The organism is Rhizobium sp. 768_B6_N1_8 (assembly GCF_051811225.1).
Classification (GTDB): Bacteria; Pseudomonadota; Alphaproteobacteria; order Rhizobiales; family Rhizobiaceae; genus Rhizobium.
This window is the reverse complement of sequence record NZ_JBPWPV010000004.1, coordinates 1-111933: the sequence shown is the minus strand read 5'-3', so window position 1 is coordinate 111933 and position 111933 is coordinate 1. Positions and strand designations below refer to the sequence as shown.

Annotated in this window: 110 protein-coding genes and 3 pseudogenes (1 of these 113 only partly in view); 46 read left to right on the top strand and 67 right to left on the bottom strand. The window is 57.3% G+C overall.

Annotation, left to right across the window (positions count from 1 at the left end; translation table 11 throughout):
• A pseudogene (locus AB8B33_RS37685) lies at positions 1–15 on the top strand (adenylate/guanylate cyclase domain-containing protein); its annotated part reaches 210 nt to the left of the window's first position; the annotation flags it as partial.
• 223 nt (positions 16–238) lie between these two features.
• Positions 239–1270 (top strand): NADP-dependent oxidoreductase, encoded by a 1032-nt coding sequence (locus AB8B33_RS37680; RefSeq protein ID WP_439019361.1) that lies wholly within the window; start codon positions 239–241, stop codon positions 1268–1270.
• A gap of 30 nt (positions 1271–1300) precedes the next feature.
• On the opposite strand, the gene AB8B33_RS37675 is transcribed toward AB8B33_RS37680, so the two are convergent.
• Both AB8B33_RS37675 and AB8B33_RS37670 read right to left on the bottom strand, forming a co-directional pair.
• The gene (locus AB8B33_RS37675; RefSeq protein ID WP_130763056.1) at positions 1301–1807 is read right to left on the bottom strand and encodes a hypothetical protein; all 507 of its coding nucleotides are present in this window, start codon (positions 1805–1807) and stop codon (positions 1301–1303) included.
• A gap of 80 nt (positions 1808–1887) precedes the next feature.
• Positions 1888–2874, bottom strand: a complete 987-nt coding sequence (locus AB8B33_RS37670; RefSeq protein ID WP_130763087.1) for an MDR family oxidoreductase — start codon at positions 2872–2874, stop codon at positions 1888–1890.
• A gap of 119 nt (positions 2875–2993) precedes the next feature.
• On the opposite strand from AB8B33_RS37670, the gene AB8B33_RS37665 reads away from it, so the two are divergent.
• Positions 2994–3359 carry a winged helix-turn-helix transcriptional regulator gene (locus AB8B33_RS37665; RefSeq protein ID WP_125849383.1) on the top strand — a complete coding sequence of 122 codons (366 nt, stop codon included), beginning with the start codon at positions 2994–2996 and terminating at the stop codon, positions 3357–3359.
• A 24-nt stretch (positions 3360–3383) separates the two neighbouring features.
• Here AB8B33_RS37665 and AB8B33_RS37660 read toward each other — a convergent pair whose 3' ends face one another.
• The 3 genes from AB8B33_RS37660 to AB8B33_RS37650 all read right to left on the bottom strand — a co-directional run bounded on the left by AB8B33_RS37660 (position 3384) and on the right by AB8B33_RS37650 (position 6040).
• A complete protein-coding gene (locus AB8B33_RS37660) occupies positions 3384–3755 on the bottom strand; it encodes a response regulator transcription factor (protein ID WP_130763055.1) in 372 nt (123 codons plus the stop codon).
• Positions 3756–3834: 79 nt separating this feature from the next.
• Positions 3835–4464 (bottom strand): response regulator transcription factor, encoded by a 630-nt coding sequence (locus AB8B33_RS37655; RefSeq protein ID WP_130763054.1) that lies wholly within the window; start codon positions 4462–4464, stop codon positions 3835–3837.
• Entirely contained in the window at positions 4445–6040 is a 1596-nt protein-coding gene (locus AB8B33_RS37650; protein WP_130763053.1) for a sensor histidine kinase, read from the bottom strand. Before AB8B33_RS37650 ends, AB8B33_RS37655 begins: the two co-directional genes overlap by 20 nt.
• Before the next feature lie 268 nt (positions 6041–6308).
• Between AB8B33_RS37650 and AB8B33_RS37645 the strand changes: the two genes are divergently transcribed.
• Positions 6309–6566: a hypothetical protein gene (locus AB8B33_RS37645; protein ID WP_164565914.1), complete on the top strand. Its 258-nt coding sequence runs from the start codon at positions 6309–6311 to the stop codon at positions 6564–6566.
• Positions 6567–6733: 167 nt separating this feature from the next.
• On the opposite strand, the gene AB8B33_RS37640 is transcribed toward AB8B33_RS37645, so the two are convergent.
• The 10 genes from AB8B33_RS37640 to AB8B33_RS37595 form a co-directional block, all read right to left on the bottom strand.
• Entirely contained in the window at positions 6734–7177 is a 444-nt protein-coding gene (locus AB8B33_RS37640; protein ID WP_130763051.1) for a hypothetical protein, read from the bottom strand.
• A gap of 190 nt (positions 7178–7367) precedes the next feature.
• Positions 7368–9023 (bottom strand): FAD-dependent oxidoreductase, encoded by a 1656-nt coding sequence (locus AB8B33_RS37635; protein WP_130763050.1) that lies wholly within the window; start codon positions 9021–9023, stop codon positions 7368–7370.
• A gap of 23 nt (positions 9024–9046) precedes the next feature.
• Complete coding sequence (locus tag AB8B33_RS37630) at positions 9047–9349, bottom strand: UBP-type zinc finger domain-containing protein (protein WP_130763049.1); 303 nt, start codon at positions 9347–9349, stop codon at positions 9047–9049.
• A 376-nt stretch (positions 9350–9725) separates the two neighbouring features.
• Positions 9726–10205 carry a sigma factor-like helix-turn-helix DNA-binding protein gene (locus AB8B33_RS37625; RefSeq protein WP_130763048.1) on the bottom strand — a complete coding sequence of 160 codons (480 nt, stop codon included), beginning with the start codon at positions 10203–10205 and terminating at the stop codon, positions 9726–9728.
• A gap of 370 nt (positions 10206–10575) precedes the next feature.
• Complete coding sequence (locus AB8B33_RS37620) at positions 10576–11010, bottom strand: GlcG/HbpS family heme-binding protein (protein ID WP_130763047.1); 435 nt, start codon at positions 11008–11010, stop codon at positions 10576–10578.
• Positions 11011–11197: 187 nt separating this feature from the next.
• Positions 11198–11917: a hypothetical protein gene (locus tag AB8B33_RS37615; RefSeq protein ID WP_130763046.1), complete on the bottom strand. Its 720-nt coding sequence runs from the start codon at positions 11915–11917 to the stop codon at positions 11198–11200.
• Between the two features lie 26 nt (positions 11918–11943).
• The gene (locus AB8B33_RS37610) at positions 11944–12774 is read right to left on the bottom strand and encodes an alpha/beta fold hydrolase (RefSeq protein ID WP_130763045.1); all 831 of its coding nucleotides are present in this window, start codon (positions 12772–12774) and stop codon (positions 11944–11946) included.
• A 379-nt stretch (positions 12775–13153) separates the two neighbouring features.
• Positions 13154–14653 (bottom strand): aldehyde dehydrogenase (NADP(+)), encoded by a 1500-nt coding sequence (locus AB8B33_RS37605; RefSeq protein ID WP_130763044.1) that lies wholly within the window; start codon positions 14651–14653, stop codon positions 13154–13156.
• A gap of 52 nt (positions 14654–14705) precedes the next feature.
• Complete coding sequence (locus AB8B33_RS37600) at positions 14706–15293, bottom strand: TetR/AcrR family transcriptional regulator (RefSeq protein ID WP_130763043.1); 588 nt, start codon at positions 15291–15293, stop codon at positions 14706–14708.
• Between the two features lie 114 nt (positions 15294–15407).
• Positions 15408–16802: an ATP-binding protein gene (locus AB8B33_RS37595; RefSeq protein ID WP_164565913.1), complete on the bottom strand. Its 1395-nt coding sequence runs from the start codon at positions 16800–16802 to the stop codon at positions 15408–15410.
• Positions 16803–17156: 354 nt separating this feature from the next.
• On the opposite strand from AB8B33_RS37595, the gene AB8B33_RS37590 reads away from it, so the two are divergent.
• From AB8B33_RS37590 to AB8B33_RS37580, 3 genes are all read left to right on the top strand, one after another.
• Positions 17157–17459: a hypothetical protein gene (locus AB8B33_RS37590; RefSeq protein WP_130763041.1), complete on the top strand. Its 303-nt coding sequence runs from the start codon at positions 17157–17159 to the stop codon at positions 17457–17459.
• A 98-nt stretch (positions 17460–17557) separates the two neighbouring features.
• A complete protein-coding gene (locus AB8B33_RS37585) occupies positions 17558–17917 on the top strand; it encodes a response regulator (RefSeq protein WP_017996735.1) in 360 nt (119 codons plus the stop codon).
• Between the two features lie 4 nt (positions 17918–17921).
• On the top strand, positions 17922–18557 hold the full coding sequence (locus tag AB8B33_RS37580; RefSeq protein ID WP_130763040.1) for a nucleotidyltransferase family protein: 636 nt from the start codon (positions 17922–17924) through the stop codon (positions 18555–18557).
• A 6-nt stretch (positions 18558–18563) separates the two neighbouring features.
• On the opposite strand, the gene AB8B33_RS37575 is transcribed toward AB8B33_RS37580, so the two are convergent.
• Positions 18564–19226, bottom strand: a complete 663-nt coding sequence (locus AB8B33_RS37575; RefSeq protein ID WP_130763039.1) for a response regulator transcription factor — start codon at positions 19224–19226, stop codon at positions 18564–18566.
• Positions 19227–19438: 212 nt separating this feature from the next.
• On the opposite strand from AB8B33_RS37575, the gene AB8B33_RS37570 reads away from it, so the two are divergent.
• Both AB8B33_RS37570 and AB8B33_RS37565 read left to right on the top strand, forming a co-directional pair.
• Complete coding sequence (locus AB8B33_RS37570; protein ID WP_245493753.1) at positions 19439–21985, top strand: MFS transporter; 2547 nt, start codon at positions 19439–19441, stop codon at positions 21983–21985.
• 215 nt (positions 21986–22200) lie between these two features.
• Positions 22201–22959, top strand: a complete 759-nt coding sequence (locus tag AB8B33_RS37565; protein ID WP_130709419.1) for an SDR family oxidoreductase — start codon at positions 22201–22203, stop codon at positions 22957–22959.
• Positions 22960–22999: 40 nt separating this feature from the next.
• On the opposite strand, the gene AB8B33_RS37560 is transcribed toward AB8B33_RS37565, so the two are convergent.
• Both AB8B33_RS37560 and AB8B33_RS37555 read right to left on the bottom strand, forming a co-directional pair.
• Positions 23000–25756: an ATP-binding protein gene (locus AB8B33_RS37560; RefSeq protein ID WP_130763038.1), complete on the bottom strand. Its 2757-nt coding sequence runs from the start codon at positions 25754–25756 to the stop codon at positions 23000–23002.
• 182 nt (positions 25757–25938) lie between these two features.
• On the bottom strand, positions 25939–26727 hold the full coding sequence (locus AB8B33_RS37555) for an SDR family NAD(P)-dependent oxidoreductase (RefSeq protein WP_130733077.1): 789 nt from the start codon (positions 26725–26727) through the stop codon (positions 25939–25941).
• Between the two features lie 365 nt (positions 26728–27092).
• Between AB8B33_RS37555 and AB8B33_RS37550 the strand changes: the two genes are divergently transcribed.
• The 10 genes from AB8B33_RS37550 to AB8B33_RS37505 all read left to right on the top strand — a co-directional run bounded on the left by AB8B33_RS37550 (position 27093) and on the right by AB8B33_RS37505 (position 35882).
• A complete protein-coding gene (locus AB8B33_RS37550; RefSeq protein ID WP_017996728.1) occupies positions 27093–27539 on the top strand; it encodes a helix-turn-helix domain-containing protein in 447 nt (148 codons plus the stop codon).
• Between the two features lie 164 nt (positions 27540–27703).
• Positions 27704–28531, top strand: coding sequence for an alpha/beta fold hydrolase (locus AB8B33_RS37545; protein ID WP_026157650.1), 828 nt, complete (start codon positions 27704–27706; stop codon positions 28529–28531).
• 27 nt (positions 28532–28558) lie between these two features.
• Positions 28559–29776 (top strand): MFS transporter, encoded by a 1218-nt coding sequence (locus tag AB8B33_RS37540; RefSeq protein WP_439019360.1) that lies wholly within the window; start codon positions 28559–28561, stop codon positions 29774–29776.
• Positions 29777–29846: 70 nt separating this feature from the next.
• Positions 29847–30221 carry a c-type cytochrome gene (locus tag AB8B33_RS37535; RefSeq protein WP_130763037.1) on the top strand — a complete coding sequence of 125 codons (375 nt, stop codon included), beginning with the start codon at positions 29847–29849 and terminating at the stop codon, positions 30219–30221.
• A 22-nt stretch (positions 30222–30243) separates the two neighbouring features.
• Positions 30244–30693 carry a (2Fe-2S)-binding protein gene (locus AB8B33_RS37530; protein WP_130763036.1) on the top strand — a complete coding sequence of 150 codons (450 nt, stop codon included), beginning with the start codon at positions 30244–30246 and terminating at the stop codon, positions 30691–30693.
• 11 nt (positions 30694–30704) lie between these two features.
• Positions 30705–32858: a xanthine dehydrogenase family protein molybdopterin-binding subunit gene (locus tag AB8B33_RS37525; protein WP_130763035.1), complete on the top strand. Its 2154-nt coding sequence runs from the start codon at positions 30705–30707 to the stop codon at positions 32856–32858.
• Positions 32859–32930: 72 nt separating this feature from the next.
• Positions 32931–33239, top strand: a complete 309-nt coding sequence (locus tag AB8B33_RS37520; protein WP_130732283.1) for an XdhC family protein — start codon at positions 32931–32933, stop codon at positions 33237–33239.
• Positions 33239–33934 carry an XdhC family protein gene (locus AB8B33_RS37515; RefSeq protein ID WP_130763034.1) on the top strand — a complete coding sequence of 232 codons (696 nt, stop codon included), beginning with the start codon at positions 33239–33241 and terminating at the stop codon, positions 33932–33934. Before AB8B33_RS37520 ends, AB8B33_RS37515 begins: the two co-directional genes overlap by 1 nt.
• Complete coding sequence (locus tag AB8B33_RS37510; RefSeq protein WP_130763033.1) at positions 33934–34986, top strand: molybdopterin-binding protein; 1053 nt, start codon at positions 33934–33936, stop codon at positions 34984–34986. Before AB8B33_RS37515 ends, AB8B33_RS37510 begins: the two co-directional genes overlap by 1 nt.
• Positions 34987–35009: 23 nt before the next feature.
• A complete protein-coding gene (locus AB8B33_RS37505) occupies positions 35010–35882 on the top strand; it encodes a hypothetical protein (RefSeq protein WP_130763032.1) in 873 nt (290 codons plus the stop codon).
• A 41-nt stretch (positions 35883–35923) separates the two neighbouring features.
• On the opposite strand, the gene AB8B33_RS37500 is transcribed toward AB8B33_RS37505, so the two are convergent.
• Positions 35924–36499, bottom strand: a complete 576-nt coding sequence (locus AB8B33_RS37500; protein WP_130710645.1) for an NADPH-dependent FMN reductase — start codon at positions 36497–36499, stop codon at positions 35924–35926.
• 66 nt (positions 36500–36565) lie between these two features.
• Positions 36566–37126: a hemerythrin domain-containing protein gene (locus AB8B33_RS37495; RefSeq protein WP_204337981.1), complete on the bottom strand. Its 561-nt coding sequence runs from the start codon at positions 37124–37126 to the stop codon at positions 36566–36568.
• Positions 37127–37298: 172 nt separating this feature from the next.
• Between AB8B33_RS37495 and AB8B33_RS37490 the strand changes: the two genes are divergently transcribed.
• Positions 37299–37682 carry a winged helix-turn-helix transcriptional regulator gene (locus tag AB8B33_RS37490; RefSeq protein ID WP_017996712.1) on the top strand — a complete coding sequence of 128 codons (384 nt, stop codon included), beginning with the start codon at positions 37299–37301 and terminating at the stop codon, positions 37680–37682.
• A gap of 98 nt (positions 37683–37780) precedes the next feature.
• Positions 37781–38881, top strand: a complete 1101-nt coding sequence (locus AB8B33_RS37485) for a hypothetical protein (RefSeq protein WP_130763031.1) — start codon at positions 37781–37783, stop codon at positions 38879–38881.
• 1061 nt (positions 38882–39942) lie between these two features.
• On the opposite strand, the gene AB8B33_RS37480 is transcribed toward AB8B33_RS37485, so the two are convergent.
• The 6 genes from AB8B33_RS37480 to AB8B33_RS37455 all read right to left on the bottom strand — a co-directional run bounded on the left by AB8B33_RS37480 (position 39943) and on the right by AB8B33_RS37455 (position 43432).
• Positions 39943–40365 (bottom strand): DUF302 domain-containing protein, encoded by a 423-nt coding sequence (locus AB8B33_RS37480; RefSeq protein ID WP_130732267.1) that lies wholly within the window; start codon positions 40363–40365, stop codon positions 39943–39945.
• The gene (locus AB8B33_RS37475; RefSeq protein ID WP_130763030.1) at positions 40362–41129 is read right to left on the bottom strand and encodes an aquaporin; all 768 of its coding nucleotides are present in this window, start codon (positions 41127–41129) and stop codon (positions 40362–40364) included. The genes AB8B33_RS37480 and AB8B33_RS37475 overlap by 4 nt, the downstream gene beginning before the upstream one ends.
• Before the next feature lies 1 nt (position 41130).
• A complete protein-coding gene (locus AB8B33_RS37470) occupies positions 41131–41475 on the bottom strand; it encodes an SH3-like domain-containing protein (RefSeq protein WP_130763029.1) in 345 nt (114 codons plus the stop codon).
• Positions 41472–42125, bottom strand: coding sequence for a nitrile hydratase subunit alpha (locus tag AB8B33_RS37465; RefSeq protein WP_130763028.1), 654 nt, complete (start codon positions 42123–42125; stop codon positions 41472–41474). Before AB8B33_RS37465 ends, AB8B33_RS37470 begins: the two co-directional genes overlap by 4 nt.
• 1 nt (position 42126) lies before the next feature.
• Positions 42127–42462, bottom strand: a complete 336-nt coding sequence (locus AB8B33_RS37460; protein ID WP_130709462.1) for an SH3-like domain-containing protein — start codon at positions 42460–42462, stop codon at positions 42127–42129.
• A gap of 133 nt (positions 42463–42595) precedes the next feature.
• Positions 42596–43432 (bottom strand): alpha/beta fold hydrolase, encoded by an 837-nt coding sequence (locus AB8B33_RS37455; protein WP_130763027.1) that lies wholly within the window; start codon positions 43430–43432, stop codon positions 42596–42598.
• A 223-nt stretch (positions 43433–43655) separates the two neighbouring features.
• Between AB8B33_RS37455 and AB8B33_RS37450 the strand changes: the two genes are divergently transcribed.
• Positions 43656–45056: a dihydrolipoyl dehydrogenase family protein gene (locus tag AB8B33_RS37450; RefSeq protein ID WP_130763026.1), complete on the top strand. Its 1401-nt coding sequence runs from the start codon at positions 43656–43658 to the stop codon at positions 45054–45056.
• 25 nt (positions 45057–45081) lie between these two features.
• Complete coding sequence (locus tag AB8B33_RS37445; protein ID WP_130763025.1) at positions 45082–45939, top strand: alpha/beta fold hydrolase; 858 nt, start codon at positions 45082–45084, stop codon at positions 45937–45939.
• A 140-nt stretch (positions 45940–46079) separates the two neighbouring features.
• On the opposite strand, the gene AB8B33_RS37440 is transcribed toward AB8B33_RS37445, so the two are convergent.
• From AB8B33_RS37440 to AB8B33_RS37430, 3 genes are all read right to left on the bottom strand, one after another.
• Positions 46080–46799: a helix-turn-helix transcriptional regulator gene (locus AB8B33_RS37440; RefSeq protein ID WP_130763024.1), complete on the bottom strand. Its 720-nt coding sequence runs from the start codon at positions 46797–46799 to the stop codon at positions 46080–46082.
• Positions 46800–46803: 4 nt separating this feature from the next.
• The gene (locus tag AB8B33_RS37435; protein ID WP_130709472.1) at positions 46804–47043 is read right to left on the bottom strand and encodes a DUF2188 domain-containing protein; all 240 of its coding nucleotides are present in this window, start codon (positions 47041–47043) and stop codon (positions 46804–46806) included.
• Positions 47044–47332: 289 nt separating this feature from the next.
• A complete protein-coding gene (locus AB8B33_RS37430) occupies positions 47333–50059 on the bottom strand; it encodes an ATP-binding protein (protein WP_130763023.1) in 2727 nt (908 codons plus the stop codon).
• 838 nt (positions 50060–50897) lie between these two features.
• Here AB8B33_RS37430 and AB8B33_RS37425 point away from each other — a divergent pair.
• From AB8B33_RS37425 to AB8B33_RS37415, 3 genes are read left to right on the top strand one after another with little or no spacing between them, the layout of a single operon-like run.
• The gene (locus AB8B33_RS37425) at positions 50898–51500 is read left to right on the top strand and encodes an NAD(P)H-dependent oxidoreductase (protein WP_130763022.1); all 603 of its coding nucleotides are present in this window, start codon (positions 50898–50900) and stop codon (positions 51498–51500) included.
• Positions 51501–51503: 3 nt separating this feature from the next.
• The gene (locus AB8B33_RS37420; RefSeq protein WP_164565912.1) at positions 51504–53396 is read left to right on the top strand and encodes a monovalent cation:proton antiporter-2 (CPA2) family protein; all 1893 of its coding nucleotides are present in this window, start codon (positions 51504–51506) and stop codon (positions 53394–53396) included.
• A gap of 21 nt (positions 53397–53417) precedes the next feature.
• Positions 53418–54704 carry a c-type cytochrome gene (locus AB8B33_RS37415; RefSeq protein WP_130763020.1) on the top strand — a complete coding sequence of 429 codons (1287 nt, stop codon included), beginning with the start codon at positions 53418–53420 and terminating at the stop codon, positions 54702–54704.
• A 120-nt stretch (positions 54705–54824) separates the two neighbouring features.
• Here the strand turns inward: AB8B33_RS37415 and AB8B33_RS37410 are convergent, their stop codons facing one another.
• From AB8B33_RS37410 to AB8B33_RS37400, 3 genes are all read right to left on the bottom strand, one after another.
• Positions 54825–55274 (bottom strand): hypothetical protein, encoded by a 450-nt coding sequence (locus AB8B33_RS37410; RefSeq protein ID WP_130763019.1) that lies wholly within the window; start codon positions 55272–55274, stop codon positions 54825–54827.
• A 273-nt stretch (positions 55275–55547) separates the two neighbouring features.
• Positions 55548–57152: an MFS transporter gene (locus AB8B33_RS37405; RefSeq protein ID WP_130763018.1), complete on the bottom strand. Its 1605-nt coding sequence runs from the start codon at positions 57150–57152 to the stop codon at positions 55548–55550.
• Positions 57149–58273, bottom strand: coding sequence for an HlyD family secretion protein (locus AB8B33_RS37400; RefSeq protein WP_130763017.1), 1125 nt, complete (start codon positions 58271–58273; stop codon positions 57149–57151). The genes AB8B33_RS37405 and AB8B33_RS37400 overlap by 4 nt, the downstream gene beginning before the upstream one ends.
• Positions 58274–58608: 335 nt before the next feature.
• Here AB8B33_RS37400 and AB8B33_RS37395 point away from each other — a divergent pair, with 335 nt between their 5' ends.
• A complete protein-coding gene (locus AB8B33_RS37395; RefSeq protein ID WP_130763016.1) occupies positions 58609–59475 on the top strand; it encodes an aldo/keto reductase in 867 nt (288 codons plus the stop codon).
• Positions 59476–59589: 114 nt separating this feature from the next.
• Here the strand turns inward: AB8B33_RS37395 and AB8B33_RS37390 are convergent, their stop codons facing one another.
• The 4 genes from AB8B33_RS37390 to AB8B33_RS37375 form a co-directional block, all read right to left on the bottom strand.
• Complete coding sequence (locus tag AB8B33_RS37390; protein ID WP_246711325.1) at positions 59590–60828, bottom strand: MFS transporter; 1239 nt, start codon at positions 60826–60828, stop codon at positions 59590–59592.
• Between the two features lie 79 nt (positions 60829–60907).
• Positions 60908–61666 (bottom strand): SDR family oxidoreductase, encoded by a 759-nt coding sequence (locus AB8B33_RS37385; protein WP_017996685.1) that lies wholly within the window; start codon positions 61664–61666, stop codon positions 60908–60910.
• A 129-nt stretch (positions 61667–61795) separates the two neighbouring features.
• Entirely contained in the window at positions 61796–62614 is an 819-nt protein-coding gene (locus tag AB8B33_RS37380) for an alpha/beta fold hydrolase (RefSeq protein WP_026157646.1), read from the bottom strand.
• A gap of 93 nt (positions 62615–62707) precedes the next feature.
• Positions 62708–63670 carry a GlxA family transcriptional regulator gene (locus AB8B33_RS37375; protein WP_026157645.1) on the bottom strand — a complete coding sequence of 321 codons (963 nt, stop codon included), beginning with the start codon at positions 63668–63670 and terminating at the stop codon, positions 62708–62710.
• Positions 63671–63910: 240 nt separating this feature from the next.
• Here AB8B33_RS37375 and AB8B33_RS37370 point away from each other — a divergent pair, with 240 nt between their 5' ends.
• The 10 genes from AB8B33_RS37370 to AB8B33_RS37325 all read left to right on the top strand — a co-directional run bounded on the left by AB8B33_RS37370 (position 63911) and on the right by AB8B33_RS37325 (position 76761).
• Positions 63911–65053: an efflux RND transporter periplasmic adaptor subunit gene (locus tag AB8B33_RS37370; protein ID WP_130709544.1), complete on the top strand. Its 1143-nt coding sequence runs from the start codon at positions 63911–63913 to the stop codon at positions 65051–65053.
• Positions 65054–65058: 5 nt separating this feature from the next.
• A complete protein-coding gene (locus AB8B33_RS37365; protein ID WP_439019359.1) occupies positions 65059–68247 on the top strand; it encodes an efflux RND transporter permease subunit in 3189 nt (1062 codons plus the stop codon).
• A gap of 259 nt (positions 68248–68506) precedes the next feature.
• A complete protein-coding gene (locus AB8B33_RS37360) occupies positions 68507–68692 on the top strand; it encodes a hypothetical protein (RefSeq protein WP_017996680.1) in 186 nt (61 codons plus the stop codon).
• Between the two features lie 27 nt (positions 68693–68719).
• Complete coding sequence (locus tag AB8B33_RS37355) at positions 68720–69238, top strand: Dps family protein (protein WP_017996679.1); 519 nt, start codon at positions 68720–68722, stop codon at positions 69236–69238.
• A 65-nt stretch (positions 69239–69303) separates the two neighbouring features.
• Positions 69304–70077 carry an alpha/beta fold hydrolase gene (locus tag AB8B33_RS37350; protein ID WP_130763084.1) on the top strand — a complete coding sequence of 258 codons (774 nt, stop codon included), beginning with the start codon at positions 69304–69306 and terminating at the stop codon, positions 70075–70077.
• A gap of 255 nt (positions 70078–70332) precedes the next feature.
• Entirely contained in the window at positions 70333–70929 is a 597-nt protein-coding gene (locus tag AB8B33_RS37345) for a hypothetical protein (RefSeq protein ID WP_130763014.1), read from the top strand.
• Between the two features lie 55 nt (positions 70930–70984).
• A complete protein-coding gene (locus AB8B33_RS37340) occupies positions 70985–72868 on the top strand; it encodes an AAA family ATPase (protein ID WP_439019358.1) in 1884 nt (627 codons plus the stop codon).
• Between the two features lie 398 nt (positions 72869–73266).
• Complete coding sequence (locus AB8B33_RS37335; RefSeq protein ID WP_439019357.1) at positions 73267–74877, top strand: RcgA family putative transporter; 1611 nt, start codon at positions 73267–73269, stop codon at positions 74875–74877.
• Entirely contained in the window at positions 74867–75874 is a 1008-nt protein-coding gene (locus AB8B33_RS37330) for an alpha/beta fold hydrolase (protein ID WP_439019400.1), read from the top strand. The genes AB8B33_RS37335 and AB8B33_RS37330 overlap by 11 nt, the downstream gene beginning before the upstream one ends.
• A gap of 302 nt (positions 75875–76176) precedes the next feature.
• Positions 76177–76761: a hypothetical protein gene (locus tag AB8B33_RS37325; protein WP_439019356.1), complete on the top strand. Its 585-nt coding sequence runs from the start codon at positions 76177–76179 to the stop codon at positions 76759–76761.
• 68 nt (positions 76762–76829) lie between these two features.
• Here AB8B33_RS37325 and AB8B33_RS37320 read toward each other — a convergent pair whose 3' ends face one another.
• From AB8B33_RS37320 to AB8B33_RS37300, 5 genes are all read right to left on the bottom strand, one after another.
• Positions 76830–78845, bottom strand: coding sequence for a relaxase/mobilization nuclease domain-containing protein (locus AB8B33_RS37320; protein ID WP_439019355.1), 2016 nt, complete (start codon positions 78843–78845; stop codon positions 76830–76832).
• Positions 78811–79203, bottom strand: coding sequence for a hypothetical protein (locus tag AB8B33_RS37315; protein ID WP_439019354.1), 393 nt, complete (start codon positions 79201–79203; stop codon positions 78811–78813). Before AB8B33_RS37315 ends, AB8B33_RS37320 begins: the two co-directional genes overlap by 35 nt.
• Positions 79204–79207: 4 nt before the next feature.
• Positions 79208–79594: a hypothetical protein gene (locus tag AB8B33_RS37310; RefSeq protein ID WP_439019353.1), complete on the bottom strand. Its 387-nt coding sequence runs from the start codon at positions 79592–79594 to the stop codon at positions 79208–79210.
• Between the two features lie 3 nt (positions 79595–79597).
• On the bottom strand, positions 79598–80347 hold the full coding sequence (locus tag AB8B33_RS37305; protein ID WP_439019352.1) for a ParA family protein: 750 nt from the start codon (positions 80345–80347) through the stop codon (positions 79598–79600).
• Positions 80348–80458: 111 nt separating this feature from the next.
• A complete protein-coding gene (locus AB8B33_RS37300) occupies positions 80459–80857 on the bottom strand; it encodes a hypothetical protein (protein ID WP_439019351.1) in 399 nt (132 codons plus the stop codon).
• 129 nt (positions 80858–80986) lie between these two features.
• Between AB8B33_RS37300 and AB8B33_RS37295 the strand changes: the two genes are divergently transcribed.
• The 5 genes from AB8B33_RS37295 to AB8B33_RS37275 all read left to right on the top strand — a co-directional run bounded on the left by AB8B33_RS37295 (position 80987) and on the right by AB8B33_RS37275 (position 83929).
• On the top strand, positions 80987–81673 hold the full coding sequence (locus AB8B33_RS37295; protein WP_439019350.1) for a thermonuclease family protein: 687 nt from the start codon (positions 80987–80989) through the stop codon (positions 81671–81673).
• A 17-nt stretch (positions 81674–81690) separates the two neighbouring features.
• Complete coding sequence (locus AB8B33_RS37290; protein WP_439019349.1) at positions 81691–82317, top strand: thermonuclease family protein; 627 nt, start codon at positions 81691–81693, stop codon at positions 82315–82317.
• Entirely contained in the window at positions 82314–82910 is a 597-nt protein-coding gene (locus tag AB8B33_RS37285) for a thermonuclease family protein (RefSeq protein ID WP_439019348.1), read from the top strand. The genes AB8B33_RS37290 and AB8B33_RS37285 overlap by 4 nt, the downstream gene beginning before the upstream one ends.
• Positions 82911–82935: 25 nt before the next feature.
• Positions 82936–83250 carry a hypothetical protein gene (locus tag AB8B33_RS37280; RefSeq protein ID WP_130663735.1) on the top strand — a complete coding sequence of 105 codons (315 nt, stop codon included), beginning with the start codon at positions 82936–82938 and terminating at the stop codon, positions 83248–83250.
• 133 nt (positions 83251–83383) lie between these two features.
• Complete coding sequence (locus tag AB8B33_RS37275; RefSeq protein WP_130663734.1) at positions 83384–83929, top strand: hypothetical protein; 546 nt, start codon at positions 83384–83386, stop codon at positions 83927–83929.
• Between the two features lie 33 nt (positions 83930–83962).
• Here the strand turns inward: AB8B33_RS37275 and AB8B33_RS37270 are convergent, their stop codons facing one another.
• Positions 83963–84304 carry a helix-turn-helix domain-containing protein gene (locus AB8B33_RS37270; protein ID WP_130663733.1) on the bottom strand — a complete coding sequence of 114 codons (342 nt, stop codon included), beginning with the start codon at positions 84302–84304 and terminating at the stop codon, positions 83963–83965.
• A gap of 396 nt (positions 84305–84700) precedes the next feature.
• Between AB8B33_RS37270 and AB8B33_RS37265 the strand changes: the two genes are divergently transcribed.
• Together AB8B33_RS37265 and AB8B33_RS37260 are read left to right on the top strand one after the other, a co-directional pair.
• Entirely contained in the window at positions 84701–84988 is a 288-nt protein-coding gene (locus AB8B33_RS37265; RefSeq protein WP_439019347.1) for a hypothetical protein, read from the top strand.
• A gap of 9 nt (positions 84989–84997) precedes the next feature.
• Positions 84998–86383 carry a hypothetical protein gene (locus tag AB8B33_RS37260; RefSeq protein ID WP_439019346.1) on the top strand — a complete coding sequence of 462 codons (1386 nt, stop codon included), beginning with the start codon at positions 84998–85000 and terminating at the stop codon, positions 86381–86383.
• Positions 86384–86428: 45 nt separating this feature from the next.
• Here the strand turns inward: AB8B33_RS37260 and AB8B33_RS37255 are convergent, their stop codons facing one another.
• The 16 genes from AB8B33_RS37255 to AB8B33_RS37180 form a co-directional block, all read right to left on the bottom strand.
• On the bottom strand, positions 86429–86761 hold the full coding sequence (locus AB8B33_RS37255; protein ID WP_439019345.1) for a hypothetical protein: 333 nt from the start codon (positions 86759–86761) through the stop codon (positions 86429–86431).
• 41 nt (positions 86762–86802) lie between these two features.
• Entirely contained in the window at positions 86803–89511 is a 2709-nt protein-coding gene (locus AB8B33_RS37250) for a type IV secretory system conjugative DNA transfer family protein (RefSeq protein ID WP_439019344.1), read from the bottom strand.
• Positions 89480–90529 (bottom strand): P-type DNA transfer ATPase VirB11, encoded by a 1050-nt coding sequence (gene virB11 / locus AB8B33_RS37245; RefSeq protein ID WP_049730566.1) that lies wholly within the window; start codon positions 90527–90529, stop codon positions 89480–89482. The genes AB8B33_RS37250 and virB11 overlap by 32 nt, the downstream gene beginning before the upstream one ends.
• A complete protein-coding gene (gene virB10, locus AB8B33_RS37240) occupies positions 90526–91860 on the bottom strand; it encodes a type IV secretion system protein VirB10 (protein ID WP_130663728.1) in 1335 nt (444 codons plus the stop codon). The genes virB11 and virB10 overlap by 4 nt, the downstream gene beginning before the upstream one ends.
• Positions 91861–91870: 10 nt before the next feature.
• A complete protein-coding gene (locus tag AB8B33_RS37235) occupies positions 91871–92704 on the bottom strand; it encodes a TrbG/VirB9 family P-type conjugative transfer protein (RefSeq protein WP_130663727.1) in 834 nt (277 codons plus the stop codon).
• Complete coding sequence (locus AB8B33_RS37230; RefSeq protein WP_439019343.1) at positions 92701–93435, bottom strand: virB8 family protein; 735 nt, start codon at positions 93433–93435, stop codon at positions 92701–92703. Before AB8B33_RS37230 ends, AB8B33_RS37235 begins: the two co-directional genes overlap by 4 nt.
• 59 nt (positions 93436–93494) lie before the next feature.
• The gene (locus AB8B33_RS37225) at positions 93495–94568 is read right to left on the bottom strand and encodes a type IV secretion system protein (RefSeq protein ID WP_439019342.1); all 1074 of its coding nucleotides are present in this window, start codon (positions 94566–94568) and stop codon (positions 93495–93497) included.
• A gap of 21 nt (positions 94569–94589) precedes the next feature.
• Positions 94590–94799 (bottom strand): hypothetical protein, encoded by a 210-nt coding sequence (locus AB8B33_RS37220; RefSeq protein ID WP_130663724.1) that lies wholly within the window; start codon positions 94797–94799, stop codon positions 94590–94592.
• A complete protein-coding gene (locus tag AB8B33_RS37215) occupies positions 94796–95587 on the bottom strand; it encodes a conjugal transfer protein (RefSeq protein ID WP_130663723.1) in 792 nt (263 codons plus the stop codon). The genes AB8B33_RS37220 and AB8B33_RS37215 overlap by 4 nt, the downstream gene beginning before the upstream one ends.
• 22 nt (positions 95588–95609) lie before the next feature.
• The gene (locus tag AB8B33_RS37210) at positions 95610–96782 is read right to left on the bottom strand and encodes a lytic transglycosylase domain-containing protein (RefSeq protein WP_130663722.1); all 1173 of its coding nucleotides are present in this window, start codon (positions 96780–96782) and stop codon (positions 95610–95612) included.
• The gene (locus AB8B33_RS37205; RefSeq protein ID WP_439019341.1) at positions 96760–99279 is read right to left on the bottom strand and encodes a VirB4 family type IV secretion/conjugal transfer ATPase; all 2520 of its coding nucleotides are present in this window, start codon (positions 99277–99279) and stop codon (positions 96760–96762) included. The genes AB8B33_RS37210 and AB8B33_RS37205 overlap by 23 nt, the downstream gene beginning before the upstream one ends.
• A 3-nt stretch (positions 99280–99282) precedes the next feature.
• Positions 99283–99609, bottom strand: a complete 327-nt coding sequence (locus AB8B33_RS37200; RefSeq protein WP_164566033.1) for a VirB3 family type IV secretion system protein — start codon at positions 99607–99609, stop codon at positions 99283–99285.
• A 2-nt stretch (positions 99610–99611) separates the two neighbouring features.
• Positions 99612–99983, bottom strand: a complete 372-nt coding sequence (locus tag AB8B33_RS37195; RefSeq protein WP_164566034.1) for a TrbC/VirB2 family protein — start codon at positions 99981–99983, stop codon at positions 99612–99614.
• Positions 99980–101128: a lytic transglycosylase domain-containing protein gene (locus tag AB8B33_RS37190; protein ID WP_246711349.1), complete on the bottom strand. Its 1149-nt coding sequence runs from the start codon at positions 101126–101128 to the stop codon at positions 99980–99982. The genes AB8B33_RS37195 and AB8B33_RS37190 overlap by 4 nt, the downstream gene beginning before the upstream one ends.
• Positions 101129–101710: 582 nt before the next feature.
• Positions 101711–102520 carry a hypothetical protein gene (locus AB8B33_RS37185; RefSeq protein WP_439019340.1) on the bottom strand — a complete coding sequence of 270 codons (810 nt, stop codon included), beginning with the start codon at positions 102518–102520 and terminating at the stop codon, positions 101711–101713.
• Between the two features lie 1312 nt (positions 102521–103832).
• Entirely contained in the window at positions 103833–104171 is a 339-nt protein-coding gene (locus AB8B33_RS37180; RefSeq protein ID WP_164565954.1) for a hypothetical protein, read from the bottom strand.
• 408 nt (positions 104172–104579) lie between these two features.
• Here AB8B33_RS37180 and AB8B33_RS37175 point away from each other — a divergent pair, with 408 nt between their 5' ends.
• Positions 104580–104849, top strand: coding sequence for a WGR domain-containing protein (locus AB8B33_RS37175; protein ID WP_439019338.1), 270 nt, complete (start codon positions 104580–104582; stop codon positions 104847–104849).
• Positions 104850–104943: 94 nt separating this feature from the next.
• Here the strand turns inward: AB8B33_RS37175 and AB8B33_RS37170 are convergent, their stop codons facing one another.
• On the bottom strand, positions 104944–105108 hold the full coding sequence (locus tag AB8B33_RS37170) for a hypothetical protein (RefSeq protein ID WP_204337986.1): 165 nt from the start codon (positions 105106–105108) through the stop codon (positions 104944–104946).
• A gap of 396 nt (positions 105109–105504) precedes the next feature.
• Here AB8B33_RS37170 and AB8B33_RS37165 point away from each other — a divergent pair, with 396 nt between their 5' ends.
• Positions 105505–105783 (top strand): HU family DNA-binding protein, encoded by a 279-nt coding sequence (locus tag AB8B33_RS37165; RefSeq protein WP_130663715.1) that lies wholly within the window; start codon positions 105505–105507, stop codon positions 105781–105783.
• A 45-nt stretch (positions 105784–105828) separates the two neighbouring features.
• On the opposite strand, the gene AB8B33_RS37160 is transcribed toward AB8B33_RS37165, so the two are convergent.
• From AB8B33_RS37160 to AB8B33_RS37125, 8 genes and pseudogenes are all read right to left on the bottom strand, one after another.
• Entirely contained in the window at positions 105829–106140 is a 312-nt protein-coding gene (locus AB8B33_RS37160) for a DUF736 domain-containing protein (protein WP_105385273.1), read from the bottom strand.
• A 370-nt stretch (positions 106141–106510) separates the two neighbouring features.
• Positions 106511–106906 (bottom strand): hypothetical protein, encoded by a 396-nt coding sequence (locus AB8B33_RS37155; RefSeq protein ID WP_164565952.1) that lies wholly within the window; start codon positions 106904–106906, stop codon positions 106511–106513.
• Complete coding sequence (locus tag AB8B33_RS37150; protein WP_045024377.1) at positions 106899–107144, bottom strand: type II toxin-antitoxin system Phd/YefM family antitoxin; 246 nt, start codon at positions 107142–107144, stop codon at positions 106899–106901. The genes AB8B33_RS37155 and AB8B33_RS37150 overlap by 8 nt, the downstream gene beginning before the upstream one ends.
• Positions 107145–107273: 129 nt before the next feature.
• Positions 107274–107801, bottom strand: a complete 528-nt coding sequence (locus AB8B33_RS37145) for a hypothetical protein (protein WP_439019337.1) — start codon at positions 107799–107801, stop codon at positions 107274–107276.
• 248 nt (positions 107802–108049) lie between these two features.
• Positions 108050–108977, bottom strand: a pseudogene (locus tag AB8B33_RS37140) (ArdC family protein).
• Positions 108978–109273: 296 nt separating this feature from the next.
• Positions 109274–110035: a hypothetical protein gene (locus tag AB8B33_RS37135; RefSeq protein ID WP_318035248.1), complete on the bottom strand. Its 762-nt coding sequence runs from the start codon at positions 110033–110035 to the stop codon at positions 109274–109276.
• 444 nt (positions 110036–110479) lie between these two features.
• Entirely contained in the window at positions 110480–111331 is an 852-nt protein-coding gene (locus AB8B33_RS37130) for a DUF7007 domain-containing protein (RefSeq protein ID WP_164565951.1), read from the bottom strand.
• A gap of 79 nt (positions 111332–111410) precedes the next feature.
• Positions 111411–111933: pseudogene (locus AB8B33_RS37125) on the bottom strand (plasmid partitioning protein); the annotation flags it as partial.

The following is a 111933-nucleotide window of genomic DNA, read 5'->3' as shown; positions in this document are numbered from 1 at the left end:
TTCACGTTCAGCTGATGGACTTCGGAACTCCGAGAGCCGCGTGCCGGTTGGAAGTCAAACTCTCCGCCGGGTCTCGCTGCAGTGGTGTTTTCCGACACCAATGAATTTGTCGCTGATCTTTGACCTAAGCACCGCTGCACCGGCGCAAATCTGGCTGGTGGCCGTAACTCAATTCTGAGGTCTTGTCTTCCGGTCACAAAATACAATCTATCGGTCGGTAATCGAGTTCACCAGGGAAATGCCCATGACCACCGCGCAACAGATCGTCCTCGCCAGCCGACCTTCAGGGTCCCCAACTTCCGAGAACTTCCGACTTGAAGACCGCCAGCTGCCCGAAGCGCAAGAAGGCGAAGTGACACTTCGCGTGCTCTACCTCTCTTTGGATCCTTACATGCGCGGCCGCATGAGCGACGCGAAATCGTATGCCGCGCCAGTGGCGATTGACGGCGTCATGGAGGGGGAGACGGTGTGCGAAGTGACTCGCTCCAGACACCAGGACTTCAAACCTGGTGAAATCGTCCGTGCTCGGACTGGATGGTGCACGGACGCCGTTCTAAAGGGGGAGTCCATACAGCATGTCGATACCCACGGAGCACCAGTGACCACGGCCATCGGTGTGCTCGGAATGCCGGGGTTCACGGCTTATAGCGGCATGAAAGTGATTGGGCAGCCCAAAAAAGGCGAGACGGTTGTTGTCGCCGCGGCCTCAGGGCCGGTAGGATCCTTGGTGGGGCAAATCGCGAAGTTAGCAGGTGCGAGGGCCGTCGGCATCGCGGGCGGCCAGGAGAAGTGTGCCTATGTGAGAGACGAGCTCGGCTTCGATGCAGTTGTCGATCATCGATCTAAGGGTTTTGCGTCCGATCTCGCAAACGCATGCCCAGACGGTATTGACGTCTATTTCGAAAACGTTGGAGGTCCGGTGTGGGACGCCGTTCTGCCGCTGATGAACCTTTATGGACGTGTCCCCGTTTGCGGGTTGATCGCTAACTACAACGGTGCGAGCTCATCAGATCATGACAAGCTGCCTGCCACGATGTCCGCCGTGCTGAGACGAAGCCTGCTGATGCGAGGATTCATCAACACCGAGTTCGTCAAGGAGCACTACACCGCCTTCCGGCAGGAAATCGGACCGCTTGTTGCGTCAGGGAAGATCAAGTACCGCGAAGATATCGTTGACGGCTTGGAGAACGCGCCCGATGCATTCATCGGGATGCTTTCGGGCAAAAACTTTGGGAAGCTTCTCGTTCGAGTCTCTTCTGGCTCGCGATAACCTATCTACATCCTAACATTGCGGTGCCTCTCAGCCGAAGCCTTCGCCTGTTCCGACAAAGGTAACATCAATCGTGTTTGCGAATGGTGGGTTAATGATGCGCTGTTTCTTCGAGCTTTCGTCTTCGATCTCGGCATCGGCTGCCGCTGTTAACGGGAAAATTGAAAGCTTCGTGGTAATCGTATCGTTCAACACCCTAGATACGCCGACACTGCCGTCCAATGTTGCAAGGTTCACTGGGACCTGCAGTCCACCACTTCCGGACGTTGTTTGATCGACTTTAGCAGTGACCGTTATCGCTACTTTCGATACGATGAAATCCACCGCGCCAGCGCAAACTTTCCCGCTTCCCACTGCTGATTTGTCATTTTGGTGTCGGTATATATAGGTCCCAATGTCATGTTTTATCTGCCGCACAAGGCTCTCGAATGCGACAGTCCGGCTTACATCTGCGGTGTTTGCACCTAGCCCGCAGCTCGACAACAATCCGGCGGGCACCGCTAACAGCACCCCCCTGCGGTTGATGAGAAGGTCCATGAAAACGTCCCCCGACGAAGTTCAGTGAATTTCAACCCGAGGGCGAGTATGGTCACAACCTGGTGCACCTGTCGAGTTTCTCAGCGGTTCACGTCGACTAGCGTACGGCCGCGAACCTTGCCTTGAAGCATGTTTTCGGCAACGCCCCTGACTTCATTAAGCCCGACCTCGCTCACCATGGAGCCGAGTTTCCTAAGATCCAGATCGGTCGCCAAGCGTTTCCACGCTACCTCACGTAGAGACTGTGGCGCATTGACGGAATCGATCCCACAAAGAGTGATACCCCGCAATATAAAGGGCAATATCGAAGCTGGAAGCTCCATTCCGCCTACAAAGCCGCAGGTTGTCACGGCACCGCGGTACTTGGTCTGGCTCAAGATATTTACAAGGGTCTTGCCACCGACCGCATCGACAGCGCCCGCCCAACGATCGACCCCTAGCGGCGGACCGTCCTCCGAGAGCAGGGCGCGGTCCATAACTTCAGAAGCACCCAGCGACTTCAGGTAATCGGCCTCAGCGGACTTGCCACTCGAAGCAATCACCCGATAGCCCAACTCGGCCAGGATGGCGATCGAAATAGAACCGACGCCGCCGGACGCGCCGGTCACGAGGATGTCCCCACGCTCGGGAATGATGCCGCTATGTTCGAGTGCAAGTACGCTCAACATGGCCGTAAAGCCTGCGGTTCCGATTGCCATCGCATCGCGGGTGCTGATCGACCCTGGCAGTTTTACCAGCCAATCGCCATTGACGCTTGCTTGCCGCGCATAGCCTCCGTGATGATCCTGGCTGAGCCCCCATCCAGTAGCGACAACTTTGTCCCCGACTTTAAAACGGTCGTCGCGCGAGCTTGCGACAGTGCCTGCAAAATCGATCCCGGGGATTAGTGGAAAGGACTTGATGATCCGAGGGGTCAGGATAGCAATCGCGTCCTTGTAGTTCACATTCGACCACTCAACCGCGACCTTCACTTCCCCATCGTGAAGTATCCGATCCTCCAAGACTTCGACCGAGGTGGTGACGGCGCCGTCGGGAGCACGATTAGCGAGGATAGCCCGGAATGTCATGGCACGTTCCTTTCGATTAAGAATTGCTATGACTTTTAGGGGCTTGCGGCGATCATTGAAAGAACCCACAATTATAGCTCATACGACCATTTTTGTAAGTATAGCCCACGGAGGATCTTGTGAGACCTAAACGCCTAAATCCGAAGAGCGACTGTGCGGTCGAATTGACGCTGTCTGTCATCGGCGGTGTATGGAAGCCTCTAATCCTCTTCAATCTTCTGATGGGAAAGAAGCGGTTTATGGAACTCACGAGGCTCATCCCGAGCGCGACTCAACGCATGCTCACACTTCAACTGCGTGAGCTTGAAGAGGATGGATTGGTGACACGCCACGTTTTCCCGGTTGTTCCCCCGCGCGTAGAGTACGAGGTGACCGATTTGGCGCGAACTCTAGCGCCCGTAATGTTGAGCCTGCGGGACTGGGGTGAGCGTTACCGGCTTGAGCAGCAAAAGCTGCCCCCGCTCGAACCTCACTGTCAGGCCTGAACACAGGTTTCCAGACCAGCATTCTTATAACTGCAGCGCGGATTCCACATGGGCTAGGAGAGCCTTCACGTCGATGGGCTTGCCGAGGAATGCAAATGCTCCGCCGTCCATCGCCTGGGCTTTAGTACGTCCGTCAAGATACGATGTGACGAAAATGATCGGCGGCCGCTTTTGATCCGTGCTCAGGATCTTTTGCAAATCCAGGCCGCTCAAGCCGCCGGGCATGTCGACATCTAGGAGCATACAATCAAAATTCTCGCGATCGGGCGCCGCAAGATAGTGTTCGGCTGACGAAAATAAACGGCTCTCGTATCCACAGGACACCATGAGGTCGTCGAGTGCCTCGCGGATGGCAAGATCGTCGTCAACGACCGCGATGGTCTTGGAAATGGGCAATTTCGGAAGCCTGAATGTGAAAGTTGGACACGGATTGAGTTATGCGCTCTCGCCGAGCGCTTCGATACCACACCTGGGTCTAGGTTCCGGTGATTTGGTGCATCTTTTTGAGGAGATCTGCGAGCGTTCGGACCTGCATCTTCCTCATAACGCTACCGCGATGCAGTTTCACCGTCACCTCACTGATGCCCAGCTGGTATGCGATTTGTTTGTTCATCAATCCCTTGTTCACTGCTGTTAAAACCTCGCGTTCTCGCGGTGTCAGACTTTCCAACAGCCGCCGGACATCCTGGGTGGCGGCGACGGCTTCTCGAGCCGCCGCATCCCTCGCCAATGCGACGTTCACCGCGTCAAGGACGTCCTGGTCGCGGAATGGCTTGGTGAGAAAGTCTACTGCTCCGTCCTTCATTGCCTGGATGCCCATCGGAATATCGCCGTACCCGGTGAGGAAAATCACGGGTAGCTTGCTACCAATGCGATTGAGTTCGCGATAAAAATCCAGACCGCTGACCCCAGGAAGTCGGACATCAAGCAGGATGCAGCCAGGCGCTGCGACGTCTGCCTCCTCAAGGAATTCCTTAGAAGATCCAAAACTTCTTGCAGGGATGCCTACGGATAGAAACAGGTCGCTCAAAGATTCACGTATCGAGTGGTCGTCATCCAACAAATAGACCGTCGGTGCGACCTGTTCATGCGTATTGCGTTTCATGCTTTTTAGCTCCGACCAGTGGAAGAGAAAGTTCGAACACCGCGCCGCCCGAAGCGTTGTTTCGAGCGGTCAATCTTCCGCCTATCGCCTCTACGAAGGTCTTGCAGACAGACAAGCCAATTCCCATCCCTGTCTCTTTGGTGGTGAAGAAGGGCGCGAAGAGCTTATCAACGGCGTCTTCCGCGATGCCGGGACCATTGTCGGCAACCGAGATCACGACCTGATCGCCATCCCCGGGGCGGACCTCGATATACACCTGCGGATTTGCCTGCCGGGAGTTGGCAAGAGCCTGGATTGCATTCGTTACGAGGTTTATCAGAACCTGCTGGAGCTCGATCCGCATGGCGATGACCTGCGGAACGGACTTGGAAGTGATGATCTTGTGCTTCACCCGATGCCCGTCAAACTCTGCGTCCATAATCGCGCATGTCTCCTCGACTAGATGCACGAGGTCCACGCTCGTTGGTTCGCTCTGTGTCTGTTCGATCCTGCTCCGTGTTTGCTTGATGATCTCGCTTGCTCGCTCGCCATCTCGGACAATCCGGTCCGTTGCCCGCCTTGCGGCGGCAAGATCGGGTGGATCGCGGTCCAGCCATCTGACCAGTGTTTGTGCACTCACAATTATCGCGCCAAGCGGCTGGTTAAGCTCGTGTGCCAACGATGTCGAGAGAGCGCCGATCGCGGCTGTTCTCGACGATGCGGCAAGTTCTGCTCGCGCATCCTGCAACGCCTTTTGAGCAAGCTCACGCTGCGTGATGTCCACCATACCGGTGACCACCCGGTTGAACGCGGTGGCATCCTCCGGGAAGCTGACCGTTAGAAGAACAAGCTTCCTTTCCCCATCGTCGCCGACCACGGTCACGCTGTCGGAAAATGAACGGCGGCCCAGGAATATTGCTTCCATCAGGTCAAGGAAGGTCTCATCGCCGGGCGGCAGGATCCGTCGTAGCGAACCCGGCGTCTGATCAATTGCATTTCGACCCAATAGTTCGACCGCCGCCTCGTTCGCCGCCACAGTCCGAACCGCTGCGACGCATCTATCGACGATTTCTGGCTGTTGTCGCGCATACTCTCGAATGTCGTCGACCCCTTGAGCCTTCAGCGAGAACAAAATCTCTCGCACAGCGGAATAGTCGCGTTCCCAGAGTGCGACTTTCGTGCGCTCAAAAATGGCTCGATACCTACTCTCGCTCTCGCGAAGTGCGGCGTTAGTGGCGATTAGCTCGGACCGTGACGCTTCATTTCGCATCAGCAGAGACGTCGTGATGACAAGTGCGGCCAGAGCGACGCTCAGCCGAAGCAACGATTGCAGGTCGATAAGCGCGTCGCTGTGAGCGTAGACGTACGACGCGGCGGCAAGCCCAACTGCCGCCACGCATGCGGTCACATGGCCGCGGGGAGTTAGGATATCCCCAAGCAGAAGGAGGGCGATTACATAGAGGACCGCGATTGCGCCCTCGATGTTGGTGAATGTGTCAATGTAAAAGATGGTCCCAGCAAGAGCCAGCGCCACAGCAGCAAGAACCGTGCTGTGGCCGTTGTCCGTTCGACCATTAAAAAAATGTGCTGATGTCATCCCGATCGCAAAGCCCCCAGTGCGCAAAAACCGTACCACCCTCAACAGCGATGTCACCTGTACTCTGGTCTAAGGTAACGTTTCGACGTCGCGATCGGTGGATCGGTAATGGGCCGTCTCTCGGGGTATTGTAAGATCCGGCAGTCATCAATCACGGCGTGGTGTCCTCTCAAGTCTTTGGATGCGCAGAACGTCATGAAGGAAGCTGATAGATTATTTAAGCCCGCCCTTGTAGTTTTGATCTCGGGTGTGCTTGGGAGAAACGACGTTGCCCAATGATAGAAACTCACACGAAGTCATGATGCGCGAACGGCTCTTACGGGCAATCGATAGACGGGACCCGTGGAACGCTGCCGATTTAATGGACTGGTTGCGCTTTCATTTTCCCGAGTATCTAATGCAGGGGGACGAACGCCGTGCGGCAGCCGATTTTGCTGAAGAGCTTGCCAGTGACTTGGCTAACGATCCTGCTTTCCCACTTGTTGTACGCAACCTGCGCGATATCTCCGCTGAATTAAGTCGATGACGACCGGATCTGTAATGTCAGCGTACCCTTGCCGACGCCAAGAACTTCGTGCGGTAGATTGACCCTTTTTAAGCCGCGAGAGTTCGGAAACAAGCGGGTCCGGTTGAGTTTTCACTGCACTGCTACGACAAGGGGGAGGGTCTATCTCCGGGCTTGTGTCTACACGGCTACAGCTGAAAGCTGGCGCCCCAGCTTTTGACTGGCCAATGGTTTTCGGCGCCATGGCCGACGTTGAAATGGAAGTTGTTCAGGAGTTTCTGGCTAAAGAGCCACACCATTTCGGTAAATTGCTGCCTTGTAACCTCAAGCCCAAGGTTGAAGGACGGCATGTTTTCTGAATTGAACATAAACCCAGCTTCGACGCGCTGCGGCGTCAGCGGAGTGCGTACCCAGAACGAAACGACCGCAGGCCACCGCATTTTTGTGCTAGGCGAGATCACGACCGCGCCTACTATGAGGTATGTAAATTCGACTGACATCTCCGGAGGTCCAGGTTGAACGTGCTGGCCGATCGATCCGGATGGACGTTGGGCGAATTCTCCAGCCCAATCTCCCACTTCGACCTCCGGCCAAGCAAATTTCGGCAGCTCCTTTTTTGTGCTTTTTGGCATCGGGAACCTCTCCGGCAATCAACGTCAGCAGACAAAGGACAAAGTGCGGCGACTCTTCGCCAAGAAGGCCCAAGGTCCTGCATCCGGATCGATGGGTTATGGCGTCGGTTCATGTCGACGGCCCCAGCCTTTTCTCAGCCGCGATCGGAGTGCCCTCCTGAGATAAAATAGTCGTCGAGCCACCTGTGAGTTAGGCGAATGCCTTCAATGCAGCGTGGATTTGGGATACGACGGCTGCGCCTTCACCGACAGCGGCAGCGACGCGCTTCGTTGAACCGGACCTGACGTCGCCAATCGCGAAAAGATTTCGAAGGCTAGTTTCGAGAGATGTGCGTTGACCGTCGTCAGCGCCGGTAGTCTCGGGGCCTGTGAGAATAAAGCCAGAGCGATCCCGCTTCACATGCTCGACGAGCCACGCGGCGTTGGGATCTGCCCCGATAAAAAGGAATATATGGCGCAGCTCGAGATTTCGTTTTTCACCCGTCGCGTTGTTCCTGACGACGGCTCCTGAAAGCTCAGAGCGGGTGTCGCCGGAGACAGCATCGATCTCGCAACCCATATGGATTTCGACATTTGGTAGCTGGCCTATTCGGTCCACCAAATACTGAGACATTGTTTCTTCCAGGGGGCGGCGGGCAACCAGATGCAGCTTCTTTACCTGCGGCGCCAGGTAGGCGACCGCCTGTCCCGCGGAATTGCCGCCGCCAACGAGCGCGATCTCTTCACCTTGGCAGAGGCGGGCTTCAACAGATGTGGCCCAGTAGGAAATCCCCGATCCCTCGAATTTATCAATGTCGGCGACGGCTGGTCGGCGGTACCGAGCACCTGACGCGATTACGACAGTTTTGGCCCGAACGGACCGACCGTCATCCAGTTCCAAGGAGTGATAACCATCTGACGCGGGCACGAATTTTCGAACTTCGATTGGCAGCGCGATCTCTGCACCAAACTTGAGGGCTTGGTTGAACGCTCTGCCAGCGAGAGCTTGTCCCGATATTCCCGTTGGAAAGCCAAGGTAGTTCTCGATCCGAGCCGACGCCCCGGCTTGGCCGCCGACAGCTCGTTCATCCAAGACTATCACTTTCAAGCCTTCGGATGCGGCGTAGACCGATGTAGCCAATCCAGCGGGGCCTGCCCCGACGACTGCGACGTCGTACAGAACGTCCGTGTTGATGTCCGGTGTGATCCCAAGGCAAAGAGCGGCTTCCTGATTGCTTGGATTGTTAAGCACGCTGCCGCTAGGGCAAACCATGACAGGCAAGGCGTCGGCCGAGACGCCAAGCTTTTTGACGAGTTCACGGCCACTCTCGTCGGCGGAGGCGTCGAGAACCAAGTGGGGATAGCCGCTGCGCGTGAGAAATCCCTGCAGACGAGTGATTGCGGCACTTCCAGGGGTGCCAATTAGGATCGAACCAGCACCTCCGGTGTCGATCAAAGCAACTCGACGAAGGATAAAGGCTCGCATCACCAATTCGCCAATGTCGGCTGAACCAATAACCAACGCCCGGAGGTGTGATCCGTCGTAGGGTAGCGCAATGCATCCCTCCGCACCGGCGACGCCTCTCACCAATGAAGGTCGGCCTGCAAGTTGACTGACCTCGCCTGTGAACTGGCCGGGCGAATGGGTCACCACATTCAGTTCATGCGCAAGGCCGTCGTGTCGAAAGACGTCCAAGCTTCCTTCAAGCACGAGCCAGACTGGCGCGTCTTTTTCACCGAAATGCACCACTATCTCGCCTGCAGAGAAGTGATGAGGTTCCCCGCTGGCGAACCTCCGGGCCGATATCATCTGTGTCGGGCTCAAGACCGGAAACATCTGTTCCGCGCGATTATTCGAATTTGCCATGAGAATGCTCCGCCGGTCCGGCTTCAATAGAATTTGGGAATAGGTCCCGGATGGGGTGTCCGATCGGGAAGTTCGACGATGGTCTCGTCGACGAAGCACCAGCCCCAACCTTCGGGAGGATCGTAGCCCTCGATTATCGGGTGGCCGGTCTCCTGAAAATGCTTGGTGGCATGGTGACCGATGGAGTCATCGCAACATCCGACATGGCCGCATTCCCGGCAGAGCCTGAGGTGTACCCAGCCTTGTCCAATCTCCAGGCATTCCTCGCAGCCCAATGTGCGAGGTTTCACTCTGCGTACGATAGATCCATGGCTGCACGTACTCATGGGGCCCCCCATCCGGTTGGCTGTCGTGATTGACTGGGGGATTGTATCGAAGTGCCTGCTTCTAGCAACGGGCGGGAGATCCATCCGGCTAAACACCCGATAAAAATGCCCGCCACCGCCCCAAGGACAAGCGCCGTCTGTCGCGGCTGATGATATCCTGCATTATGGAGTGCGACGTTTAGGCTCGCGGGAACATCTTCAGCCCCGACGGGATCAAGCGTTCGACGAAGAGCTTCGGCCTGCCGTTCATAGGCGCCTACACGCTGGGCGGCGCCCAGATCGTTATGGAGATATTTATCGACTTCGAGTTTTTTCTCCGGAGCGAGACTGTGATCGATGAAGGATTGAAGGTCTGCTTCTGTGATTACCGGAACTGTCACTTCACCCTCCGCAGGTAATGCCCTTTGATGAGCGTTTGGCGGAACGGCGCTTCGACAATGAGCCTGAGCTGCTCCCGCGCTTGCGGCAGCAAACGTAGAAGCTCGCCCTCCGAAATATCCAGGACCTGCGCAGCCTCGCGATGAGAGAGCCGTTCGACCGACGTTAAAAGGATCGAGCTTCGTTGGAGCGGCGCCAGTTTTGGCAAAGCGGTCGCTGGTCCGATGACTTTTTGCCCATGGTTCTCAGAATGGTCAGCAGACGGCGTTGCCGACAGCTGCCCGTCCACCAGGCCACACATCAAACTAAGAGCGCTGAGTCGTACATTCGAGTGTCCCATCCACAGCCACCGAGCTCGCAATTTCTTTAGAGTGGTGAGCACGAGGAGATCCGCTGCATCCACGTCTTGACAGTGGCCTCGCGCAAAACGCCTCAACGACGGAAGGTGTGGGAGAACTGCTTCGCTAAAGTTTTTCATAGGATCTCCTCTAATCGCCGGACGGGGTTAAATATTGGATGATTTCGCCGCCGCGTCGTTGATGCTTCAACTCGCGAAGCGCCTGAGTGGGGAGTCGGTAGGAAGTGTAGTCAAAGGATCGGATCGTCAAAGAATTGGCCGCGCAATTGGGTACATTCGTCTCATCAGCCGCCCGGGACCGCCCTCCCGCTAGCCGCTGGTCGTAAGGGCAAGGCCCTCGCGGCGAATGCTCTCCAACCCGCATTCGCGTCGCGGCCCCTCGTTTTGGATCCCCTCATCAAAACGAGGGGCCGCAAAATCTTCGAATTCTCTTGCAGTTAGAAGCCGCGTCGATCTTCGGGAACCGGACATACCGGCTCGCTTGTGTCGTCTAGTCATTGGATTTCTTCTGCTGGTTTGGGGTTGGAAGAGCTTTCAGCGCGGCTTCAGCAACCGCGATATCCTCATCGATCGAGCCACCGCTGACGCCAACGGCTCCTGCCACGTTGCCATCGAGAAGGATCGGGATACCCCCACCAAGAATGACGAAAGTCCCGCCATTGACCGAGCTGACGGCGAATAGCGATTGTCCTGGCTGGATCATTGGAACGAAGGCAGCGGACGGGGCGTGAAACGCCCTGGCAGTCCGGGCTTTGCCGATCGCCAGGTCGAATGCTCCTGGCCACGCCATGTCCATCCGCGCCATGGCGACAAGGTCTCCACCACCATCGAGAATGACGATTGTGGACTTAACGGCGATCTGGTTGGCCGCATGTTCGGCTTTTTCGATCATGGCTCTGGCGAGGGAGAGGTCGAGGACACTCATGCTGTTATCCAGTGCATTGAGGGATCGGGGCGACACCGCACCCAGCAACGGCTGGGTGCAGTTAGTGCGATTGTGAGATCGGGTACGGAGATGACTCGTGCGGCTTGTGACGAGCGGCCGATTGCAGGTCGAACACCGCGTGCGACCGTTGAGGGCGGGCGAGGGCGGTGCCTCGCCCGCCGGGCGATCAACTTAGTTTGATGTCAGAGAGATCGATGGAAACGACCAAAGGCTCGGCCATGGATTGTCCATCGGGCTGGCGTGGAAAGATACGGCGCACGGTCGGGAACTTGATCCCCTGAACTTCGGTATAGTCGCTGATGTAATGCGCACCGGGTGTGTTACCAGCGATCTCGACGTCGTAGTCGTGTCGCGTCAGCAGACCGGATTCATCGACGTAGAGCGTCTGGACGGTGCTGTGGGTCGCGATTTCTTTCGGGAACGTCACCTTCAGGCGCTTCCAGGTCTCGCCTTTCTCCGTCCAGTCACCGAGCTCTTGGGTTTCGACACCCGGCGCCGCAAGCAGAAACGGTATGTTGAGATAGGTCCACATGGCGATGCCAGCGAAGTAGGCAAGCTGCTCCTCTGTCCACGGTGTTTCCAAGGTGTGGCCAGCGAACGACGCGCGAGGGCTCTCGAGTTCGCTAACGATATTCCCGCCGTTGTCCTTGATGGTGACCTTGCCTGGTTCGAAGCGTGTGACCTTGGCTTCAGGACCCAGAGGGGAGTGCGATGCCCATTCATGGCCGAGACCGACGGTGACGTTTGTTTCATCAAGCTTTCCAGCCTGGCCCTTCAGTGTCCAAAGGGCGCCGCCTTGGACGAGGTGAGCGGACAGCTGAGAGAACTTTTTCCACTGATCGAGACCACCGTGGGCGTCGACGATCTTCTGTGCGAGTGCGTTCATAGTATTTCTCCTTGTGTGTGGCGCGATCAGGCGTCCAGGAATGTCTTGACGTGGGCGACGAAGGTCTCTGGGTACTGGAACAGCGCACCGTGGCCAGAGTCCGGATATATGATCAGCGTGGCCGTGCTCATGTTCTTGAACATCTCGTACGCGTTGATCGACGGGAACATGGTGTCGTCGCTTCCGTGGACGATCAGAGTAGGCTGCTTGATGGCTTTCAGAGAGGCATGGCCCGGGTCTTGCTCAGCGCACCAGCCGATAATTGAAGCGGCCTGAGGATTGCTGACGTCGTCGCCGCTGTCGGGGTCACGATCGTTCTTGCGGACGGTAGCACGGGCAACGAAGGCTCTCGCTGCTGCTTGGCTTGCGTCTGACGGCGGGAAGAAGAGGGGGAGGCGCACATCAGGAGCATTTTTGGAAAACGCGTCCTGGACGACCTCCATGAGGTGCTCTTCTCCTCCCTTTGGTGCGGTGCCAGCCAAGATGATTTTGCGGACCTTGACGGCGGAACGGGCGGCCATGACCTGCGCCAAGAAACCGCCGAGCGAGAAGCCAAGGAGATCGACTTCATCGAGGCCAAGTGCGTTGATGAAGTTCTCAGCGTCAGTCGCCATCTGATCGACGTTGTCGGGCGTCTTGCCGCCAGATGTCCCGACGCCAGCATTGTTGAAGATCACCACCGGGCGATCCGCTGCAAGTGAATTGGCAACGATGGGATCCCAAGCGTCCATTGTTCCGGTGAAATGCTGCATAAAGACCAGCGGGACGCCGGTCTTCGGCCCAAGACGGCGATAGGCGAACCGTATACCCCCAGCCTCGACGTACTCGGTAGGTGCTGTCTCCAATGTGACGGACATGCTGTATTCCTTCCTCGGTGATGCGGCTGAGCCGTGTGTGTTTCCGAGGAGATACTGCCTGCCAGGTGCCAACCACGCGAGTTAAGGCATATTAAGTGATGTTAAGGTCGAAATAGCCCGGAGCAGCCGTTGATTGCGGAACAAAGGGGAGGGTTAGCACCCAGCTTGGCGCGTTCGGATCTATTCGAAAGAGGTGCCGAATTTTCTCGGAGAGGCTGTCCGGATGACAGTGATTGAGGTTTGAGCCAACCAAGTGACCGTGCGCCAGCGCTTCATTTCGAGCGTGGATGCTCCAAGCTCGTCAGAGATCGCGACTCCAACAAGGATGCCCATCAAGCTACGGTTAAGCTCGTCATGGGCATCCTTCGAGGCGAGGATGTTACTTTCCTGCACCTGAGTTCTGAAGAGCCAACGGCAGCATGACGTCCGGGAAGTCCTGATAAGAGACCGGGCGCAGGAAACGATAGATCGCCAGTGTTCCGACCGACGTGGAGCGGCCATCGGATGTTGCCGGGAAGGGGCCTCCATGGACCATTGCGGACGAGACTTCGACGCCGGTGCCAAAGCCGTTGATCAGCAATCTCCCTGCCAACTGTTGGAGGCGCGGGACGATCATTTGGGCCGCGGGATAGTCGGCCTCGTCAACTTGCAGCGCAATCGTCAGCTGACCTTCCAGATTATCGACAACCTCTAAGACCTGGCGTTCATCCGAGCATTTGACGATCAAGCCCGCCGCACCGAAGACTTCTTCCTGCAATTCGGGGTGAGCGAGGAACGATGAAGCGTCGGTCTCAAACAGCGCCGTAGCCGCCTGAAATTCCTTGCCATCCTGTCCGCGAGCAAGCTCCGCCACCGAAGAGTGAGACGCCAGTCGCTGTACGGCTTCACAGTAAGCTTTGAAGATTCCGCCGGTCAGCATTGTTTGCGCCGGTGTCTCCGCAAGTGCCGCACGCGCCGCATCTTTGAAGGCGTCAAGGCCGGGACCGTCAATCGCGATCAACAAACCGGGGTTCGTGCAAAACTGGCCAGCACCCAAGACGAGCGATCCTGCGAACGCCTTCCCAATGTCCGCCCCCCTTTGCTGCAAGGCATTGGGAAATAGGATGACTGGATTGATGCTGCTCATTTCGGCGTAGACCGGAATCGGCTGCTTGCGCTCTGAGGCGATCTTCACCAGTGCCATACCACCGCGTCTGGACCCCGTGAAGCCGACCGCCTTGATCCGATGATCGGCGACAAGCGCCTGTCCGACTTCAAAGCCGGTATCGAAGAGCATCGCGAAGGTCCCCGGATGCAGACCACTGTCGGATACAGCCTTTTGTACGGCATACCCAACCAGCTCGGAGGTTCCGGGGTGCGCAGAGTGGGCTTTGACAATAACCGGGCAGCCAGCCGCCAGCGCGGATGCCGTGTCGCCGCCTGCAACAGAGAACGCCAATGGAAAATTTGACGCACCGAAAACAGCGACTGGCCCCAAGGCGACGTTTCGAAGTCTCAGGTCAGGCTTGGGAACGGGCTTCCGGCTCGAATCGCCAGCATCAAATCGTAGTTCTTGGAAGCGGCCAGCCCTTACTTCCTTGGCGAACAGTCGAAGTTGACCGACGGTCCTGGCCCGCTCGCCTTCGAGACGACCTCTTGGGAGGCCGGTCTCAGCCATGGCCCGCACGATCAAGTCGTCACCGATTGCCTCAATTTCTAAAGCAACACGGTCAAGGAAAGCGGCTCGCGTTTCGAGGCCAGTTTCGCTGAAGCTTGGAAATGCTTCCCATGCCAGGGCCGAAGCTTCGTTGACCTCATCGAGCGTGGCACCTGCGAATTCGACGGGCAAGCTGTTGCCGGTCGCAGCCTCGACTGCAAAGAACGACTTTCCTTTGCCCATCCGGGCGGTTCCACCGATGAGCAAGCTACCGTTTAGCATTTTGGGGGCCTTTCTACAGTTGATGCGGACCTACATTGCTGAGCAATGCAAAGGCCATTTTGAAGAAGTCATCCAGCGGACCACGGTCGCCGGTCAGCTTGGTGCGGAGTTCACAACCTTCCCAGCTGCTGACCAAAAATCGAGCGAGTTCACTCGCCTTGATATCGGAACGAACTTGTCCAATTTCTTGTGCTGCTTTCACGGCTGCTGCCAAGCTCTCTGTCCATCTGTCGAGATCCGACCGCAGAGCTGCTTGTAAATCAGGAACCGCCGTCGAGCTCTCCGCGGTTAGATTGGCAATCAGGCAACCGCGGTCAAAACCGTTTTGCTGATGACGCGCCAGGCAAAATTCGAAGTGGCGTCGTATCCGATCTATGGGTGCGAGATTGGCGTCGAGGAGAATTTCCCTTTGAGAGGAAGCCGCGTATTGGTCCAACACCGCGATCGCCAACTCCTCCTTCGATTTGAAATGGTTATAGAAGCTCCCTTTTGGAACTCCTGCGGTGTCAGAAATTTCCTGGACGCCACAACCATCATATCCAAGCGCGTGAAAGCGCTCCAGACCAGCCGCCAAGATCCGTTCCCTCACAGACGGTGCCATTGTCGTCTCCCTTTTCAAGAGGGGATACGAACGCAGCCGTCAGCCTTCAAGCCCCGCGAGCTAATAGTAGCTGAAAATTGAGGGGTGGAGGTTCATGAATCTGAGCCGATTGAATCAGTTAGGCCTTGGTCCCGAACCCATTTCAGACGTTGGATGCGGGCTACGGCCAGGCATTCCCGGCATTCCGAAGTTGTCACGACCTTGCTTCGCGACTAATTCGGCTGCGAATTGTGCCGACGCCTCAGATAGAAACCAAGCATGGGATCCAGAAGAAAACTTTAGCAGGGACTTCGAAATCAACCCTTCCATCGCCTCGTCATCGATGCGGCGATGCCGTGATCCAGTCGTCTCAGTGCCAGCAAGCGTGCAAAACGCGTCCCGTTCTTCTGAAGTCAAAGACCTATAGCTCCAGTCCAAATTCGCACGTAATGACTTGTGTCTCTCGGGCGCAGTCCGGCGGCCAAATCGAAGAACTGCCAGGGGCTCATGTAGTGCTGCGTCGAGACCAGAAATGCCAAGGTCCCTTACGCGGTGCGCTGCGAGTTCGAGTGCAAGTGGTAGGCCATCCAATCGACGGACAATATTGGCAGCAAGCCTCATTGTTTCGAGGTCCGAGGTGTTGATTTCGGCGCCCGCAGCAAGGGCTTCTTCCAGGAAGTAAGCGAGGGCCGGAGAAGGGTCGGAGCATTCTTCGTCGCCATTTCCTGGGACGTCGAGCCCGGCTAGGTACCTCACGCGTTCGCCGAGGCTGCGTAGTGGTTCGCGACTGGTCGCGAGAACCATGGCAGAGGCCGTGCGGGCGACAAACGTTTCGGCGAACGTCGCGACGTCGTCCACTATGTGTTCACAGCCATCCAGAATAAGCATGATGTCGTCATCGCCTACCGCCTCAGCGATTCTCGCGACCGTCAATGTAGTGCACGAGCGCTGCAGTAGCGCCTTTCCTACAGCCGAGAGTAAGTCTGCTTGGTCGCGAGCCTCAGTTAGGTCGACATGGAACACCTTCTTTTCCAGTCGTAGGAGGTTCCCAATCGCGATCGCAACCGCGGTCTTTCCAGACCCTCCGGGGCCAACGATGCTCGCCAAACGGTGAGGCTCATGTGCCCACCGGGCCAAAACGGCATCGCGACCGACCAAAGGTCGGCTTGGCCACGGCAGGTTGCCCTCCTGAGCCTGCTGCACCGGTGTATCCAAGGGAGGCTTGCGCGTCACAGAGGCGGCAAAAACGTAACCCTTCCCCGCAACGTTTTGGATGATCCCGGTGGCGCCCTTGTCGTCGAATGCCTTTCTGAGGGCGACCAGGTGAACGCGCAGCGCTCCCTCGTCGACATGAGTGCTGCCCCATACCGACTTGATGATCTCGTCTTTCGATATGATCTCGCCCGGGCGGCTTGCGAGCGAAGCGAAGATATCGAACGCCCGTGGCCCCAGGCGCACGCGCTCTCCCCGATGGGTGAGCTGTCGAGCTTGGAGGTCGAATGCGAATTCGCCGAAAGACGAGCTGTTCATTGTGTTCCCCCAGGTCATTGTCGATATGCGACCGTTTCAAAATGGCGATCACGGTACCGGTGATGACGTGAGAGGCTACCCGATGACAGGGATGGTTCAATCGCAACCAAGGTGCAGTCACCCTATACGCCGGTATAGGTCGGCGTCGCTTTGAAGCCCACGCAACAGGAGATGTCGGCCGCGGGTACGAGGCGTTGTTCTGAACAAGGGCGGTGACATGGGGACGCAGATCTCACGATCAGCTGCAATCATCCCATACGATGGTTTGGGGTGTCAAAACCACTGTTCAATCGAAACCTGGACTGGAACAGGGCATCTTTGGCTCATTCACAAATCAGGCCAAGGAATTTTATTATGAATCTCTATCTCGGCACCATCGCACGCTCTTCCCGCATCATGAAAGCTGCAGGGTACGGAAGCGGTTTGGCTTTTGATACTGCCTCCGAGACCGCGTACGAGCGCAGCCCGATGCATTTTCCAGACCTCACCGACGAGATCGTCTATCAGGGCATTCTATCTCCGTTCCAGAGAAGCATGATCATGCGGGCCGGAAGCCGTTCTCGCAAGGATGTCGGCTGCGAAGTGATTGGCGCAACTGTCAGACATCAGCGTCCGCGCGAGTGGGTCGTATCCGTTGGCGGGAATACGCTTCATTAGCAATGCATGAAATACAAACCATCGTATGATTCCGGAGGGCTCGGAAAAGTCCTACTGTCGTCGCGAGGCTGCACCGGCAGCCATGAAAGGAAAACCCAGTGTCTGCCCTTAAGAAATCCGTCGCGATCGTCGATGATGACGAAGTGCTCCTTGAGGCAACAAGCGGCTTCCTGGAGGCGATGGGTTACGAGCCGTTGCCGTTCCCTTCAGGTGAGTCATTCCTGACCTTCGACCAAAAAGAGGGTCTCACCTTGCTCCTGTCAGACATCAACATGCCCGGCATGAGCGGTTTCGAACTTTTGGACATTGTTAGAAAGAAACACCCCGACATGCGAATAGTGATGATGACGGCCCTGAAGGACGAGAGCATCATTCGGAAGGCTCTTGCCGGTGGAGCGCAAGCTCTACTACAAAAGCCTATCCTCGCAGATGACCTCATGAAGTGTATCGAAGGCTGAAGGTGTGAGCATTGCGCTGACTGCTCCGAAACTGCCTTCGGTCGCGGTTGTCCTGCTCGCCGCTGGAACGGCCAGCAGGATGGGCGAGGGCGGAAAGCACAAGCTCCTGGCGGAGTTTGACAATGTTCCCCTCGTTCGCCGCTCGGCCATTGCGGCGCTCGGGAGCGGGGCCAGCTTGGTTGCTGTGGTGGTGGGTCATCGGCACGGCGAAATCTCTGCCGCCTTATCAGGTATCCCAGTTGAGACTGTCTACAATCCACATTACCGTAGCGGTATGGCGACCTCATTGATCGCCGGATTTTCGGCCTCCGAGGTTATGTCGGCTGATGGGGTTCTCATCATGTTAGCGGACATGCCGGGCCTGACAGCCAACCACCTTGCGATGCTGATCCAGGCTTTTGAAAATACCGGCGGCAAGGCCATCGTCCGCGCCACTTTTCATGGCAAACGCGGAAATCCAATTATTCTCCCGCAGTCGCTGCGTGTCTCTGTGATGGAGTTGAAAGGCGATATCGGCGCCCGTCAGATCATTGAGAGTTCTGGCGTCCCGATCATCGACGTTGAGATCGGCGCCGCGGCCAGCCTCGACGTGGACACTGTAGAAGATATTATCATAGCAGGCGGAAAACCCACTCGATAGCTCACGCTAACCGACGCTGGCAGGTAGCAGGCTGTCTACCTTACGAATCAGATCGGCGATTGATGTGGCTTTCATCTTCCGCATGACGTTTCCACGGTGAATCTTGACCGTGATCTCACTGAGTCCCAGCTCGTGAGCGATCTGCTTGTTCAGAAGGCCCGTGGCAACGGCCGCCATCACCTGCTTTTCGCGGGGGGTGAGCGTTGCGGCCAAGGCGGTAACTTCAGAGTTCGCCGAAACCTCTGAGCGTCGGGCCCGATCCTTTTCAATGGCAATCGCCACGGCGTCCAGCATTTCTTGGTCGCGAAAGGGCTTGGTCAGGAAGTCGACTGCACCAGCTTTCATTGCCCTGACGCTCATTGGGACGTCCCCATACCCTGTCATGAATATGATCGGCAACTGATTACCCAATGCATTGAGCTTGGTTTGCAGATCGAGCCCACTTAGGCCCGGCAACCTGACGTCGAGGACGAGGCAGCCTGGACGATCAGGAAGTGCTTCTCCCAGTAGTTCCGCAGTTGATCCAAAGCCAAGGGTCTCAATTCCCACCGACTGCAGGATCTCTCGGAGACCTTCTCGCATACCATCGTCATCATCAACGACAATAACCAACGCGGCCGAACTATCGGCTGGGCTAACCGCCGCGGATTTTAATGGGCGCGTTGTCATCGGTTGAACCCTTCAAGAAGCATTTCGTGTCCAACTCGACACATAGCTTCTGCGGATCGAACCCGTCAATATGAATTGGCCGCTGACCGTAGCAAGCCAACCCTATCCAATGGTATTGGATTTGAGGGTCGGACATTGACTACAAAAAATCCGGAGCCTACGGGAACCAACGACGCATTTTGCCGACAACTCCAGGAACGGCTTAGAATTTTATGATCGATAGCGCGATTTTGACGCCCGCGAGGAGTTTCCATCCAAGCATTGACCGGCCAATGACGGTCCGGGTCCTGTTATCCAGCCTCATCGGGACTTCTGTCGAATTTTACGACTTCTACATATACGCCACAGCTGCCAGCTTGATTTTCGGTCCGCTTTTTTTCCCAGCTTCGGTCAGCTCTTTGGAGCTAATAGGCGCCTATGCGAGCTTCGGCATCGCCTTTATTGCCCGCCCTCTCGGCGGAGCCGTTTTCGGACATTTCGGCGATCGGGTCGGCCGTAAGGCCACCTTGATGGCATCGCTACTCATGATGGGGATCTCCACAGCGGCAATCGGCCTGTTGCCGACTTATGCAGTGGTTGGTTGGCTCGCTCCACTTCTTCTGTGCATGCTTCGGTTCGGACAGGGCCTGGCACTCGGCGGCGAGTGGACAGGCGCTGTTTTGCTGGCGCTGGAGAACGCGCCTCCTGGTTGGAAAGCTCGATTCGCTATGTTTGCGCCGCTCGGTGCACCGATCGGCTTCGTTCTAGCCAATGGATTGTTTCTGTGCCTAACCCTCGCTCTATCACCGGAGCAGTTTGTCGACTGGGGGTGGCGAGTACCCTTCCTTGCAAGTGCTCCTTTGGTCCTTATGGGGCTTTGGGTCCGGTTCAATCTCGTAGAGACGCCGGAATTCCAGGAGGCAATGGCCGAGGCGCAGCCAGCAAACGTGCCATTGGTCGAGGTCCTTCGCGACCACATGGGCGCCGTCGTTGCTGGCGTTTTCGGCGTCGTCGCATGCTTTTCGCTGTATTACACCGTAACAGCCTTCGCGCTTGGCTACGGAACATCCACGCTCGGCTACTCTCGACCAACCTTCCTGATAGTCGAGCTGGGCGCAATCGGCTTCATGGCCGTCGCCATCGTCCTCGCTTGTTGGCTGTCAGATCGCATGGAGCCTGAGCGCGTTCTCATCTACGGCTGCTTCGGGACGATTGTCTCGGGTATTGCCTTGTCACCAATGCTGGGCAGCGGATCGCTTTTCGTCATTTTCCTGTTCCTTGCGTTCTCGCTGTTTTCGATGGGCTTCGTGAACGGGCCGTTGGGAGCTTGGCTTCCAGGCCTCTTTCCGGCACGGGTCCGGTACACTGGAACGTCGATCGCTTTTAACATTGGTGGCATCATCGGCGGTGCTTTCTCGCCAGTGGCGGCCCAGGCGCTCGCTGATTACAGCGGTCTCGTGGCCGTTGGGTTCTATCTCGCCATCACCGGCGGAATGAGTTGGGTCGCGTTCGATGCCAGCGCAAGGCGCCGTACCCTTGGTGCGCTCGCGCAGAGTGAAAAGCGCTACCGTTCGATCTTTGAACAGTCGCACGTCTCGCTAGGTGAGGTTGAACTCGCCGAACTATATCAACGCATTGAAAAACTGCGGAATGATAGGGTCGATATCTCCGCACTTCTTGTGTCGGATCCTGGCTTTGGTAATGAATGCTCACAGCTGATACGCTTTGTTGACGTTAACGAGGCAACGGTCCCGCTACTAGGCTGCGCGTCCCGTCACGACGTTCTGGGATCAATTGACCGTTTCCTGCCGCCTAGCAATGATCTCGCTGTTTCAATCGTTACGGCGATGTCGAACCAGGTTCATAATCTCGAGATCGAAACCAAGCTTTTGCGCCACGACGGACGTGAAGTTATCGTGGTTTTCTACATCGCTTTCCCAGATGATGCCGCGGCATATGACCGTGTCGCCTGCGCGATGATCGACGTGACCCAACGCGAACAGGCGAAGGAAGCATTGCTCGTTGCCCAAGGCGAACTCGCACGCGCCAGCCGTGTTGCAACTGTCGGCGCAATTTCGGCATCGATTGCTCATGAGGTCAATCAGCCGATCGGTGCGGTTGTCATGTTTGCCCAAGCGTGCGTTCGGTGGCTTCAAACGAGCCCGCCCGATCTTGCGGCGGCGACCAAGGCCGCGGAAAGAGCTGTTGAACACAGCGTCAGGGCTAGCCAGATTATCCAGAGAACCCGCGAGAGGCTGAAGGGTGGTGGCAAGCGGCCTGAGATCCTTGATCTGGGCGAACTCGTCTTGGATGTCGTGGGCTTGCTCGAGAGGGAAACGACCAGCAGCGCGACGACGGTTCGGATTGATTTCGCGAGGAGCGGCGCTGTGGTCGCCGATAAGGTCGAGCTACAGCAGGTCATCGCAAATCTGATCACGAACGGCCTTCATGCAATGAAGGATGTGCCTGACGCATCGCGCGAGATCACCCTGCAAATCCATGGCGATGACTCAGAGTTTTTAAAGGTATCGGTAAGGGATCACGGCACAGGCATAGATGAAGCAAATATCATGAAGTTGTTCACTCCGTTCTTCACAACGAAGGGTGATGGAATGGGGATGGGCCTCGCGATCTGCAAGACGATCGTTGAGGCTCATGGTGGGTCGTTGTCTGCTAGGAACCACGGCGAAGGTGGCGCGATATTCGAAATCGTCCTTCCAATCGCAACCTCAGGCGACCCCGCCGCGGCTTCCGAAATTGTGCACGTTCCTGCTCAGTAGGGCGTTAAGGACCCTAATATCTCTTAGCAAGCCTTAACTCGCAATTTCGCGCCCGTTGCTCGATCTTGATGTTGTCGAGCCAACACGGATTGCAGCGACGGCGCACGGGCCAGCAGACCTAAGCGCCTTTTCTCCGCCAGATTGGTCGATCCCAACGCTGCGCCGGTCCTGAATAGGGCCGGGCAGCATCGCTCAATTTTTCAGGGAGAATAGCAATGAACCTTAAGGGAAACACGATTTTCATCACTGGTGGCGGTTCCGGCATCGGTCGCGGCCTCGCTGAAGCGTTCCACAAGCTCGGGAACCAGGTGATCATTTCAGGACGCCGAAAGTCGTATCTCGATGACGTCATCACCGCCAATCCTGGGATGGCGGCTTACGAGCTGGACATAACCGATGTCGAAAGCATCAACTCGGTGACACAGCGCATTGTTGCGGACTACCCAGACCTCAACGTCCTGGTCAACAATGCTGGCATCATGCCGTTTGATGACGCCGCGCATCCCATCGAGGAGACAGTTCTCCAAAGCATCGTAAACACCAACCTTCTCGGTCCCATCCGGATGACGTCTGCACTCGTCGAGCATCTCAAGACGAAGGCAGACGCCGTGATCATCAACAACACGTCGGTGCTCGCCTACGTGCCGATCGCCTACAATGCCGTTTACTCCTCCACGAAGGCAGCATTGCACTCCTATTCGCTGTCGCTGCGTTTCGCACTTCGCGAGACCTCTGTCTCGGTGCAGGAGATCGCTCCGCCGTGGGTTGACACCGATTTGATCAAGAAGAGCGGTGATCCTCGGGCGATGCCGCTGGAAGCTTTCATCAACGAGACGATGGCGAAGCTTGCGAGTGAGTCGCCCGAAATTGTCGTCGACATGGTCAAACCGCTGCGCGACAACCCTGGTTCCGGCGAACACGTTTTCTTCACGCAGTTCAACCAAAGCCTGATCGACAATCCGATTCCGCGCTAAGTCTGATCGTCGTGTTTCTGGCGGGCGGTCGACCCGTCCGTCAGAGATCACCGAGGTCGAGAATCTCCCGTGCCTTCGCAATATCGGCGGTCAAATAGGCTCCATCGACTTTATCGAGAGCGCTCTTGACCATTTTACGCGCTTTGATCTCCTGATTAGGCCCCGCCAGTTCATAGGCTGTGTTGGCCGCCCTCAGTTCCCAGAAGGGGGCTTCCATCCGACATGCTTCATCCAGGGAAGCTTCCACCAGCGACTGGGCTAGAATTGGGTCGGACTCTTTTAATACCTTGGCCTTTATCCGCAGTAGTTCTGGACGGCACCAGCCGCCTTCTCCTTTTATGCCTCGATCCAAGGCCTCTAACGGCGCCCGAACGCCCGCCAAGACGAGCAGGTATTCCAACCTCATTCCGACTGCCGAACGGAAAATTTCTTCGGTCTCTGGCTGTTGAATGCCATCAGAGATAAAGGACCGATAGGCAGCCACCCATAGCGACCATCTGTGGAGGTCATGCTTTTTGGTGAGTGTCTCGGCTATATCTAGATACTCACCCGCTCGCTTTTGATCGCCAGACAAGAACGCGATCGGCGATGCCGTCAAAAACAAAAGTAAACACGTTGATATCGAATAATCGAGAGCACGGGCCTCTTCCAAGGCGGAGTCGAGTTCCCCGAATGCTTCAGAGGTTTCACCCTGCAAGAATTTCACGAAAATGAGCACCGCTCGTGAAATGATGCGCTGATCGAAACCGACACCATCGTTTAGGGTCCGTCGCAGAGACCCCTCAGCATCCCGAAGAGATCCGTTCACATGTTCAGAGGCTAGCTTGAGGTTGCCATGGAAGAAGTATCCGTGCTCAAGCATCCGGCTGAAAGATCCCAACGACATCTGGGGAAAACGAATTCCGAGTTTGAGCGCCATATCAATAGCTTCAGCGTATCGCGCGTTTGAAACCCAAATGGAGGCTCGGCCCGCCGTAGCTCTTATGAATGTGGGCATGTCGCCCAGCGATTCCGCAATCTCGGCACTGCGATCGAATTCCTCCAAGGCTTCAGGGTCGGCAGGGTAGCCTCGGACGTGGAATAACGCTCCACCCCTCGATATCCGAAGCTCCATTTCGACGCGCGTCCCTACGTGTTGTGAACCTGGAAGTCTGGCTAAGGCTTGCTCGACCACCTTCGTCTGTTCGTTCATGAGGCCGAGTTGCGCCCACAGAACCGTTGACTTCGCCGAGAGACGGATCGCGAAATCGGCGTCGCGTTCATTGTCGAAGCTCCACTGTATCGCAGCTCGGACGTCATTAATCAGAGATGAGTAGCGTCGCATCCACTGCGGAGTGGCCAGAACCTTCCAATCGGCTTCCGCGCTTTGCAGCTCCTTTTCACAATAGACAGCGTGCGCGGATCTGATCGCATCCGACTGGCCGCTCTTCTCCAGCTTCTCAAGACCATAGCGCCTGGTCGTTTCGAGAAGTCGATAGCTTCCGTCTCCGGCGCTCACGGATAGAAATGACTTCAGGAACAGACCGTCAAAAGCCTCGTAGAAGTCGTCCTCGGAGAGACGGCCTCCGCTAACAGAGAGAGCTGCATCCGACGAAAATGAACCGGCAAACACGGCAACGTATTCGAAAAGCGTTTTCTCTGTGGGCGTCAGGCTATCGAAGCTCCAGTCCAGCGTGGCTCGCAGGGTCTGTTGGCGGGGTGGGGCGGTACGGCGCCCCCGTCGCAACACGGTCAGCGGGTCATCCAGGGAGTTGGCAAGATTGACAAGGCCAAGGTGGGCGACGCGGGAGGCTGCAAATTCGATCGCCAACGGAATTCCATCAAGCCGCCTCACGATTGACGCAGCGGTCTCAAAATCCTCAGGCCGATCGAAACTTTCGACGTCAGATGAAAGCATCATCCTGTCGATAAGGAGTTCCATGGCTGAAAAGGAGGACCAATCAGCGTTGGTGACGTCCTCCGGCGGAATGACCAGCGAGGGCAGTTGCCGGATCCTTTCGCCTGAAACGCGCAGAGGTTCACGGCTGGTAGCCAAGATCGAAACGTTAGGCGTAGCAGTCAGAATGTCTTCGGTCGAAGACGCGGCCTCCAGAATCAGGTGCTCGCAATTGTCGAAAACAAGCAGAACATTGCTATCTTCCAATGCCCGCAAGACGCCGGGCTCGGCATCGTCCGAAAACACTGTGACTCCAAGCAGCGAAGCAAGTGTCGGCATGATGAGCCGCCCGTCGGTGAGTGCAGCAAGATCTACAAACAGGACAGGCCGTGACTCGCTCAGGATCTCGCCAACAGCAAGAGCCACGGACGTTTTTCCAATTCCTCCGGCACCAGCGATCGTGACGAGGCGGTTCGAGGCCACAAGTCGTGCGGTCTCCTCAACAAAAGTCTCCCGGCCTATCAATCGTCCTGCAAGACGGGGCAAACTGCTTGAGATGTTCGCCTTTGGAACCGCAACCGGCTGCACGTCACTGCTGCTCTCACCATCTTCAACAGATTGGACCGGCATGACAAAGGCGTAGCCACGTCCAGGGATATTTTCGATATATCGCCCGGCCTCTCTATCCCCCAACAACTTTCGAAGCGTCACCATATGGACGCGCAGAGCGCCTTCGTCGACGGTCGTAGTCGTCCAAACGGCTTTAATCAGTTCATCTTTACTGATGATCTGCCCAGCTCGTGCAACTAAAACGGCCAAAATGTCGAAAGCACGGCCGCCAAGGTGAAGGATTTTCCCCGACTCGGAGAGGCTGCGATGAGCGATATCGAGTTCGAAACGACCAAATCTCAGTACAGTCATTAGTCGCGAGACCTGATCGGCCGAGAGACTACAAAAATGCGGTCGTTTTCACCTGCTGCTGAAGCTGAAAGGTCCAACACTTGTACGGATGCCACTCTCATGCTCAGCCCATTCTTGATATCTGAATGGTCTATAAACCAACTGGTTCATGGGTTCAATGAACCTCTGCGTGAACAAGCGGGCTATGCGTTATACCCGCCGTCGACGTTCAACACGCTGCCTGTGATGAAAGAGGCGCTCGGCCCAGCAAGAAATGTGATTGCACTTGCAACTTCCGACGGCCTTCCAAGCCTCTTGAGGGCAGTTGACGCGCGTTCGGATTCGATGATGTCCGGTGAAACTGCAACTGCGTCGAATGCGATGGCGCCCATCTGGACGACGTTGATTGATATTCCGCGCGGCCCCAGATCATGCGCCGCGCCCTTGCAGAAGGCGGCCAACGCGGCGCGGGTTGCCGCAAAATCGGCGAGGCCAGGGGTTCCGACGCGATCAGCCAGGCTCGACCCAAGTGCAATAACGCGTCCGCCGTCCGTCATCACTCTGATCACGGCTCTTATGAGAGCAATATTGGATTTCACGTTCATGGAATATTGGAACTCAACTTGGTCCTCATCGAGGTCATCGTCGTCAACTTGCCATTGAACACGATACTCAGAGTTAGCAACCAAGACGTCAATCCTGCCGAATTCCGCCATCACCTGTCGAACCAGCTGGGTATGCTGTGTTGAGCTCGAATCCGTCGGCGCTCTAAACACGACGACTTTACAGCCGATGCCACGGAGTTCGTCTAGCAAAGCAGGCTCAACTTCCGTGTCGAGAAGCGTCAATGCCAGATTGGCGCCGCATCGAGCCAACGCGGTGGCTGTGGCCATGCCGACCCCTTCATCCGCTCGGGTCAAAAGCGCTACTTGTCCAGCTAGGGGCCGGAGACTATCAGTCCGTCCATCCAAAGTGACGTCATTCTGTTGCATTTGGTGCTTGGAGCTCCCTATCCGCCTCGCTTCACATATAGGCTCGCCCTAGAACCGTTTATTGTATCATCGGGCGCCCACGAGAACCTTCAAGTAGCAGGCAACCGTGGTGGCGAAATCGGCATTGTTAACGGAACGCGCTCCGGGTCGTTGACGCCCTAACATCTCTTAACATCGCTTAGCTCGTGTTACGGGGCAGCCTGCAGCTACCTTTCAGCCATCGAAGCAGAAAGGACACTGCCATGACACGAACGGTTTCATTCATACCATTCCTCGTAGGCCCGGGCGGTGAACGCGTCTGGGGTCTAGGACCTCAAGACACTGCAATCGATCTACGTCCGGAAAGTCGTGTTCGGCTCGCGGACATGGCCCACGGCTCCCTCCGAAATTCCCACAAGACCGTTGCGGGCCTTTCCGATTGGCAGAAGAACAAGGTAGTCCGCTATATCGATGAAAACATCGATGGCTGCATCCGTGTCCAGGAGTTGGGCGACCAAGTCCGCTTGAGCGCGAGCCGGTTCTCTAAAGGCTTCAAGGTCTCCTTCGGCCGCTCGCCCTACGACTACGTTTTAAGCCGCCGCGTTGATGCCGCGAAATATCTCATTTCTTCGACCGACGAGCCGTTGAGCCAAATCGCCCAGGCGTGTGGTCTGAGTGATCAGGCGCATCTCTCGAAGGTGTTCAAGCGTCTGGTTGGTGTCACCCCGCTTAAGTGGCGGCGCCTGAGCGCTGGCAAGTGCACCACTCAACACACTCCAGCTTCGTGGCGTCGCCTTGGCTCCGCAGACGTGCACGCATCCGCAAACGCCTGATTAGAGGCGCTTATCCCCCGAGGAGAGGAACGAAAATGTCCAATGAATTTCTCATCAGCCGCCGCGATACGCTGCTGGCCGGTGCCGCCGTAACCGCATCATTTGCAGTCGGCATGCCGCAAGAGACTCAAGCTGCAGCCAAAACAAAACAAGGAAACCATCACATGAACTTTGTCACGACCAAAGACGGTACCAAAATCGCTTACAAGGACTGGGGCAAGGGGCAGCCGATCCTTTTCTCGCACGGCTGGCCACTTTCGAGTGACGCCTGGGACGCACAGATGCTGTATTTCGGCATGAATGGCTTCCGGGTCATTGCTCACGACCGTCGTGGCCATGGAAAGTCTGATCAGCCCTGGACCGGTAACAATATGGATCAGTATGCAGACGACCTCGCTGAGGTCATCGAGCATCTCGATCTGAAGGACTTGGTCATGATCGGCCACTCCACCGGTGGCGGCGAAGTCGCGCATTACATTGGCCGTCACGGCACTAAGCGGGTTTCTAAAGTGGTGCTGGTCGGCGCAGTCCCGCCGCTGATGCTCAAGACCGATGCCAATCCTGAAGGCACTCCCATTGAAGCCTTCGACGGCATCCGAAAGGGCACTGCGACCGATCGCTCGCAGTTCTACAAGGATCTGACGATGCCTTTCTATGGCTTCAATCGCGAGGGCGCCAAGGTTAACGAAGGACTCCGTGAAACGTTCTGGCTGATGGGAATGGAAGGCGGAATCAAGGGCGAATACGATTGCATTCGCGAATTTTCGGAAGTCGACTACACCGACGACCTCAAGAAGATCGACAAGCCGACCCTCATCATTCATGGGGATGACGATCAGATCGTGCCGATCGCAGCAGCTGGCCTCAAGAGCGCAAAGATCGTCAAGAATGCGACGCTCAAGGTCTATCCGGGTGCGCCTCACGGTCTAGCTCAGACCCAGGCTGAGAAGTTCAATGCAGACGTGATGGCCTTCATCAAGGCAGCGTCGTAACTGCAGGCTGGCGCAGAGGCGATCCAAATGACTTCTATTTCCAGCGAACGCGCGGCAGGTCAGTCGCTCGCGCCAGCCTACATCATGGCATTAGGTACTTTTGCTATTGGCACGGAGGGGTTCATGATTGTTCCCCTTCTGCCAAAAATGGGCGAGGATCTTTCACTTCCAGTCTCGGCACTGGGTAGCCTGGTCACCGTCTTCACCCTTACCTTGGCGATCACATCGCCGCTCCTAACCATCCTGTTCGGAAGGGTCGACCGCAAACGTCTGCTCGTCCTGACCATGGCGGCTTTCGCGTTGGCTAATTTAGTGGCCTGGGCATCCCAAGGATACTGGGGAATTTTTTCTGCCCGTGTCCTGCTTGCCATGGCGGCGGGACTTTACACCCCGAACGCAAACGCCTTGATGGGCGCCTTAGTTGTGCCAGAGAAACGCGGACGGGCCCTCGCCATCTTGAATGGTGGTTTGACGATAGCAATCGCAATCGGGCTGCCTATTGGCTCGCTCGTTGGAAACGCCCTTGGCTGGCGGGTGACTTTCCTTGGCGTCGCAGCCCTGTCGATCATCGCAGTGGTTGCGCTGGTTGCAAGGCTGCCTCGTACCGATGGCACCGAAATGCATGTTGCGTCGGTCTCCGACCGCCTCGCGATCGTTAAACGCCCCCTAGTCTTCCGGGAACTGGCTGTGATCTTCTTCTGGGCGCTCGGTACCTATTCGGTCTGGACCTACATCGCTCCATATCTGAACCAGGTCGATGGCCTCGGGCCAAATGGAATTAGCGCCGTTGTCTCGGTTTGGGGGATCGGCGCTGCAATCGGCATCGTACTTGGTGGCACCCTGAATGATCGCATGGGAGCAAGACCGGTCGTCGCCGCAAGCCTTACCCTCGCGGTGTTAGTTTTCCTCTCGCTTATATTCTTTGCAAGAGTTCTGACGCCCGATCAGGCCATTGTTCCGACGGTCATTGCGGTTGCTTTTTGGGGTATCGCGATCTGGGCGTTCTATCCAGCACAGATTGCCACATTGATTCAGGTCGGCCAGCCCGCGGTCCCAATCGCAGTCTCACTCAGCACGTCGTTCATGTACCTGGGCTTTGCCGTGGGCAGCGCCATCGGATCCGCCGTGCTTTCGAGAGGCGGTGTTGGTGACCTGGGCATCACCGGCGTGATTGGGGAAGGTATCGCTCTTCTCATCGCTACCTACGCGAGTTCGAGGATTAGGCAGCCTCGAAGTGCAACTTAACAATCGAATTCAACAAGGGTGGCAAGATTGCTGCCCCTTTCGCCATTCCGATTTTCCGAAGGAGGGAACCATGGAAAAAATGAGGGCCGTTATGATTGCCGCGGGGGTGATCGTGCTTGGGGCCTCGTCGGTACAAGCCGATGGAGATCCAGACAAGGGCAAAAAGGTCTTTGCCCGCTGCAGTGCCTGTCACGCAACGACCGAGCAAAACAAGGTCGGCCCGGGTCTTTTGAATGTTGTCGGTCGACCCGCTGGAAGCATTGCTGGGTACAACTATTCCGCTGCGTTGAAAGGGTCTGGTCTCACTTGGGATGAGCCTACTCTCGACGCCTTCCTTAAAGCGCCAGCCGCCTTGGTCAAGGGGACCCGCATGAGCGCGTCAATCCCGAAAGACCAGGATCGAGCAGATGTCATCAGCTATCTGAAAACACTGACAGCGCAATAGAGAACCCAGGAAGGTTAGACCAATGAAGACGATCACCATCAACGGCAAAACACATGAAGTCGATGTTCCTGATGACATGCCACTGCTTTGGGTTTTGAGAGACGTGCTCGGCATGACCGGAACCAAATACGGTTGCGGTATCGCCCAATGCGGAGCATGTACCGTCCTGATAGATGACATGGCAGTTCGATCCTGTCAGACAACCATGGATATGATCGATGCTCAACAGATCACCACGATCGAGGGCGTCGGTGAGACCGAAAACGGGCGCAAAGTCCAGACGGCGTGGCTCGAAAAGGAGGTTGTCCAGTGCGGGTACTGTCAATCCGGCCAGATCATGTCGGCAACCGCGCTTCTTAATACCAATGCGAAGCCGACAGACTCCGACATCGATGAGGCAATGGCAGGCAATATTTGCCGTTGCGGAACTTATGTCCGGATCCGCGATGCGATCCACACGGCAGCGGCATAGAGGGGACGGACATGATCAACAATCTTCATTCCCGTCGCGGCTTCCTCAAAGGTACCGTTCTGGCGACCGGAGGTCTTGTGCTGGCGGTTCAACTGCCACGGATGGGGCGAGCAACCGGCCCAGCGAGTTCCTCTGAAGAGGCCGCCTTCACGCCCAACGCCTTCGTGAAAATTGATGAAAGTGGCATCACCCTGATCATGCCACACACGGAGGTAGGGCAGGGTATCTATACATCCAGCGCGATGTTGATGGCTGAGGAGCTCGAGCTACGGCTTGACCAGTTGAAAGTGGAAGCCGCTCCGCCGGACCTTTCGAAATATATGGATCCCATCCTGTACGACCAGGCGACGGGTGGATCGACATCCACTCGTTCCGACTGGATGCGGCTACGGCAGGCAGCCGCTACGGCGCGTATCATGCTTGTTGGAGCGGCGGCCGCCAGATGGCGGGTCGATCCGGCCCAATGTCGGGTCCACGAGGGGACGATCTATCACGACGCTTCAAATCAATCGTCGACCTACTATGACATCGCGGCCGAGGCGGCAAAGCTGCCCGTTCCAGCCGACGTTCCATTGAAGGACCCGTCTCAGTTCAAAGTCATCGGAACGCGAGCAAAGAGGCTCGACACTCCCGGCAAAGTCAACGGTTCGGTCGTCTACGGTATGGATATCAGGGTCCCCGGCATGAAATATGCGACGCTGGCGATTTCTCCGGTGACCGGTGGCCGTTTCACAAAAATGGACGAAGCTGCGGCTCGCGCCGTGAAAGGTGTCCTCGACATCGTGACCGCCGATAATGCCGCTATTGCGGTGATCGGCGAACACATGTGGGCGGCGAAGCAAGGCCTGGATGCCCTCAATATCGAATGGGACGCGGGTGAAAACGGCGCCGTCACGGTGGACACTATTGTCGCCAAGATGGACCAGGTTTCGCAACAGCCGGGGGTCGTCATCCGTGATGAAAATAAAGCGGTTGACGTAATCGCCAACGCCCCAACAAAGCTTTCGGCGATTTACCGTTCGCCGTTCCTGTCGCATTCACCGATGGAACCCCTGAATTGCACCCTGCATATTCAAAACGATCGGGCAGAGGTCTGGGTAGGCACACAGGTGCCTGTCCGCACACAAAAGGCGGTAGCCGACATCACAGGGCTGCCGGTCGAAAAAGTCACCGTGAACAATCAGCTGATGGGTGGAGCGTTTGGACGCCGGTTGGACGTCGATACGATTGAGCTGGCGGCCAAGCTCCTGAAGGACATCCGCTACCCGGTCAAACTGGTCTGGACGCGCGAACAGGACATGACCCACGACTATTACCGGCCATATTACTACGACCGGGTGGCGGCAGGCCTCGACAAGGACGGCCGCTTGATTGGCCGCACGCATCGGGTGACCGGGTCCTCCATTTTCGCACGGTGGGCGCCAGCAGCGTTCAAGAATGGCATCGATCCTGATGCCGTCGATTGCGCGTCGGAGACCCCCTACGATGAAGAGGCCGTTTTTGCGGATTATGTTCGCGACGAGCCTGCGGGTGTTAATACCAGCTGGTGGAGAGGTGTCGGGGCATCGCACAATCTCTTTGTAGTCGAGAGCTTTGTGGATGAGATGGCGACCGCGACAAAGCAGGACCCGCTTGAGTTTCGCCGGAAGATGCTCACGAAGAATCCGCGAGCACTTGCGGTACTGAACCTTGCCGCGGAGAAAGCAGGCTGGGGTCAAGCATTGCCGCCGGGAAGGGGCAAGGGCATCAGCCTTCAAGTGGCTTTTGGAAGCTATCTCGCCCACATCCTGGAAATTGAGATCACCGATGAAAAGGAGGTGCGCCTCCTTCGCTCGGTCATCGCGGTTGATTGCGGCGTTGTGATCAATCCAGACACCGTTGTCGCCCAGATGGAGGGTGGAGTGATCTTTGGTCTGAGCAGCGCGATGTTCAACCAGGTCACCTTCACTGATGGAGCCGTCGATCAGACAAACTTCGACACCTATCGGGTACTTCGTATCAACGAGGCACCCAAGGTCGAGGTCTATCAGATCAAGAGTGGCGAAGCGCCCGGAGGTGTCGGCGAGGCAGGAACGGCCGCTGCAGCTGGGGCACTTGCCAACGCGATCTTTGCCGCAACTGGAAAGCGGATTCGCTCCTTACCGCTTGCCGAGGCACTAGGCTAATGCCGCGAGACTGTAGGCCGCGCGTTCGAGCGCGGCCCGCAACACCCTCGACGAACTTTCTGGAGATTGGAAATGGATCCGTTGCGATTGGCGGAGGAGTGGTTTCTTTCTGGCCGACAGGTTGCTGTCGCGACAGTTTTGAAGACATGGGGATCTGCACCGAGACCAGTCGGCAGCTGTTTGGTTATCGATCAGGACGGCAACTTTGAGGGGTCGGTCTCGGGCGGCTGTGTTGAGGGCGAGGTCATCGCGCAAGCCATTTCGGTGATTGAGACCGGCAGCCCCACGCTTCTTGATTTCGGTGTGGCGGACGAAACAGCATGGCGGGTCGGCCTTTCATGCGGAGGCAGAATCGAAGTCTTTGTGGAGAGGGTCGACTGATGCAATTCTCCGAACTTACAAAGATAAACAAGCTTAGGGCCAGTCGAACGCCGATTGTTGAGATCGTCGATTTAAGATCGGGCAACCAAACTCTTCATCTGGATCGAATTCCAGAGAACGATCCCCTCCGCGTTGAGATCGAGATCGCCTTGATTGACGGTATCTCTCGCCGGGTCTCGGTGGGAACGGAAAACTACTTTCTCAGAGTTCACGTCCCCAAAAGGCGCATCGTCGTCGTCGGGGCCGTCCACATCACCCAGCACCTCGCTCCTATGGCATCTGCAACAGGCTTGGAAGTTTTAATCATCGACCCTCGTGAAGCGTTTGCTTCCGCCGCGAGATTTCCCGATGCGGCGATATATTCGCTTTGGCCGGAGGAGGCGTTCGCTGCCATTCAACTCGATAGATCGACCGCAGTTATTGCGGTCACACACGATCCGAAAATCGATGACCCGGCGATTGTTGCAGCGCTCTCGCACGGTTGCTTTTATGTCGGAGCCCTCGGAAGCAGAAAGACACACGCTGCTCGTCTTGATCGATTGCAAAGTCACGGGTTCTCTCGTGAGCAACTACTGCCTATCCGGGCGCCAATCGGCTTGGACATCGGTGCTCGCACGCCAGCGGAGATCGCTGTGTCGATCCTCGCCGAAGTCATCGCTTTTCAGGCGGGCAGGGTAGGTAGGGAGCTGATCTGATGTTCGGTATCATGGAAACCAGAACAGCTCTCGGAGCTATCTTGGCACACAAGGTCAGTGCGGAAGGCAGAACTTTTCAAAAAGGACACAAGCTTACCCGGGAAAATCTGAGTTTCCTGGGCTCTTTGGGAATCTCACAGGTCACGGCACACCGTATCGAACCCGACGAGGTTGACGAGGAGAATGCGGCAGATCTCGTTAGCAGGGCGATTGGTGCAGAACACATGAGGATTGCCCCGGCCGTGGGTGGTCGGATGAATTTCTACAGCCAGGCGGATGGACTATTCATCGCCGACAAAAAATTAGTCGACATTTTCAACAGCATTGACCACGCCATCACGTTCGCTTCCTTGCCAGATCGCATCTCCGTAAAGGCGGGAGAAATGATCGCCACCGTGAAAATCATCCCGCTCGCAGTCTCAAGGTCGGCAGTCGAAGCTGCAGCGTCGGTCGCAGGGATAGGGTGCATGATCAAGGTCATGCCGTTCCGTCGCTACACGGCCAGTTTGATCGCCACTCAGTTGCCCAGCCTATCCGAAAAAACGATGAGCAAGACAGCTCGCATTCTTGGTATTCGGCTCATGGAGAGGAACAGCCTCCTTCTGTCCGAAACACGGGTGGCTCATTCCGCGGACGCAGTTGCCGCGGCGTTGAAAGTAGAGATCGAGACGCGCCCGCCCGGTGACCACATGATTGTCATCTTTGGGGCTTCCGCCGTTGTCGACAATAACGACGTAATTCCTGAAGCCATACGTTTGGCAGGTGGTGCGGTCGAACGCGTTGGCATGCCTGTAGACCCAGGTAATCTCCTGGTTCTCGGCCGGGTCGGCGATATTCCTGTGATCGGTGCGCCTGGTTGCGCTCGCAGTTCGTCTGAAAACGGACTGGATTGGGTCCTGGACAGGTTGATCGCGGGCGATCATCTCGATGGCTTGGAAATCAGTCGAATGGGGGTGGGAGGTTTGCTCAAGGAAATCTCGGCCCGCCCGCAACTACGTGAACAGCCAGTTCGAGGCGCTCATTTTCTGGATCGAGATGCGGTAAGCGCATGATTGCGCGAACGCGAGAGAACCATATGAACATCCAGCCAACGGAAATTCAAGCAAACACGTCCAGGACAATCCGCTCAATCGAGGCCGAAGCATGGATCGACATGCTGGATGCCGCACCGCTGCCGGTTCGGAAGCAGTTGGGGATCGAGACTTTCCGGAGCGACAATGCGTGCTTTCTAGCCTGCCGTGAGCTTCCTGCCGTGCCCTTCAATCGCGGATTTGCCGTTAGACCGCAGTGGTCGGCTAGCGAGAAGGAGATGGCAGAAGGGTTGCGATGGCTGGATCGCAACGCATCGAAAATGTGGGTAATTCAAGTTGACGAGGAGGGTTTCGACGCTTCCAGTGCCGCTCTGTCCCGCATGGGGATCACACGGAAGGACAGTGGTTGGATAAAATTCTTCTCCAGACCGGTCGATCACATTGTGCCGAACGAACCCCGGATCGAAATCGCCGACGGCGGCCGGAAGGCGACCGACTTCGCCAACGTGATCAACGCGGCGTATGGCTTCCCAACGGCGACCTTCGAGTGGTTCAAGGCGCTCGCCAGCCGGGACAGATGGACCTGCTATGTCGCGTATGCCGATAATGAGCCTTGCTCAGCAGGAGCGGCTTTCTTCGGATCTGCTGGGGCATGGTTCGGCATCGATGCGACTCTTGCCACCGCGAGAGGGAAGGGCCTCCAGTCAGCAATGATAGCGCGGCGGTTACGCGATGTAGGGGACAAGGGAGCCGTCATCGCAATGGCCGAGACTGGCCGACCTACAACCGTCGATAGTCCGTTGGGCACCAGCTTCAGGAATTATCAGCGGGCGGGCTTCGAGGTTCAGCACTATTCGGCGAATTTTGCTCGGGATCCGAACGCCCCGCGCAGTGCAACGCCCGTTTTTATGATGTGAAGAAGCGCACCCTGACGGTACGCTTCTTCTTCGACCGGTAACTACTGAGCGGGCTGACGCATTGGCTTCAGGGCGACCGCCCACTTGTGCAGTTCCCCCAGGAGCGTGGTCGTTCCAGAGGTCACTGCTTCGTTAGGGGTGAAAATTCCTTCGTCATTGATGAACTGGGTATAGAAAGGCACCGGAACCGGCTGGTTGATTGCCACCACGTTCACGTTTCCCAGCAACTGACGAAGTTCCTGGGAGCCGCGTAGGCCGCCGGAAACGCCGCCATAGCTGACGATTGCTGCTGGCTTGTAGGTCCACTCGTGGAAGAGGCACTGGATTGCATTCACGAGGGCTGCCGAAACGAAGTAGTCATACTCCGGCGCAACAAACAAAAACGCGTCAGCTGAGGCTACGCTTTCGCTCCATCGCTTAGTATGTTCGTGCTCATACTTTCGCATTGCCGGATGGGCTGGTTCATCCAGAAGCGGCAGGGCGAAATCTGCGAGATCCACCAGCTCGACGTCGAACTGGCCGTGTTCCTTGGCGAATTGTTCGACCCATTTTGCCACCGTCGGACCGTTGCGGCCCGGCCGAGTGCTGCCGATTATAATGTTCAACTTAAGTGCCATGTGGTTACCTTTCTGGCGTCAAAGGACCCTTAAGGTCCGGTTCGGATTTTCTGAAGGGTGATCTCGCTAAAGAGGAATCCTGTAGAAACCAAGGGCTTCTTCCAGCTCCGTCTGTTCGTAGCTAAAATGCGAGCGAATTGTCTTGTCGAGGACGTCAAACGTCGTTTTGGCCATGGAGAAGGTGTCGGGGCCGGGTTGCGTCAAAATCAGCGCAACATTGGCCGAGAGCTCGTCCAGGATCTGGCCAATTATCCGATGCTCGTCTGCAAGGCGTTCGACAACTCGCTTTAGTCCCTCGTCGCCATTCGCATGGAGAATCGGAAAGAATTCTTCGTCCTCTGCTCGGTGGTGAAAATCCAGGAACTGGCATTCGCGACCGCAAAGATTGCCGAAAGCTCTGTAGTTCTTCAAAAGCTCGAGCGAACCGATGTGCTCGGCCAATTCTCCAGCAGCAATTTCACCAGCTTCGACCATGTCCATCATTGCCCTGGTCTCGTCCAGAGCAACAACGTGCATTTCGTGAATCATCGCCAGCTTCTTGCCTGTCATTCGATGTGCGAGCGTCGCGCCGGGAATTGGTGGGGCCTTTGGTCGTGTTTTATCGTCGAGAAGATCGAACACTTTCATGAAATTCACTGCCGTTCATTTCGTCGTTGAACCAGATGGTGCAGTTCGCCTGCAACCAACATTCGGATGGTCGGTATCCAAATGATCCCATTGTATCGCTGGGAAACTAGAACCATATTTAGCCCGTCTTGAATACGGCACAAGAAGGCACTTTCAGGCTACGGAGGTATCCTTGACTATACCGCATATACTAACTGAGCATCCTGCTTGCTGGCCTGTCAGGGATCTCTTGTCGACCATAGGAAGCAAGTGGGCGATCCTGCTCATTGGCCTGCTTCAAGAACGCCCCAAGCGATTCTCAGAATTGAAGAGGGAGGTCGGGGACATCACCCAGAAGTCGCTAACCAGCGTGCTGCGAGAGCTGGAGAAGGACGGCATCGTCGATCGCATAGTGACGCCGACGATACCGCCGCGCGTAGACTACCGCCTTACGCCGCTGGGCCATTCGCTGTGGAAAGCCCTGGAGGCTCTCAGCAGCTGGGCAATCGAAAATCACACTGCCGTTGCCGAGGCCCGTCGACGCTACAACGCTCCCTCGACTGTCGAGGTCAAGTAGAGAAGGGCCGATAGCACCTCGCGTGCCGGATTGTCCTATTTCGCTAAATCCGCCGACGCTAAGGCTGATGCGTTGGTTCGAAGCGGAGATGGATGCAAATGGGGGATGAAGTTAGCGGGAGCTTGCTCGCGACCATTTCCATGCGGTTGATGGGGGCGATGGAGTCTATCGCCACCGCGCGAACATACGAGGACACACTTAGTCGCTTGAATTCCGCCGCCAGAGGTCTGTTGTCAGCGGATTCTGCGGCGTTGATCCGCCTGGAAGGGGACGTCTGTCTTTGTGTTGATGAGGACGCCTTCGATCCGCTCTGGATCGGCCGTAGTTTCCCCGTCGATGCGTGTGTGAGCGGCCTTTCCATAGCGTTAAATGAAAAGGTGATCGTCCACGACATCGCTGAAGACGAACGCACTCTCAATACCATCTACGACGGCACTTTCGTCCGCGCGGTCTCGGTCGTCCCGCTTTCATCACCTGGCCTGTCCGCAATCGGGTTTTATTGGGCTAAACCCCATACCCCAACTGATAACGAGCTCGCAATGGTGGAGGTATTGGGTCGAATTGCATCGACAACTCTTTCACTGCTAGCCGAAAATACGCGAGCCGCCCTCGCGCAGCGCGATGCAGAGCTCGCTCGTGATGAACTTCGGCACCGTTTGAAGAACGCCTACGCAAGCGCCATCGGCGTTGCATCCTTGACGCTCCCTAAAGAGATGGCATCGGAATATGCGGGAAGGGTGCGAGCCCTTGTTTCCACATACGATGCGATTGATGGACCCGCTTCAACCCTGCCGCAGCAGCAATTGAGCACCTGTATTGCAAACGCTCTGAGCCCCTATCAGCGAGGGCCTGACGTGCCTATCTCACTTGATGGACCGATCGTCGACTTGCAAGGTGATGCGATTAGCGCAGTTGGCCTTCTGATGAACGAGTTCGCTACAAACTCAATCAAGTATGGGGCGCTTTCAAACGAAACTGGTCGAATCGCAGTCAGCTGGAGAACGAATGACGCGGGAATGATAATGACTTGGGCGGAACGTGATGGGCCGCCGGTCGATGTCTCAGGATCGCCCAGCGAAGGGTCGCGTCTGTTGCGACGGATCGCTGAGCGGTACCTCAGGGGAAGGATAGACTGCCGACCAGCCATCGACGGGATGGAGTGGTTAGTCGAAATGCAAACGGGCTTCACGCCCCACTAACGGATCTCTTTGTACATGGCGTTTCGGCACCCAAGGGTGACACACTGAGCATTGCCGCCGACCGCAGCCGAAGTTCCATTCCCACGTTGTCTCCGCAGCCCTAATCTGTAACCGGCCTATCATGCGCATGCGACGGGAGTTTGCACATGGAGACAACATCGGAGGTTCTCACGGCCAGGTACCTGGATGTGAGGTTCATTGGCATTGGCCGAACGAAGGCAAGGCGCAGATCGTTTCAAAGTGCTTGAGATCGGTGAATGAGGTCGCCGAGGGCTTTGGATTGCGGACGAACCGCTCCTTGCGGACCATGGCGCCGCAGAGCAAGCCGGTTCTACCCGTACCCGAGGATGCGCGGAGTTTGCCGCGTTGATTGTCGATACGTACCTGACGGCTCGGGTTTGGCCAAAAGGCGACATTACGCGTGAGAACCGGTGCGTTGCGCTTTCAGGTTGATGATTCCCTTATTGTGAAATGATAAAATGCCCAAGTGACCACTTGGATCCGATTCGCGAAAGCTGGACGCCATCTCCACTTTAGACAACATTCGTACAGCGACCACATATGCCGAGAGCTATCTCTACGGTGATGGGAAGTTCTTCTTAATTGTTTACAACAACGATGACCACACCGTAGCAGTCGAGCGTTACTCTGAAATATTACAGCTTCAAGCCCGTCTTGCAACCATCGAACGCCACATCGAAGAGGGGCTCACACGCTCGAAAGTTGTGACCGTCGAGGTGTCACGCGTTAACAATCTCGTGCGAACATATCCGAATTATTTCGGCGACGTTGGGGTCTTTTTGAACAACCTGAGAAGGATAGTTCGAGGCCAGGATGCTCTGGAATTCACTCTGATTCAGCAAGAGCGCGTGAAACTTCCGGAACAGCAGCCCCAAGGAGATGTCCGAAATCTGAACCGGCGCTACACACGCTGGTACCCTAGCTGAAAATCGGGAGACGGCCTCAAGCGCAGGCAATCCGGGGGGCGCTGTGACGGCGCCGAGCAAGAAGTGGTTGCAGGCGCCTTGGCACATACAGTAACGGTGATAGCGGTCATTTTCTTACTCTATGGTGCTTTCGTTCGACGCGGGCGGGACGGTGTTGATGGCTTCATCAGCGGCGCCAGCAAGCGCCTGGCTCATTTTGAGGATGACGGCTTTTGCATCCAATCCGTGCCGCTCGGCGACGAATGACGGCTCGTTATACGAAAACCAATGGCCGTCGGGAGTGCTCCAAGCCAATGCCTTCAGTGGCAGATCGATACCTGCCCGCTGGTCGCGCTGGAGCAATTCGGTACCTACTTTGGGATTGCCAAATATCGTCAGCAAAGTGGGGCCTAACTGCAATCCAACGGCTTCCGCGTCGGCAGCGAAGTCTATTCGAGCAAAAACCTTCATCCCGCGTGCGACAATCGCTCGCTCGAATGCCGCCATAGTATCGGCTGGGCTGGTACGGGCCTTCAGAACAGTCAGCCCCGGCGTCATGTGAGCTTCTCCTTAGAAGAGCCAGCGAGTGCGGCGTTTCCTGCAGGCTCAGTGGTGGAGCCGAAGGCGATCCTATTGACGCCGATCGCCACGACCATCCCCATCACCTGGGCCGCGACGAAAGCGACGGCAGTAACGGGTGCCAAGGCAACAGGCCCTGAAGCGAAGGCGGCAGCTAGCGTCACCGCTGGGTTGGCATAAGAGGTGGATGGAGTGGCGAGGATCGCGCCGACCAACCAAGAGCCGACTGCAAAGGGGCCGGTGTCCCATCTGCTGCTTCGGGCGCATCCAAAGACGACTGTCATCAGTCCAGCAGACGCTACTAGCTCGCTGAGGAGCATGCCGAAGGAGGGAAATTCAGGCGAGACCGTCCGAAAGGGGCTCCCAAACATCTGTCCGGCTACCAATGCCCCGACAACGCCACCAATAATTTGAGCGATGACGTAGCCTACAGTGCAGTCGCCCTTACGCTCGCCCCCAAGCCACTGTGCGAATGTTATTAGCGGGTTGTAATGGCCGCCGGAAACCTTCCCCAGGGCAATGATCAGGCCCACCAGGGATCCAGCGATCGCAATCGCGATTATGAGCGATGCTGCCAACGGCTGAGCTTTCGCGAACATTGAGACCGCGAGACCGGATCCGACCATGGCAACGACAAGAAGCCCGGTTCCCACGCTCTCCACAAAGGCCCGTCTAAAAAGAGACAGGGCGGGGTCGCGTTCGAAAAAGCACCGGACGTCTACTGAGATATAGGTGTCGGCCATTTTAGGATGCCGATTGTTGACTTGCGAGCCAACGCCCTTCGACCTCTTCCATTTTGACTGCGAGTTCCCCGGGCGTCAGAATGCCCTTCTGGAAGAGAATGTTAGCAAATGCCGCGATCCATCGTTCATAGTAGGAGAGCTTGCCGACCATTTCAGAGCCGAGTGCCTCAACACCGCGGCGCTTTTCCTCGGTGTTGATTATTTTGTGAAAGTCGAGGACGTCAGCCAGGGCATGGCAACGCTTCTCCCAAGGAAGTAGCTCGTGCTCAACGCGTTCGACTTTTCCGGCAGAATCGCCACCGATATCGTTCGGTAGTTTTTTGACGAGTAGTTCTGAGCCCATCACACGGCCTCCTTTTCGTAGCTTACAGGGATCACGCCGATCATGGCGTCGCGTGTGACGAGGTCGGCGAGCTCTTCTTCGCTCAGAGCTTCTGTTCCAGCAGGGCGCAAAGGCAGGACAAGGTATCGGATGACAGCCGTGGAGTCGCTGACGCGGATCTCAACGTCGTCCGGGATGTGAGTGCCGAACTCCTCCAGCACCGCTCTCGGTTCATGGACGGCGCGAGCTCGGTACGGCTTCAGTTTGTACCAGTCTGGTGGCAGACCAAGGACGGGCCGGGGATAGCAGGAGCACAAGGTGCAGACGATCAGATTGTGGACGTCCACCGTGTTCTCGAGCACGATCAGTTGGGTATCGTCGTAGAATGTGATGCCCAGTTCTTCGCAGGCGGTGCGTCCGTTTTCCAGGAGCCGTTCCTTGTAAGCGGGATCCATCCAAGCCCTGGCGACGACCTTGGCGCCGAGTGCGGGAGTTCGAGAGTCGAGGACTTCGATCTGCCTTCTGATCTCGTCGGCACCGAAAAGCTTGCGCTCAACCAGCAGTTCTCTGACTGCGGTTTCCATTATCTCGTAGTATCCAGGATGCTCGTCGGCCGTGATAGCCTCGTGAGGGTGATCATGATCATGATCATGATCGTGGCCGCGGTCGGTCATCTCAAATCCTTTCCAGCCAATTTTCGAAAATCTCAATTCTCAAGCCGTCGTTGGGCGAGCCCACGTAGTCGGACCAAATCTCCGTCATCGGGATGGCGATGCGGTAGTAGTGCCCTTTGGAACCGGCGTTGCGTCCATAGGCCTCTTCTTCGTTATCGACGGCCATCGTAGGGATGACTGCCTCTACGGTTCCGAGTTTCCCGCGCAGGTAAGTTGGCATGCGGTAGTGCCCAACAGGCGAGCGGGTAGCGATCGTTACGCGATCGCCTGGCGCGAAAGCGGGTACCTCGCCTAGCGCTGGCACAACTCCGCCGATATGCGTTGCCGCAGTCTGCATAAGGATTCTCCTTGAGAGCAATTGGCTTCAAAATGACTGAGCGCGAGCCACATTCTTGTAAGATGCTGTCGCAGCGGAATTCGGATCACAAAGTGGGTGAAGAACGTCGGCAACTCAAACTTGCACGCTCCATTTATACCGACCTGTAACCGTCCATGATCCAGCTTGAGACCAGTCGTGCATAGTCCGCCGAGGCATCTTCCCAAACGAAATGACCTGCCTCGACGATCTCGGCCCGGCTGTGGGGAAGAAGTCCTGCCAGGAAGTCCCCATTCGATGGGGGAACAAGCGGGTCATCTTTGCCGGAAATAACCAAAACTGGCGTCTGAATGTCGGGAAGGAGCTTTTCGAGCCGGGGCAAATCGGTGGAATAGGCCCGAACGAAATCTGCAGCTTCGTTCCAGCGTTGGCCCTCAGAAGACAGTCGGTAGTCTTCGAGGATCTCCGTTGGAATTGTAACTCTCGCTGAACCTGAAACGAATTTCACGACCTGTTCGCCGCCGTCCGAGCCGACATATGCGGCTTTTTTCGATGCCACCACCTGTGCCAACGACTCGCCCAGCAGGGGCATGCTGGCGCCCCCGCTGCCTGCAACGATGCTCTCGAAAAGGTCTGGCCGTTTGGATGCGGCGAACAGCGCGGCCAAGGTACCCACGTCGGGTGCGATAACGTGCGACCGCTCGATTCCGAAGGCAGCCATGAGTTTTATCACGAAATTACCCATCGCGTCCGGCGACATCAAATCTTCCCGGGCTTGAGATTGACCGAATCCCGGGAGATCTACCGCGATAACGGGTCCGAGCTTGCAGAGGTCGGACCAAACGAGATTGAAAGCAAAGATACTCTCCGGCCAGGGAGCCGTCAGAAGCAACGGGACGCCATTTTCCTTCCCCGCCTTCACGTATCGTACCGACACGCCATCGACGGACAGGTGGTCGATCGTCTCTTTGATAAAGATGCCGTCAGCCATGTGAATACTCCTCATTTTCGGCGCCTTGGCCGCGACTGAATTCCCCCCAAACTCGCAGGTGAGCCCGCTCCGTTCTTTGACGATCCGGCTTTTGTTTTGAGGAGGGTATGCTTGTCTCGGCGCTGATGGCTATGAACGCTTGGTCGCGGCTAGAGATCGAATTTTACAAGACCGCGTTCTGAAATTTCCGCTTCATAGGGGCATCAACGTAACGAGGTGCACCATGAATTCGGTCGACAAATTCGACATTTTGATCTTTGGCGGTGGCAAAGCTGGCAAGACGCTGGCCATGGACCAAGCAAAGGCGGGCAAGAAGGTAGCGGTCGTTGAGGCGGGTCTCATCGGTGGCTCGTGCATCAACATAGCTTGCATTCCCAGCAAGACACTTATCCGCAGCGCCGAAGTCGCGCATTCCATGAAGGGGATTTCCGAGTTCGGGATCACAGCCGACAACGTCCGTAGCAGTCTCGATCTTGTTCGCGATCGCACCGCGCGTGTCGTGGCAGAGATGGTTGCAACAAACCAAGCCGGTTTCGACGCAAGCGGCTTCGATCTTGTCTTGGGCTGGGGTAAGTTCATCGCCCCGAAAACAATTGAGGTTGAGACCGCGTCTGGAACAAGAACTGTTTCGGGCGAGCAAGTTTTCATCAATTTAGGAACGACAGCAGACGTACCAGACCTTCCGGGTCTCGCGGACGCAGCTCCTATCACCCACGTCGAAGCTCTGCAGCTTGGCGACCTTCCAACGAAGTTGATCGTAATCGGCGGTGGCTACATTGGAATGGAGCTGGGCCAAGCGTTCCGTCGCCTGGGTTCAGACGTCACCATACTGGAGCGGGGACCCCGGCTTGCTCCGCGGGAAGACATAGACGTCAGCGAAGGCATTCTGAAGATCCTCAGTGGCGAGGGGATAGAGGTGGCGCTCAGCGCCTACGACCTCTCCGTTAGCGGGCGCTCAGGCGAGAGTGTCACTGTCCGTAGCGCGGATGGTCGAGTATTCGAGGGATCGCACATCCTCGTGGCCTCGGGCCGACGTCCCCGAACAGCGGGCATCGGGCTCGAACTGGCAGGTGTCGAGGTCGACGATCGAGGTTTCATCAAGGTTGACGACCATCTTCGGACGACCGCCGACGGCGTCTGGGCGATGGGTGAGGTGGCCGGAACTCCTATGTTCACCCACGCGTCCCTCGACGACTACCGCGTGGTTAAGAGCACGATGACGGGCGGCAACCGAACCACAGAGGGTCGAATGATCCCGTACTGCGTCTTTATCGATCCGGAATTTGCTCGGATCGGAATGAACGAAGCGGAAGCGCTCAAGGAAGGCATTGAGTACCGGGTCGCGAAGCTTCCGATGGATGTCGTGCCGCGAGCGAGAACCCTCTCACAACGCAAGGGGTTCATGAAAGCGCTCGTTGCGGTCGATTCCGACGAGATCCTTGGTTTCAGCATGCTCGGCGTGAACGCAGGCGAAGTAATGAGCGTCGTTCAAATGGCGATGCTTGGTGGTCTGCCCTTCACAACGCTTCGCGACGGGATATTCGCCCATCCAACCATCGCCGAGGGGCTGAATATGCTGTTTGCGAACGTATCGGCATCAGCTGTGGTTCGCAAAGCCGCGTGACATCGATTTAATAGGACAGAGATCAATGACTTTGGAAAACGCTACAAACACCGAGACGGAATACGCAGACTTGGACGGGCGACGCATTGCCTACCGTTTGATCGGGCAGGGAACGCCACTCGTTCTTGCGGTCCGTTTCAGGGGGACACTTGATGCCTGGGATCCCCTGTTTCTCGACGAGTTGGCCAAGGACTTCACTGTTATCACCTTCGATTATACCGGCTTGGGTGCATCCACTGGAGAACCAACCTACGACCGAGCATCGCTGGCGAAGGACGCCAGGGACCTGATCGATTTTCTTGGATACAAGAAGGTTGTGATGGGCGGCTGGTCGCTCGGAGGTGTCGTAGCTCAAGTCTTCAGCCTGACGTATCCGGAACTGGTCTCCCATCTGGTTTTGATCGGAACTGCCCCTCCAGGCCATTCCAAGATCAGCGGAGACCCACTCTTCATGAAGACCGCCATGAAGCCTGTAAACGACCTCGCCGACGAAGCAATCCTGTTTTTCGAGCCTGAATCTCCCCGGAGCAAAGAGGCTGCACGATTGTCTCACGAACGTATAGCTGCTCGAAAAAATGACCGCTCGCCCATGATTCAGGAGGCAACGTTCATGAAGCTTCTGAGTGAAGCAAAGGACCGTACCACCATTTTCCCGGACCCGAATGGGCAGCAGATGGAGGATATGGCCGCTGGACGCCATCCGGTCCTCGTCATCAGCGGCGACCACGACATCGCCTGCCCGGTCGACAATTGGTTCGAGGTATCGACCTTCTGGCAGTCGCTTCACATCGTAACAGTGCCGCAGGCCGGTCATGCACCCCAACATCAGGCGCCTGAATACGCTGCAGAAGTGATCGCGTCCTTCGTCAAGCGAATCCGATAATCAACGCTTGCTGTGAGCTTCTAATCGCCCTTCTTCTCACCGGGGAGACTTAAAATGCCGGAGCTGTCCATTTAGCTCACCCTGGCTTTGCCAGCTATGCCGTTGTCAGAGGTGCCAAGCACCTCGCGATGCATCCGCCTTCAGATTAATCCAAGCCTAGACGCCGTTGCCACCGCTTGTGTGCGCGTTACCGCGCCGAGCTTTTCCATGGCGGCCCTGAGATAGCCATCGATTGTGTGATTGGAGAGCGCGAGTATTTGCCCGATTTCGCGGCTCGTTTTACCCGCGCTTGCCCATCGGAGGCATTCTCTCTCGCGAGGTGTCAAAACGTCAGTTGTCCGCGAACGCGAACTATATGAGTCTACCGCTCCCATAAGCGCCATCATAAGCATCGCCATCTCTTCGTGGCGTTCGATCTTTCGCCGACCAGACAATAGACAGACGTAACGTCGCTGTTCTGAATCTGAGAGTGCAACCGCGAACGTGAACGAGAATCCCTCGTTGATGAAAATCCCGTCTTGAGGTCTGTGACCAGGGTGAGGGGCTCGGGCGAGAAGTAGTGGCATCGTCGGTACTGGAAGGACGGTTCGCTCAAGCCTCCTGATCAAGGGGCTTTCAGTCAAAAGGTTTCGAGCTTTGTAGGCGTTCAGCAGATCGGTGGGCCAGTTGGTCGCCAGAACGTTTTCGGCAAACAGTGGGCGCCCTGGCGCCGGGAAGGTCCCGAACAGAAAGTAACGAAAGTTATAGCCCTTCAACATCGAGCGGAAACGCGATTGCAAGGCGTTAAGCCGGGCAATCTCGCTTACGATACGAGCTGGATCAGAGCTCTTGGTCTTTCGATGTTCCCAACGAGCAGGCATCTTGCTAGCCGTCGACGACCTCAGTCTCTGGTCTGTCGGTGCCAAGGGAATATTCGCGATGCCATTTGCCGTCGGTCGTCTCAAAAGCAATTTCGGTGTCGCGGCCTGCTATCTGCTGTCGCTGCGCGGCAATCCTTGCAGCCGCCAAGGCATCGTCATGTGTATTGAAGGGCTCTGACCAAACGTCATCAAGACGGTACGCAAAGCCACCGTCATGGGGGCCAATGTGATAGGTGATATGCATTCGAAATTCTCTCTAAGTCGCTGGAAGTCATCGCCGATTAATCAAGAAGGTCTCGGTAGCGGGCGGGAACCTGGGTGTGGTGCGCAACCTGCCTTTCCGAGGATTGCATCGAGCGCGATTGAGAACACTGCTGATCTGATGATCAGCAGTGGGAATCCGTCGAATAGCCACCTCTGAATATGCTGTTGATCGTGTCGCATTTGCTAATCCGGATCGAGTGGCGATCCGATAATGCGCCGCGGATGCTTATACGATCTTGTAAGTTTCGGCTGTGACAGATGGCTGGAGACTACGCGAATTTACGTGCTTCAGAGACGTCCAAGGACAAAGCTTCACCCTCAAAAAAGGAAAGTGTCTCCGCTAGCCTCTCGCGCTCTGTCTGACCATGAGGTTCCGCCGCATGTTTTGCGAGACTGGTCGCAGATCTAAGTTCCCAAAACTTTGCGCCTTGTTCGGTTGCAAGATCGTATCCACGACGTATCAGTTCCCGGCCATCTTGAGCATTTTCAAGAAGAAGTCGCTCTCCCTTCAATCGGTACAATTCCGCACGGCACCACCCTGCGTTCTTTGAAAGCGCACGATCCAACGTCTCGTCATCGGCGAGGTGACCGCCTGCCATAAGGCAATTTTCGAACCGAGCACCCTTCGCATTCCTAAGGCTTTGATTGAACTCGTCCGAGTTGCCCGACTGTACGGCTTTAGCGACATGATGGAACGTCGTGGCCCATTCTTGCCACCGAAGGAGGGAGTTTTTCGTTGCTTTTTCGGCCAGATCGCTGAGAAGCCGAACTCCGAGATCATGGTCTCCCATGCCAAACGCAGTTGGACATGCGGAAACTGAAAGGAAGAGGCAGTACGAGATGGCGTGATCTAAAGCGCTAGCTTCCTCAAATGTCGAGGCAAGCAAGGTCCTCGCCTCTGAAAGCTTTCCCTGAACCCACAGAGTCTTGACGACCGTCGATAAGGCACTGATGCGCTGATCATAACTCGCCCCGTTGTTGAGAGTCCCCCGGACACCTCCCTTTGCAAGTTCCAGTGCAATTTTCGCGTGTGTCAACCCGGCATCAAAGTTTCCGATGTAATGGAAGTTGTGAGCAAGGAGGCGGCTCGCTGCATTCGGCAGTTCGTTCCCAAAGAGGTCGTTGAAACGGAGTGCAAGTGATATCGCCTCGACGTAGTCACCATTCATGGTGTGTATTGCCGTCATTCCTCCGACCGCGCGGAGCGTGTTCATGTGGTCACGCAAATTCTCGGCAATGGATTTGGCTTTGGAAAACTCTTCGATTGCTTCCTGGTCACGTTCGGAGCTCTTGATGTGGTAGAGGGTGCCGCCATGAGAGACTCGTAGGTTCATCTCGGTAAGCGCGTCGACCTCGTCTAGCTGATCGAAGTAGGCGAGGGCGCGTTCGAGGTGCGTGAGCTGCTCAGCCATCAGGCCAAGCTGGGTCCAAATGATGTTGGAACTGGCCACAAGATCAATTCCGGCCCGCGTCTCACCGCCCTTGGAAAATGCCCACTCTAGTGCGCTTCGGAGTTCGTGAACCAAGCCTCCGTGTTCGTTGAGCCAACTACCGGTATCGAGAACAGTCCAATCGCGCTCAGCTTCAGCAAGCCGAGCGCGGCAAAGCTTGGCGTGAGCCAATTTGCAGGATTGATCAAAACCGGAATTGGCGAGTTTGGTCGCCGCATATTCCCTTGTGGTGACCAAGAGCCGATAGTTGCCGCCTGCGGCGGAGACGTTGAGCAAAGACTTTAGAAACAACCCGTCAAAGGCATCGTAGAATTCTTCGTCGGAGACATCCTCAGCAGCAACCCACCTTGCGTGGTCCGCAGTGAATGTACCGGCAAAAACAGAAAGCCGGTCTAACAAGTCCTTTTGGGTGGGCTCTAGCGTGTTGTAGCTCCAGTCCAAAGCGGCTCTTAGCGTTTGTTGCCGGGGCGGTGCGGTACGACGACCTCGCCGTAACAGAGCCAGCGGGTCCGCGACCGAGCGATGAAGACTTTCCAGATCCATATCGAACGCCCGCGCAGCCGCGAGTTCGATAGCCAAGGGAATTCCATCGAGCCTGCGGACTATATCGGCCGCCAAAGTCATTGCTTCTGGGCGTGCAAAGTCACTTTCATCGGCCACGAGGCCTGCGAGAGAAATGAAAAGTTCTAATCCAGCATATTCTGATGGGTTTACGGCCGATGAACCCTCAGGGGGAACCTCCAAAGGTGGAAGTTGCCGCACGCGCTCAAGAGACGCCCGCAATGGCTCCCGGCTTGTCGCCAAAATAGTGGTCAATGGCGAAGCCTTCAAAATTTCCTCGGCGGCACGGGCGGCTTCGTCGACGACATGCTCGCAGTTATCAAAAACCAAGAGGGTGGCGCTCTTTTGCAACTCGCCGATAATCGCTGGGAGAACATTCGATCCGTAGACGCTTAGCCCCAGCTGGCTTGCCAGCGATGGCAGCAATGTCTCGCCAGTGGAGTGTGCCGCGAGATCCAGGAACAGCACCCGATACTGCTCGCTTAGCAATTTGGCTACGGCTATTGCGACCGATGTTTTGCCAATGCCGCCAGCACCAGCAATCGTAAGGAGCCTCGTTGTCTTAAAAAACTCAGCGGTCGTCCGTATAAAAACTTCCCTACCAAGGAGCTTGGTAGCCGTTCTCGGCAATGTTGACTTATCGATCGGATTCGCTGGACGGTTTGTCGTCGCGCGAGGGCTTACTCTGACATCCGGTAGAAACTGGTATCCCCGGCTAGGCACGTTTTCGATAAATTTCCGAGCTTCATCCCCGAGCGACTTCCGGAGCGAGACCAGATGGACTCTCAGCGCACCTTCTTCCACGATCGTGGTTGGCCAAACCGTCCGAATAAGCTCTTCTTTACTGACAACCTGTCCCGCCCGCGTGGCAAGTGCCGCGAGAATATCAAAGGCTCGACTACCAAGGCGAAGTGCTTTCCCATCCGCAGACAGCCTCCGATTTTCGATATCTAGCTCGAAACTATCGAAATATAAGACTGACATGCTGCCCCCAAGATTCAGCTTGGCTCACTTTTTTCAGTTTTCGGGTTTTGCACCGCCGCGTCCGCCCTTACAGGTCTTAGCCCGGTCTTTCAAGAACTTCTAATTCATAGTCTTCGATCGAGTTTTCCCTCTTCAGTTTTGTAGAATACTGACTCATTTCTCATCAGCTCACCAGAGGTCGATGTGGTGGAATCATAAACGGCCCTGTTATAAATATGCGCCTCCAAATCGATGTCTGAAATCGACTTGGAGCCGTACCGCGAGCAATAACAGGGCTACGCACGCGAAACGATGACAAAAAAACGCTGGGCGGCTGTGGAGTAGGGTCTCCGAAGCCCCGATCGAGATCCCGCGCTTCGCAGGATGTGTGGAGCGTTAGAAAGCCATCAGATAACAGGATCGCGGGTGACGAGCGCGAAGACCTCTCGGGCAAGGTGGTAGAAATGCTCCACCCTCAACCTCCTACTTGCGATGCCATAATGCTGGCCCAACCTGGCCGGAACCCCTGTATTTATTCAATTTCTGCGCGGCCTCATCGAGCAGCTTCACGAAACTCCTGGGGTCGATACCATCGGCTCGGTTCAGCAGTGCTATTAATGGATCTGACCTCATCTCAGTAATTGTAAGCGTTTCGGGCATCGGAGCCTCCTTTGATGCGTTGGAGGCTAACCGAGTAGGTGGAGAATTCTTGTCAAAATCGAGTGCGGCGTGTGTGTTTGCTCGCTCCTGCCGGATCGTCCAATAAATGGAGAGGCCAACCCCTTAATGACGATGACACCGCACCGTTGAGGTGGTGGCGAATTGGTTCGCGAACTGTGTGGCAAGAGAAGGTACCAGAATGCGTGTCCTAGTTCTGTTTGCGCATCCCGCACAACGGAAATCGAGTATTAATCTCGCAATGGCCGATGTGGCCCGTAGAGTCGACGGTTTGACGTTCGTTGATCTCTATGAGGAATATCCTCGCTTCCAGATCAATATCGATCGAGAGCAGGAACGCTTGCTGGACCACGATGTCATTGTCTTCCAATTCCCGATCTACTGGTACTCGACGCCTTCGCTTCTGAAAGAGTGGCAGGACCTCGTGTTGGAGTACGGATTCGCCTATGGTCCACAGGGGAAGCTGCTGGCTGACAAGTTCGCGCTTATTTGCGTCACCACAGGTGGTCGCGAAACCGACTACTCGAGCACTGGTGGCAATAACTACCCCCTTCGCCAGTTCCTGCTGCCTCTGCAGCAAACCGCGACGCTCTGCGGAATGAAGTTCCTGCCCCCATTTGTTCTTCACGCCGCCAATCACATCGGCACGATGGAGGCGCAGCGACATATTGCATCATACGGCGCTCTCTTAAGGGCGATCACAGCCAACCAGCTTGATCTTGATGAGGCGCTGGCCCGCGACTCGATATTCCCGGCTGATTTGCACATCACGGCGGAGCATTAGGCTATGGAAGGTTTAACGTTCTATGCCCTGGCATATCTCGCCGCAGCCGTCTTCGCCGTCATCCTCTCGCGGCGGCTTGGGCTCGGTTCAGTTGTCGGCTACATCGCCGCTGGCGTGATTGTCGGTCCCATCCTTCACGTCTCTGGGGCGGGATCTGAATATCTCGAACAATTTTCGGAATTCGGCATCGTGATGATGCTCTTTCTGATTGGGATGGAGATCGATCCGCAGATGGTCTGGCGGCTCAGAGGCAAGCTCATCGGCTTGGGCGGCCTGCAAGTCATTGTGACACTCTCGGCGGTGAGCATCATCGGAACGTTGTTGGGTTTCTCTTGGCAGCAAAGCGCATTGTTCGGCTGCGTCGTCGCTTTATCTTCTACGGCAATTGTTCTGCAGACCCTTGAAGAGAAAGGGCTCCTGGAGTCCGACGGTGGAAGGGCGAGCTTCGCAGTCCTGCTTTTTCAGGATTTGGCAGTCATTCCTATGCTGGCCTGCATTCCTATGCTTTCTTCGGTCACCAATGTAGCTAACAGTGCTCATGGAGAAGCATTTTTTTCAGCGCTACCAGGGTGGGCATCTGCACTCTTGACGCTGGGAGCAGTTGTCTTCGTCGTGGCCGCCGGACACTACCTTTCGCGGCCCGTCTTTCGCGCAATAGCACAATTAGGTCTTCGGGAAGTTTTCACAGCTGCTGCTCTGCTCGTAGTCGTTGCAATAGCGGCCCTTATGTCCGCCGTTGGCCTTTCCCCAGCTTTAGGTGCCTTCCTCGCAGGCGTCGTGTTGGCAAATAGCGAGTTCAAGCACGAACTTCAAAACGATATCGAGCCCTTCAAAGGGCTTCTGCTCGGCCTTTTCTTTATGACGATCGGTGCAAAAATCGATCTCACGATACTGCTGCAGCATTGGGCGATCGTCCTCGTTGCGACGTTGGCGATGATATTGGTCAAGGTTGGCGTTCTCCTACCATTGGCATGGCTATTCCGACTTCGGGCGACGGCAGCCTGGCTATTTGCTCTCGGCCTCGCCCAAGCGGGAGAATTCGGCTTTGTCTTGCTCTCATTGGGACGAGAACGAAATATCTTCTCGGAGGAGATGGTCTCGATTTCGATACTTGTTATCACGTTGGGGATGGTCCTGACGCCCGGTCTATTCATCCTATTTAACCGCATCGTGACCTTGCTGGACAGTCGCGGTGCGACCCGGGCCGACGACGAGCCCGAAGAGGGCACTGTCATTGTCGCTGGACTTGGACGCTTCGGCCAAATTGTTAACCGGATGCTGCTGGCGAACGGACACAAGCCGGTCGTGCTCGATTTCCGCGCAGACGTGGTTGATGATCTGCGAAAGTTCGGAATACGGTCATTTTTTGGAGACGCGGGGCGGCCTGACCTCCTTGACTCTGCAGGCCTCGCGAAAGCGGACGTCATCGTTGTTGCAATTGACGATCCAGATCGCGCGGTTGAGATCGTGACCTACGCCCGACGAACCAACCCCAATATCAAGATTGTCGCCAGGGCTTATGATCGGCTGCACTACTATCGCCTTTCCGATGCTGGCGCGGATCACATCGTTCGAGAACTTTTCGGTAGTTCTTTGGAGGCCGCGGTCCTGACATTGCGGTCGCTAGGCATGCACCCCTATGAGGTCGAAAAGAGAAGAAACGTGTTTATCGAGCAAGACCTAGCTGGATTGAAGCGGATGGCGCCCCTTTTTGATGGCGTCACGCCCGTATCTGACAATCCTGACTTCATCGCCGGGTTTAATGACATCGGGAAAGTCATCGAAAATGCGATGCTCGGTAACCGCACGGCGTACAACGACTTGGTTCGACGGGGTTGGACTCCACCCGTACTCGACGATAGTCACGCTCTGAAAGCTGAGCAATCGCGGCGGTAAATTGCCACAGGAGCGGTTGGAATGAAGCGTTTTCAGAAACTGATAATTGCCGCTGTGGCTTTGGTATGCGTGGGTGGGGCGGGCGCCGGTTTCTTTTTCTTCTGGCCACATTCCCTGCCAGATGTTTCGGCGAGTGCACTGCAGCCCACCGGCGCAGCCCTGATTGCACGAGGCGAACATCTGACGATCGCGGCGGATTGTGCTGCCTGTCACACTACGAAAGGCGGGAAACCGTTTGCCGGAGGCTTGCCCTTCAAACTGCCGTTCGGGACTATCTACTCATCGAATATAACGACAGATCCAGAGCATGGGATCGGTGCCTGGAGTGACGCCGAGTTCGTCCGTGCGGTGCGGTCCGGGGTAGGGGCTCACGGCGAAAACTTATATCCCGCGTTTCCGTATGCGTCCTACGCCCTGATGACGACTGACGACATCTTGGCCGTCCGGGCGTATCTGCGCACACTGGCACCTGTGAGCGAGGACGCGCCATCAAACTCGCTTGCGTTTCCCTTTAATCAACGTTGGCTTATGCGCGGTTGGAACCTCCTCTTTCTCCCGTCTCGTCCTTTCGAGAATGACCCATCTAAGGATGAGCAATGGAATAGGGGAGCATATCTTGTGGAGGCGCTCGAGCACTGCGGCGAGTGCCATACACCGAGAGGTCTGATGTTCCAGCGCAAACAGAGCGAAGCGTTGTCGGGCAGCGAAGTGGATGGCTGGAAAGCCTGGAACATCACGTCCGATCCAGATAGCGGGATCGGCCTCTGGACAAACGATGAGATCATTTCCTTCTTATCAAAGGGGCATGCCAACGGGCACGGGCCCGCGGGCGGTGCGATGCGTGAAGCGGTTGACCTGAGCTTGAGCAAGCTCCCAACGTCGGACATCGAGGCTATAGTCGCATATCTACGGACAGTTCCTCCAGTAGAGAGCGACGAGAAGGTTCGTGTGAAGCGCACGAGCTCGATCCAGAACGCTTCGTCCAAAAAATCGGACGAGAGCCTTGGCTCGCGGATCTTTGCTGGTGCGTGCGCAAGCTGTCATGGGCTCGGCGGTAACGGATTGGTGAACAGCCGGGCCAATATTGTTGGCGCCCACGCGTTGGCTGATGTCGACGGTAGCAATTTTATCCGGATTGTCCTTCAAGGATCTTCAGACAATATGGCAGCGCCGGGTCGGACGATGCCCGCGTTTGGGGCGATCTACAATGACGCGGAGATCGCAGCGTTGACGAACTTCGTCATTGGCGAAATTGGTAAGAAGAAAGGCGCAGTTACAGCAGAAGATGTTGCGAAGGCACGGGAGTGAACTATCAGGTCGTTTTGACCAAGTGGATTCCCAAATGAGCGGAAGCATGCTTCAAGGCTGCCGTTAGGAGGCGGGTTGGCTCGCTGCGTTCCTTGCTCTGGCTGCCGTTCGCGTCTGCCATTATTCACCGGGACGATACAAACGCCATGATGTAACCGGGGCCTCCCCAGTTCGAACGTCTTTGTATGTCGCGGAAATCTTATTTAGAATCGTCTGGTCGTCCGTATCGATCTCGTAGAACGTGCCGTCGACCGCCCGGATGATAATCCAGGTCTCGTCTGGCTGTTGGGGTGCCGAGGCGACAAACTCCCCCCAGATAACCTGGCGCGTATTATCAGCCAGAGCTGCTAAATCGGAGCCTGAAAGCCGGGCATTGTCCTGCGCCAAATCTTCCAGTTGTTCGCCGCCTTCACCCGTGGCCTCAAACCATTCGTGCTCAGGTTCCGACGACTTGACTGTCGAGACGATCCAATTCGCTTCCAAAGATCGAGGTGCCAAAAGCCGCAGCAAGTCTTTGAGATCAAGCGCAAGGGCATGTTCCTTGAGATCGTAAATCCTAAGTGTTGCCATGGCGTCCCCCGAGCCAGCCTCTCATTGGCAGCAACACGTTGTCAACACGACCTAGTTCATTCACGTCGGCGGTGTCTCCACATTCGCGGTGAGGAACGATCAGCGTTGACCGAGTGCTGGCACTCAGTTCAATGCTCGCTGCTGGATCTTGCAAGCGGCGCAAGGGGGCAAGCGATTGCCGACCGAATATTGCAGTGCCGTCTCGCGAACCACGCCTCAAAAATTAGCCTGTCAAGGACATGCCGTGCTGCTATTAGCAAATCGCCAGGTCATCTACGTCGCTCGTTGATGTGTGGGCTTCAGGATCGGACGCGGACTCAGTGGACTGGGCGGTGAAGCCTTCATAAACGCTACCAGGACCAGCCCAGCGACGGAAAACCAGAATGCAATGATGAAGCAGTCGCTGTAGGCCAAAACGTAGGCTTGCGATCGGACTGACGCGGACAGTGTACCGACAGCTTTCGCGGTTCCACCGCCGTTGTGACCGAGCGCGTTGTTTAAAGCGGCTAGACTTCGCTTATACAGCGGGTTGTCATTTGTCAGGTGAGCGCCAAGAACATTTGAATGGAACTGCTCCCTTCGGCGAATCCACGTCCCCATCAGTCCAGCCGCAAGCTCAGCGCTTCCAAGACGAGCGACCTGAATGTATGCCGACATCGCGGTCGAGCGTTTTGGATCCGAATTTCCAACCAGGAAGACAAACGATGCGTAGAACGTCATAACCTGGCCGGTCGTGTGCAGCAGCACGATCAGCCCGAAACTGTCGGGGTACCAATCCGAGGTGACCTCTGATCCGATAAGAGCAGCGACGCCGCTTGCGGACAAACCCACGATCAATGCCACTCGCGCATCAACGTACGTCAGAACAAATCCAGAGAGCATGACGATCATTGCCACGGGAATAACCGCGTAAAGGATAAAAACGCCGCTTATCTGCAACGGCCGCAGACCTCCCACGGTCTGCATTATTCCCGGAATGAGGGTACTTCCAGCACTGCTGGCAAACGTAAAGACAGTGACAACGGCCAGGCCGAGAATAACGTTGCGAGAACCGAGAACGCTGGCATGCGCCCACGGCCTCAACACGATGCTTTCGTTTATGAGGAAGGCGACAAATAGAAGCCCTCCAGCGAGAAACAATGCCTCGATCAGACCCGATTCAAGCCAGTCCAACCGGTTTCCTTGGTCCAGCGCGATATAAATGAACGTCATCGACGCGCCGAGCAGGAGCATTCCGCCCCAATCTGCGTTTGCCAAAAGTGACTTGTCGATCGGCTCCCTTGGAGCGCCCAACACTAAAAGCAAAGCGATCAGCGGAGCGACAAGTACATCCTGCCAGTAGAGCCACTGCCATCCCAGGACGTCCCCGTAATATCCGACCAGTGCGAATCCCAAGCTCTGGGACAGCGGAATACGAAGTGTGTAGATCCCAAGGCCGATGATCCAGTATTTAGGAGCAAGGTTGCGGAAGATGATCATCAGCGTGGCCGGTACGAAGACGCCAAGAAGCAACGCTCGAACAATGTGTGCGGCGAACAAAAGGTCGTGGTTGTGGATCGATGGAATTGCACAAGAGAGCGCCGCGTAAACCAGGCTTGAAGGTATCATCACCCTGCGAACGCCATAGACCGTCATCAACCAAGCGACGGCCGATGCGATAAATATCTGGGGCGCGTTGGCTGCGGTGGCGAACCAAGCACCTTCGTCGGTGCCAAGACCGTATGCTCCCTTTAGATCTGGGAGACCCACAGTAAAGACGCGGGTATCGAAACCCACTACAAATGCCGCCAATAGAAGAGCCGCAACGATGAGTATCGGCCGTTTCGTCGTCGTGCCTTGCGATGAAGGCCCCAGAACATTCTGGGCGGAGCCATTCATTGGGTGGTGTCCGGAGTATAGACCGTCACGACCGCAGACATCCCCGGGCGTAAGGATTGAACGAGTGGTTGACCGGTTTCAAATTCGATCCGAACAGGAAGCCGTTGGACAACTTTCGTATAATTGCCAGTCGCATTGTCTGGCGGCAGCAGCGCGAACGTCGAGCCGCTCGCCGGTGACAGCTTTCCGACTTTACCCCGCAGAATCATGCCGGGAAAAGTGTCAATGCGGACATCAACGAGTTGCCCCGTACTCATCCTGCCCAGCTGCGTTTCTTTGAAGTTTGCGGTTACGTACACATTCGGGACTGGAACGACGGCAACGATACTGCCGCCGATGCTCACGTAGTCGCCAAGGTGGACCGACTTTTTACCAACCACGCCATCGAACGGTGCGTAGATGCGCGAGTACCTTTGGTGCAGCTGGGCGGTAGTGAAATTGGCTTCCTGCGCATCTATCTGAGCATCCAACAATGGCTCTTGACCTTGCAGGACTTGGAGTTGAGCCCGTTGCTGTTCGATCGCGGCGGCTGTTGACGCGACAGAGGCTTGCGCTTGGAGAAACGATGCCTGAGCCTGCTGGAGGCGCTGCTCCGTGCTTGCTTGGCCAAGGTTCTTCTGTCGTTCAAATTCGAGGCGTGTCTGTTCCTCCACCGCAAGTGCGGATGCGTTTTGCGCCTCAGCGGCCTTGATCACGGCGCGTTGCAGGTTTTCCTGGTTGCCAAGGTTGACGCGTGACGCTTTTGCCGCCTCTAAATTTGCTGTCGCAAGGGCGAGTGCCGCGTCGTATTCGCTGGGATCGATCTCTACTATCAGGTCCCCTTTTTTGACCGGCTGATAGTCATCAACGGCGATCGACCGAATATTTCCGGAGACCCGTGCGCTCATGGTGCTGAAATCTGCTCCAACGGCAGCGTCATCCGTCGCCTGCGTTGCCGCGGAGGCAGTCCAGCTATTCCAGTTCGCGTTTGCGTACGCGACACCAGCCACAGCCAGGATTACTGCCGTGGCCGGTATGAAAAGCCTCGCTAACAGGCTGGGCTGGCTTGGAGGAAGGTTCGAGACAGGTGATGGTGGCGCCTTGGCTGACGTCGGCGACAAGGTCGTTACGTTGTCGCTCATTCGAAGATCCGCACGCTTTCTGCGGGAGGGTTCCGTAGTTCCCTGCGCGTCAATTCAATTTCGGCTGGCCGGGTCGCCTGAACCGCCAAAGAGGTTGTCGCTTCAAATCGCATTGTCTTCTCCGCTCGACATACGAGGATGTATTCTGATTATAAGTGGACCTTGATGCAGTGCTGTTTGGATCGATTGTAATATCCGGCACCCCAACGACTGGTTGGCTGTCCATGCGAACCCAAACGCTCCAATCTTACAATAAAGCCCCGGCCAGCGCCTGTACGAGGGAGGGAGGCGCCTGTCGGGCAGTCGAAAATCGTCGCAATTGAGAGATCTCAGCTATGTCAGATAAGAATTCAAATGCAGCCGAAGCCGGTACCTTCGCTATAGGCTCGACGGTAGTCAATCGGTTGGGTTTCGGCGGAATGCGGATCACCGGTCGAGGTGTTTGGGGTCAGCCGCACGACCCAGCCGAAGTCGAACGGACACTCAAGAAATTACCAGAGTTGGGCGTCAACTTTATTGACACGGCCGATTCCTATGGGCCTGGCGTGTCAGAAGAACTGATCCGAAAAGCTCTCCACCCTTACAGTGGGCTGTTGATTGCCACGAAAGCCGGGTTGACCCGGCCGGGCCCCGATCAGTGGGCACCGGATGGCCGTCCCGAAAAGCTGGTGGCCCGTGCTCACGAAAGTCGCGAGCGACTTGGTGTCGAGAAAATTGGGCTGTGGCAACTGCATCGGATCGACCCGCGTGTCCCCCGCGATGAACAATTTGTCGCCATCCGAAGCCTGCTCGACACCGGCGTTATTTTGAATGCAGGCCTGAGCGAGGTCTCAGTCGAGGAGATCGAGGCGGCTTCTAAATATTTCAAAGTTGCTACGGTTCAGAACCGATACAATCTCGTCGATCGTTCCAGCGAGGATGTTCTGGATTACTGTGAGGAGAATGGGATCGGCTTTATCCCGTGGTTCCCTCTGGCAGCTGGCCAACTCACCAAGCGTGGCTCCGCGCTTGATGTTATTGCGGAGAACCACGGGGCGACTCCGAGCCAGATCGCACTGGCGTGGGTGCTGAAACGAAGCTCCGTAATCATTCCGATTCCGGGCACGTCGAAGGTAAGCCACTTGGAAGAAAACGTCGCTGCGGCAGGCATCAAACTTAGCGACGAGGAGTTCGCATCCCTCGATGCAGCTGGTCGCCAGTGACGCAGCAATCGGCCCGACAAACTCGGGTGAGTTTGTCGGGCCGACAGGCAAAAGCCTGATGTTTTTGAATAACATCATCAGGGAGAGATGTCCCCAATGCCACCTTGCTCGGTTCTATTTCCTCGCGAAAAGGTAGTTTAGCGTTAGCGAGGCTGCTTCTGCGACAGCAGCTGCAGCCCCAATGGCCCACACAGCATCGAGGCCAATAATCCCCGCACCCAGCGCACTTCCGATCGAGAAGCCCAGATACATTGTCGAAGTGTTCAGGGATAGCGATACCGAAGCCTGAGAAGGAGACGATGCCGCAATCAATCTGGCCATCTGAGCGGGGAAGAAGGACCAGACGCTGAAACCCCAGACGCCGATAGCCACTAAGGCAGGTATTTGAGCCGCTGCTGGACCAAGGACAGTCACTGCTGCCAAAACAGCAAACGAGCAGCCGAGCAGAATGAGCGACGCCGCCACGACCCTTCCTGATCCGAACCGGTCGTTCAGGGCGCCACCAGTGGTCACACCTATCGCTGCCGCAAATCCCCACATTGAGACCGTAGCGCCAATCCCTGAGGTACCAAAACCCAAGACAGTAGTGAGGTATGGTGCGATGTAAGGGTAGGCGGTATAGGCGCCAATTGACCAGAACAGAGTGATGGCAAGCAATTTGAGAATTGGCGCTTGCCGAATGACGCCCACGCGCTCCGACAAACTTGCGACGGACATGCCTTCTCCTGCCGTGCGGACGATCCCCGCGATAATACCGAAGATCGCCACAAGACCCATCATAGCGACGGCGAGAAACGTCGTCCTCCATCCAAAGGCGTGACCGACCAGGGCTCCAAGCGGTAACCCCAAAGCGATCGCGATGGTCATGCCACCACTGACGATAGCAAGCGCTCTTCCTCTTCGAGCAGGCCCGGCGATTGCCCCAGCCAGAGCGTTCGCGTTCGGAACGAATAGTCCTGCTGCGACGGCCATAAGTAAGCGAGCAACCAGAAGGGTGGAAAACGTTGCCGAGAATGCTGCCACGAAGTTGCCCACGGCGAAAATAGTCATGGCAACTAACAATGTGTCGCGGCGATGTAGACGCCCAGTGATCACCGTGGTGATCGGGGAACTTATGGCCAAAGTGATCGTGAAGACAACCACGAGCATCGCGGTCGCTGACAGGCTCATGCCGAGATCAGCGGCAATTGTCGGCAACAGAGGCGCGATCATGAAACCCTCTGTGCCTATTGCGAAGGTTCCAAGCGCTAGAAAATAGGCAGGCATCAAAGATGGCGTTGGCTCAGGGGATCCCAACGTCGAGGAAAGTGTCTCAGTGGGAATCTTCGGTGTCAGATTCAGGCGGTCAGACATGATGGGGGTACCCTTAACTGCGTTCTTCTCGGCCTTCCCGTCTAACCGGCGGGAAGGCCGATGGTTTACTGTCCAATATTCAAACGGGGATTGGGTCTGCTACGAGGGCCGCGTTGAAGTCGTGAACGAGTTGATGTTCGTTCAGGCCCGGGTTATCGCGAAGAGCCGTGATTTCTTCGACGAAGACCTCTGGAGCGTCGGTGGCGAGGCCCGCCATCGTTTTTTCGATAAACACATCCAGCGGCATTGCCCGTGGATCGCCGCTCTTCTTAACGAGGTCTGTGTCGACCCACGGCGGAGCGATCTCTTGAACCTTCACGTTGGTGTCCCGCAACGCAAAACGCTGGGACAGTGAATAGGAATGCAGCGCAGCCTTGGTCGAGGAGTACACCGCGTTTCCAGCAAGCGGCACGAACGCAAGAACGGACGTGTTATGAATGATAGTCGCGTCCGATTGGGTCTTGAGGTGGTCGACAAGTGCCGAGGTCAGGCGAATTGGGCCAAGAAGGTTTGTCTCGATGATATTCTGCGAGACGGAGTCGTCGATTTTGCCTGCCGGATCGTCGAACGGCATAATACCCGCATTATTGATGAGCACGTTGAGTTTCGGATATTCGGAGATCAGCTTTGTCGCCACCCGCTCGATATCCGCAGCGTCGGCGATATTCAGCTCGATTCCGTCGATCCCTGGATTGGCGGCCGAAACCTCATCAAGCAGCGCCTTGCGGCGACCGGCGATGATCACCTTGTTGCCAAGCTTGTGAAACGCTTCAGCAAGGGCGCGGCCAATCCCCGAAGTGCCGCCCGTGATGAAGATTGTGTTGCCAGTCATTTTCATAAGTCGCTCCATCTATTTTCGGTGCCAACTTTCTGGCTGGGCAACCGTGTTTCGATGGGAGAATGATGGCGGAAAATCGCGCTGGCTCAAATGCCATTGAAACGGCGATTTCGGACATTCGATGTCTCGTTACGCTTCGAGGAAGCGCGTTGCGTCCTCAACGAATTCTTCGGCATGTTGAAAGAGCGACGCGTGACCCGAGTCTGGGTAAACGATGAATTTCGCGTCAGGAACCTGCTGAGACAGGACAAACGAACAATAGGCGGGGGCCACAATATCTTGTGCGCCTGCCACGACGAGTATTGGCAATTTAAGTTCTCTTGCTCGATGTAGTATCCCTGGCCAGCGCGTGAAGGCTTGAACTTGCTCCATAAAGGCGAGGGCGCTTACTCCTGGAGATCTGTAGGGCTGGTTTGCGATCCGGCGAATCGAGGTTCGACCGCATGACACCGCGGCTTCCGTCTCGGGATAAAAGAGGTAGAGAAAGTCTTGTTCGTCGTTTTCCTGCTTCGCCAAAACGGTAGCAACACGGGGTTGTTGGCGCGGCCCTTCGGCGATTGCGCCTGGCGTCGCTCCGACAAGGATCATCCGACGCAATAGGTGGGGATAATCCAAGGCAAGCTGCTGGGCGACCGCGCCCCCGAGAGACCAACCCAAAACATCAGCATGACGCGGTGCGACTTGGAGAATTACCTCGGCGGCAACGCTGGCCATGGATTTTATGCTGTTGAGCGAACTGCCCTGAGACAAACCGACGCCCGGATTGTCAAACCGCACGACTTGGTGGTCGCCGGAAAGCAATTTGATGAACGCCGGATCCCAATCGTCCATTGTGGCTCTGAAACGAGGAAGGAGGACAAGCGGCGTGCCCCTTTCTGGGCCATTGGTCCGGATCGCAATTTCACCATGCTTGGTTTGGACTGAGTGGATCTCTGGCCCTGAAGGCATTTATTGGCTCCCGACGTACCTATTGCTGGACCCATTGTAGCCAAAGTCCAGTTTGTCTCATATGACAGGTATCCGTCGTTTTAGGACTTTGACTCATGCGTCCGCTAACTCGACATCTTCGCCATCCATGAGCTTTAATGCCCGCTTCAAGCTTTGTGGTGGTTGTCCCAGTGTGCGAAGAAACGCGCGGCGCATCCTGTCTCGATCGGAAAATCCCGTGTCGCGAGCTACAATCTCCATTGGGTGGCGACCGTCTTCCAACATGGCTTTCGCGGCCTCGAGACGTAACATCTCGACCGCTTTCGCTGGCGATTGGCCAGTCTCCTCCCTAAAAAGGCGACTGAACTGTCTTGGGCTCAAACTGACGGCCTCCGCCAGCTCCTCAACCGTCAATGGATTGCGGAGATGTTCCTTCGCATAAATCAAGGCGCGACGAATTCGGTCGGACCTTGGCTCAAGCTCCAAGAGCGCCGAGAACTGCGACTGGCCTCCAGGCCGCCTGTGATAGACCACGAGCTTCCTCGCAATCGACCGTGAAACGGCCGCGTCAAAGTCGTCCTCGATCAGAGCCAGCGTGAGATCGATCGCCGAACTCATGCCTGCGGATGTCCAGATGTTTCCATCGTGTGTGAAAATTCGATCCTCATCGACGTGCGCCAGGGGAAACCGTCTCTGGAGGTCGCGAGCGTGTGCCCAATGTGTAGTCGCCACCTTCCCATCCAGCAGTCCCGCTTCGGCCAGCAGAAAAGCTCCGGTGCAAAGCCCGGCAACTCGCCGCGATTCTGTGCCCGCCTTGGAGATGTAATCTCGCAACACTGGGGAAGAGGAGCTTGGGGTCAGCTCGCCAACAACCATTAGCGTGTCGGGAAAATCACCAAGGGGTTCAGTCTCCACGCCAATTTTCAGTGACGATCGAACGGTGCCTCCCTTCTCGGACATTACCGTCAGCTTATAGGCCTCCGTACCCTGATCCTGATTGGCGAACTCAAACGCCGAAAGGGCGGCAAGCCCCATGACCTGAAAACCGTCTTCAAGAATAAAGCCCACAGATCGCATCAATCGCTCCGTCTTAAAGTGCCGCATACACCATATTTGAGACATGGACCTGTCTTGGTCAAGAGCGCAGTTCTAGGACCGGACATTAGTCGTTGATTGTACAATAACTGGCACTGCTGTGCTGTCAGTCTGCTTTCACAATGCCAGACCCGCATTCATGTGAGGTCGGCGTCAGCCCTTGTTACGCTGCAACTTGTGAGGTGGAAAATGAAAGCCCGAATTCTTGTATTATCGCTTTGTATGGCCGGATGGACGGTAGCTCTGAGGGACTTCGTCAATGCCCAAGAGGCAGCTCCGCAGGTGGTTGTAGCGAAGCCTCTGGTTCGCGACGTGACAGATAGGGATGAATTTATTGGCCGGTTTCGGGCCGCCGAACAGGTCGATATCCGTTCGCGCGTCGGTGGCTATCTGCAGAGCATTGCTTTCAAAGACGGCCAGTTGGTGAAGGACGGTGATGAACTGTTCAAAGTCGACCAACGCCCCTTTGTGACTGCTTTGAGCCAAGCTAAGGCCAGCCTCGCTGTAGCAAATGCAGGCTTAACCTATGCGCAGGCCCAATTCGATCGCGTTAACGCTCTGGTTAAGTCGGGGAGCCAGACGGTTGCGACCCTCGACGATCGGCGGAGGGAACTGGACTCGGCGCAAGCAAATCTCCAAGGGTCTCAAGCGAGTGTCGACCGCGCTGAGCTCGACATGACCTACAGCCGGATTGTTGCGCCACTGAGCGGCCGCATCGACCGCCATATGATTTCTGTCGGCAACCTGGTCACCGCAGATCAGACAGTCCTCACGTCGATCGTAATGCTTGACCCGATCGACTTCTATTTCGACATCGATGAACGTCGCCTTCTTAGCTACGCCGAAACCGCCCGCAAAAACGGCTCCGTCCTGCAGAGCGGTGGCGGAGGTTTGAAGGTCTCGGTTAGGCTGGGCGACCGGGACGGGACGGCCTATACCGGCACGCTCGATTTTGCTGAAAATCAGGTCGACGCGGCAACCGGAACCCTTCGCGCCCGCGCCAGGTTTGCAAATCCTGATTTCGTGCTTCAGCCAGGGTTGTTCGGCAGGGTCGAGCTTGAAGGTTCAAATTCATACAAGGCGATCTTGATACCGGACGAGGCTATTAGCTCCGATCAAGACGAACGTGTTGTCTTCGTCGTTGGCAAGGACAATGTCGTGTCGACAAAAGCGATCCGGCCAGGTCCGAGAATCGACGGATACCGTGTTGTCAGAAGCGGCCTCGACGGTAGCGAGAGTCTAGTTGTGAAGGGCGTCGTACGCGTCCGCCCAGGCGTTAAGGTCGACCCGAAAGAAACTACCCTTCCGCCTGAAAACAAAGATCCGGTTGAGTCAGCACCGCTGACCGCCGTGAATGCGGAGTAGCTGAGATGCGGTTCGCACACTTCTTTATCGACAGGCCGATCTTTGCCTCAGTCATTTCGCTCCTGCTGATTATCGTGGGTTCAATTGCCTATTTCGAACTGCCAGTCGCGCAGTATCCGGAAATCGCGCCCCCAACAATCGTCGTCCGCACCTCATACCCAGGCGCAGATTCACAGACGATAGCTGACACGGTGTCCACGCCGATCGAGCAGGAAGTCAATGGCGTGGAAGACATGCTGTACATGTCGTCCTATTCGAGTGCCGACGGCGCGATGACCCTCACAATAACGTTTGCGTTGGGTACTGATCTGGATAAGGCGCAGGTCGTCGTCCAAAACCGCGTTGCGATTGCGCTCCCAAGACTTCCGCAAGAAGTCCAGCGACTGGGGGTGACGACAAACAAAAGCTCGCCTGACCTCCTGATGGTGGTCCACCTGCTTTCTCCCAACGGGAGGTACGACCAGCTCTACACCTCCAACTACGCGAGAAACCGTGTTCGAGATGTGCTGGTACGCCTGCAGGGTGTCGGCGACATTCAGATCTTCGGCGAACGCCAATACGCTATGCGCATCTGGCTGGATCCGGAAAAACTGTCCTCTTACGGTATGACATCGAACGATGTTGTGAGTGCTCTGCGTGACCAGAACGTTCAGGTGTCCGGCGGCTCAATTGGAGCTCCTCCGGCAGCGGTCGACAATCCGTTTCAGTATACCGTCAGGACAGATGGCCGCTTCTCAGATGCTCGACAATTTCGATATGTCATCGTCAAGTCGACACCCGACGGGCGCCTCGTGAAGCTCGAAGATGTTGCTCGCATTGAGCTTGGAGCCCGCGACTACGTTACCAACGCCTATGTGAACAACAAGCCAGCCGTCGGTATGGGCATCTTTGCCCGGCCAGGGACGAACGCGCTGGAAACGGCAGCTCAGATCAAATCTATCATGAAGGACCTGTCAGCTCAGTTCCCGCCTGGTCTTGAGTATCGCATCATCTACGACACCACCGACTTCGTGGCTTCTTCGATCGATGAGGTTTACCGCACCATCGGCGAAGCGATTGTCCTCGTCGCGCTCGTGGTTCTCATCTTCCTCCAGTCCTGGCGAACCGCGATAGTGCCGATCGTTGCCATCCCGGTCTCTCTTGTCGGTACATTCGCCTTCCTCGCGGCGTTTGGCATGTCTCTGAACATGCTGACACTGTTCGGATTGGTGCTCGCGATCGGCATTGTGGTCGACGACGCGATTGTCGTAGTGGAAAACGTCGAACGAAACCTCGCCGCGGGTATGAGTCCGCGGCGGGCAGCTCATCGGACGATGGACGAGGTCGGGACGGCCGTCGTCGCTATCTCGCTCGTGCTTATCGCCGTATTTGTACCGACAGCCTTCATTCCAGGAATTTCCGGACAGTTCTATAAGCAGTTCGCAGTGACCATCTCGATCGCAACGGCGATCTCGGCAGTCAACTCGCTGACGTTGTCTCCCGCTCTGGCAGCACTGGTGCTGAAGAGGCATGAACACGAATCTGCAAAGCGAAGCATCGCGGGAAGAATCGGTCATAAGTCGGCCGAGCTCTTCAACCGCGGCTTTGACAGAGTGAGTAGTGCCTATTCAACGAGCATCCGCCATATCGTTAGCACGAAAACTGGACTGACTTGTGCCTTGATCGTCTTTCCATGTTTGTTGGTCGCCACATGGTTCTTGAGCACGAAGGTGCCAAGCGGCTTCATCCCGATCATGGACCAAGGCTATGCAATCGTCGTAGTCGAGCTTCCCGACGGAGCTTCGCTGGAACGAACCGATGCGGTGATCAAAAAAGCGGGTGAAATCGCGAGGGCTACCCCAGGCGTTGCTAACGCCGTTCAGTTCGCCGGGTTCAGCGGCGCAACATTCACCAACGCATCGAATGCAGGCGTGATTTTCACACCGTTCAAGTCATTCGACGAGCGATTGAAGAGCGGGGATACATCAACGAAGATAATTCAAACGCTTTACAAAAATCTCCAAGCGGTCGACGAGGCCTTCATCATCGCCATTCCGCCGCCGCCAGTGCAGGGCATCGGTAATTCCGGTGGCTTCAAGATGCAGGTGATGGACCAGGACAGTTCCAGCATGACGCGTGCGCTCGCGCTGGCAAGACAGATGATGGTGATGGCCAACAAGACGCCAGGCTTGACTGGAGTCTTCACAACATTTTCTGAATCGAGCCCGCAATACTTCTTGTCGATTGATCGGGATAAGGCACAGTTCTTGAATGTTCCGATCCCCAACATCTTCGAGACCTTATCGAGCAACCTTGGTGTATCATACGTCAACGATTTCAATGCTTTTGGCCGCGTCTATCAAGTCCGAGCTCAGGCCGACAAGAAGTTCAGACTTGAAAAAGATGACATGCTTGATCTGAGTGTGCGCTCCGCAACCGGCGCTCTGGTGCCGCTCGGAACGCTCGCAGATATACGGGAGGCAAGTGGGCCCACTTTGGTGCAGCGGTACAACATGTACGTTTCCGTCCCGCTTCAGGGAAATGCCGCTCCCGGTGTCTCGACAGGGGAGGCGATTTCCAAGATGCAAGGCATTGCGGCGCAGGTTCTTCCGCCAGGCACTACATTCGAGTGGACCGAGCTCGCTTATCAGGAAACGCATATCGGAGGCAGCGCGATCTGGATCTTTGCCCTTTCCGTGGTGTTCGTTTTCCTGGCGCTGTCGGCGCAGTATGAGAGCTGGGTCCTTCCCTTGGCGATCATTCTGATCGTTCCACTTGCGGTTCTCGGAGCTCTCACGGGTGTTTATCTGAGAGGCATGGACAACAACGTCTTGACGCAAATCGGCTTTGTTGTGCTGATTGGTCTCGCGGCCAAGAACGCAATCCTGATCGTTGAGTTCGCTCGTCAGGCCCAGGAGAACGGGAAGACTGCGGTTGAGGCCGCAGTGGAGGCCAGCCATCTCCGCCTCCGGCCGATCTTGATGACCGCCTTGGCGTTCATCTTCGGCGTACTGCCGCTAGCCATAGCGGAGGGCCCCGGCGCAGAGATGCGGCAGTCACTTGGAACAGCGGTGTTTAGTGGCATGCTCGGTGTAACAGTGTTTGGCCTGTTTCTCACGCCAGTCTTTTATGTGGTTCTTCGATCGAGATATTCGCCGCGGACAGCGGAGGAAGATGACGACGTGATCATTGAGCATCAACAAGCAGCCGAGTGATTCCCCCTATCGCACCTTTCCATGCGGCGCCCTCTGGGGCGCCGCTTTTTTTGCCCTGTAAGCGGCCCCAAAAAGGATGGTTAGCTTGCTGGTTCGAGATAGCGATCTGGTCGCTCGGTGCCGCGACATCCTAAATGGGCGGCCAGCTATCAATCTTCGAGATTGATACGCGCCGTTGCAGACCGCGCAGGAGCTGGAATGTCCAAGATATTTTCGTTGCATTTCGCAAAGATCACCAAAGGCAAAAGGAGATCTAGAAATGGACAGCAAAAATCTCGACAGTCGAGCCGAGGTCCGCGATGGCATCGAAGTCATGCCCGAGATGGCCGATATGCCACTTGAGATGCCCCACGCAAAACGCACCACTGCAGATGAACTCGTTGATGAGGCGCTGCTGGAGTCATTCCCAGCAAGCGATCCAATGGCATCGGGCAGAATGGAATGAACTCTAGAAACGCAAAAGGAGTTTTCAATGGACCAGATCGATAACTTGCACCGCGCCGCTGCGCTTAAAACGCCGACTGGGTTCGGCGAGGAAGCGGTGAAGGACATTTCTGCTGCTGCCACAACGCTGCTAGCTGACGTCTTCGCGCTTTATATTAAGACCAAGAATTTCCACTGGCACATGTCGGGGCCGAATTTTCGGAGCTATCACCTGCTCCTTGATACCCATGGCGAAGAACTCTTTGCCATCACGGACCCCTTGGCCGAACGAGTTCGAAAGCTCGGCGGTACGACACTGCGTTCCATCGGCGATATAGCGCGACAGCAGCGTATCACTGACAACGACGCAGACTTTGTTCACCCGCATGAGATGCTCGCCGAGCTGCGCGAGGACAACGGCAGTCTCATCGCCCGGATGCGGGCCTTGCATGAGCTCTGCGACGAATATCGCGATGTTGCGACCGCCAGCCTACTCGAAAACTGGATAGACCAAGGCGAGATGAGGGTGTGGTTCCTCTTTGAGACCCTTCGTTCCACAAACGGGTGACTTTGAGCCGCAAAGCAAGGTCTGCCTCACCTAATAACGTTCCCCAAAAGCAAAAGGTAATTCCCATGATTAAGTTGATAACCGCCGCGCTGCTCGGCGCCGCGGCGCTCGGTATGACTGGTTCGGCGAATGCTGCCGAAAAGCCAGCAATCGTCCTCGTCCACGGCGCGTTCGCGGAAGCGTCAAGCTGGAACGGCGTGATCAAAAAGCTGGAAGCTGATGGATACTCCGTAACAGCGGTCGCGAATCCTCTCCGAGGTGTTAAATCCGATGGCGACTATGTGCGCCATCTCGTCGCCAGCTTTAAGACGCCGGTGGTTCTGGTCGGTCACTCGTACGGCGGATCGGTCATCTCCGAGGCCGCGGACCCGTCCAAGGTAAAGTCGCTGGTCTTCGTCTCCGCATTCGCGCCAGACACTGGCGAATCCGCCATCGACCTCTCAGGCAAGTTTCCTGGGAGTACGCTTGGTGGCACGCTTGCGGCACCTGTAGCGCTGAATGATGGAGGCGAGGACCTTTATATTCGGCAGGACAAGTTCCACAGCCAGTTTGCCGCCGATGTTCCGGCAGCTGCCGCGAAGTTGATGGCGGCAACCCAGCGCCCTGTTACGTCGGCTGCCCTCGGGGAGAAGTCCGAAAATGCCGCGTGGAAGAACATCCCGTCCTGGTTCATCTACGGTGACGCCGACAAAAACATCCCGCCGAAAGCAATTGCTTGGATGGCGGAACGCGCCAAGTCCAAAGATACCGTCGTTGTGAAGGGCGCATCGCACGTCGTCATGGTTTCCCATCCCGACAAGGTTGCCAAGATCATCGAAGAGGCGGCGACAGCCAAGTGAGTTGACGCCTTCGAGATTCGAGAATCTTCACACATTCCGACGTCGTCGGCATTGACGAAGTAGGAGCGTGATCGAATTTTCAATGGCTAAATGACGTGCGGCCGCTAGCTCAGCGGCCGCATTTTTCAATTGACAGCCTGATTTTTGTTCCGTATTTGTTCATCATGAAGATGATCGCTCGGACCCAGATACGAATAGCACGCTGAACTGCTCCGCAATCGCGGAGGCTGTTGTTTCGTGTATTTTCGAGGGTTCATGATGAGCATCTCTTCGTCGCGCGATTTCGCGCAAAATAGTCCTGTCCAAATTTTCTATCCGCTCAGCACGGTTCGTTGCGTGGGACCAGTCCTGTTCAGAGATCAGCTGGCAAGGGACATCGCGTGCCTGCTGGACGTCGACGACGATGTTCTGTCGTGGTCATGCCGGTCCCTTTCGCTGTCCAGCGATGGGCAGGTCTACAAACCGGATTTTATGGTCGAAAGAGCTGATGTGCGGTTTGCTGTTGATGGTGTCCGAGATGACGGAGCACCGGATTGGGCAAATGCAAAATCTATCGATGCAGGTTTCCCGTACGAGGCGATCGCGGCGTCTGCGCTCCCACGTATCCGATTGAAGAACGCCAAGGATCTATTGCGATACGCCAGGTACGAGGCGCCTTTATCGGACCGGATCCGACTACTCGCAGCTCTAGACGAATGCTCTAGGTTAACGGTAGCGGAAGCGCTCATCGTCTTTCGAGAGATCAAGCCAGTGGCTGGCCTGGCCTCCATGGTGCTGCACAGGTTCATCGAAATGGACCTGGACGAACGTTTGATCGGGCCCGAGACCATAGTCCGCCGCAGGCGCGACTAACTCCCCAAAACCTTCCGGAACCATTCACGCTGCCTCGTGCAGTTGAGGACGAGCTATGCCTATTGGCACCACAAATGCGAAGATCAATTCGTCGGTCAAACACTATGCGCTCTATCGAACATTCGAACGAGCGCTTGAGCAATGCAAATATTTCAAGTTGGGCGGCCCGGGTATTATCGCCCTTGTAACGCCCGAAGGCAAAGCCGCCGGTGACTATAAGGCTTGCGCGGTTGCCTTCTTCTATGAGGGCCTAGAGCGCGACGATTGGGACCATGTCGGATTTGCATGCATCGCGGCGACAGATAAGCCGCAGCATGTGAAAGACGAATTTTACGAAAAATGCGGAAAGCGGCAACGAGCTGTCCTGTTTACGGAGACGCGGAGCCTGCCGCCGATCGTCACCGTCGCCGTCGATACCTTTATCGACCTGCAGCCCATCAATGAAAACGACCTGCGAGAGGCGTGTGCTCAGGTTCTAAAGCTGAGGATGTCGGCCAAACAGGCTCGGCAACTTTTGTCCTTCCCGCCTGATCTGATGTTTGCGGCCTTGCGGCGGAATAGTACCGCCGCAAATGCGATCTTTCGGCTGAGGTCAGTCCCTCCGAGCAATCCAGAAGCGGCGCCGATTGAAGAGCAGGCTCCGCGTCTGGAAGATCTACATGGCTACGGTGCGGCCAAGGAGTGGGGACTGCAGCTTGCCAAGGATTTAAAAGCTTGGCGGTGCGGACGGCTGAAATGGTCGGAGGTTGATCGCGGTCTTCTTTTGGCCGGGCCTCCAGGCGTTGGGAAGACGATTTTCGCCCGGGCCCTTGCAAAAACATGTGGCGTCAATTTCGTGGCGACCTCCATCGGCCAATGGCAAGCGAAGGGGCATCTGGGCGATCTTCTTAAGGCGATGCGGGCCGATTTTGCGTCCGCCGTCGACAAAGCGCCCAGCATCCTTCTGATCGACGAACTCGACTCGATTGGCGACAGGAGCAAGTTCAGCGGTGAGTATGCGCCATACTCCATCCAGGTCGTGAATGCGTTGCTGGAGGCATTGGATGGCTCCGCAAAGCGCGACGGCTTGGTTATCATCGGTGCCACCAACTTCCCAGAGAAGATCGACCCCGCAATTCTTCGCCCTGGCAGGCTCGACAGACATGTTGTTATTGGACTGCCCAACCTAGTCGATCGTGTCGCCATTATTGACCAAATGCTTGGTGAACAAGCCGTGGAAGGTATCGATAAACTCGGTCCGCCAACGGAAGCGATGTCTGGCGCTGACCTCGATCGAATGGTTCGGGACGCCAAGAAGCGGGCCAGGCGTGAGAACCGGCCGGTGATTCTCGGTGATTTGATGTCTCAGTTGCCTGAACTCCTCAAAATCAGCGGGGCGTACAGACACGCCATTTCGATCCACGAGGCTGGCCATGCCGTGGTCGGCCGGGCGCTGGGGCTCGGTGTTTTTCTTGGCGTCAATGTCGCCAGCCAGATCAACCCCAGACTTGAAGTGCAATCGGCGGGGGGAGCCAGCTTCGAGTTTCCGGTCCTGGAAGTCCGCAACGAGCAAAGGTACCGAGACGAAATCTGCCTTCGGCTGGCGGGCATTGCCGCCGAGAGATTGATCTTAGGAAGCCACGGCGATGGTTGCGGCGTCGGGCCGACAAGTGATCTTGCAATCGCTACTGACCTCGCGGTCCAGATGGAAACGAAGTCTGGGATGGGAGCACGGCTGTATCAGTTTGGTCGCGGAACAGCATGGGATCAGTTCGGGCCGCAGAGCGTGCCGTGGCTGTTCGATCGGGTGAACGAAATCCTCCGCGCGGAGATGGCCCGCGCGAATGATATTCTTGCGGCTATCGGAATGGATGCGGGTCGTTCATTGATGGCTCCCTGGATAGTTCCAGGATTTTCAACAACGGCCTTGCAAGAAAGAAGTGGTATCTCGCCGAGATAGGTCGGGGTTCTTGATTTGGGTCATTTCCGTGACTTCAGGTCATTTTCGATGACTTTCTACAGCGATTTATGAGATTGTGTAACCCAAGGCTTATCCCCGAGAGTTCCATAAATATGGTTACGCGATTTTCACAATTCACGCTTGCGCTTTCCACAAGATCACCAAGCGCGTGGCGGCGACTTACGTACCTGTTTTATTTCGCCAAATCACAGATATTTGAACGAGGGCGCACACGCTTGCCGCGCATTGTGCTTTCTGCTAGTTAGGTACGACCTTAAACCAACGGTAGTTTCTGCCAAGCAGACAACTCGCACCCGATCCGATGCCGCGCCCACGGTCGCGGCCTGATGTGATTCCGCGGGTAAATAAAACGAGATAAAATTTGAGCATCTGAGCCATTGGAAAAGAACGGGAAGATTTTTGTCAGCCCTCCGAAGGAGGGGCGCGATTTCAAAGAACTGTTCAGGCAGTTGGCCGCGGTCGGAGCAGGCCGGCCTTTGGGTCGAGACGGGTTTCCGCAAGGCCCATGGACGCCGGAGTTGTTGGTGGAGGCGATATCAGAGATCGACTCCAACCGGCTCGGCGTCGATTTGCGAACAGTTCAGCTCTGGTTTCAAGAAAACGATAAGGGAATTAGCCCTTCCAACATTCGCTGGTTGGCACGGATCTTTGGATGCGACGATCCGGAGGCGACCAGCGAATGGCTCATGGAGCTCAGCACAGCTCAAGCGTTGCTAACCTCAAAGAGGCGGGATTCAAGAAAATCCGTAAGAGGCACGGCATCGCTCGTGCCAGATGCGCCGCCGTCTGTCACCGTTGATGAGATCCAACCTGAAGGCGGTTTCACACAAGACAGTCAAATTTCTCGAGAAAGGCAACGCTTCAGCTTAGCGGAAAGATCGGAAGCGCTTTTCAGTCATGGATCCCCTTTGAACCTTCCGGCATCGATATTCGCCGGTGCTTCCGCCCTCGGGTTTTTGTCTTACATCGTCGGGATCGCCAGCATCACCTATGGGCGGCCGGACGGCGTCGTTAAGGAAGTCGGTTTTCTATGGGCACCAAACTGGACCCTTCTCTTCATGGTACTTCTGCCGCTATTTTTCGTAGTCGTGATTGAGCTGCTGGCCTTTTGGAAACAGGACGCACGCTTACGCCTGGTAGCACATGCCGATAGCTCAGAAAGCACTAAAGCCTGGGCGAGCAATGTTCGCGCTTATTCATATTCCTATTGGGCAGTTTTTCTGATCTGCATCCTGGTCGCTGGCGTTCTTCAATGGATCGGCGTGTGTCTCGTCCCACTGCTGGAGGGTAGTGGCGATTACGCGATCAGCTGGGGCACAATAGCGATTGTGCAACCTGATCTCATATCGGTGTCAGTGGAAATCGTGTTCACCGCGTTTTCCTACCTTTACATGAGCATTTGCTTTTATCTCTTTTTCGCGGGCCTGATTTTGCTTCATGCGATTGTATATGATCTTTGGAAAATCGAGGGAGGCGCACTGACGCAGCCAGAGGCGTCGCATCGGCGCGAACGGGCCGAAATCCGCCTTAGGATCATGCGGGGTATTTTCCGCTGCACCCTCCTTGGTGTTCTCGTCGCCGTATGCATGAAAGTCCAAAGTGCATACTTGAGCTCGAATGGAGAAGACGTCATGACCTGGCTGATCCACGATATGTCTTCGGTCATCGACGGTCACCCCGATGGTAGCGAAAGCTTGGGCTATCGAATGCCGACACATTACAGCAGTCTGCTTGTCGCCATTTCGGCCTGTGTCGTTTTTGTATACGGTTTTCTTCGTTTGGCTCTCGGGAAAAGGTTCCGTGTGATTTTGTGGAAGATGGCAGCGGTCGTAGGCCTGCTCTTTGTCACATATCTGTCGATCGATGCCTTTGACGGCTTCTCGATCTTCCTCGGCGTTAGTGTTCCACTCGCCGTGTACGGACTCTTTGATCCAGAGCTCGGGCAACGGCGAAATGCTGAATTGGAAGGCAACCAGAGTGTATCTTAAATGGCTTGATCATTGGGACGAGCGGCGGGCGCGGCATGGCGAGGAAGCGAAGAAAGCGACAACTATCGTTCTTGACAGCTGCCTCGCGTTCCCGGGTGAGGAGAGGGTAGGAACTATTGAGGGCTTTTGTGCTCTTGCCGACCAGGCTCTCGCTGATTCAAGCTTTTATGACGAACCGAGCGAGAGCGATGATGGCTTTGAGATACACGATGGGTGGTTGAAATATCCTTCGGACCTTTCAACGGACGTCGAAGAGAATAACTTTGTTTGGGCGAAGGTAACCGAAAGCGGCTCGCGCAATCAGGCATTGGTGATCTTCCATCACTGGAATGCCAGCCGCCGAAATCATCAGATCGCGAAGTTCTTTTCGCGGCGGGGGATTACGACAGTCGAGATCGCTATGCCCTATCACTTCGAGCGAAGCCGTCCTGGCTCGCTTTATGCCGAGGACATGCTTAGCCCGAATCTCGGCCGAACCGTCCAGTCTGTAAGGCAGGCCGTATGGGACGGGCGAAAACTCATCCGCTGGCTAAAAAGGGAAGGCTATCGAGAGATCTCGGTTCTCGGCATGAGCCTTGGTTCCTGGGTTGCGGGATTGATCGCCGCACATGAACCGGCCGTAAGAAAGGCGTCCTTGTTTTTGACGGCGGGTAGCCTCGCTGACATGGTTTGGACAGGCCGTGCGACCCGGACGATACGTGATAGCCTGGAGCGTGCGATCGAGATCACCGATCTTCGTAGGGCGTGGGGGACGCTGGATTTGGAGAACTACGCGCATAAACTGGCGCGACCCGATCTTGCTCTTCACGCGGTGATCGCGACCAGAGACAAGGTGGTGTTACCCCAGCTATCGAAACACTTCATCGAAAAACTACACGAAGCCGGGGCGAGGCCAAACGTCCTGGAGTTGAACTGCGGTCATTATTCCCTGGCGATGCCCCCGTACATTTTGCTCGCAGGTTGGAGCCTGAAGCGTTTTATGTCGCGACGAGGCTAAAGTGCGAGGACCGCAAGGAATCCCGCTGGTGGCCGACAAGTAGAGCAGGCCTCCCGCTCCTCGCTCCCGCGTCCATAAAAAACTTTTTGGTTCTAAATCAATACTTTGCGCCCAGCGTTTCGTTTGGTTTCGCTAGGATTCGCATTCCATCACGCAATCTGCGGTAAGCACCGTACTTATCAAATATCAGTTTTCAGCAAGGCGCCGCTCGAGTGAAAGCAGCGCCTTAGCGCTTATTTTGAACGGACACAGATCGCAATCGACAGTGCACAGGGGAAGCTATTTCAGCTTTGAGAGCAGCTATGGAATCTGACGTATTCGACATGCATTGCATCCGCAGGCAAGTGGGTTCAACTGGCTTGGTCATTTTTGAGCGTGACGACATCCTCCTGAGGCAGAAGCCGCAGTTCGAAGACCAGACACTCGGCGATATCGATGCTGATTTCGTGGCAATGCTTCAGGACATGCGTGATCTCGATGTTCGTTTCGGGTTCATTTCCCATCATCCAGCTCCGCCGTTCGACACGCGTGCCCGTATCAATAACGCGACACTGACACGGCTGCTCGACGATCTTCTGAAGGTATCAGGCGCCCTACCCGACTTCTGGATAGATGCAGCCCATTCATCAGACCTGAGACAGCACCGGCGCTCGCACAGCAGATCTGAACTCGACCTTATAACGAAACTGATGGTATGGTACGAAGCCGATCTCAACAGGACGGTCTTGGTACGGAAAGCAGAAGCCGCCCCGGGCCGCCCGGACACGCCGGGTCTCACGGAAATTTTTTATCCAGGATTAAGCGCCCGCGCGCCTTCCAACATCAGCCGACCGGCGACAGTGGTATGGCTTAAAGCGATGATCAAGCATGCCTTGGATCTAGAGTAAGCGGGTTCCTGTTGTCGAGATGAAGGCTGGTGAAGCCTTTCTCGTTGAAGCAGTTTCGCCTTTTTCGGTTACCGACTGCGGTCCCGATCTTTTTCCTGCGGCGGGCGAAGCTTGATCGATTTCGGTATCTCGCGATCGCGCTGTTGATTCCTCTGGCGGTCTGGCCGATCTTTTTCAGGGCTATCATGCTCGGCATTCGAACGGGCTATGCGCGACTGATCAACAGCACGGTTGCTCGAACTCTTGTTAACGACGCCCTGCTCCGCAACATGGTCGCGCCCGGTCGCCGACTTCGTCTCCAGGCTATCCGACGTGCGCTTATCCTTGCCAGCCTCCGCCCGATCCCGATTTTTCGCGACGCGGGAATCGAGCTGCAGCCCAACCACCTTGCCGATGATCTTTGTCGCTTGCTCGAAGATCAACCGATCAGACGCATTGGCGATCTTGGCGGCAACGCTCAAAGCGGTGTTCGCCAGTGTTTCTTTCGCCGCCCTCGCCTGCGCGGCACTAATGGGGGTGGATCGAAGCATGTGCTCCTCGCCTTTCTCTCGTGTGGGATCGCGACCCTCGCGAACCGCCGTTTCAAGCCGTTGGTATTCGCGACGAAGCCCCACGGACAGATCGTGGCTAAGATCGCGTGCGGTGCTGGGGGCTGATCGATCTTTTGCGATTTTCTCCAGCATCTCGATGACACGTCCGACGGACCGCTGACTCTGTTCGAGCCGGACCCGAGCATCCTGGCGCTTTGGTGCGGTCGGAGTATCACGCACCCTCGCCATGACCTTATCCACGACGTTGCTCGGAGCCGTTGCGCCCATCCGCCGGAACATCTCCCATTCCCATCGCTTCACCGGCGCCGGACCGGCGCGCTCGATGCGCTTCTGACGATCGATAGGGATACCGCGCGCTCGTGCCATTTCGGCAAAGCGGACACGCCATTCAGTGAAGTCGCGGATGTTGGGGTTGAGCGACCTTCCGCTGGCATGGCGCAGCGCGACGATCACATGAAGGTGTGGGTGCTTTTCCAGATCGTGACGATTGTGAACAGCATAGGCATAACGATGCCCTGCAAATTGCTCCCGCAGGAAATCGCGGCCCGCGAGGATGAACTGGTTGCGATCCACATTGGCTGGTCCGGAGAGCAAAAGGTGCATGAAATCCCGCGGTTGCCGGGTTTGCATGAGAACCCCAACCGTCCTGCCCTCCGCGGTCAATACCTTGTGGTCCCTGGTCGTGACTTCGCGCCGCACCTCGCCGAGTTCATACCGGCCGCTCCTGCCAGGCCGCTCCTCGATGCGTGCCTTTGTAGAAAGCGTGACCTCCGCCCCTGCCCGCTGCATGGCATGCAGGGTTGCCGTCAGGCCTTTAGGTCCAGAGGAAAACTCCGCCGGATAGCGCGAAACCGGAGTAGTTCCAGCGTCCCGCAGAGCCCTGTCCAATCGATCGTCGATCACACGCACATTCTCTATTTCCGCAGGAACTCGGTTCGCGCTGCTTCGATCCGACCTGTCTTTCTTCTCGTGAGCGATGACCAGGGCAAACTGCAGACGGGTTCCTCCCTTCACGCCTTCGCTGACGCTGAACGCGTAGGTCCGATCTGTGTCGCCGGGCTGGCGGAAACCATCTTCCGCGAGAGAAGCAAGACCACGAGCGATATCGTCGCGGTTGGCATTCTCCAGTTCGTAGGTCAGGCGAAGAATATCCTGACTGCCTTTCCGGTTGCCGAACTCCCGCTCCCAGGAGCGCACAGCGTCTCGCAGATCGGTAACCTCGCGGCCATCCTGGTCGTGCGCTTTCTCTTCCTTGCTCTGATAGGCGAGCACGTTGCGCGCTGAAGCCGCGCCCGCCCCATAAGACAGGGCTTTGACGACAACCGCATTGTTGCCGGAAGCACGACTGAAAGCCGAGGCAGCGCCGGGATGTTTGCCGGCGCGCGGAACTGCCTTGGCCGACGATGGTCGCTTTGCGGCGCCGCCTCCACCGCCGCCTCGTCGCCGGAGTTCGTCTTCTATAAGCTCGAAGTAGTCCGGCAGTCGGCGGCCCTGGGACCTAGATGCTAAGCGACTTTTGGACATGTCGGTCATCATGGTTCCTGATCAGATCGGCGATAAAGCTAGAGGGCCGGACGTAGGCTGCGTCTCTGATAGCATCGAGCGCACCCATGACGTTCTCGAGCTGCTGCGCAATCGCTTTTGCGCTTGCAGCACGAACGTCTCCTTCGGAAAGGAACTCCTCGTTTCGAAAAGCAAGTTCTCGCAGGAACTGGTGCATGTTTGCCAACTGACGGTCATGTTGCTCGAGCATCGCCGGGATGTGCATCACCTCTCTGGTCACGATGAGCTTGGCGACGATGTTCACAGAGACATCAAGCCTGCGAGCCACGGCCTCGAGATTGCTCAGAATGTGAATGGGGAGACGGAACATCACGGCGGGCTCACGCATCTGATTACAGCCCCCTCGCCTTCAGCGCCTCTAAAATCAGCCGGTGCGTCGCAGAAGAGAGCTGTTCATGCCGCTCCAGCGACACGCGGAATATCTTGGTCAGTACGTCGTCGTCGAGATAGAGAGAGATACGCTTGCGCTTTGTTTCAGCGTCCGTGGCGATCGCTTGCGGTGGCAGTGGACCGGGATTTCGGGTCTCGGCTGGTTGCCGCCGCGCCTGAGGCTCGCGGCTCTCGGCTTCTGCTTGCAGAGCCTCATCTGGCATCAGCGTCTCAAGGTCGATATCCGTCGGCATGTAAGACGTGGCACTCTCTTCCACCTCCTTCGCCTGGTCCTCCCTGGACCGTGCAAGGGCAAGAATATTGCCGGCGGGCGTCCGTTCCCTCGACATACGTTAGGCCGCTTCCGCCTGCAGCAGGCCGATGAATTCGTTGTTGATCTTCTTCACGAGATCAATTGCATCGAGCACGCTCTCGGATGCCCGCCGCTTTGCCGACGGGGTCAGCGAGGAATTGTTCTCGATACCTGCCAGTTTGGAATAGAGCGAGCCGAAACCGGCTCCGACATCGCTGAAATGATTGCTCTTCCGGATGACCGTCTCCACCATCGGAATCCGGCCGCTCGTCAGGATCGCATGAACCTCGGGAAGTGACCTATTGTGCTTAAGCGCGATCATGTCGACATAATTCCAGATGGCCGCATAGGGGATCGGCCCTGAAGCGCGCTTTTTGGATATTTCCTTCAGGATCGTCGCCACCTTGATTGCTGACGTGGCGGCGGTCGGCTCCGGGATGATCGGAATGAGGACTGCATCGCACTCGTGATAAACCTCGACAGCCCGTTGATGCACGTAGCCGCCGACGTCATAGATACGGATATCCGCTTCAGGTGCGTCGGCCAAGCGGTCGCGAAACCTGTCGCCAGGTACGACGCGCAGATGCAGCAACGTGCCGTCTGTCGGGAGCAGCCCGCGCTTCATCGAGACATTGTACCAGCGCGTCGATGACTCCTGCTCGTCGCAATCAATCAGAAGCGTTCGATGTCCCTGCTGCGCGAACTCGGCTGCGAGATTGACGTTCAGGGTTGATTTGCCGGCACCGCCCTTGAACGTCGAGATCGCGAGGGAAAGGGGTTTAACTGCCATTTGCTTCTTCACCATCTTGCATCGACTATTACTGTTGGGAGGAAGGGAGTTCGATGGTGGCGGCCAAAGATTGCGGACATCGCCGCCACGCTCTGGACGAACCTGCCCTCGTCATGCCCGAAATTTGGCTCGTAGCTCTTCCTGCCGCCGAGCGGCGATCAAATCCTCGTTCAGCCGTGCCATTTCGCGTTCACGAATTGCATCCGCGACCGGATCCCTCCCCGGCCAAAAGCGAAGGATTGGTAAAAACAGCAGCGCGAAGAATGTGATCGTGGCCGCTTTGAACCAGGACGAATGAGCGTAGAGATCAGCTGCCCATTGCCACAGCGCTTGCGTCCATTCTGTGGGGAGAAACGCATATGAAAATACCAGCGCGACGCCGTATGCGACGAACGACGCAAAAAACAGGCCCACAGCCGACACTATGATAAAATTGGCGCTCAACACGACGAACCAGGCCGCCCGAAACGGGAAGACAACGACCTTAAATGACTGCCTGAACGCTGACATCCGCTCTTCTCCAGGTGCGATTTTCAGTGCCTGGATAAGACATACTCCAATCCGCATGCCTTTTCCAGACTTGCACTGCAGTATAATTTCGTGCATGGTCGAAAAAGTCGAAATAAGACGGATGCGGACATGAAGAATGGCGCATGGCGGCTCGATCGCCTCCTCTCCTACACCCTCGTCAACATCCTCATCGCGCTGCCCCAGGCTGCTGCGGCCGATACCGATACCGCTGCGGACTTCGTCCAGTCCTACCAACGTGCCTACGCGCAGGGGCGCGATCTGATACCAGGGCCAATCCCGCCGCTCGACACATCCTCGATAGCGACGCGGCTCGACCTGCAGACCATCAGACCTCAAAGTGCCCTTACTGGCACTGGGTTCGTCGCGCTCGATGGGACGATTGTCAAACTAGCCGGCGCTCAGGGCTGCCTTTCGACAGAAGTAGTCGAGTTCACTGGGTTGCGGACGACATGTGCGATGGTCTCGCTTGCGGGAATGACAGCGACCCTCAATGAGGCAGAGGTAGGTGCGGGCAACGCATTTCCCTGCCATGTCTTCGGAAATGCGCCCGGAACACCCACGGTCCACTATGCCGAGTGCTTCTTTGTCGAAGATGGCGGGGTCCGATCGCTTTCGGAAACGCTCATCAGCAGAGGACTGGCGTTTGCTGCCCGAGATGGTGCCGGGCGTCCTGTTTTTCCGGAATACGCAAAAGCCGAGGAGCAGGCTCGCCGGGACAAGGCGGGGATTTGGGCGAACGCCTATTTCGTCCATCCCTACGGCGCTCGCTATCGTGCCAATCTATCAACGAACTGATGCGAGTGAGATCACTCATGCTGATTTCCACGATCACAGTGTCTGGCTTCTTTGCAGCGATGAACATCATGCCGATGCTTGCACAAGGCGACATGACACGGACACCCTCCGCTCCGGTCGTCCGAGTTCAGGCCTCTGAACAAGACTTGCCCGCCACTGGCACGCGCGACGACGATCAGTCCACATTCCGTCCCTTTCCTTCAGAGGCGCAATTCGAAACCGGTGACACCTGGATTTCCAGCGGCCGGCGGTATCGCCTGTACGGCCTGCAATCGTGCCTTCGAGGGACAAATATCACGGTGTCTGCCGGCGTCGTGCGCGACTGCGGCGAGCTCGACCTCATCATGGTGCAAGCATTGATCCGGGACACCCGACCTGTCTGCGCCACCATCAAAGATCTCGACCAGAACAATGCCGTCGTGGCGTGCCAGACAACCACCGGCCAACACCGCTACGATCTGGCAACCTATATGATCGCTCAGGGATGGGGATTTGCCGCAGTCGACGGGGCGGGCCGTTTGATCGTCCCTGGATATAGGACGGCTGAGGAGGCGGCGCGATCCGCACGCGCCGGGCTTTGGGCGTATCCTGACATGCCGCATCCGGTTTCGTTCCTCACGCAGCAGGCGAGGACCGAACGATGAAAGTCGTGGCCGTTTCGATGATGCTGTTCATGGCGATACCAGCGGCGTCGCTCGCACAAAGTCGACAACCCGATGTGCCGCGCCAGATCTACGGCATGGTTCAGGTCGTTGATGCAACGACTTTCGAATTCGTCAAGAGCCGACAGGTCGTCCGTCTGGCCGGCTACGAGGCGCCCCGCCTGGAGCAGACCGCGACGAGCGCTGGGGTGGGATGGCCTGCCGGTCAGGTGTCACGTGCATGGATGATCCTTCGGACGCTTGGCCAAAACGTCAACTGCGGACCGATCGGACGCGACGCCAAGCAGGTGTTGGTCGCCCACTGCTTCGTCGGAGAGACCAACCTGGCAGCAACGGCAATTGCCGAAGGCATCGGCTATGCGTTCAACTACCCGGGCGAGCCTCAGGTGCCTGCCTATTTCGACATCGAAAGAAAAGCCAGGGGTCTGGGGTACGGAGTCTGGTCGTCGCCCGACCTGCTTCCGCCCTGGCTATACGATGCTTCGGTGGCGAAGGCAGACACGTCCGACAGCAGGCTGCTGGAATCCGAACCGGGACTGCCGTTGCCGCTGCCTGTCAATCAAACAACGCGCTGAGTTGAATGACCTGCCTGGAGGCTGAATGAAACGTGTTCTCGAAACCCTTGCCGTAGCAATGGCCTTGCTTGCCTTTGTTCCTGTTGCAGCCAGCGCGCAAAATGCCGGTTCGCCCAATCAGATCGAACAGCGAGACCCCGATCACTGCGGTGTCGGCGGCGCCGGATGTGATCCGGCGGACGTGCAGCAATGGAAGGCTGTTGGCAACAGCCTTGCCGACCTGTCGTCGGCAGACCTTAGCCAATACGCCTACGCCTGCGCGCGTCATCCGGAATGGAAAAAAGACTGCCAAACCGATCCCGCAATCATTCTGAAGCGCCTGGGAATTGAAGGATATTGAGACTGCCGATGAGCAAGTAGGACAATGTCGTCGCCATTGCCGCAATGGCCTTCCTCGTCGGGACGGCCGGCCCTTTCCTTCAAGGATCGGTAGCACCTGGACGCAAATTCAAGAATTAGATGGAGGAGAAGTAATGAGACGATTTTCGATCGTGGTCGCGGCGTTGGCGGCTGGGAGCTTCACCGTATGGAGCCCTAACGTCAAGGCCGAGGACGCCTCCTGGGGTTGTCAGGTGCTCCTATGTGCAGCATCGCAGAATCCCTCATGGCATGGCGTTTCCTATTGCGTTCCGCCCATGACGAGGCTGATTGCCGCCATGAAGGAACCCGGGTTTGATTGGCCTATCTGCCACGAGGCAAATGCAGGCAAGCCAGGTCGCGAGGATTTCGAGGAATGCCCGGCCGGCACGACAGTCGGCTACAGCTCGCAGGGCGACAATGGATGGCGAGGTGAGCCGGACCAGTGCATCAAGACAGTCGATGTCTGCCGCTCGCCGAACTTACGTTCAGATGCGACGAGGCTGCCCGGTCAAACCATCCGTCGCAGCTTCGGAAGCGACGACACCGACTGCGTCCAGCAGATTGCCACTCCGCGCCCGCGACGCGCCGACCCCTATTTCTTCGCCATACCCAACGACACGGGCGTCAAGGAGCGGTTCTGGTTCAACCTCAATCATTAGCCGCGTGTTTTCGATCTGCCCGGACGGCCAACGTCAGGCGGCGGGCTCCGCAGTTTCCTTTTTCTTTCCCCGCCGCGATCTCAACGCTGCGATGCGAGGAAGATCGTCTTCGGTGACCTTGAGCAGATCTTCGATAACGACTTTCCACTCGCGCTGCATCTTGTCGAGGGTCGAAATTTTCACGTCACGCATGCAGCGTGTGACTTGCGACATGTAGGCTTCCGATACACCGAGCTGCTCGGCCAGCTCCTTGTTGGTAACGCCACGCTCGGCTTTCAAACGTCCGAGGCCAACCGCCAGTCTTTCCTGAAACGACAGCGATGTGAGGACCGATTTATCCAATTTTGCGTCGGCATCGACCTTCACACGTGGCATTGGACGAATATCCCGCGTTCGGTTGAAAGGGATATGTCGGGACAGGACGCGCCATCCCTTGGAAAAGCGTCGTCACTGCGGTGCCTGCTTATCAACATGTTCGAAAATAAATCAGTCATTGCGGATCCGACGGCGACAGATGATCAACGTAACCATGCCTATAACTCTCTGTTGCCCATCGTTGTCATTGGGACGTTCACAAGCTCGTTACCTCTCTACACCGTCAGCCAACGTTGCAGCAAGCGGTCCGGGATTGTATGGGCTTCGAACTGCGCCCTTTGATCGTCGTCGCGATGATGTCGGACGACATGGCTTGCACTTCTCAACAACAATCCCATTGCCGAACAATTATACTGCAGTTAAAGTCTATCCACTATGCTTGATCGGAGGATTTGGATGGCATCGTTCACGACTTCCAGCTATCGATTTGACCTGACGCGTCTCGCCGTCGCGCTTCTGATCCTCGGACTGATTTTCATCACGGCCCGCCTGTCGATCGGCGACAGCCTGACGGTTGGTTACGTTATGGTGATCCCGGTGTACGTTTTTTTGTCGGCCGTTCTCGAGGACGCGCGGCTCGTAAAACACAGCCGCGTCCATGCGTGGGCAGAGACATTGGCAGCTTTAAGCGCCGCAGCGGCTTGCGGATATACAGGCTATCAACTCTGGATATCAGGGTACTAAGACATCGGCATGCGGATCGTTGTTCGCAACAGCCCTGCCCACGGTCTCGCCACACTCGAAGAATGCGAGGCAGTTGCCCTGCGCGCCTGGTATGGCAACGCTGCTTCCAGTGAAGACGAGGCCATCGCCCTATCCGTCATCAAGCGCTCTCGGTTGATGGACGGTTGGATCGAATGCGACTGCCTGCCCGGCCGATACCGGCCCCTTCTTGCCCCGATTCAACAGGAACACACATACACCCTACGGCGCCTGCTGCCGAAAGACGAAGATCCCGGCCGGCATGAAGAGCGCCCAAACCATGCACATGCCTGCCCGTTTCATGTCGACAAGGGTGCCGCGCCCTCTCCCTTCGATCGCGGCTATCATCTTCGCCCGTTGTCCAAGTCGGAACGAAGCTACATCGATGCGCTCCCAGCCATTCCCGACCGACTTGCTGACGTCTCCGCCTCAGACCGGATCCGATCGGTCGAGCGAAACGATCGGCCCTCGCGGCTTGGATCAATCCTCTGGAGGGTGCTCGATAAAGCAGGCACCAATGTCATTCCGCCCCTGCAGGATGAGCAGGATTTTAGCCTCGGAGATCAGCTTGCAAGGCTACGCTCCGCGGCGCGTGAGTTTCGGGTGCTACGCACCTGGACGCTCAACGCGTTGATGTCGACATGGGCGGCCGACTACCGTGATCCAGACAGCCGTTGGCAGCGGTTGCTCGCAACCTCGCGCCCAGATTGGCCCGAGACTGTACGTCGAACCGGCTTCATGGCGCTGTTTGCGACAAGCGTTTCGACACAAACAATCATGCCGGCATCCTCGGCGCGCAAGATTGAGATCCTGGCGAAAGTGCGCCAGCCGCTTCGTGGCGATCCAGCCAGCCGCGGACCGTTCCTGACACTGTTGAATGTGGATTTTGGAGACGATGACGATGGGCCAGCCCGAGCGGTCCAAGCCTATGCACAGCCCGTCTACAATGGCGACACACTGTTTCCGGTGGAATCGGGATTTGAGCGGGACGTAACCCATCTCCTGTTCTGGCTGCAACAGTCGCTATTTGAGGCCGCACCAGAACTTCGTATCGAGATCACCAAACCACTCTTCGCCTCTGACACACCCATTGGTCCATGCCGCCCAGACTTCATCTTGAACGTAAGCTATGGAGCAACCCATTCCTTAAACCTTATCATTGAAGCCTTTGGAATGGAGAGTGACGAGTATCGTCGGGCGAAGGAGGTGATGTTGCCGCGAGCTAAGTATCTCGGACCGCTTTTTGGAATTTTTCCGAACGACCTGGCTGCGGCGCAGGCGGCGGAGACTGCCCGGCGTCTGCAGTCGTGGGTCATCGATCAGGTGCGACACGCCGGAAATCTTTCCAGCCTATCCGGCGGTGGACATACCTCGTAGCTATCCGTCATCGACGTCGGAACTGGAGCTATCTCCCGCGTTCTGTCATTGAGAATCCCGCAGTTCGGCACCCGCTGCTTGGAGCAAGGCATCTTGAATGTTCGCTAGGGTCCCGGTTGAACAAGTTCCAAACATGCGCGAGACGAGGTCATTAGCCAGCTCTGCGATCGACGGCGTCAGACTTCCTGCTGCGGTGTTGCTCACCTCGCTTTTCCCGGTAGCTCGCGCGTTACTAGCGGCGGCAAGTGTCCGCCTCTCCATCTCGCGCTCTTTCACCATCAGCCAGAAACCTGGGTCAGCCCTTGCCGCAGAGACGATCTGCTGGATACTCCGAGGATCTGAAAAATCCGCTTTCGAAAAGTGTTTGATCTCGCCCATGATATTGCTCTCATCAAAAAAGACGCGGCGCTAGACGCGCCCTATTCGCCCGGCTCATCGAGTTGCTCGACGTCCTCGCCCAACGGATCGCGCGCCACCCTCGCGAACTGATGAAGGTAATCCAGTGAACTCGTCTCCGTCAGGCGGTTCGATAAGGTCTCGATCAGGAGGTCGACATCTGAATTGAGGTCGGTTGGTTCGAGTGCGAGCTCGTCGGCCTGTTCGAAGATCGCATCGTTCAAGGTCCGCAAGTCGCTTCCGAACGCCTCCCTGACCTCCTGCCGCTTGAGAACGCCTGGCTCCGCAGGGTGCGAGGCGGCATGATCCGCAGACTGGTTGGCTTCTTGGCGTCGACGGCCGTTGCGAGCCGGAGATCCCGAATAGAGATTATCCGCAAGTCTCCGCTCGTCGATTTTCAGATCGATGGCAGGGTCGCGGTCGGGACCATGCCGGTTCGGCACGCGGTCCTGTCGACGCCTTCCTGCAGGTTCCGATGCAGGTTCTTTTCGCTGCTTCTGCTCCGCGGCGGCAGGATCATCGTCGCCACCCCCAATCTCGCGCGCCTCATCCAGGTCGAGCCGATCGCGAAGCTCATCGAGGGAGGAGATATAAACATGGCGAACACCGTCTTTGACGATGAAGCGTTCGTCGTTGGCTTGCCGAGACCGTGTGCCGGCTGCGTGGTCGCGATGGCCGATTGTCCATTCGATCGGCTCCATGCATGGCCGCGACACTGGCCCGAATTTGCGCACTTTGGCGAACATCCGCTCGCCGCCAGAATCGAGTTTCATGATCCGCATCAGCGGCATGCCGGTGACCTGCAGGATTGCCTCCTCGGGCTTCATCATCATCAGCGTGTTGACGGGAAGCAGGTCGACCGAGACCGGCACTTTGGAAATCGCTCTTTGGCGGCGTCCGTGGCGGTGGGAATAGGAAGACTGCTCGACCCATTCCGTCGTCTTGCCGGCAGCGATCGAGACCGCGGTCGCGTCCTCCTGGCTCTGGAAGTTCATGAATAGCTTGATCGTCGATGCGCCCATGAGGATCTTCTGGCCGGAACGCTGGTACAGGCGCTCGAGCTGGGCACCATCCTGGAGAATGAACACGAAGCGCACGCCGTTCTTGCGGATCAGCGGCGCGAGCGTCAGCACCGTATCGATGCGGCCGCCATTGCCGAACTCGTCGAGCATCATCAGGACCTCGTGCTCGCCGTTGCGCAACGGACCCAACTGAACAAGCTTGTCGGCCATCTGCTGGATGAACATCGAGATCAATCGCTCGTAGATCTGCATGGCGTTCCAGTCCGCCTGGATGTAGACCACCATCTTGCGCTTTCTGATGGTGTCGATCGGGATTGACGTGATCGAGGTAAGGGCTTCGACCAGCGGGTTCTGCAAGAAGTTGAGCTTGGCGACGATCTCCGCGGCAATCCCCTCCCCGAGCTTTTCGTGGCGGCCGGCGAATTTGGTCAGTTGCATACGGGTCTGGTCGGAAAGGACCGCCTCGTAGTTTTCCAGCAATTGCACGATCGCCTTGCGCTCATCGGACATGGAATTGAGGATGCGGTACAGTTCGCTGAGCGACTTGCGCGTGTCCGGGCATTCGAGCACAAACCCCAGCATCGCCGTCAGTAGGATCCGTGCACTCTCCTCCCAGAAGTCGGACGAGTCGGACCGCAGGCGTTCCGGCAACAGCATTTGCGTCAGCTTCTGCAGGTCGGTGATCCGCTGGTTCGGCTCGGTGCTGATCAGATCGAGCGGGTTATAGCCGTCGGTGAATTTCGAGCCGGGCGCCAGAAGAAAAACCTCGTAGCCCTTGTTCTTCAGGTATCCCGACGTTTCCTCGAACAGCTCGCCGCTCATATCGAGGACCATCTGCGACCCTTCAAAACTCATCATCGTCGGGATGACGAAGCCTCGCGATTTGCCTTGCCCGGGCGAGCCGATGACCATGACGTGCTGGTCGCCGTCGTTGCGCAGCAGAAGCCCTTGCTTTAGACCAAGGACGATGCCGCGCTTGTCGCGCAGACGAAAATCGGCCGCGTCCTTGAGGGTCGCCAGACGCGCCCTTCCCATGATCATCCGCTGGCGACGCTGGATCGCCGCGCCGATCGGAAATCCTACCAAAGCGCCGGCGGCGGCAAGACCGGCAAGTGCGGCGAGTACCGTCTGCCGGGAAGGCTTCTGATACGTCCCGGCCGTGTCGGTTGCGCCGAAAGGCGCCTGATACATCGCGGCCAGATGATTGCCGTAGTAGCCGGCGATCTCGGCGTGTTCGCCGGCTTTGGTAGCCACGAGATAAAAGGCCACGCCATAGATGATCACGCCGGCATAGGCAGCCGCGAAGACCAGAGCCGTATGCGTGATCAGGCTGAACATCGAACGGACATGCAGGAGGTAGAGGATCTTGCGCGAGAGAGCTCTGCCTCCCTTCAGCATCCAGAGGCTGAGCAGGAGAAACAGGAACGGCGCGGCAAGCGCGAACGCCAGCAGCGACAGTCCGACCGTATTGCGGGTGTGAATAATCGACCAGGTATAGCGGAGCGCCTCGACGAAGCGCACCTGCCCGACATAGTCGAAGTAGGAGACCGATCCGAAGGAGAAGATATAGGCGTCGTAGATCAGCGTGAAAAAAATAAGCCAAAGCATGACCGCGCAAAACAGCGCGACCGGCAAGGTAATCAGCGAGGCACGCTGCAGGACGGTCCATTTTGGGCGGTCAGTCTCCGCTGACGTGAATACGCTTGCCATCTTTGTCCACCTCATCGGCAAAGTAGATCTCGCTGACGCCGCGGCCGCCGGCGGCATCGCTCTTCTTCAACTGCACCACGATCGGGATGATCGAACGGATATATCGAATGATATCGTCGCGCTCCATGCGGACATTGCTGTTGAGCACCAGCGTCGACAGGCGGTTGAACGCATGGTGCGGCGAGTTCGCATGGATGGTCGACATCGATCCCGGATGGCCGGTGTTGATCGCGTTCAGGAAATCAAAAGCCTCGTCGCCGCGCAGCTCGCCCATGAAGATCCTGTCCGGCCTGAGCCGCAGCGCCGTGGCCAGCAAATCAGTCATGGTGACCCTGGCCTCCCCTTGGCCTCCTTTCGAAACCAGCAACGACACGACATTTTCCTGTCGCGGTTCGAGTTCCTCCGTATCCTGCATCAGGATGAAGCGTTCCTGGTTTGGAATGGAAGTCAGCATGGTGTTGAGAAACGTCGTCTTGCCGGTGGATGTCCCACCGGAAATCAACATACTGCGATGATTGACGGCCGCGAGTTCCAGGAAAGCGCGAATCTTGCCGGCGCGGAGCAGCGTTGAAAGCTCGATATCCACGTCATCGATATAGTCATCGCCAGTAACCTTCGTGAAGCGAAACGCGCCGGCCTTCTCGTAGTCGTCCAGGTCGAAGCGACGAATGAACTGCTTGCGGATCGAGAAGGCATGCCCCGTCGCCGACGTCGGGCTGAGGACGAACTGCACGCGCTCGCCGCCCGTCAGTGTCGCCGACAACAGCGGGTTCTCAGCGTTGACGGTCTGCTTGGTAAAAGACGCCGCGCGAGACGCCATGTGGCGGATCGCGTCCTGGTCCAGGCCGTCGACCTGTTGGCTAACCATGCTGAGCTGGCCGATCTTCTCGAGCCAGATCTCGTTGCTGCGCTGGCAGGAAATTTCGACAACGGCAGGATCGTCGAGAAAGGCCCGGATGGGTTCCAGCGCCTCGGCCAGAAAATGCCGTTCGGCGGAGATTGCAGGGCGTGCGTTCATTTGCCGTATCTCTGCTTGCGCAAGCTCTCGAACCGCTCACGAACCGGATCGGGATAGAGGTCTGCGAAGTCGAGGTCGCGTGTGACGAAGACGTTGATGTCGGAGCCCTGCGGGATGTGGATGGTCGGCCGGATATTGCGGCTGTCCTGGAAGGCTTCCGTGCCAAGCTGTTGAATGCCGGAAGCGATGGTCTCGGCGGCGATTTGCCGGGCGCGATCCTGTGACGTGTCGCCATTGTCCTGCGGGATGCTGGTAACACTGCCACTGTCGTTGATGATGGTGATATTCCGGTCGGGCTTCTGGCCGAGCTGGGCGATATATTGCGTGGCGCCGCCGATCAGCGTCATCAGAGCCGGCGGTCCGAACCGTTCCCAATATTTCCGGTCGACGACACCCGTCATGCCCGAGCGGCCAAGTCGGTCTGCGCCGTAGGAGCCAAGCTGCACCGAGACACCGTCACCGCGGATCATGCGGGTCCAGACGATCAGGATGCGCTCCTGCCCCCGTTCGACCCCGGACTTGTAGTCGCCGATCAGCGAGGAACCAGCTGGGATAAGAATTCGACGGCCGTCAAAGGAATAGACGTCTTCGCGGACAATCCCCTTGACCATGCCGGCGAGGTCGGAATTGATCGCTGTCTCCAGCGTTCCCCGGATCATCGTGCCCTGGGGGATCCAGGCGTCGGTGCGACGGTTCTGCGAGGCGACAGAGACTTCGACGCCTTGCCCGCCCATCGCCTTCAAGAACGCGCGGTCACTATCGGTAGCATTGCCATCCGTCGCTGCGCTCGGCTGCGCCCCCGATCCAACCCCTGATCCGAACGGTCCGGCACTCGTGCTATCGGCGGACGCTTGGGCCGCACCGGTCGTCTTATTCGATTGGTCGAAGACCATGGCTGATGAACGTACGCGCTCCAGAAGCTTTGCCTCCCGCGCGAGTTCGATGCAGCGCGGGTTGTCAGGGTTCTTGCCTCGCGTGCAATCGACTTCCGCCGGGGGTGCTACGGGAGCAGCGGCGGGGACTACAGGCGCGGGTGGTGGCGGAGCTGGCGGCGGGGGAGCCTCGGGGACTTCAACCGTTGGAAGCGGCGGAGGCGCTGGCGTCCTGAAGCCTTCACTGCGCGGCACCTGCGCGGGTCGAAACTCTTCGCGCGGCGACGTGTCGACTGCCGGCTCCCTCTCTCCGCCCGCCAGGAGGAAATACAGGACCACGCCCACGCCCACGATCGCCGCAACGACCGCGATCGGCCGCATCATGCCGATGCCAGAACGTCTGACCTGTCCGCCGATGGCGGTATCGTTGTCGATCGAGTGGTAGCTGGGATCTGACATGGCGCACCTCCTATCGTGATTGGGATTGCTGGTTGGCGGCTCCGGCTCCAATCCGCTTCGGAGCGACTGCACCTTCGATGGGCGCCGGAGTGTCGGCGGGAGACGTCCGGAGATTGAACAGACATGTCTCCTCCTCGGTCCCGTACCGGAGGGACCACTGCCGCGAGACCTTGTCGATGACGATGTAATCGGCCTCCCGACGATAGTTCACGAGGCTCTCGCGCCGCTTGGGGTCGACGATGAAGATCGCTGGGATGTCGCCGGTGAACTTCATGAAGGTCTTCACCCCATCGTCGAAGACCCATAGGGGCTTGGCGGCATCGTTGCCCTTGAAGCCATAGTCGTAATTGACCTTGTCGCGACGAATGTTCTTGATATTCGGATTACGCTCGGCATCCTGAGCCTGTTTCCAGAGGTCGGCAGTTCCTTTCAAGCCGACATCTTCCGGATAGGTGAATGTCAGCTTGAAGGTCTGGTTCTGCATCGCATTGCTGTCGTTGACGCGCAGATCGAAGGAATAGGTTCGCTTCGTGGTCACAACCGACAAATTGGTCGCCGCGTCCTTCTCCATCGGCTTCAATGTCAACGAACGCCTGTCGGCCGAGGTGAGGATCTGCCAGGAGACGGTGTCGCCCGCGACGACCTGTGTGATCTCCTCGTCAGTACCGAAGAGAATGGTCGTGACCAGCCCATAGGTGCCGGTGACGAGAAATACCTGCTCGGCGGAATACGGAAGTGACCGGACGCGTGGGTCAAGCCGGCCCGGCCGTGCCAGGAGCTCGCCATGAACGACTGCTGGGGTCATGAGCAGAACGAGGAAAAATGCGGCGGCGCATCTCTTCATGGGGCGAGCCCCGAGGGCATTGTCTCTGGTACCTTCACATATTCGGTAACGACAAAGCCGAGCGGATTGTAAAGCCGAACCCGGTTGCTGGCCGGCAGATTGATCTGGCGATAACGTACTGTTGCAGACCACCGATTGACGACGTCACCGCCACGTCGGCGCTCCCGTGTTTCGAACCGGACGGCCATGGTCGAGGCATTGAGCGGATTGACCGAGAGGATCTCCGGACGGATGTCACCGGTCGCGCCCATGGTTTTCACAGGCCCTCGTGGGTTGGACGGGTTCATCCACTCCTCGTAGTCCTTGAAAGCTTCCGAGTTCGGCTCCGACCAAAGCGCGATCATGTCGAAATTGTCCGACAGATAGCGCGGATCGTAGGTCTCCCGCCGTATGACGTAATTGCCGACGAAGGAGGCCCGAACGGCCTGCATTTCCGAGACGCTGGACCGATCTTTGTCGAGAGATGTCACGGTCTCCATGTATCCTGTGTTCTTGTCGACGATGAGAGGAACGACCTCGGTGCGGACAAGGGGGAAAAGCTGGGCAACCGAAAAAGAAAGCACGCCGGCGACGACCCAGCCGGCAACGGCGAAAGCCAACAGGATGAGAACAATCAAGGTCCTGAGCGAGCGGTTCTTTTCTCCCCAAGACAAATGCTGATCGTAGATATCCTGCGGACCGGGGACATGATCGGCCGGGGCGGCCCTCAATTGCTTTTTGAACAATGCCAAGTTTCAAACCTCGAATTCGTGGGCGTCAAAATCGTGGAAACATCTTTGTCGCCGGATCGTCACTCGCCGTTGCGGCGCCGGTTGGTCAGCATGCGGCCGAGTGCGCCGGCACCTGCCATGCCGCCGCTGCCGGCGAGCGCGGCTGCGGTTACCGCGCCTCTGGGGCCTGCCAACATGCCAAGAGCAACCGCTGCGGCCTGCCCGGCTCTCGAATTGCTGGCCGACAGGCCCCTTCGTGCCGATCCATATGCCGCGTCGACGCCACCCCCGCCCGGCACCCCGGATATGGCAGCGCCGTAAGCGAAGGTGCGGGCAAAATCAGGAACCTGAAAAATGAAGTAGGAGATCAGTGCCAGGTACAGAACCATGGCCAGCACGATCGCGAGCGCGTTCTCCTTGGTCGCCATGTCACCGTTGATGGTGTCCATCATGCCAATCAGAAACCCGAAAGACAGCCCGGCCATGATGTAGGTGAACAGAAGCATGAACATGCCGTAGGCGACGCCCCTTACCCAGGCGTCGAAGACGAAGCGCGTGATGCCGAAGAAATAGCAGAGGATGGCGATCGGCCCGATCGCTAGCATGACGGCGGTGATCATCTTGGCAAACAGCGTCACGCCTGTGAGGATCAAGAGCATCGGTAGCAGTCCGAAGACGAGGACGATAAAGACGACGACAGCGCCGGTGACGTTCGGTAGCCAGCCGGATTCGTAGGAATTGAAGAGCTGCATGGCAAAGTCGTAGACTTTGCGCGCCATCGACGCGACCTGGCTGGCAAGATCCGATCCGGCCGATTGCCCACCCATTGCCGAGGAAATCGCCGAGCCAAGATCCTGTGGCGTCGACAACACGAACTGGCCGATATTGTCGTAGAACGTCGCCCAGGACATGATCAGGGCGTATGCGAGCGCGAGCTTGAATGCCGTGACAGCCATATCCTGCAACGACACGCTGGAAAACCCGAGCGCGCCCCAGAGAAAGTACAGGATCAGGAAGATCGCCAGGATCCCAGAGACGAGATTGCCGTTTTCGGCAAACAGACCCCAGGCTCGTTCCAGCGACGCTTCGTTGATCTTGTCGAAGTAACGCAAGGCATCGCCATAGAAATTGATCGCGTAGCTGACCGGATCCATGTCGCATCCTGTAAGTGGCTTCTAGAATTGATTAACGGGTCGCATGGGACCGCAATCGTTCACGACGGCTGCCGCCAGTGCCTGTTCAGCGGGTCCAGGCTTCTGCTCCTTATCAAAGCCAAGTGCCGGCACCGGATTCTCGTCGGCGGAGCACTTCGCCAGTTGTTCCTGTTTGCCGGCGCAGCCGGAAAGCGCCACGCAGCCGAGGACAAGGACGAAGATCAGCCTCACTGTGACTGCTCCTCGAACGCCTTTAGTTGATCCCGCACGGAGACGCCTTGCTGACCGGCGCCGCCATCGCGCATGACGCTGTCGGGGAGCGTCGCGAAGGTCTTGAGGTTCTGAGACGACGTCGCGAGCGCGGCCCTGTATTGCTGGTTCAACAGCATGACCTGATTGTTGAGCGAGCCGACGGCCTCGTTGGCGGTCTGGTTGCCCTGCAGCACCATCTGGGTGTTCTGCTCCAGCGCTCCCTTCAGATCCTGCGCGGTGCCGACCTGCTGTGTCGCCTGCATGAAGGAGTTCTGTCTATCCTTAGTGGCGCTGTTCATCGCATCGGTGAGCGCCGTCATGGTCGTTAACGCGTTTATACCTTGCGAATAAGCCTGGTTGGCACCGGAGAGTTTGCCCCCTTTGACCGTGTCGGCGACCATCTTCACCAGATTTAAGCCATTGATCAGTTTGGCGGCCGTATTCTGGAATTGGCCGCTGATACCGCCAAACACAGCTTGGTTGCCGGACAAGATGCTATTGAAATCCGGCGCCTGCCCCATGCTGAAACCATTGCCGGTCGCAAGCTTGGCAAACTGGCTGGCATCCTGGGTACGATCGCCGGTAATCGCCTGCAGCGTCTTCGTCGTATTGTCCTTGACGACTGACGTGTCCTGCTGGATCTGCGACGAAAGCCGCTTGATCTCCTCGCTCAGAGATATGTTCTCTGCGTCCTTGACCGGCACCTGCGCGTAAGCCTGCGAGGCGACGATGATGCCAAGAGCCGCCGCGATAATGAATGTCTTCATGTGCCTAACCTCTCTTGCTCGTTCAGTTTGCTGTCGGTCTGGCGTCGACGACCGTCACCAGACCCAGTGCTGGATCCTGCATAACCGAGAAGGTCGCGACGTCGCCGTCGGCGCGCGCCTGTTCCTGCAGGTCCTCAAGCCAGCGCTGGATCTGTTCGGTCGTCGCCGTCGACGGCACGGCGAAGCAGCGGGTGCTGCCGGTATCGGCGATTGTCGTCGGGCATTGGATCTGCGCCATGACAAGCGAACCGTCGTGGTCCTTCGCATAGCCGCCGCCCGCCCCGCGCAGGTTCGCCGATGACGATTGCAACCCGGCCTGAAGACGCTGCAAATATTGCTGGTTCGCTTCCGTCGACTTCTCTACAAAGGCGTTCCACACATTCCCGCGCTCGATCTGTGCCTCCGTGTTGCGATCAACGGCCTTCTTCAGTTGCTCACCGCAACTGCTGCTATCGCTGACAGTTTCCGGCTCGGCTTCGGAGCCAGCTGGGGGAGTACGGTCGCCATTCTGCGCCTTGTTGCGGCTGTAATAGGCCGAAACCTTTTTGACGTAGTCCTGTGTTTCGGGAATGTCGGGGACCTGACCGTTCTGCAGAGACTGGCGATACGGCCCGGCATTGTAGCCGGCGGCGATCAGGTCATAGCGATTGCCGAACATTCCTTGCAGTTGCTTGATGTATTTGACGCCGCCACGAATGTTGTCGCGCGTGTCATAGGGATTGACACCAAGACCTGCCGCGGTTCCCGGCATTAACTGCATGACGCCGGTCGCGCCAACGGCGGAACGCGCGGATTGCCGGAAGCGCGATTCCTGTTCGGCAATCGCCATAGCAAAGTTTGGATCGACGCCCTGGCGCAGCGCCTCGTCCTCGACCATGCGAGCGACCTCCTGTTGGCTCGGGGTCCGCTTCGACGGTGCGGCGGGCGCTGTGTTTCCTGCCATACCTTCCGCCGAACAATCGGCCGGTGCGCCCGAGCCTTGGCCGGGTGCCACGCTGTCGGTTGTTCCGCCCGTGGCGCCCTTTACCCCTTGAGTGTCCGCCTCATAGCTCTTGTACCAGTTCAACGTCTCCTGCTGGATCTTCAGACGAGCGTTGTCTATGACGGGCACCTGTGCGTAGGCGGTCGGGGTCGTCACGGCGGCGAGCACCAGGAGGCTGACGGTCGCCAGCTCAGAAAGCCTTGCGGTCTTCATCGGACGCGCCTCTCTCCCAGTTGCAGAACTTCGAAAGCCAGCCTTTCGGATCGTCACCGTATTCGTCGAGCAGCAGCTCGACTTCGCGCACGGTCTCTTCCCTCCCAGAAAGCACCTTGATGAATTCCGGCATGTGGGACATGTCGACGCGCGCGATGACGCTGCTCTTGGCTTGCTTGATCAGCATGAAGCGCGAACTTGGATCGCCATTCTTGACCCAGTCAAATTCGGCCCTGGAGAGCCCGAAATGCTCCATGTAGGAGTTCTCGTCGGCCTTCGGATTGGCGAAAAAAATGTTGGTCGACGTCTGCTCGATGATCGTCCGGCTGACGCTCGATCGAACCACGTCGTCGGCGGACTGCGTGCCAAAGATCACAAGACCGTTCCGTTTACGGATGGTCTTGAAATAGTCTTTCATCGTGCGCTTGAACTCGTCGTCATCGAGCAGCTTCCAGGCTTCGTCCATCAGGTTGATGATCGGCGCCTTGCCGTCATAGATCGCGTCGAGCCGATGAAACATGTACAGAAGTGCTGCGGTGCGCACCGTGGGATCGTCAAGGATCGACGTCATGTCGAAGCCGATCATCGGCCTGGAAATGTGGAGATTGTCGTCGGCATTGTCGAAGAGCCATGCATAGGGGCCATGACGGACCCATTTATCGAGCCTCGCGATCAGGCTCCCCTCGGTTCTCTCGCTGCCGGCCAGAAGAGCACGTAGCGACGACAGACGGCGATAGGATCTGTCCTTCGTCTTCAGGACCGACTTGATGGCGTTGCGAATAATCGCCTCTTCCTGCGGCGTCAGGTTCTCGCCTTCCTTCGAGGGCTTCAACATGAAGCTCAGAAGGCCGTAGAGGAAAACCCGGTTCTCTTCGGTGTCATCGAGAAGGAGCGGATTCCAGCCGGACGGTTCTCCGGGCTCCAGCGCCATGTAGGTGCCACCTGCAGCGCGTACCATGATGTCGAGGCCGCGGTCCTTGTCGAAGACGATCGTCTTCAGGCGCGGGTTGACCCTGTAGGCTTGCAGGATCAGAAAAGCCATGATCACGGTCTTGCCCGATCCGGTCGGGCCGAAGACGGTGGTGTGCCCGACATCACCCTGATGGAAATTGAAGAAGAAGGGTGTGCCAGACGTCGTCTCGAAAATGGTGATCGCCGGCCCCCAATGGTTACCGTCGGGCTTGCCATAGGGATAGGCATGGAAGCTGCTTAAACCCGCGCAGTTAAGGGTCGAGATTAAGGCTCGGCGGGCAATGTACGCCTGGTTGCCGGGAAGCTGCGCCCAATAGGCCGGCTCTGCATTCAGGTCTTCGCGAACGTAGGAGGCCCCGAGCGCTCCCAATTCATTGCCGATGAGCGCTACCGCGTCGTCCAGCTGGGCCAGCGACTTGGCGACGGGCATGACGGTGAGATGGTGCTCGGTGAAGGCGACGCGCTTGCGAGCCAGTTCGTCACGGGCAATGTCGAGATTGGCCTGGACGCTGGAACCACCCTCGTCGGCTTTCGACATCTGCCGGTCGATCCTCTCGATCCGGCTGCGCGCCGCCATGTCGTCGATGAATGACATCGACTGGGTCAGCACGATCTCGAATGGCAGCTTGAGAACATAGTCGAGCATACCGGCCCCGGTTTCGGGCGGGTACTCCTTCAGCGATACCATCGCGGCATATCGATCATCGTCCTGCGTATCGCCCTGCAAATGGATGACCCGGTTGCCGATCGACGTTCGACGTGCGGGAAGCATTTGGTCGATCGGGATATTGCCAAGCCGGATCGGCCGGACGCGCCCGCCGTTCAGGAGTGTGTAGAAGAATTCACACTGTTCCGAGAACCAGATCTTCCGCATGCCCTCCTCGACCACCATGTCCTCGGAGATGTCGCGATAGATCTTCCTTCCGTTCCCAAGCTCGGCTTCGACGCGTTGGATATCGCGCAGAACCTTTGGACCATAAACAGCAAGGGACTTCTCAAGTGCGCGCGTCGCCTCGACCAATTTATCGCGCATCGCCCGAAACTGTTCCTTGCGTACCACATTGCCGCCAACGCCCATGATCCGGGACAGCGCCGATCCCTTCTTGAACAATGGCCGGACGACCAGCGACACGTAGGTGTCGTTGACGAACATTTCGTTCTTGGAGATGCTCGATTGATAGACGTCGTCGAGGCGCCGCATGAAGGAGTCGGAAAAGCCGGACGGCAGCGATGGCGCCACCTTGCGCCTGATGACATGGGTGTAGAGCGCGAAATTGCCGATGGACGAAATTGCCCGAAACGCCGAGTTGCGTTGGCGCTGCAGCATGTTGATCGTCTCGATATCAGCTGTCTCGAATGAGAAGCCCGTCAACTTAATGGTCGAGACCAAACAATCGTTCTTGAGCCGGATTATGCCGTTTTCGATCGGCACATAGAACGGAACATGGGTCGAGATACTGCGGTCGGCAAATATCTCCCATCCCTTCGACAATGTTCCTTTCAGCGATCTTGCCATCGTGCTCATGGGTCAAGCTCCGTAGGTTCGGATGCCGCCGCCGAGCCGACGGCCGAGCGGGTTGATGCCGCACAGGCTGAGCCTCCCGACGATGTCGAAGAACCAGAGGTCGAGCTTGACTGTGAGCACATAGAGGATGGTGTGCAGGATGACGAAGGAAACCGGAAACCAGAGGATCGAGCCCAAGATCATGAACACCATCAGCGAGACAAAGCATTCCGCTAGAAAATAGGTGTAGGGTATGCCCATCACGGTCGGCGGCCGAGTGAGCGCGAGTATGACGGGGTGGCACTCGATATAATCGTCGCCAGCGTCGTCAGTGCTTGGAGACCCCGCCATGATCAGGATCCGCCGCCAGCCAGGAAGTCAACGAGTTCGGCAGCGGCAAACATGCCAGCAAGGCTTCCACCGACACGAAGCAGCGCTCCCCAGGACCAGTATCCGAAGGCCGCCGCCAGAAACATTCCGATGAAGGCGATCGCCCCGACCGAGCGGCCGAACGGTCCGGTAAAGAATTGTACTAGCCGATCGGCGGCGTTCTGCAACGCATCGAGATTTTGCGCAGCGGCTGGCTCAAATTGACTGATGAGGAGGATCAGGCTGGCGGTGACGATGATTGCAGCATTGCCGAGCCACTTCTGTCTCATCAACGAGTACCAGACCGCGCGCCCGTAGACGACGAGGACCTGGACTGCAAATTCGGAACGATTCATGGGTGCACCTCTTCCTTGACGATTTTAACCGGGCTGCCGAATGGGATCTCAGCAGCCTCCTCTTGGCTCCGGCTTGCCGCCACGGGCGTGCCGGAAATGGAAAAGACAAGCATTGGGGATCTAGCCCGATCAGCGCGACCTATAGGACGACCAGGGGCCGGAGCGGCCGGAGTTGCGTTGCCAGTGCTTGAAGCTGATGAAGGTGACGATGCACCCGTGTAGTAGCCAACGACCCGCGTCACATAGTCGGCCGTCTCCTCAATCAGCGGCAAGGAATGACGCACATCGACGCGGGGTTCGCCGGCATTGTAGGCGGAGGCGACGAGAACCGGATTGCGATATTTATCGATGAGGAGGCGCAGGAAGCGGGTGCCGGCACGGATATTCTGCTCGGGATCCGTAAGGTCGGCAGCGCCGAAAGCCTTCCCGATCTTCGGCATGACCTGCATCAGGCCGATGGCGCCAGTGGCACTGACCAGTTCGGGATCGAAATCGCCATTCTCGGCGCGCATGATTGACAGCACCCAGTTCGGATCGACGCCCTCTTCGACGGAGATCTTTATGGCGAGCGCGGTATACTCCTGGGGCATTTGGGCGATGAGGTCAGGTCGCGCTCCGGCCGTCGCGCTGCTCTTGTGAGGCTCGCCTGCCTGGTTGACGGCTGCGCTCACCGGCTGATCATCAGCGGAAAAAACGCCGATCAACGAATAAACGCCTGGTTTGGCTCCGGCACCTCCGCTCAAGGCCGTGCCTTGCACGTCAAGGCTGCTTTCCATCGTGTCGACCACATTTGTCCCCAGTGGAGACAGGCTGGCCGTCATCTTATCGGCAGTGTCGGGTTCACCGATCCGCTGTGAGAAATTGGTCCAATCGATTGCCGGCGACGAGGCCGCGCTCTCCGTGGTCGTCACGGCCACGGCAGCCAAACTCGGATGGGTTGCCGCGAAGCCTGATCTGAAGTTGTCAACAGAGCGCAGCCGATCGCCCCGCTGAGGCGGTTGCGCGGCTACGATAAACTGACCGCCCTTCCCGGTACTGGCGGTGAAAGAGGTCAGGAGAAGAACAGATGTAATTGCAGGCCAAAAAACGTGTCGCGACCATTCGGTTTGCGGTCTCTGGAGGGGAGAAAGCGGGCTGAGAAACATGGTCAAACCAGTTCATGAATTATACTGCGGTATAATAGGTTGAACTGTATCCCGGCCTGGAAATCAACCGAAAAATTGCACTTGAGTATAATTCGCAGAAAGATTCACGCTTTGCGCCCAAACATTCACAATAGACTTCAATCCCTTAGGCGCGACCACGGGTCAGGCGTCCACCGGTATTCAAATTGTTCCCGATCGCCCAGAATTCGCGCGAGGCGAACCGCCGTTCCGCCCTTGATCAACACGGAGCCGGCATCATTCCCCGATCGAGCTCTATAGATTCGGCACACGAAATTCGGCAACTGCCGCTGGACTCTCGGAGCGGGCCAGCACGACGATACCTGATACCGAACATCGTCACGATCGGTCGCCAGGGCTAGCGCGACCTCTTGCACCGGGCCAAGGCGATGCCGCCCGAACTTCGTGCCATATTCCAGCTGGCACTCGACATTGCTTCGATAGTCTCGGCAGGCTGTGAGGCTCAGATACGCAAATGGTGGTGGTGGCGACGGCCGCGCTGGTGGCGGTAATTGCGCGCATCCCGAAAGAACGAGCGGAATGGCGAGAAGTCGCGATAGTGCTCTAGAGATCTGCATGATCCGCCTCCTGATGTTCCTGCTGATACCCGGCATCGCCGAGCGCTTTGAGAAAGAGATCGCGGGCAAGCGCGCAGTATGGTGACGACGCCTGCGCGAGATGAAGCTGTGTCAGCACCAATCCAAGATCGGAGACGGTTGCCACCACACTGGCCAAATCGTCGTTGACGGCGTCGCGAAGCACCTCGCGACCGTCACGCCCCCTGACAAGAACGGCGTAGTCGTTGCGCGCGATGCTATGCCACAATTCGAGTGTACCGGTATCGCCACCTGGGCTCTCCGTGTCGCAGACGAGCACAACCGCGTAGTCGGGATACGGGAAGTTGGTTTCCTCGATCGATGTGCCGCCGTGAAACTCCGTCAGGATCGCCTTCGAGGAGTAGATCAGCAGCCGTTCATTCACCCGCAGCCGCCTCCGCCCCAAACGGACGAAATCATTCATCACTGAAGACCGGATCGCGGGCGGTGCGAGACCCTCGGTGCAATGCTCACAAATCGGCACCAAGCAATCGTTTCTGAAAGCGAACATGCTATGAAAGCGGTTGACGACGAAGCGCTCAATATTTTGAGTTCGACCGCTCAGCGTTTCGACGAATGCAAACCCGTCCAGCGAAGCCGGGGGCCTCGTCAGGATATCGTTTTCGGCGGAGTCGGCGGGATCTCCGATTAAGCTCGACGGCCCCACGACGATGCCGGCCGATCGCGTTTGCGCGCCGCAGTTCGGGCAGTCGACGCAAATCGGGACCTTGTACCATTCCTTGGTCAGAAGAGATCGGCTGTGTGTCATCGAAAACATGCGTTCATCAAACGGGGGATGGCAGCTGGAACAGCCGGGCAGAGGGCGAAAACTGGCTTCGCGTGAACTTATACTTCAGTGTAATTATTTGCAACCGGTAGAGGTTTCACAAGCCTGAACCCTGACGCCTTGCTTGAATGCGTCTTGCAGTAAACTCGCCTTCAGAACTCGTGGAAGGTGCGTTTGTTGGTGGGACCTGGGTACATTTCATCGACCGATGCCAATTGCCTAAAAACCCATCCGGCAGATCGGCGATTCCCCTATTCGCTCATTCGCACAATCACCTATTCGCTGAGTCTCGCATGCACTCAGTCGCCGAACCGCGCATTCAGTCATACGCCCGATCGCTCATGCCCCGATTTACCCAATCACCTAATAGGTCATTCGGTGGATCGGCGTGGCACCTAGTCGCCGATTTGCGCAGACGCCTATTCGCCGCTTCACATGTGGGCCGATTCACCGAGTGGCTTATTCTCTCAAAGACCGACGCGCTGAGACTCCTATTCACCGACTTGCCGATCTACCCAACCAAACAATTGTTCATTCGGCGGATCGACATTTCGCCAATTCGCTCATTCGCGCATTCACCTATTCGCTGAAAACCTGCTGTTCTCGATCGCATCCGGCGGTCGATGACCCAAGTGGTCGCCTGCCCCACCTTGCCCGAGGGCCCGCCGCCTTTTCGTTGTACCGTCTCGTCTCTGGATCGACGGGAAATGGACGATGCCTCCGTCGCCGGCTCGCCCTAGCGACAATCGCCCCTCGGGCGAAACGGCTATTGGTATACCAATAGCCTATCCTGCCATCCACCACCAAAGCCGCTGCCCACCGTGCCCGACGCGCCCATGCTGTTGCGAGTCGTCAGACGAAGCAACAGCCATCTCAGTCGCAAGACTGTGATCCGCGCGGGAGGAACAGCAGGGTGGGCAGCGGCTTTGGTGGTGGATGCAGAAGCGAGCCGTCGTCTTGAGGGGTCGAGGTGTCCGTGACCGAAGGGAACGAGCATCGATGACTTCCGAACGACGAGACGGCGAGCGCACCGCAGGTGAGGACGAACATCTGGAGCGGATGCCCGAAGGATGAGGGTGCAGCGCAAGGTGTTCGTCCTTACCGTCTTGTTTGAGGAAGTCGCGGCAGCGTCCGCCTACCGGCCCGAAAGGCCGGGTCTCGACCCGCGCCGCAGGGAGAGGGGAGCTTGAGGGGAGAGGCGGCAAGTCTCTCCCCTCAAGACCGCGCGCAGGCTCGATGCCGGCCAGCGGTCAAAGAACCGAGAGAGGGACGAGAGGCGGACGCGCCGCCTCTCGTCGGACGTTCAGTCGCTGTACGGTTTACCGGCCTCTTCCAGTTCGCGGATCACGGCCTCGACCGGCCACTGGCCAAAATGTGTCCGACGCAGGGCGACGAGGATATCGACGGCGGTCTCGTTCGCCTCAATGGCGCAGATGGCAGCGTCCATAGCATTCCATGGACCGAGGTTCTCGACAGGGATGACATCGCCATCCTCGTCATAGCCGCCGGCGATGTACATTGGTGCACGCTTTACCCGGAGCAGCGCGCGTTCCGCCGCGTGGATGAGACAGAAACCTTCCGTACGCTGCCGCCAGTATTCCAGGCTGCCACCGTCGATGTATTTGATCTTTCGCTCTGTCATGAAATGTCTCCTTTCGTCCTCTGACGGAAGGAGGCCGCAACGTAGCCGCGAGGAGTCAGGGATCGCGGAACGCGACCGCCGGTGGCGGCAAGCGGGAGCCGATTTCCTGGGGACGCCCAAAAGGGCGGGCGCCTGGAAAATGGAAGGCCGCGCAGTCCTTGACGCCGGAGTCGCGGGTGCACAATGGGAGGTCAGAGAAGAAGAGCCCACCGCGCCGCCAGGCGCCGTGTCCGTGTCCGGCGGTGAGCCGGCCCTATCGGCGAACACCGCTTGCATCGGCCGCAGGCGGCTCGCCCGGGTATAATGCAACTCACCCCCGACGACCCATCACCGGCGTGAATCAATGAACACCGACCGATTCAAATATCTCGTTGGACGCGGAGTCTGCCTTGTCTGATTCTGCCTGTCATGATCGCGCAGCCCTACCAGCTCTATGTCGAACGCACGGACGTCAGGAAGAACATGGCGCGCTTTTATGCGATGTCGGTCGAGCCCAACCTGTTCGGCGAAGCCTGTCTGATCCGCCGATGGGGCCGCATCGGCGCCAGCGGCCAAAGACTGGTACATCATTTTGAGAGGGAGGAGGAAGCGGTCGGGCTCTTCCTCCAACTCCTGTGGCAGAAGCGGAAGCGCGGCTACGGCCCGAGATCGCATCTCTCGCGAGAGACGACTGCCTGACCGATGGCGGAAGGAGGCCGAGCAAGGCGAACCTTCGAGCCTGAGGCGGCGGCGACCCGGCGCGTTAGGCCAGGCGAGATGGCAAAAGCCACCCTCAGAAGGGTGGCTCGGCGTCGATTGCGCCCTCCTGCTCTGCGGTGATCACAGCAAGCTCGGCGCTGGCCAGCTCTAGTTCGGTTTCGATCGAGCGGCGCTCCACCGGGTCGATTGCTTCGCGCAATTCGAGGCGAAGCTCTTCAATGTGTTGTTCCAGCAACATCGTCGTCATCTCCTTGACGTTTGTGAAAGACGACGCGCGCGGTCATGGGGGCGTGGCGGGGTCAGGGATCGCGGAACGCGACCGCCAGCGGCGGCGAGTGGGGGTGCCGATTTTGTCGGAGCGTAGGGAACCGGAGCGGAGTCAAAATTGGGGGAACCGCTCGTCCTTGAGGCCGTCATGCACCCATGGCACCCTCGGACGGACTGAGCAGATATTCCTCTCCGTATCGCACCCGAAATCGAAGGCGGGCTCGATGCCCGCTCTTCGGTTAACTGACATGTGACCTGAATAGCTGTGGAGATCCCGGGCTTTCCGCTCCATTTGCCGCAGCGCGTCGATGACAGCCGACGACGGCGGTGGCAGGGATTTCGTATCGATCACGATGCGGAGACGAAAATGACCACCACTAACGAAATTGCCGACAAGCTCGCAACCGAGCACGGGCTGACCAAGGTTCAGGGAAAGGCCGTGGTTGAGGCAGTCATTGCTGCCATCACCGAAGCGGCGATTGCCGGCAACGAGACCAGCCTCCCCGGCTTCGGCAAATTCAAGGTGAAGGATACGCCGGAACGCGAAGCGCGTAATCCGGCGACCGGCGCGACCATCAAGGTCGCCGCCGCCAAAAAGCTGGCGTTTACGCCAGCCAAGGCGCTGAAGGATGCGCTTAACAAGTAACATGGGAAAAGCCCCGCTCGGATCGAGCGGGGCTTTGTTGCCCGTTCAGCGGCGGGTATTGCGTGACCAGATAAGCTGCAGGCCTTCCTGGCCCTGGACTTCGGTGAGCGTCGCGTAGATCGGCGCCGGAAAGCTCGGATCGTCGAGCTTGACCGAGATGTAGTCGCGCTCGGTTTCGCGGGCCTGCTTCTGCCAGCCTGCGCCGAACTCGACATTGCCGGCCAGGACCCGGAAGTCGGGAGCGTCTTCTGAGCTGCGCTCGACCCGGACGATCTTGGCCTTGACGTTGAGGTTGAGGGTCTTGATGGTGCCGGAGAAGCCGTTTTCCGAAGCGGTGAAAGAGCCGATGGTTGCCATTGTCGTATTCCTTTTTAGTTGCTCGGGCCGCGCCCATCGCGGCCTCGATGGCTGTCGATCAGACCGGGGGCGATCGGCCCGCACCTGAAAAGGCCGAAACGAAGTGGAGGACGGCCATGGGCCGAGGCTTTCTTGTTTCGCGAGGAATGGACGCGTAGCGGCCAGGGGAAGAAAACGAGCCGGCCGTTGCGGATGCCGATCGAGCCGAACAGCGTGAGGCGGCCTTCGGTCAGACATGCCCCATCGAGACCGCGGTGGGTGTGCCTTGCGCGTGATGAAGGAAGGCAATGGCGAATAAGGGCGTCACACCAGCAGCGACAATATTACCCCGGCGTTGGTCCCCGCCAGCCTCGAGTCAAGGCTGTCACCGTCACGAGCGCGCGACGCCCGCGAGTTTTCGGGCCGCAGCCGCCTGTTTGACGGTGCTGGCGATGGTCTTGAGAAAGGCAGGGCTGAAGGTGCCAATCGGCGTGGTCGTCTCGAAGTCGAATGCCTTGTCGAGCTCTACCCGATTATATTCGTCGAGAATGATCCAGCAGGGGAAATCCAGCCCGGCTCGACGACACTCCATCTGACTGATGGCAAGCGACACCCGCTCAGTTCCGGGCAATTGAGACGTGATCGGAAAGAGAAACACAACGCCTGGCACGGCGAGCGTGCGAACGACAACACATGTGGGCCTCGCCTTGCGACCCGACTCTTCACCTTGCGCCGCCTCACGGCTCCACAGATAAAAAAACCGGACGATCTGCCCAGGCTCAAGCATTGTCAGTCCCGATGATATCGTCTAGGCCGGTCATCAATTCCTGATGAATGTCTTCCGGCGCGTCGAGCAATCCATAGGCTTGCGTGTGCGAACGGCCGATGAGCTTTCGGTATTGCTCGGCGGTCAGGATGACCAGCTTGTCTTTGCCCCGCTTGGTCAGGCTCACTGGTTCGACGAGGGCCGCCTCGAGGATTTCGCCTGAAGCGCGATTCATGTCTGAAAAGGTAAACTGCTTCATCGCAAAGCCTCCATCGTGAGTTACCTATAATACGTATTCTATGCGATTCATGCAATCTGAATCGGCGGTGGCGTTCAGATCGTCAAGTGCAGGGACGAGCGCCAGATGCCCGTCCCTGCGAGGGCTGATTTATGTCAGCCAAGGCAGATCCTGCATGGCCTGGATCGGAAGCTGTAGGTCCTGTTCCGCGCCCCTAAGCCAACGGGCATGGATGGCAATTCCCGTCTGCCGAACAATGTCCCTCATAACAGGCGCTAAGGAGCCAAGTTCTTCGTCGGTCAACGGAACCAGCTCGGGATAATCGATATCGACGCCTGTGTCATCTACGGCCAAGGCGCTGATCCAGGGGCCTCCATCGAGGCGATATTCGTGTGTGTCGTAGTCGATGTCGATCTCATCCAAGAGGTTGATGGTGAACCGCTCGAAAATCTCGGTCTCGCCCTCCAGTTGGAAAGCGGCAAATTCGTCACCGGCGAGAAGTTTCCGCTCCAAGTCGATAATGATGCGAACCCGATCGATGGCTGCGTCGAGCCCGTCAATCAGGCGATCATGAAGCTCTTGAAAGAAATCGCTATCGCAACCGAGGCGATTTGCAAGGACGATGAGCCGGAAGCCGGCGAGTTCGGTATACAGCATCAGGCTAGCGTTTGATGTCATGATGTGATCTCCTTCATCTTGATGACGGAGATCGGCCACTCTGTTGCAAAGAGGGGTCAAGGACCGCGCACGCGGCTTGCAAGCGGGGGAACCGATTTTGTCGCTTGCGGCAAAATTGGGGGAGACCGCGCCGTCCTTGACGCCGGATTTGCTGGAGTAGAATAGGACGTTAGAGAGAGAAGAGACACGCGGCCCCAAAGGGGACGCGACTGTTTCCGACGCAGTCGGCATGTGTCTTGAAATGACGACTAGGCTGCATCTTGTCGTGACTCGCCTTGCAGATCGTGAAGAAAGGCCACGGCCCGCTGTGCCTGAGCTGCGGCTTGGACGATGCAGCGCTTGTCATTCTTCAGTACCGAGAGCCAAGATGCGAGATAGCTCGCATGGTCCGCTCGCGGCTCCAGTTCCGGCACGATCCCAAGGTCGGCGGCGAGAAAGACGGCACCGAGTTCGGCGATCAGCTCTTCGCGCGCGCTCCGTGCGGTCTTTCGTATATCGCGACAGATCACGATTGAGCCGGTGAGTGGCACCGACCCAATGCACACTTTCGTGCGCGAGCGTTGCATAGTAGCTCTCAACGTCCCGGAATGTCTCGATTGGCGGCATCTGGATGATATCCAGGCCTGGCGAATAGAAGGCTTTGTCGCCGCCGTGCCGGATGACAGCCCCGGTCGCAGCAAAGAAGGCATCCGCGCGCGCGATCCTGTCGACCGGTCGCCCAATGATATCTTGGCGCGCATGCGCATAAACGTCGCCAAGGCCGTCGATCTGTTCGACGTTGAAAACCGTGTATGCTTTCAGGAAGGGGATATCGCGCTCGATCTCGTTTCCCGCGCCATCGGTCTCGGTCTTGCTGATCCGGTTGGCATAGACCACCATCGAGCCGGTCTCCCCCTTTCTGACGCATGCTCCGAGCTCCTGCGCCTGACGAAATGTCATCCATGTCGACGAGGCATAGCCGCGGGCCATGGCTTCAGACCAGAGAAGCAGCACATTGATGCCCGAATAGGGTTCGCCGTTGTGGCGTAGTGGCCGCGACACGCGACCGGCAAGATGCTTGTTCTTCCAGGGCTGCACCCACGGCCGCACGCCCTCATTCAACGCGGCGATGATCTTGTCCGTGATGCGCGCATAGACGTCCACCCGCTGTTCATTGGTCCCTTTATCCTTCTTCATCGTCCTGTCCTCACCTTTGCAAACCGCGCCTATCGCGATTCGTCACGGCGGTCGGTGAAGCGGCAGCCGGAGGCGGCGCACCCGTTGAAATACGAGATTGACTGTCGGGACCTTGGCGGACGGGCCGAAACGAAGTGGAGGACGGCTTGGCCGTTGCGACCGTTGATCACCGGCGACGCTAGACCGCTCACCGGGACGAACCGTGATTGGCGCGCCTGGCTTTCAAACCGAGAAGAGTCGGCGCAAAAAAAGCGTCGGCTCTTCTCGGACGAAGAAGGGGCTTGCGCCCCTTCGGCTCAATCGAAGGCCGACATTTGCAGCGACGCGGCCTTCTGATCGATCGACGGCGCCGTGACCGTGGAACCGGCGCGTTCATAGGGCTTCCAGGTTTCGCCGGTGATGTCTTCGTAGGCAGAGACGGCACCTTCGGCCGCCATGCGGAGCACGTGCGCCTGCAAGCCCATGTCGGCGGCAAATTCGCGCTTGCGCTGCGCCCGGCTGTCGAAACCGACCGGGCCGTCGAGGTCTTCGTTGCGATCGTCATTGGAGAGCTTGGTGGTGAGGTCCCGCGCCTCGGTGACCGCGCGGCTGTAGAATTGCCCGGCGCCGTAGGCCGAGCCGACGAAAGAGCCGACGATGCGCTGCATGTGGATCTGCATGGCCTTTTCGGCGAGGCCCTCTTTTAGCGCGTCGGCGCTGTCGATGAGTTGGCTGCGATGAAGCTCGCGGATGCCATCGCTGTCGACGATGGCAAGGCCGAAGCTTTCGCAGATGCGGCTCGCCTGGGAAGCGTCCGGGCACGCAAGGCGGACCATTTCGAGGGTGGTGGGGCGTTGTGCGGCGGGGCGGGCCTTGGAAGAGCGGTTGAGCGATGTCATGATCGACGTCCTTGTGTGTGGTTGAGCGAAGCCCGGGGCTGCCATTTTCCGGCCTGTCCCTCGGGTGCGGTCGACACGAACCGGGCAAGCGGCCTGGCCCAAGGTCAGGTCGATGCGCTCGAGCGGGGTGGGGTTGCGGAGGATGCGGGCCGCGCAGCGGTCTGCAGCGAACGCGGCCACGCATTGCGAAGCGCGCCTCGATCCTGCCGCCACGCGGCGCGGAACGCGGCCTTTGACCAGGTTGCGACCGGTTCAGACCGCAGCAAACCCGAGGACTGAGCCGGAAGCTGCTCGACGTCTTTGCCGACACCGGATGGCATCGCTCATGGCCGCCGCGGCGCGCCACCGCCCCGGCGAACAATCGGCAGACGATCGGTCGCCGATGGTTTCTCGACACATAGATCGAGATCTCACTGCGGTTCGGCCGACTCGTCGTGCACAAGGCGCTCGATGGTCCAGGCAATCGCCGCCGCAACGCTTGAAGATCTGCGAAAGACAAACCGGCCCTGCACCACCATGGTCCTGACGCGACGGTTGCGACGATCATCGGCTCGCCTCTGCGCCGGCCTCGGGCGTTGACCAGTCCGGTTGGACCGACCGGCCCTTGCGGTTCGCCGCGGCATCTCACGCCTCGGTCCAGCCGGCGAAACTCGACGGTCCGGCGTACCGCCGGTCACGGGCCTCGTCGATGACGAAGCCGAACGCGCCGATGTCGTAGATCGCCTCATCAACCAGGTAGCGCCGTTGGTCTTCCGCCGGTGCGCGGCCACCGGTCTCTCGCCTGCCACCGAGCGTGGCGATGCATTCGACGAAGCCTGGATGTTGCCTGGATTGGATGGCCGAAACGACCACCCATCGGTCGGCGTTGTCGCGGTCGAAGCGGCTGCGGTCCTTGCCGCGGGACTGGCCTGGTTGGAGAACCTGATCGTGCATTGCTTCCCAAGCATTCGGGTAGACATTGCGCAGTATGTCGTCAGCCGTGCGTTTCTCGAAATCGGTGAACAAATCGGGATAGGCAGTCGCCACCGCTACCCAGGCGCAATCCTCCTCGTAGAATCCGTCCTGGACCCGTAAACTCGATGGAATGAGCCTGTTGCGGTCCGCCGAAAGCGCAAAGCCGCCATGGCTTGCGGTGCTATGGGCAATGATGCCGACGGCGTAAAGGACGGCGTGCTGCGATTGGCCCCAGGGGGTCGAAGTCCGAACGGAGACTGTCCGGCGTCGGAGATCGGCCAGTTGGGCGACATGGGTCGCCCATTCCTCGACTGTGCGCCGGAACCCGACCTCGTCGACCGGATCGGTTCGCCGATCGTGAAAATCGGCGATCGTCCAATCCTCGATCGGTCGTGCAAGGCCCCAGGCCTTGACGAGGTGATGGCCGCCCTCAGACGGGACCATGGCGAAGGCCTGATCACCGACGAGAGCCGCGACGAGACCGTCGCGGGTTATTCCGTAGAGGGGAGATGTTGCGGACATTGTCTGCTCCTGTCCATGTCTGGAAATGAAAACGCCGCCGGCAAGCCGGCGGCGGAGGAGGGAAACTGGCTGGCAGATGCTACTCGGCCGCCTCGCGGAAATCGTCGGCGCCGTCAACGCCGGTGAGGTCAGAGGCCGGAACGACGTCCTCTGTCACGGGGGGTGTCTCGTCATCCTCCTCAAGGTCGGATGGGGCGGAAGAGAAGCGGCTCGCCCAGGCTCGAACCTCGGCAGCGTCTGGCGCGATCGCTGCGGCCGGTAGAACAAAGTGGTCGCCGGCAAAATGTTCGACCACGGCGGCGCGAGTGTCCTTGACCTTGATGCGATCGGGAACGCCCGCCGTTTCCGCGACAGCTTCCAGCGCGTTGCGCGACAGGCATGAGAGAAACTCCTCGCTTGCCATGTTGGGCAGGAACTGGTCAACGCCGATGGCATCGCCGGCGATGCGGGCAACCAGTCCGCTATCGGACCGGTTGCGGCGAAGCGACAGCACCTCGATCAGCACCGAGCGGGCGACCTGGCCAAGGGTATCGCGATTAAAGGAGAGCTTGCCGTTCTCATCGATCAGCCGGACCGCATGCGGGGCGCATTTCGCATGGCCG

What these genes read in the sequence shown, in the direction of transcription:
- AB8B33_RS37680 (WP_439019361.1), top strand. Translation starts at nt 239, where the DNA reads ATGCCCATGACCACCGCGCAACAGATCGTCCTCGCCAGCCGACCTTCA.
- AB8B33_RS37675 (WP_130763056.1), bottom strand. Translation starts at nt 1,807, where the DNA reads ATGGACCTTCTCATCAACCGCAGGGGGGTGCTGTTAGCGGTGCCCGCC.
- AB8B33_RS37670 (WP_130763087.1), bottom strand. Translation starts at nt 2,874, where the DNA reads ATGACATTCCGGGCTATCCTCGCTAATCGTGCTCCCGACGGCGCCGTC.
- AB8B33_RS37655 (WP_130763054.1), bottom strand. Translation starts at nt 4,464, where the DNA reads ATGAAACGCAATACGCATGAACAGGTCGCACCGACGGTCTATTTGTTG.
- AB8B33_RS37650 (WP_130763053.1), bottom strand. Translation starts at nt 6,040, where the DNA reads ATGACATCAGCACATTTTTTTAATGGTCGAACGGACAACGGCCACAGC.
- AB8B33_RS37640 (WP_130763051.1), bottom strand. Translation starts at nt 7,177, where the DNA reads ATGCCAAAAAGCACAAAAAAGGAGCTGCCGAAATTTGCTTGGCCGGAG.
- AB8B33_RS37635 (WP_130763050.1), bottom strand. Translation starts at nt 9,023, where the DNA reads ATGGCAAATTCGAATAATCGCGCGGAACAGATGTTTCCGGTCTTGAGC.
- AB8B33_RS37630 (WP_130763049.1), bottom strand. Translation starts at nt 9,349, where the DNA reads ATGAGTACGTGCAGCCATGGATCTATCGTACGCAGAGTGAAACCTCGC.
- AB8B33_RS37625 (WP_130763048.1), bottom strand. Translation starts at nt 10,205, where the DNA reads ATGAAAAACTTTAGCGAAGCAGTTCTCCCACACCTTCCGTCGTTGAGG.
- AB8B33_RS37620 (WP_130763047.1), bottom strand. Translation starts at nt 11,010, where the DNA reads ATGAGTGTCCTCGACCTCTCCCTCGCCAGAGCCATGATCGAAAAAGCC.
- AB8B33_RS37615 (WP_130763046.1), bottom strand. Translation starts at nt 11,917, where the DNA reads ATGAACGCACTCGCACAGAAGATCGTCGACGCCCACGGTGGTCTCGAT.
- AB8B33_RS37610 (WP_130763045.1), bottom strand. Translation starts at nt 12,774, where the DNA reads ATGTCCGTCACATTGGAGACAGCACCTACCGAGTACGTCGAGGCTGGG.
- AB8B33_RS37605 (WP_130763044.1), bottom strand. Translation starts at nt 14,653, where the DNA reads ATGGGCAAAGGAAAGTCGTTCTTTGCAGTCGAGGCTGCGACCGGCAAC.
- AB8B33_RS37600 (WP_130763043.1), bottom strand. Translation starts at nt 15,293, where the DNA reads ATGGCACCGTCTGTGAGGGAACGGATCTTGGCGGCTGGTCTGGAGCGC.
- AB8B33_RS37595 (WP_164565913.1), bottom strand. Translation starts at nt 16,802, where the DNA reads ATGAACAGCTCGTCTTTCGGCGAATTCGCATTCGACCTCCAAGCTCGA.
- AB8B33_RS37590 (WP_130763041.1), top strand. Translation starts at nt 17,157, where the DNA reads ATGAATCTCTATCTCGGCACCATCGCACGCTCTTCCCGCATCATGAAA.
- AB8B33_RS37575 (WP_130763039.1), bottom strand. Translation starts at nt 19,226, where the DNA reads ATGACAACGCGCCCATTAAAATCCGCGGCGGTTAGCCCAGCCGATAGT.
- AB8B33_RS37570 (WP_245493753.1), top strand. Translation starts at nt 19,439, where the DNA reads ATGATCGATAGCGCGATTTTGACGCCCGCGAGGAGTTTCCATCCAAGC.
- AB8B33_RS37565 (WP_130709419.1), top strand. Translation starts at nt 22,201, where the DNA reads ATGAACCTTAAGGGAAACACGATTTTCATCACTGGTGGCGGTTCCGGC.
- AB8B33_RS37560 (WP_130763038.1), bottom strand. Translation starts at nt 25,756, where the DNA reads ATGACTGTACTGAGATTTGGTCGTTTCGAACTCGATATCGCTCATCGC.
- AB8B33_RS37555 (WP_130733077.1), bottom strand. Translation starts at nt 26,727, where the DNA reads ATGCAACAGAATGACGTCACTTTGGATGGACGGACTGATAGTCTCCGG.
- AB8B33_RS37550 (WP_017996728.1), top strand. Translation starts at nt 27,093, where the DNA reads ATGGCCCACGGCTCCCTCCGAAATTCCCACAAGACCGTTGCGGGCCTT.
- AB8B33_RS37545 (WP_026157650.1), top strand. Translation starts at nt 27,704, where the DNA reads ATGAACTTTGTCACGACCAAAGACGGTACCAAAATCGCTTACAAGGAC.
- AB8B33_RS37540 (WP_439019360.1), top strand. Translation starts at nt 28,559, where the DNA reads ATGACTTCTATTTCCAGCGAACGCGCGGCAGGTCAGTCGCTCGCGCCA.
- AB8B33_RS37535 (WP_130763037.1), top strand. Translation starts at nt 29,847, where the DNA reads ATGGAAAAAATGAGGGCCGTTATGATTGCCGCGGGGGTGATCGTGCTT.
- AB8B33_RS37530 (WP_130763036.1), top strand. Translation starts at nt 30,244, where the DNA reads ATGAAGACGATCACCATCAACGGCAAAACACATGAAGTCGATGTTCCT.
- AB8B33_RS37525 (WP_130763035.1), top strand. Translation starts at nt 30,705, where the DNA reads ATGATCAACAATCTTCATTCCCGTCGCGGCTTCCTCAAAGGTACCGTT.
- AB8B33_RS37520 (WP_130732283.1), top strand. Translation starts at nt 32,931, where the DNA reads ATGGATCCGTTGCGATTGGCGGAGGAGTGGTTTCTTTCTGGCCGACAG.
- AB8B33_RS37515 (WP_130763034.1), top strand. Translation starts at nt 33,239, where the DNA reads ATGCAATTCTCCGAACTTACAAAGATAAACAAGCTTAGGGCCAGTCGA.
- AB8B33_RS37510 (WP_130763033.1), top strand. Translation starts at nt 33,934, where the DNA reads ATGTTCGGTATCATGGAAACCAGAACAGCTCTCGGAGCTATCTTGGCA.
- AB8B33_RS37505 (WP_130763032.1), top strand. Translation starts at nt 35,010, where the DNA reads ATGAACATCCAGCCAACGGAAATTCAAGCAAACACGTCCAGGACAATC.
- AB8B33_RS37500 (WP_130710645.1), bottom strand. Translation starts at nt 36,499, where the DNA reads ATGGCACTTAAGTTGAACATTATAATCGGCAGCACTCGGCCGGGCCGC.
- AB8B33_RS37495 (WP_204337981.1), bottom strand. Translation starts at nt 37,126, where the DNA reads ATGAAAGTGTTCGATCTTCTCGACGATAAAACACGACCAAAGGCCCCA.
- AB8B33_RS37485 (WP_130763031.1), top strand. Translation starts at nt 37,781, where the DNA reads ATGGGGGATGAAGTTAGCGGGAGCTTGCTCGCGACCATTTCCATGCGG.
- AB8B33_RS37480 (WP_130732267.1), bottom strand. Translation starts at nt 40,365, where the DNA reads ATGACGCCGGGGCTGACTGTTCTGAAGGCCCGTACCAGCCCAGCCGAT.
- AB8B33_RS37475 (WP_130763030.1), bottom strand. Translation starts at nt 41,129, where the DNA reads ATGGCCGACACCTATATCTCAGTAGACGTCCGGTGCTTTTTCGAACGC.
- AB8B33_RS37465 (WP_130763028.1), bottom strand. Translation starts at nt 42,125, where the DNA reads ATGACCGACCGCGGCCACGATCATGATCATGATCATGATCACCCTCAC.
- AB8B33_RS37460 (WP_130709462.1), bottom strand. Translation starts at nt 42,462, where the DNA reads ATGCAGACTGCGGCAACGCATATCGGCGGAGTTGTGCCAGCGCTAGGC.
- AB8B33_RS37455 (WP_130763027.1), bottom strand. Translation starts at nt 43,432, where the DNA reads ATGGCTGACGGCATCTTTATCAAAGAGACGATCGACCACCTGTCCGTC.
- AB8B33_RS37450 (WP_130763026.1), top strand. Translation starts at nt 43,656, where the DNA reads ATGAATTCGGTCGACAAATTCGACATTTTGATCTTTGGCGGTGGCAAA.
- AB8B33_RS37445 (WP_130763025.1), top strand. Translation starts at nt 45,082, where the DNA reads ATGACTTTGGAAAACGCTACAAACACCGAGACGGAATACGCAGACTTG.
- AB8B33_RS37440 (WP_130763024.1), bottom strand. Translation starts at nt 46,799, where the DNA reads ATGCCTGCTCGTTGGGAACATCGAAAGACCAAGAGCTCTGATCCAGCT.
- AB8B33_RS37435 (WP_130709472.1), bottom strand. Translation starts at nt 47,043, where the DNA reads ATGCATATCACCTATCACATTGGCCCCCATGACGGTGGCTTTGCGTAC.
- AB8B33_RS37430 (WP_130763023.1), bottom strand. Translation starts at nt 50,059, where the DNA reads ATGTCAGTCTTATATTTCGATAGTTTCGAGCTAGATATCGAAAATCGG.
- AB8B33_RS37425 (WP_130763022.1), top strand. Translation starts at nt 50,898, where the DNA reads ATGCGTGTCCTAGTTCTGTTTGCGCATCCCGCACAACGGAAATCGAGT.
- AB8B33_RS37420 (WP_164565912.1), top strand. Translation starts at nt 51,504, where the DNA reads ATGGAAGGTTTAACGTTCTATGCCCTGGCATATCTCGCCGCAGCCGTC.
- AB8B33_RS37415 (WP_130763020.1), top strand. Translation starts at nt 53,418, where the DNA reads ATGAAGCGTTTTCAGAAACTGATAATTGCCGCTGTGGCTTTGGTATGC.
- AB8B33_RS37410 (WP_130763019.1), bottom strand. Translation starts at nt 55,274, where the DNA reads ATGGCAACACTTAGGATTTACGATCTCAAGGAACATGCCCTTGCGCTT.
- AB8B33_RS37405 (WP_130763018.1), bottom strand. Translation starts at nt 57,152, where the DNA reads ATGAATGGCTCCGCCCAGAATGTTCTGGGGCCTTCATCGCAAGGCACG.
- AB8B33_RS37400 (WP_130763017.1), bottom strand. Translation starts at nt 58,273, where the DNA reads ATGAGCGACAACGTAACGACCTTGTCGCCGACGTCAGCCAAGGCGCCA.
- AB8B33_RS37395 (WP_130763016.1), top strand. Translation starts at nt 58,609, where the DNA reads ATGTCAGATAAGAATTCAAATGCAGCCGAAGCCGGTACCTTCGCTATA.
- AB8B33_RS37390 (WP_246711325.1), bottom strand. Translation starts at nt 60,828, where the DNA reads ATGTCTGACCGCCTGAATCTGACACCGAAGATTCCCACTGAGACACTT.
- AB8B33_RS37385 (WP_017996685.1), bottom strand. Translation starts at nt 61,666, where the DNA reads ATGAAAATGACTGGCAACACAATCTTCATCACGGGCGGCACTTCGGGG.
- AB8B33_RS37380 (WP_026157646.1), bottom strand. Translation starts at nt 62,614, where the DNA reads ATGCCTTCAGGGCCAGAGATCCACTCAGTCCAAACCAAGCATGGTGAA.
- AB8B33_RS37375 (WP_026157645.1), bottom strand. Translation starts at nt 63,670, where the DNA reads ATGCGATCTGTGGGCTTTATTCTTGAAGACGGTTTTCAGGTCATGGGG.
- AB8B33_RS37370 (WP_130709544.1), top strand. Translation starts at nt 63,911, where the DNA reads ATGGCCGGATGGACGGTAGCTCTGAGGGACTTCGTCAATGCCCAAGAG.
- AB8B33_RS37365 (WP_439019359.1), top strand. Translation starts at nt 65,059, where the DNA reads ATGCGGTTCGCACACTTCTTTATCGACAGGCCGATCTTTGCCTCAGTC.
- AB8B33_RS37360 (WP_017996680.1), top strand. Translation starts at nt 68,507, where the DNA reads ATGGACAGCAAAAATCTCGACAGTCGAGCCGAGGTCCGCGATGGCATC.
- AB8B33_RS37355 (WP_017996679.1), top strand. Translation starts at nt 68,720, where the DNA reads ATGGACCAGATCGATAACTTGCACCGCGCCGCTGCGCTTAAAACGCCG.
- AB8B33_RS37350 (WP_130763084.1), top strand. Translation starts at nt 69,304, where the DNA reads ATGATTAAGTTGATAACCGCCGCGCTGCTCGGCGCCGCGGCGCTCGGT.
- AB8B33_RS37345 (WP_130763014.1), top strand. Translation starts at nt 70,333, where the DNA reads ATGATGAGCATCTCTTCGTCGCGCGATTTCGCGCAAAATAGTCCTGTC.
- AB8B33_RS37340 (WP_439019358.1), top strand. Translation starts at nt 70,985, where the DNA reads ATGCCTATTGGCACCACAAATGCGAAGATCAATTCGTCGGTCAAACAC.
- AB8B33_RS37325 (WP_439019356.1), top strand. Translation starts at nt 76,177, where the DNA reads ATGGAATCTGACGTATTCGACATGCATTGCATCCGCAGGCAAGTGGGT.
- AB8B33_RS37320 (WP_439019355.1), bottom strand. Translation starts at nt 78,845, where the DNA reads ATGACCGACATGTCCAAAAGTCGCTTAGCATCTAGGTCCCAGGGCCGC.
- AB8B33_RS37315 (WP_439019354.1), bottom strand. Translation starts at nt 79,203, where the DNA reads ATGCGTGAGCCCGCCGTGATGTTCCGTCTCCCCATTCACATTCTGAGC.
- AB8B33_RS37310 (WP_439019353.1), bottom strand. Translation starts at nt 79,594, where the DNA reads ATGTCGAGGGAACGGACGCCCGCCGGCAATATTCTTGCCCTTGCACGG.
- AB8B33_RS37305 (WP_439019352.1), bottom strand. Translation starts at nt 80,347, where the DNA reads ATGGCAGTTAAACCCCTTTCCCTCGCGATCTCGACGTTCAAGGGCGGT.
- AB8B33_RS37300 (WP_439019351.1), bottom strand. Translation starts at nt 80,857, where the DNA reads ATGTCAGCGTTCAGGCAGTCATTTAAGGTCGTTGTCTTCCCGTTTCGG.
- AB8B33_RS37295 (WP_439019350.1), top strand. Translation starts at nt 80,987, where the DNA reads ATGAAGAATGGCGCATGGCGGCTCGATCGCCTCCTCTCCTACACCCTC.
- AB8B33_RS37290 (WP_439019349.1), top strand. Translation starts at nt 81,691, where the DNA reads ATGCTGATTTCCACGATCACAGTGTCTGGCTTCTTTGCAGCGATGAAC.
- AB8B33_RS37285 (WP_439019348.1), top strand. Translation starts at nt 82,314, where the DNA reads ATGAAAGTCGTGGCCGTTTCGATGATGCTGTTCATGGCGATACCAGCG.
- AB8B33_RS37280 (WP_130663735.1), top strand. Translation starts at nt 82,936, where the DNA reads ATGAAACGTGTTCTCGAAACCCTTGCCGTAGCAATGGCCTTGCTTGCC.
- AB8B33_RS37275 (WP_130663734.1), top strand. Translation starts at nt 83,384, where the DNA reads ATGAGACGATTTTCGATCGTGGTCGCGGCGTTGGCGGCTGGGAGCTTC.
- AB8B33_RS37270 (WP_130663733.1), bottom strand. Translation starts at nt 84,304, where the DNA reads ATGCCACGTGTGAAGGTCGATGCCGACGCAAAATTGGATAAATCGGTC.
- AB8B33_RS37265 (WP_439019347.1), top strand. Translation starts at nt 84,701, where the DNA reads ATGGCATCGTTCACGACTTCCAGCTATCGATTTGACCTGACGCGTCTC.
- AB8B33_RS37260 (WP_439019346.1), top strand. Translation starts at nt 84,998, where the DNA reads ATGCGGATCGTTGTTCGCAACAGCCCTGCCCACGGTCTCGCCACACTC.
- AB8B33_RS37255 (WP_439019345.1), bottom strand. Translation starts at nt 86,761, where the DNA reads ATGGGCGAGATCAAACACTTTTCGAAAGCGGATTTTTCAGATCCTCGG.
- AB8B33_RS37250 (WP_439019344.1), bottom strand. Translation starts at nt 89,511, where the DNA reads ATGGCAAGCGTATTCACGTCAGCGGAGACTGACCGCCCAAAATGGACC.
- virB11 (WP_049730566.1), bottom strand. Translation starts at nt 90,529, where the DNA reads ATGAACGCACGCCCTGCAATCTCCGCCGAACGGCATTTTCTGGCCGAG.
- virB10 (WP_130663728.1), bottom strand. Translation starts at nt 91,860, where the DNA reads ATGTCAGATCCCAGCTACCACTCGATCGACAACGATACCGCCATCGGC.
- AB8B33_RS37235 (WP_130663727.1), bottom strand. Translation starts at nt 92,704, where the DNA reads ATGAAGAGATGCGCCGCCGCATTTTTCCTCGTTCTGCTCATGACCCCA.
- AB8B33_RS37225 (WP_439019342.1), bottom strand. Translation starts at nt 94,568, where the DNA reads ATGGATCCGGTCAGCTACGCGATCAATTTCTATGGCGATGCCTTGCGT.
- AB8B33_RS37215 (WP_130663723.1), bottom strand. Translation starts at nt 95,587, where the DNA reads ATGAAGACATTCATTATCGCGGCGGCTCTTGGCATCATCGTCGCCTCG.
- AB8B33_RS37210 (WP_130663722.1), bottom strand. Translation starts at nt 96,782, where the DNA reads ATGAAGACCGCAAGGCTTTCTGAGCTGGCGACCGTCAGCCTCCTGGTG.
- AB8B33_RS37205 (WP_439019341.1), bottom strand. Translation starts at nt 99,279, where the DNA reads ATGAGCACGATGGCAAGATCGCTGAAAGGAACATTGTCGAAGGGATGG.
- AB8B33_RS37200 (WP_164566033.1), bottom strand. Translation starts at nt 99,609, where the DNA reads ATGGCGGGGTCTCCAAGCACTGACGACGCTGGCGACGATTATATCGAG.
- AB8B33_RS37195 (WP_164566034.1), bottom strand. Translation starts at nt 99,983, where the DNA reads ATGAATCGTTCCGAATTTGCAGTCCAGGTCCTCGTCGTCTACGGGCGC.
- AB8B33_RS37190 (WP_246711349.1), bottom strand. Translation starts at nt 101,128, where the DNA reads ATGTTTCTCAGCCCGCTTTCTCCCCTCCAGAGACCGCAAACCGAATGG.
- AB8B33_RS37185 (WP_439019340.1), bottom strand. Translation starts at nt 102,520, where the DNA reads ATGTTTTCGATGACACACAGCCGATCTCTTCTGACCAAGGAATGGTAC.
- AB8B33_RS37180 (WP_164565954.1), bottom strand. Translation starts at nt 104,171, where the DNA reads ATGACAGAGCGAAAGATCAAATACATCGACGGTGGCAGCCTGGAATAC.
- AB8B33_RS37175 (WP_439019338.1), top strand. Translation starts at nt 104,580, where the DNA reads ATGATCGCGCAGCCCTACCAGCTCTATGTCGAACGCACGGACGTCAGG.
- AB8B33_RS37170 (WP_204337986.1), bottom strand. Translation starts at nt 105,108, where the DNA reads ATGTTGCTGGAACAACACATTGAAGAGCTTCGCCTCGAATTGCGCGAA.
- AB8B33_RS37165 (WP_130663715.1), top strand. Translation starts at nt 105,505, where the DNA reads ATGACCACCACTAACGAAATTGCCGACAAGCTCGCAACCGAGCACGGG.
- AB8B33_RS37160 (WP_105385273.1), bottom strand. Translation starts at nt 106,140, where the DNA reads ATGGCAACCATCGGCTCTTTCACCGCTTCGGAAAACGGCTTCTCCGGC.
- AB8B33_RS37155 (WP_164565952.1), bottom strand. Translation starts at nt 106,906, where the DNA reads ATGCTTGAGCCTGGGCAGATCGTCCGGTTTTTTTATCTGTGGAGCCGT.
- AB8B33_RS37150 (WP_045024377.1), bottom strand. Translation starts at nt 107,144, where the DNA reads ATGAAGCAGTTTACCTTTTCAGACATGAATCGCGCTTCAGGCGAAATC.
- AB8B33_RS37145 (WP_439019337.1), bottom strand. Translation starts at nt 107,801, where the DNA reads ATGACATCAAACGCTAGCCTGATGCTGTATACCGAACTCGCCGGCTTC.
- AB8B33_RS37130 (WP_164565951.1), bottom strand. Translation starts at nt 111,331, where the DNA reads ATGTCCGCAACATCTCCCCTCTACGGAATAACCCGCGACGGTCTCGTC.